This window comes from Alcanivorax sediminis (assembly GCF_009601165.1).
GTDB lineage: Bacteria > Pseudomonadota > Gammaproteobacteria > Pseudomonadales > Alcanivoracaceae > Alcanivorax > Alcanivorax sediminis.
Genome location: NZ_WIRE01000001.1, coordinates 1,945,800 through 2,061,142, shown reverse-complemented (window position 1 = coordinate 2,061,142; position 115,343 = coordinate 1,945,800). Strand labels below are relative to the sequence as shown.

The 115,343-nt window shown below is 57.2% G+C and carries 109 protein-coding genes, 1 tRNA gene and 1 other RNA gene (2 of these 111 cut by a window edge); 40 read left to right on the top strand and 71 right to left on the bottom strand.

Annotated elements, in window-relative coordinates; genetic code table 11:
* The 6 genes from GFN93_RS09440 to GFN93_RS09415 form a co-directional block, all read right to left on the bottom strand.
* Positions 1–303, bottom strand: partial view of an alpha/beta fold hydrolase gene (locus GFN93_RS09440; RefSeq protein ID WP_153500833.1) — the start only. Its footprint begins 405 nt before the window's first position; the window shows 303 of its 708 coding nt (coding positions 1–303); it begins with the start codon at positions 301–303; its stop codon lies beyond the left edge, outside the window.
* Positions 304–407: 104 nt separating this feature from the next.
* Entirely contained in the window at positions 408–695 is a 288-nt protein-coding gene (locus GFN93_RS09435) for a hypothetical protein (protein WP_208993731.1), read from the bottom strand.
* Between the two features lie 90 nt (positions 696–785).
* Positions 786–1,724, bottom strand: a complete 939-nt coding sequence (locus GFN93_RS09430) for a DUF6602 domain-containing protein (protein WP_153500829.1) — start codon at positions 1,722–1,724, stop codon at positions 786–788.
* A gap of 185 nt (positions 1,725–1,909) precedes the next feature.
* A complete protein-coding gene (locus GFN93_RS09425) occupies positions 1,910–2,662 on the bottom strand; it encodes a hypothetical protein (RefSeq protein WP_153500827.1) in 753 nt (250 codons plus the stop codon).
* 167 nt (positions 2,663–2,829) lie between these two features.
* Complete coding sequence (locus GFN93_RS09420; RefSeq protein WP_153500825.1) at positions 2,830–3,255, bottom strand: hypothetical protein; 426 nt, start codon at positions 3,253–3,255, stop codon at positions 2,830–2,832.
* A 141-nt stretch (positions 3,256–3,396) separates the two neighbouring features.
* Positions 3,397–4,230 carry a hypothetical protein gene (locus tag GFN93_RS09415; protein ID WP_153500823.1) on the bottom strand — a complete coding sequence of 278 codons (834 nt, stop codon included), beginning with the start codon at positions 4,228–4,230 and terminating at the stop codon, positions 3,397–3,399.
* A 270-nt stretch (positions 4,231–4,500) separates the two neighbouring features.
* Here GFN93_RS09415 and trmY point away from each other — a divergent pair, with 270 nt between their 5' ends.
* Entirely contained in the window at positions 4,501–5,103 is a 603-nt protein-coding gene (trmY, locus tag GFN93_RS09410) for a tRNA (pseudouridine(54)-N(1))-methyltransferase TrmY (protein ID WP_153500821.1), read from the top strand.
* A 181-nt stretch (positions 5,104–5,284) separates the two neighbouring features.
* Here trmY and GFN93_RS09405 read toward each other — a convergent pair whose 3' ends face one another.
* Together GFN93_RS09405 and GFN93_RS09400 are read right to left on the bottom strand one after the other, a co-directional pair.
* Positions 5,285–5,692, bottom strand: coding sequence for an SMI1/KNR4 family protein (locus tag GFN93_RS09405; RefSeq protein WP_153500819.1), 408 nt, complete (start codon positions 5,690–5,692; stop codon positions 5,285–5,287).
* Between the two features lie 103 nt (positions 5,693–5,795).
* Entirely contained in the window at positions 5,796–6,914 is a 1,119-nt protein-coding gene (locus GFN93_RS09400) for a sterol desaturase family protein (RefSeq protein ID WP_328594467.1), read from the bottom strand.
* A gap of 290 nt (positions 6,915–7,204) precedes the next feature.
* Between GFN93_RS09400 and GFN93_RS09395 the strand changes: the two genes are divergently transcribed.
* Together GFN93_RS09395 and GFN93_RS09390 are read left to right on the top strand one after the other, a co-directional pair.
* Positions 7,205–9,085 (top strand): ATP-binding cassette domain-containing protein, encoded by a 1,881-nt coding sequence (locus tag GFN93_RS09395; protein ID WP_153500815.1) that lies wholly within the window; start codon positions 7,205–7,207, stop codon positions 9,083–9,085.
* Between the two features lie 18 nt (positions 9,086–9,103).
* On the top strand, positions 9,104–10,429 hold the full coding sequence (locus tag GFN93_RS09390) for a succinylglutamate desuccinylase/aspartoacylase family protein (RefSeq protein ID WP_407921791.1): 1,326 nt from the start codon (positions 9,104–9,106) through the stop codon (positions 10,427–10,429).
* 74 nt (positions 10,430–10,503) lie between these two features.
* Here GFN93_RS09390 and GFN93_RS09385 read toward each other — a convergent pair whose 3' ends face one another.
* The 12 genes from GFN93_RS09385 to gyrA form a co-directional block, all read right to left on the bottom strand.
* Complete coding sequence (locus GFN93_RS09385; protein ID WP_153500813.1) at positions 10,504–10,818, bottom strand: ComEA family DNA-binding protein; 315 nt, start codon at positions 10,816–10,818, stop codon at positions 10,504–10,506.
* 88 nt (positions 10,819–10,906) lie between these two features.
* Positions 10,907–11,602: an orotidine-5'-phosphate decarboxylase gene (pyrF, locus tag GFN93_RS09380; RefSeq protein ID WP_153500811.1), complete on the bottom strand. Its 696-nt coding sequence runs from the start codon at positions 11,600–11,602 to the stop codon at positions 10,907–10,909.
* Positions 11,603–12,822: 1,220 nt separating this feature from the next.
* Positions 12,823–13,992, bottom strand: coding sequence for a lipopolysaccharide assembly protein LapB (gene lapB / locus GFN93_RS09375; RefSeq protein ID WP_153500809.1), 1,170 nt, complete (start codon positions 13,990–13,992; stop codon positions 12,823–12,825).
* Positions 13,989–14,219, bottom strand: a complete 231-nt coding sequence (locus tag GFN93_RS09370; RefSeq protein ID WP_153500808.1) for a lipopolysaccharide assembly protein LapA domain-containing protein — start codon at positions 14,217–14,219, stop codon at positions 13,989–13,991. Before GFN93_RS09370 ends, lapB begins: the two co-directional genes overlap by 4 nt.
* Before the next feature lie 46 nt (positions 14,220–14,265).
* On the bottom strand, positions 14,266–14,610 hold the full coding sequence (ihfB, locus tag GFN93_RS09365; RefSeq protein ID WP_153500806.1) for an integration host factor subunit beta: 345 nt from the start codon (positions 14,608–14,610) through the stop codon (positions 14,266–14,268).
* Positions 14,611–14,679: 69 nt separating this feature from the next.
* The gene (rpsA, locus tag GFN93_RS09360; protein ID WP_153500805.1) at positions 14,680–16,362 is read right to left on the bottom strand and encodes a 30S ribosomal protein S1; all 1,683 of its coding nucleotides are present in this window, start codon (positions 16,360–16,362) and stop codon (positions 14,680–14,682) included.
* A gap of 175 nt (positions 16,363–16,537) precedes the next feature.
* Positions 16,538–17,215: a (d)CMP kinase gene (gene cmk, locus GFN93_RS09355; protein ID WP_153500803.1), complete on the bottom strand. Its 678-nt coding sequence runs from the start codon at positions 17,213–17,215 to the stop codon at positions 16,538–16,540.
* Entirely contained in the window at positions 17,212–19,455 is a 2,244-nt protein-coding gene (locus GFN93_RS09350; protein WP_153500801.1) for a bifunctional prephenate dehydrogenase/3-phosphoshikimate 1-carboxyvinyltransferase, read from the bottom strand. The genes cmk and GFN93_RS09350 overlap by 4 nt, the downstream gene beginning before the upstream one ends.
* 29 nt (positions 19,456–19,484) lie before the next feature.
* Complete coding sequence (gene hisC / locus GFN93_RS09345; protein WP_153500800.1) at positions 19,485–20,597, bottom strand: histidinol-phosphate transaminase; 1,113 nt, start codon at positions 20,595–20,597, stop codon at positions 19,485–19,487.
* A gap of 194 nt (positions 20,598–20,791) precedes the next feature.
* Positions 20,792–21,874, bottom strand: a complete 1,083-nt coding sequence (gene pheA / locus GFN93_RS09340) for a prephenate dehydratase (RefSeq protein ID WP_153500798.1) — start codon at positions 21,872–21,874, stop codon at positions 20,792–20,794.
* A 181-nt stretch (positions 21,875–22,055) separates the two neighbouring features.
* Complete coding sequence (serC, locus tag GFN93_RS09335; protein ID WP_153500796.1) at positions 22,056–23,138, bottom strand: 3-phosphoserine/phosphohydroxythreonine transaminase; 1,083 nt, start codon at positions 23,136–23,138, stop codon at positions 22,056–22,058.
* A 220-nt stretch (positions 23,139–23,358) separates the two neighbouring features.
* Positions 23,359–26,109, bottom strand: a complete 2,751-nt coding sequence (gyrA, locus tag GFN93_RS09330) for a DNA gyrase subunit A (RefSeq protein ID WP_153500794.1) — start codon at positions 26,107–26,109, stop codon at positions 23,359–23,361.
* Between the two features lie 229 nt (positions 26,110–26,338).
* Here gyrA and GFN93_RS09325 point away from each other — a divergent pair, with 229 nt between their 5' ends.
* From GFN93_RS09325 to GFN93_RS09295, 7 genes are all read left to right on the top strand, one after another.
* Positions 26,339–27,673: a TRZ/ATZ family hydrolase gene (locus GFN93_RS09325; RefSeq protein ID WP_153500792.1), complete on the top strand. Its 1,335-nt coding sequence runs from the start codon at positions 26,339–26,341 to the stop codon at positions 27,671–27,673.
* The gene (gene ubiG, locus GFN93_RS09320; protein ID WP_235902019.1) at positions 27,624–28,385 is read left to right on the top strand and encodes a bifunctional 2-polyprenyl-6-hydroxyphenol methylase/3-demethylubiquinol 3-O-methyltransferase UbiG; all 762 of its coding nucleotides are present in this window, start codon (positions 27,624–27,626) and stop codon (positions 28,383–28,385) included. Before GFN93_RS09325 ends, ubiG begins: the two co-directional genes overlap by 50 nt.
* Before the next feature lie 151 nt (positions 28,386–28,536).
* On the top strand, positions 28,537–29,205 hold the full coding sequence (locus tag GFN93_RS09315) for an HAD-IA family hydrolase (RefSeq protein WP_153500788.1): 669 nt from the start codon (positions 28,537–28,539) through the stop codon (positions 29,203–29,205).
* Positions 29,206–29,291: 86 nt separating this feature from the next.
* Positions 29,292–30,059 carry a YciK family oxidoreductase gene (locus tag GFN93_RS09310; RefSeq protein WP_153500786.1) on the top strand — a complete coding sequence of 256 codons (768 nt, stop codon included), beginning with the start codon at positions 29,292–29,294 and terminating at the stop codon, positions 30,057–30,059.
* Between the two features lie 252 nt (positions 30,060–30,311).
* Positions 30,312–31,475, top strand: coding sequence for a putative solute-binding protein (locus tag GFN93_RS09305; RefSeq protein ID WP_235901777.1), 1,164 nt, complete (start codon positions 30,312–30,314; stop codon positions 31,473–31,475).
* A 127-nt stretch (positions 31,476–31,602) separates the two neighbouring features.
* Positions 31,603–32,676 (top strand): putative solute-binding protein, encoded by a 1,074-nt coding sequence (locus GFN93_RS09300; protein WP_153500782.1) that lies wholly within the window; start codon positions 31,603–31,605, stop codon positions 32,674–32,676.
* Positions 32,677–32,805: 129 nt separating this feature from the next.
* Complete coding sequence (locus GFN93_RS09295) at positions 32,806–33,972, top strand: putative solute-binding protein (RefSeq protein WP_235902017.1); 1,167 nt, start codon at positions 32,806–32,808, stop codon at positions 33,970–33,972.
* Positions 33,973–34,070: 98 nt separating this feature from the next.
* Here GFN93_RS09295 and GFN93_RS09290 read toward each other — a convergent pair whose 3' ends face one another.
* The gene (locus tag GFN93_RS09290) at positions 34,071–35,432 is read right to left on the bottom strand and encodes an ABC1 kinase family protein (protein ID WP_194285780.1); all 1,362 of its coding nucleotides are present in this window, start codon (positions 35,430–35,432) and stop codon (positions 34,071–34,073) included.
* A 176-nt stretch (positions 35,433–35,608) separates the two neighbouring features.
* Between GFN93_RS09290 and GFN93_RS09285 the strand changes: the two genes are divergently transcribed.
* From GFN93_RS09285 to GFN93_RS09260, 6 genes are all read left to right on the top strand, one after another.
* Positions 35,609–36,637 (top strand): hypothetical protein, encoded by a 1,029-nt coding sequence (locus GFN93_RS09285; protein ID WP_153500781.1) that lies wholly within the window; start codon positions 35,609–35,611, stop codon positions 36,635–36,637.
* A gap of 91 nt (positions 36,638–36,728) precedes the next feature.
* Positions 36,729–37,742, top strand: coding sequence for a putative solute-binding protein (locus GFN93_RS09280; RefSeq protein WP_153500779.1), 1,014 nt, complete (start codon positions 36,729–36,731; stop codon positions 37,740–37,742).
* A gap of 190 nt (positions 37,743–37,932) precedes the next feature.
* Positions 37,933–40,260 (top strand): TRAP transporter large permease subunit, encoded by a 2,328-nt coding sequence (locus GFN93_RS09275; RefSeq protein WP_153500778.1) that lies wholly within the window; start codon positions 37,933–37,935, stop codon positions 40,258–40,260.
* A gap of 245 nt (positions 40,261–40,505) precedes the next feature.
* Positions 40,506–40,658, top strand: coding sequence for a hypothetical protein (locus tag GFN93_RS09270; protein WP_153500776.1), 153 nt, complete (start codon positions 40,506–40,508; stop codon positions 40,656–40,658).
* A gap of 8 nt (positions 40,659–40,666) precedes the next feature.
* Positions 40,667–41,029, top strand: a complete 363-nt coding sequence (locus GFN93_RS09265) for a PilZ domain-containing protein (RefSeq protein WP_153500774.1) — start codon at positions 40,667–40,669, stop codon at positions 41,027–41,029.
* Positions 41,022–41,747 carry a class I SAM-dependent methyltransferase gene (locus GFN93_RS09260; RefSeq protein WP_328594463.1) on the top strand — a complete coding sequence of 242 codons (726 nt, stop codon included), beginning with the start codon at positions 41,022–41,024 and terminating at the stop codon, positions 41,745–41,747. The genes GFN93_RS09265 and GFN93_RS09260 overlap by 8 nt, the downstream gene beginning before the upstream one ends.
* Before the next feature lie 101 nt (positions 41,748–41,848).
* Here GFN93_RS09260 and GFN93_RS09255 read toward each other — a convergent pair whose 3' ends face one another.
* Genes GFN93_RS09255 through rnd form a run of 5 tightly spaced genes read right to left on the bottom strand, consistent with a single transcriptional unit; the run spans position 41,849 to position 44,509 of the window.
* Entirely contained in the window at positions 41,849–42,301 is a 453-nt protein-coding gene (locus tag GFN93_RS09255) for an HIT family protein (RefSeq protein ID WP_153500770.1), read from the bottom strand.
* Positions 42,298–42,657: a hypothetical protein gene (locus tag GFN93_RS09250; RefSeq protein ID WP_328594460.1), complete on the bottom strand. Its 360-nt coding sequence runs from the start codon at positions 42,655–42,657 to the stop codon at positions 42,298–42,300. Before GFN93_RS09250 ends, GFN93_RS09255 begins: the two co-directional genes overlap by 4 nt.
* A 28-nt stretch (positions 42,658–42,685) precedes the next feature.
* Positions 42,686–43,138, bottom strand: coding sequence for a YcgN family cysteine cluster protein (locus tag GFN93_RS09245; RefSeq protein ID WP_153500768.1), 453 nt, complete (start codon positions 43,136–43,138; stop codon positions 42,686–42,688).
* Entirely contained in the window at positions 43,128–43,436 is a 309-nt protein-coding gene (locus tag GFN93_RS09240; protein ID WP_153500766.1) for a YcgL domain-containing protein, read from the bottom strand. The genes GFN93_RS09245 and GFN93_RS09240 overlap by 11 nt, the downstream gene beginning before the upstream one ends.
* Positions 43,436–44,509 carry a ribonuclease D gene (gene rnd, locus GFN93_RS09235; RefSeq protein WP_153500764.1) on the bottom strand — a complete coding sequence of 358 codons (1,074 nt, stop codon included), beginning with the start codon at positions 44,507–44,509 and terminating at the stop codon, positions 43,436–43,438. The genes GFN93_RS09240 and rnd overlap by 1 nt, the downstream gene beginning before the upstream one ends.
* Positions 44,510–44,692: 183 nt before the next feature.
* On the opposite strand from rnd, the gene gpmA reads away from it, so the two are divergent.
* Complete coding sequence (gene gpmA / locus GFN93_RS09230) at positions 44,693–45,439, top strand: 2,3-diphosphoglycerate-dependent phosphoglycerate mutase (RefSeq protein WP_153500762.1); 747 nt, start codon at positions 44,693–44,695, stop codon at positions 45,437–45,439.
* 113 nt (positions 45,440–45,552) lie between these two features.
* Here gpmA and GFN93_RS17570 read toward each other — a convergent pair whose 3' ends face one another.
* The 7 genes from GFN93_RS17570 to GFN93_RS09195 are packed head-to-tail and all read right to left on the bottom strand — an operon-like array spanning position 45,553 to position 55,980.
* Positions 45,553–47,112 (bottom strand): CapA family protein, encoded by a 1,560-nt coding sequence (locus GFN93_RS17570; RefSeq protein WP_153500760.1) that lies wholly within the window; start codon positions 47,110–47,112, stop codon positions 45,553–45,555.
* The gene (locus GFN93_RS09220; protein WP_153500758.1) at positions 47,109–50,381 is read right to left on the bottom strand and encodes an efflux RND transporter permease subunit; all 3,273 of its coding nucleotides are present in this window, start codon (positions 50,379–50,381) and stop codon (positions 47,109–47,111) included. The genes GFN93_RS17570 and GFN93_RS09220 overlap by 4 nt, the downstream gene beginning before the upstream one ends.
* A complete protein-coding gene (locus GFN93_RS09215; RefSeq protein ID WP_153500756.1) occupies positions 50,378–51,532 on the bottom strand; it encodes an efflux RND transporter periplasmic adaptor subunit in 1,155 nt (384 codons plus the stop codon). The genes GFN93_RS09220 and GFN93_RS09215 overlap by 4 nt, the downstream gene beginning before the upstream one ends.
* Complete coding sequence (locus GFN93_RS09210; RefSeq protein WP_153500754.1) at positions 51,529–52,485, bottom strand: hypothetical protein; 957 nt, start codon at positions 52,483–52,485, stop codon at positions 51,529–51,531. The genes GFN93_RS09215 and GFN93_RS09210 overlap by 4 nt, the downstream gene beginning before the upstream one ends.
* Positions 52,482–53,576, bottom strand: a complete 1,095-nt coding sequence (locus GFN93_RS09205; RefSeq protein WP_328594456.1) for a GNAT family N-acetyltransferase — start codon at positions 53,574–53,576, stop codon at positions 52,482–52,484. The genes GFN93_RS09210 and GFN93_RS09205 overlap by 4 nt, the downstream gene beginning before the upstream one ends.
* The gene (locus GFN93_RS09200; protein WP_235901775.1) at positions 53,573–55,174 is read right to left on the bottom strand and encodes a GH3 family domain-containing protein; all 1,602 of its coding nucleotides are present in this window, start codon (positions 55,172–55,174) and stop codon (positions 53,573–53,575) included. The genes GFN93_RS09205 and GFN93_RS09200 overlap by 4 nt, the downstream gene beginning before the upstream one ends.
* A 29-nt stretch (positions 55,175–55,203) precedes the next feature.
* Complete coding sequence (locus GFN93_RS09195; RefSeq protein ID WP_235901774.1) at positions 55,204–55,980, bottom strand: hypothetical protein; 777 nt, start codon at positions 55,978–55,980, stop codon at positions 55,204–55,206.
* A 304-nt stretch (positions 55,981–56,284) separates the two neighbouring features.
* On the opposite strand from GFN93_RS09195, the gene GFN93_RS09190 reads away from it, so the two are divergent.
* Complete coding sequence (locus GFN93_RS09190; RefSeq protein WP_328594454.1) at positions 56,285–57,196, top strand: helix-turn-helix domain-containing protein; 912 nt, start codon at positions 56,285–56,287, stop codon at positions 57,194–57,196.
* Between the two features lie 140 nt (positions 57,197–57,336).
* Entirely contained in the window at positions 57,337–58,326 is a 990-nt protein-coding gene (locus tag GFN93_RS09185; protein ID WP_153500749.1) for a putative solute-binding protein, read from the top strand.
* Between the two features lie 117 nt (positions 58,327–58,443).
* On the opposite strand, the gene GFN93_RS09180 is transcribed toward GFN93_RS09185, so the two are convergent.
* The 5 genes from GFN93_RS09180 to ffs all read right to left on the bottom strand — a co-directional run bounded on the left by GFN93_RS09180 (position 58,444) and on the right by ffs (position 63,226).
* Complete coding sequence (locus tag GFN93_RS09180; RefSeq protein ID WP_328594453.1) at positions 58,444–59,586, bottom strand: acyl-CoA dehydrogenase family protein; 1,143 nt, start codon at positions 59,584–59,586, stop codon at positions 58,444–58,446.
* Positions 59,587–59,903: 317 nt separating this feature from the next.
* On the bottom strand, positions 59,904–60,506 hold the full coding sequence (recR, locus tag GFN93_RS09175) for a recombination mediator RecR (protein WP_328594452.1): 603 nt from the start codon (positions 60,504–60,506) through the stop codon (positions 59,904–59,906).
* A 9-nt stretch (positions 60,507–60,515) separates the two neighbouring features.
* On the bottom strand, positions 60,516–60,833 hold the full coding sequence (locus GFN93_RS09170; RefSeq protein ID WP_153500747.1) for a YbaB/EbfC family nucleoid-associated protein: 318 nt from the start codon (positions 60,831–60,833) through the stop codon (positions 60,516–60,518).
* A 68-nt stretch (positions 60,834–60,901) separates the two neighbouring features.
* Positions 60,902–62,806 (bottom strand): DNA polymerase III subunit gamma/tau, encoded by a 1,905-nt coding sequence (gene dnaX / locus GFN93_RS09165; RefSeq protein WP_153500745.1) that lies wholly within the window; start codon positions 62,804–62,806, stop codon positions 60,902–60,904.
* A 323-nt stretch (positions 62,807–63,129) separates the two neighbouring features.
* An RNA gene (ffs, locus tag GFN93_RS09160) (signal recognition particle sRNA small type) lies at positions 63,130–63,226 on the bottom strand.
* A gap of 159 nt (positions 63,227–63,385) precedes the next feature.
* On the opposite strand from ffs, the gene gap reads away from it, so the two are divergent.
* Entirely contained in the window at positions 63,386–64,408 is a 1,023-nt protein-coding gene (gene gap / locus GFN93_RS09155) for a type I glyceraldehyde-3-phosphate dehydrogenase (RefSeq protein ID WP_153500744.1), read from the top strand.
* A gap of 94 nt (positions 64,409–64,502) precedes the next feature.
* On the opposite strand, the gene GFN93_RS09150 is transcribed toward gap, so the two are convergent.
* The 5 genes from GFN93_RS09150 to GFN93_RS09130 form a co-directional block, all read right to left on the bottom strand.
* A complete protein-coding gene (locus GFN93_RS09150; protein ID WP_153500742.1) occupies positions 64,503–65,021 on the bottom strand; it encodes a hypothetical protein in 519 nt (172 codons plus the stop codon).
* Positions 65,022–65,227: 206 nt separating this feature from the next.
* The gene (locus GFN93_RS09145; protein ID WP_153500740.1) at positions 65,228–65,677 is read right to left on the bottom strand and encodes an Hsp20 family protein; all 450 of its coding nucleotides are present in this window, start codon (positions 65,675–65,677) and stop codon (positions 65,228–65,230) included.
* 161 nt (positions 65,678–65,838) lie between these two features.
* Positions 65,839–67,884: a hypothetical protein gene (locus GFN93_RS09140; protein ID WP_153500739.1), complete on the bottom strand. Its 2,046-nt coding sequence runs from the start codon at positions 67,882–67,884 to the stop codon at positions 65,839–65,841.
* Positions 67,842–68,528 carry a 2OG-Fe(II) oxygenase gene (locus tag GFN93_RS09135; protein WP_235901772.1) on the bottom strand — a complete coding sequence of 229 codons (687 nt, stop codon included), beginning with the start codon at positions 68,526–68,528 and terminating at the stop codon, positions 67,842–67,844. Before GFN93_RS09135 ends, GFN93_RS09140 begins: the two co-directional genes overlap by 43 nt.
* Entirely contained in the window at positions 68,509–68,976 is a 468-nt protein-coding gene (locus GFN93_RS09130; RefSeq protein ID WP_153500737.1) for a YbjN domain-containing protein, read from the bottom strand. Before GFN93_RS09130 ends, GFN93_RS09135 begins: the two co-directional genes overlap by 20 nt.
* A 150-nt stretch (positions 68,977–69,126) precedes the next feature.
* On the opposite strand from GFN93_RS09130, the gene GFN93_RS09125 reads away from it, so the two are divergent.
* The 5 genes from GFN93_RS09125 (at position 69,127) to GFN93_RS09105 (ending at position 72,942) form a co-directional block, all read left to right on the top strand.
* Complete coding sequence (locus GFN93_RS09125; RefSeq protein ID WP_153500735.1) at positions 69,127–69,816, top strand: hypothetical protein; 690 nt, start codon at positions 69,127–69,129, stop codon at positions 69,814–69,816.
* Positions 69,817–70,023: 207 nt separating this feature from the next.
* Positions 70,024–70,572 carry a PadR family transcriptional regulator gene (locus GFN93_RS09120; RefSeq protein ID WP_328594447.1) on the top strand — a complete coding sequence of 183 codons (549 nt, stop codon included), beginning with the start codon at positions 70,024–70,026 and terminating at the stop codon, positions 70,570–70,572.
* The gene (locus GFN93_RS09115; RefSeq protein WP_153500731.1) at positions 70,569–71,381 is read left to right on the top strand and encodes a DUF1853 family protein; all 813 of its coding nucleotides are present in this window, start codon (positions 70,569–70,571) and stop codon (positions 71,379–71,381) included. The genes GFN93_RS09120 and GFN93_RS09115 overlap by 4 nt, the downstream gene beginning before the upstream one ends.
* Positions 71,378–72,412 (top strand): DUF2804 domain-containing protein, encoded by a 1,035-nt coding sequence (locus GFN93_RS09110; protein WP_153500729.1) that lies wholly within the window; start codon positions 71,378–71,380, stop codon positions 72,410–72,412. The genes GFN93_RS09115 and GFN93_RS09110 overlap by 4 nt, the downstream gene beginning before the upstream one ends.
* Positions 72,406–72,942: a DUF4282 domain-containing protein gene (locus GFN93_RS09105; protein ID WP_153500727.1), complete on the top strand. Its 537-nt coding sequence runs from the start codon at positions 72,406–72,408 to the stop codon at positions 72,940–72,942. Before GFN93_RS09110 ends, GFN93_RS09105 begins: the two co-directional genes overlap by 7 nt.
* A 96-nt stretch (positions 72,943–73,038) precedes the next feature.
* On the opposite strand, the gene GFN93_RS09100 is transcribed toward GFN93_RS09105, so the two are convergent.
* The 16 genes from GFN93_RS09100 to GFN93_RS09025 all read right to left on the bottom strand — a co-directional run bounded on the left by GFN93_RS09100 (position 73,039) and on the right by GFN93_RS09025 (position 89,364).
* Complete coding sequence (locus GFN93_RS09100) at positions 73,039–75,189, bottom strand: acetyl-CoA hydrolase/transferase C-terminal domain-containing protein (protein ID WP_328594446.1); 2,151 nt, start codon at positions 75,187–75,189, stop codon at positions 73,039–73,041.
* Positions 75,190–75,205: 16 nt separating this feature from the next.
* Positions 75,206–75,535, bottom strand: a complete 330-nt coding sequence (locus tag GFN93_RS09095) for a DMT family transporter (RefSeq protein WP_153500725.1) — start codon at positions 75,533–75,535, stop codon at positions 75,206–75,208.
* 19 nt (positions 75,536–75,554) lie between these two features.
* On the bottom strand, positions 75,555–76,580 hold the full coding sequence (locus GFN93_RS09090; protein ID WP_153500723.1) for a CobW family GTP-binding protein: 1,026 nt from the start codon (positions 76,578–76,580) through the stop codon (positions 75,555–75,557).
* Positions 76,581–76,582: 2 nt separating this feature from the next.
* Entirely contained in the window at positions 76,583–77,617 is a 1,035-nt protein-coding gene (gene pyrC, locus GFN93_RS09085; RefSeq protein ID WP_153500721.1) for a dihydroorotase, read from the bottom strand.
* A 180-nt stretch (positions 77,618–77,797) separates the two neighbouring features.
* Positions 77,798–79,096 (bottom strand): sodium ion-translocating decarboxylase subunit beta, encoded by a 1,299-nt coding sequence (locus GFN93_RS09080; protein ID WP_153500719.1) that lies wholly within the window; start codon positions 79,094–79,096, stop codon positions 77,798–77,800.
* Positions 79,089–80,879, bottom strand: coding sequence for a sodium-extruding oxaloacetate decarboxylase subunit alpha (gene oadA / locus GFN93_RS09075; protein WP_153500717.1), 1,791 nt, complete (start codon positions 80,877–80,879; stop codon positions 79,089–79,091). The genes GFN93_RS09080 and oadA overlap by 8 nt, the downstream gene beginning before the upstream one ends.
* 13 nt (positions 80,880–80,892) lie before the next feature.
* The gene (locus GFN93_RS09070) at positions 80,893–81,147 is read right to left on the bottom strand and encodes an OadG family transporter subunit (RefSeq protein ID WP_153500715.1); all 255 of its coding nucleotides are present in this window, start codon (positions 81,145–81,147) and stop codon (positions 80,893–80,895) included.
* Positions 81,148–81,540: 393 nt separating this feature from the next.
* Positions 81,541–81,617, bottom strand: a tRNA-Arg gene (locus tag GFN93_RS09065).
* A gap of 94 nt (positions 81,618–81,711) precedes the next feature.
* Complete coding sequence (gene bfr, locus GFN93_RS09060) at positions 81,712–82,191, bottom strand: bacterioferritin (RefSeq protein WP_153500713.1); 480 nt, start codon at positions 82,189–82,191, stop codon at positions 81,712–81,714.
* Between the two features lie 130 nt (positions 82,192–82,321).
* The gene (locus GFN93_RS09055) at positions 82,322–82,555 is read right to left on the bottom strand and encodes a bacterioferritin-associated ferredoxin (RefSeq protein ID WP_153500712.1); all 234 of its coding nucleotides are present in this window, start codon (positions 82,553–82,555) and stop codon (positions 82,322–82,324) included.
* 272 nt (positions 82,556–82,827) lie between these two features.
* Entirely contained in the window at positions 82,828–83,577 is a 750-nt protein-coding gene (locus GFN93_RS09050) for a hypothetical protein (RefSeq protein WP_153500710.1), read from the bottom strand.
* Between the two features lie 889 nt (positions 83,578–84,466).
* The gene (adk, locus tag GFN93_RS09045) at positions 84,467–85,123 is read right to left on the bottom strand and encodes an adenylate kinase (protein ID WP_153500708.1); all 657 of its coding nucleotides are present in this window, start codon (positions 85,121–85,123) and stop codon (positions 84,467–84,469) included.
* Positions 85,124–85,386: 263 nt separating this feature from the next.
* Positions 85,387–86,412, bottom strand: a complete 1,026-nt coding sequence (locus tag GFN93_RS09040; RefSeq protein ID WP_153500706.1) for a tetratricopeptide repeat protein — start codon at positions 86,410–86,412, stop codon at positions 85,387–85,389.
* The gene (locus tag GFN93_RS09035) at positions 86,409–86,852 is read right to left on the bottom strand and encodes a cytochrome c-type biogenesis protein (protein WP_235901769.1); all 444 of its coding nucleotides are present in this window, start codon (positions 86,850–86,852) and stop codon (positions 86,409–86,411) included. The genes GFN93_RS09040 and GFN93_RS09035 overlap by 4 nt, the downstream gene beginning before the upstream one ends.
* A complete protein-coding gene (locus GFN93_RS09030; RefSeq protein WP_328594443.1) occupies positions 86,849–87,406 on the bottom strand; it encodes a DsbE family thiol:disulfide interchange protein in 558 nt (185 codons plus the stop codon). Before GFN93_RS09030 ends, GFN93_RS09035 begins: the two co-directional genes overlap by 4 nt.
* The gene (locus GFN93_RS09025; protein WP_328594441.1) at positions 87,403–89,364 is read right to left on the bottom strand and encodes a heme lyase CcmF/NrfE family subunit; all 1,962 of its coding nucleotides are present in this window, start codon (positions 89,362–89,364) and stop codon (positions 87,403–87,405) included. Before GFN93_RS09025 ends, GFN93_RS09030 begins: the two co-directional genes overlap by 4 nt.
* Positions 89,365–89,849: 485 nt before the next feature.
* On the opposite strand from GFN93_RS09025, the gene fabA reads away from it, so the two are divergent.
* Both fabA and fabB read left to right on the top strand, forming a co-directional pair.
* On the top strand, positions 89,850–90,377 hold the full coding sequence (fabA, locus tag GFN93_RS09020) for a 3-hydroxyacyl-[acyl-carrier-protein] dehydratase FabA (protein ID WP_153500704.1): 528 nt from the start codon (positions 89,850–89,852) through the stop codon (positions 90,375–90,377).
* A gap of 10 nt (positions 90,378–90,387) precedes the next feature.
* On the top strand, positions 90,388–91,602 hold the full coding sequence (gene fabB, locus GFN93_RS09015) for a beta-ketoacyl-ACP synthase I (protein WP_153500702.1): 1,215 nt from the start codon (positions 90,388–90,390) through the stop codon (positions 91,600–91,602).
* Positions 91,603–91,704: 102 nt separating this feature from the next.
* Here fabB and GFN93_RS09010 read toward each other — a convergent pair whose 3' ends face one another.
* Both GFN93_RS09010 and GFN93_RS09005 read right to left on the bottom strand, forming a co-directional pair.
* Positions 91,705–92,751 carry a porin gene (locus tag GFN93_RS09010; RefSeq protein WP_153500700.1) on the bottom strand — a complete coding sequence of 349 codons (1,047 nt, stop codon included), beginning with the start codon at positions 92,749–92,751 and terminating at the stop codon, positions 91,705–91,707.
* Between the two features lie 306 nt (positions 92,752–93,057).
* A complete protein-coding gene (locus tag GFN93_RS09005) occupies positions 93,058–94,845 on the bottom strand; it encodes an acyl-CoA dehydrogenase (RefSeq protein WP_328594439.1) in 1,788 nt (595 codons plus the stop codon).
* 76 nt (positions 94,846–94,921) lie between these two features.
* Between GFN93_RS09005 and GFN93_RS09000 the strand changes: the two genes are divergently transcribed.
* From GFN93_RS09000 to GFN93_RS08990, 3 genes are all read left to right on the top strand, one after another.
* Positions 94,922–95,932: a GlxA family transcriptional regulator gene (locus GFN93_RS09000; RefSeq protein WP_235901757.1), complete on the top strand. Its 1,011-nt coding sequence runs from the start codon at positions 94,922–94,924 to the stop codon at positions 95,930–95,932.
* A gap of 139 nt (positions 95,933–96,071) precedes the next feature.
* Positions 96,072–96,770, top strand: coding sequence for a response regulator transcription factor (locus tag GFN93_RS08995; RefSeq protein WP_328594438.1), 699 nt, complete (start codon positions 96,072–96,074; stop codon positions 96,768–96,770).
* Between the two features lie 69 nt (positions 96,771–96,839).
* Positions 96,840–97,679, top strand: coding sequence for a diguanylate cyclase domain-containing protein (locus GFN93_RS08990; RefSeq protein ID WP_194285779.1), 840 nt, complete (start codon positions 96,840–96,842; stop codon positions 97,677–97,679).
* A 9-nt stretch (positions 97,680–97,688) separates the two neighbouring features.
* Here GFN93_RS08990 and GFN93_RS08985 read toward each other — a convergent pair whose 3' ends face one another.
* From GFN93_RS08985 to GFN93_RS08970, 4 genes are read right to left on the bottom strand one after another with little or no spacing between them, the layout of a single operon-like run.
* Positions 97,689–98,948 carry a sensor histidine kinase gene (locus GFN93_RS08985; RefSeq protein WP_153500692.1) on the bottom strand — a complete coding sequence of 420 codons (1,260 nt, stop codon included), beginning with the start codon at positions 98,946–98,948 and terminating at the stop codon, positions 97,689–97,691.
* Between the two features lie 35 nt (positions 98,949–98,983).
* Positions 98,984–99,988, bottom strand: coding sequence for an SAM-dependent methyltransferase (locus tag GFN93_RS08980; protein WP_153500690.1), 1,005 nt, complete (start codon positions 99,986–99,988; stop codon positions 98,984–98,986).
* Positions 99,985–100,755 (bottom strand): DUF1295 domain-containing protein, encoded by a 771-nt coding sequence (locus GFN93_RS08975; RefSeq protein ID WP_153500689.1) that lies wholly within the window; start codon positions 100,753–100,755, stop codon positions 99,985–99,987. The genes GFN93_RS08980 and GFN93_RS08975 overlap by 4 nt, the downstream gene beginning before the upstream one ends.
* A complete protein-coding gene (locus tag GFN93_RS08970; protein WP_153500687.1) occupies positions 100,748–101,308 on the bottom strand; it encodes a DUF2878 domain-containing protein in 561 nt (186 codons plus the stop codon). The genes GFN93_RS08975 and GFN93_RS08970 overlap by 8 nt, the downstream gene beginning before the upstream one ends.
* A gap of 84 nt (positions 101,309–101,392) precedes the next feature.
* Between GFN93_RS08970 and GFN93_RS08965 the strand changes: the two genes are divergently transcribed.
* The 4 genes from GFN93_RS08965 to GFN93_RS08950 all read left to right on the top strand — a co-directional run bounded on the left by GFN93_RS08965 (position 101,393) and on the right by GFN93_RS08950 (position 104,944).
* Positions 101,393–101,998 carry a nuclear transport factor 2 family protein gene (locus tag GFN93_RS08965; RefSeq protein WP_153500685.1) on the top strand — a complete coding sequence of 202 codons (606 nt, stop codon included), beginning with the start codon at positions 101,393–101,395 and terminating at the stop codon, positions 101,996–101,998.
* Positions 101,968–102,504 carry a chalcone isomerase family protein gene (locus GFN93_RS08960; RefSeq protein ID WP_153500683.1) on the top strand — a complete coding sequence of 179 codons (537 nt, stop codon included), beginning with the start codon at positions 101,968–101,970 and terminating at the stop codon, positions 102,502–102,504. Before GFN93_RS08965 ends, GFN93_RS08960 begins: the two co-directional genes overlap by 31 nt.
* A gap of 80 nt (positions 102,505–102,584) precedes the next feature.
* Positions 102,585–103,376 carry a GGDEF domain-containing protein gene (locus GFN93_RS08955; protein WP_153500681.1) on the top strand — a complete coding sequence of 264 codons (792 nt, stop codon included), beginning with the start codon at positions 102,585–102,587 and terminating at the stop codon, positions 103,374–103,376.
* A gap of 383 nt (positions 103,377–103,759) precedes the next feature.
* A complete protein-coding gene (locus GFN93_RS08950) occupies positions 103,760–104,944 on the top strand; it encodes an OmpA family protein (protein WP_153500680.1) in 1,185 nt (394 codons plus the stop codon).
* A 168-nt stretch (positions 104,945–105,112) separates the two neighbouring features.
* On the opposite strand, the gene tadA is transcribed toward GFN93_RS08950, so the two are convergent.
* Positions 105,113–105,565: a tRNA adenosine(34) deaminase TadA gene (gene tadA, locus GFN93_RS08945; protein WP_328594436.1), complete on the bottom strand. Its 453-nt coding sequence runs from the start codon at positions 105,563–105,565 to the stop codon at positions 105,113–105,115.
* A gap of 106 nt (positions 105,566–105,671) precedes the next feature.
* On the opposite strand from tadA, the gene purT reads away from it, so the two are divergent.
* Positions 105,672–106,853, top strand: coding sequence for a formate-dependent phosphoribosylglycinamide formyltransferase (purT, locus tag GFN93_RS08940; protein WP_153500678.1), 1,182 nt, complete (start codon positions 105,672–105,674; stop codon positions 106,851–106,853).
* Positions 106,854–106,864: 11 nt separating this feature from the next.
* Positions 106,865–107,263, top strand: coding sequence for an NINE protein (locus GFN93_RS08935; protein WP_035233734.1), 399 nt, complete (start codon positions 106,865–106,867; stop codon positions 107,261–107,263).
* 89 nt (positions 107,264–107,352) lie between these two features.
* Here GFN93_RS08935 and GFN93_RS08930 read toward each other — a convergent pair whose 3' ends face one another.
* On the bottom strand, positions 107,353–107,736 hold the full coding sequence (locus GFN93_RS08930; protein WP_194285778.1) for a DoxX family protein: 384 nt from the start codon (positions 107,734–107,736) through the stop codon (positions 107,353–107,355).
* Positions 107,737–107,927: 191 nt separating this feature from the next.
* Between GFN93_RS08930 and GFN93_RS08925 the strand changes: the two genes are divergently transcribed.
* A complete protein-coding gene (locus GFN93_RS08925; protein WP_153500677.1) occupies positions 107,928–108,368 on the top strand; it encodes a DoxX family protein in 441 nt (146 codons plus the stop codon).
* 102 nt (positions 108,369–108,470) lie between these two features.
* Positions 108,471–109,481 carry a synaptic vesicle VAT-1 family membrane protein gene (locus GFN93_RS08920; RefSeq protein ID WP_153500675.1) on the top strand — a complete coding sequence of 337 codons (1,011 nt, stop codon included), beginning with the start codon at positions 108,471–108,473 and terminating at the stop codon, positions 109,479–109,481.
* Here GFN93_RS08920 and GFN93_RS08915 read toward each other — a convergent pair.
* A complete protein-coding gene (locus tag GFN93_RS08915; protein ID WP_153500673.1) occupies positions 109,474–109,794 on the bottom strand; it encodes a thioredoxin family protein in 321 nt (106 codons plus the stop codon). The genes GFN93_RS08920 and GFN93_RS08915 overlap by 8 nt on opposite strands.
* 79 nt (positions 109,795–109,873) lie before the next feature.
* Here GFN93_RS08915 and GFN93_RS08910 point away from each other — a divergent pair, with 79 nt between their 5' ends.
* Positions 109,874–110,653, top strand: a complete 780-nt coding sequence (locus GFN93_RS08910; RefSeq protein WP_153500671.1) for a crotonase/enoyl-CoA hydratase family protein — start codon at positions 109,874–109,876, stop codon at positions 110,651–110,653.
* Between the two features lie 52 nt (positions 110,654–110,705).
* On the opposite strand, the gene GFN93_RS08905 is transcribed toward GFN93_RS08910, so the two are convergent.
* Both GFN93_RS08905 and GFN93_RS08900 read right to left on the bottom strand, forming a co-directional pair.
* A complete protein-coding gene (locus tag GFN93_RS08905) occupies positions 110,706–112,034 on the bottom strand; it encodes a DegQ family serine endoprotease (protein WP_407921801.1) in 1,329 nt (442 codons plus the stop codon).
* A gap of 214 nt (positions 112,035–112,248) precedes the next feature.
* On the bottom strand, positions 112,249–112,920 hold the full coding sequence (locus GFN93_RS08900; RefSeq protein WP_153500669.1) for a class I SAM-dependent methyltransferase: 672 nt from the start codon (positions 112,918–112,920) through the stop codon (positions 112,249–112,251).
* A 47-nt stretch (positions 112,921–112,967) separates the two neighbouring features.
* Here GFN93_RS08900 and GFN93_RS08895 point away from each other — a divergent pair, with 47 nt between their 5' ends.
* Entirely contained in the window at positions 112,968–114,857 is a 1,890-nt protein-coding gene (locus tag GFN93_RS08895; RefSeq protein ID WP_153500667.1) for a hypothetical protein, read from the top strand.
* On the opposite strand, the gene trmH is transcribed toward GFN93_RS08895, so the two are convergent.
* A protein-coding gene (gene trmH, locus GFN93_RS08890) for a tRNA (guanosine(18)-2'-O)-methyltransferase TrmH (RefSeq protein ID WP_153500665.1) crosses the window boundary here: on the bottom strand, positions 114,829–115,343 show its 3' portion. Its footprint extends 169 nt past the window's final position; the window shows 515 of its 684 coding nt (coding positions 170–684); the start codon falls outside the window, past its right edge; it ends in the stop codon at positions 114,829–114,831. The two genes, GFN93_RS08895 and trmH, sit on opposite strands and share 29 nt — an antisense overlap.

Genomic DNA, 115,343 nt, shown 5'->3' with positions numbered 1-115,343 from the left:
AGCCAATCGAGACAGAAAAGGGCGTGGACTCGAGAGGAATGATGCCACAAAAATGATATGTCTAATATTCAGGCTGTAATTTCTAACCAGAAACTCCGCAATGGCTCCGGAATAAGATTCGGCGAGGAGAACGCACTCTCGTTCTCCAATAATATGTGCCACTACTTCTGCGAGGGAAGCGTAGTCCTGCGGCCCTGAGTTGGGCAAGGGCACCACTTCCGTATCAAGCTCACCCAGTTCATTCAGGAGAGGCTCGAATAGCATTCCTGTCCCATCCATGCCTGGAAGCAGTATGAGTTTCATGCCTTATCCATTTACTTGCGGGCCGGGTCTCGTATCGCGCAGCTCTGATGCATGATGCAAGACCTGACTCCATTTTCGTTGCTCTGCTTTGCGTTGTAATAGATTTACTTGGCACTGGCGCCACCTCCACCCAGAAACATAGCAGCGCCCAGAAAGAAGCCTATATCGTAGCCGAGCCCAGAATTCGGGAAGCTGTAAATTCGGATATCCATGAAAAAGCTTCCTATCATGCTGAAAAGAATTGCGAACCCATGAAAAAGACCCATAAAAAAACCGGGCGGATCGTACATATATGCACTTGCCTCGGGCTGCTTGGCGCAGCCAGCGATAAGTGCAGCTGCGGCAAAAAGCAGAAAAATCCGGATGGCTCTCCTTGATGTTGAATCAGGCATCGAATCCATTCCCTCTATAACGCCTCAATAACCGGCGCAGCTTTGCTGCGTCCGGCGCCGTAGGAGCGTAGTTGATTGATTTATTAGAAATCATCTGAGGCTTTGCTCAAAATCTATGAATTGAACATCCTCTCGGCCCTCTATGTAGCGAGCCATTTCAGGATAAAGGACTGAGACACTGATTAAAGCCATATGGAGCATACTTGTAAAATGTCGTATGTGTTCGGATGAACCGGTTGGAGGTGCAATAAACCTATATTTCATTAACTCAGCGGTTAATCTGGTTTCTTTAAGTTGATCAGTGCCGCCGTAGTCATGTATAAGCGTTGCTTTTGAGGGAAATGGATATACGAAGCCTTGTGGGTGCAGATAGGTTAACAAGCCGTCATTAATACTTAACACCATATTATGCCTGTGGCAAAACGGCCTGTGTGGAAGTTCTTCTTTGTAGCAATCCATTATATTGACCAGGTTTTCGCGAGGAGAGAATGAGAACTCTTCACATATTAGAAAGGTTATAATCTGATCCAGTTCATCTTTTTCCGGCTGATAGATGCTTGCGTTTCCTTCCTCTTTTTTACAATAGGTGTAACTTGGCTCGTAGAGATAATCTCTAAGGGATTTGGTTTTAGCTAACTTTCTTAGAGCTTTCTTTAATTCAGAAGTTGACAGCTTCGATTTAATTTCCCCGATGGCAACTACGGACTCAATCGGAAAAAATCGTTGCCCATTTTCATTCTTAATCAAAGGAGTTACGGATTTATCATATATAACTATATCGCATTGAGTGCTTATCTTTCCGTTTGAAGTTACAACAAATCCTGATTCCATACCCATTCGCTCAGGAAGAATATTAGTCAGGAATTTCTTAACTACATCTTCTCTATAAGTACCAAACTCCCCTGGGTGAACTAAGCTCCCTTCATCATCAACAAATAGTAATCGAGAATTTTCGATAAACGCGGTTTTAAATTCATTTATTTTTTCATCCAAAAGGATGGCAATTGCATTGGTGCCCTGTTGCTTCATCTTTATCCTTGTATTTCTAACGCCTTTGTTCCGCGGCGATCTTTTTTCACCGAAGCGAAAAAATAGTGCCCGGCGGAGGGCCGTCAGGATCAGTTCACACAGCGTCTGACCCCATTTATCTCCTCGCACGCTGCAAGACCTGAATCCATTTTTCCGGGCAAGACTTGACCCCGAATCGCTTGCGCTTATTTAAATTTGAAATCTACATCTATTTTTTTATCGTAGACTTTATTGCCAACTTTGTTTTTCATTAAAATTTTTAGTTCTTTTATTTCACAAGGCTCACTAATGGTGAAGTACTTCTGGATGTGTCCGTCGCCTTTTTGCACACCAGTAGTTCCTTCGAAAGTATGGTTGCAACTGGTTTCAGGCATTACCCATATATCCAGCCCTTCCTCAGTGTTAATGTGGTGTTGAAGAGTTGCTGTCACGGTATCGCCACTGCGTAACACCTCTCCCTGTGGCTTGTCGAAAGTAACGGAAGAAATATGAGACCCTACACCATCACTTTTGAAAGCTTTATATTCTTCACTCTCTTCAAAGGTATAATTTACATCTATAAAGTCGTTATATACCTCCTCAAAATCCATGCCTTTGACAACAATGTGAATTCTTTTTATTTTTCCTGGCTCTGTAAGAAACACGAATCTTTCAACCTCCCCACTACCAGGCGTCAATTGATCTACAGACCCTTGATAAGTAGAGCTATAGGTTTCATCTAAAACCTTCGCCCATATGTGAAAATTTTCTTTGGGATTAGAGTATTGATAAGCAATATCCAGAAATATTGGCTCTCCAGTTTCAAGGGTGCTTCCATTCTGGGGATACAAGCTTTTGACTGATATTTTTAGGTCAAACTTTCTTTGTGAACCATTCAATATCTTGAACAGCAACATCCCAAATAGGGCAATTGATATTATGATTACTAAAATTTTCATTTAAACAATATCCCATACGCCATAACACTGCCGACACACGCTTGTCGCGTGCCCTCCCTTGTTATAAGTGCGAAACCGTCCGGGGTCAGGTCTTGCATCGTGCGCCCAAGATGCACGATGCAAGACCTGACCCCGAATCGCGAGGAATCGCGAGAGCCGCTGGTTAGCTACTCTGGCAATTTTCCACGGAGCTTCTCGATTTTGTCGTCAAGCTTGTCCATCGCTTCTTTGAAGTTCTTGAGGTTCTCATATCTGCGCCAGAACTTAATACACAACCCTATGAACATTGCCCAAATAATCATTGTTACGAGAGACGATAGGCCAGAGAGAGCTTCAACATTAATCAAATCAAAAAATCGCGGTGTCAGATTGGCCAAGCCGATAAATAAAAATAGGGCGAAAATCGCCCTGAAGGAGCTTCGATTCATCTCTACGCTAGACTTCTTCATCTCACCAAGATGCTTCTTCTCGAACTCCAGGAACTTAATATCTTCCTGAACGCTCTTGTTCCGATACGACTTATAAGCTTTGGCAATACCGAGTACCATCAAGCCACCGAGCACTCCAATAAATAAAGTTTTTATGTCTTCCATCTGCATCCTTGTCTTGTAGAGCTAACGTTTGCAGCATGCGCGCCCTTGGAATGGAGCCGAAGGCGTAATGGAGAGGGCGTCGCCGTGCCTGCACTAGTTAGGCTGTTTCCTGCACAGCGTGCGCAATAAACGTCATCGTCCTTAAGGAGCTCGGCGCGCTATTTCGGTAACGTTTGAAATAAGGAAATTGACATTCTCCATAGTACTTTCGGTCTTATTGTGCCTGTAGACTCCAAGCGTTTTGCCACCTTCAGAAACATTTACGGTAACTCGCCTAGCTTCAATCTCGCCGAGGAGTTCGCGATCGACACCCAACGTTAACATCGCATTATTCTTGCAAAAAACCTCCCAAAAATCCCCGAAACTCGATATTAATTCTCTTGCCTCTTCCTGTGAGTCTTGCGGGAAAAGGCGATCAGCTTTATCGAAGCGTGGCATACTGCCAAACAAATCATTCTGAGCCACATGCAGAATTCGCTGAAACGCCAAGCTAACCTGGACAAGCGCGTCATCAAAGTTGCCGTCATCCCGGCATTGTTCTGAATTCTTGATAAAATTTCTGATTTCAATATCGGGAACTTCGTCCGCAAGAGACACAGCGTTGAAATCTAATCCGATATAAGCTCGGACGTTCTCTTTTAAAAAGAACCTTGCGCCTTCAATAAATCTCGGAATATCCGAGGGTGACGGGGACAGTCCATAGTGCTTGAAAGCAACACGAGACTTGTTGATCTCAATAATCTGAGCTTTCCCATAAAGATCACCAACCTCTGAGCCTACCTTGTCCAGAATAGATACAAATCCATCCTTATCTTTCACCTGAACGGACTTTTTGTTAACTATCGCCCACATAGCCAGTTCCGCAGCATCTTGTAAGAGGCTAACAACCAAACCGTTTGAAATATCACGGTAAGGCTCCCAGAGGATTTGCGCCTTCTCAAAAAGGAACCTCGATTGAACCAGATTCTTGTGCACTGATATTGCTCCTTGCACGGCGAAAATCTAACAGCGAATTCATTAGAACGTTCCTTATAACTCGGTTCCGTATAACTCCGAGCCACCCTCTTCGTTCACATATCAAAATACTCTCATATCAATCAGTTAGAGTGAAATAGCCAATGTCTTACACGGAGTTCAAAGGAAGGTTCCGTTGAAAACTGGCGCTGCTATCCCTCCATAGCCATGTCTCCACGCCCGATAACCGTCTGATGTACAATCCTTCCACATTCTCCAGAGCCCCAGATAATGCGTACCTTTGTCCTCCGCGCCCGTGCTGCCTCTACCAACAGCCAGACCCTGCTTGCCAATGTGGGTGGTGATGCCCACAGCGAGATCCTGGCCCATACCTTGATGAATGCGATCTTTGTGGCGCAGTCTCACCGGGACGATGTGGTGGTGCATCTGGTGCTGGAGAGCACCCAGGACTATTCGCGCACCCTCACCTTCGTGGCCGCGGAGATGCGGGATATTGGTGGCTTTCATGAGCAGGCGCTGCTGGCCAAGGTGGTGCGGGCGCTGGATGCCTCTGCAGGCATGGGCAAGGAGCAGATGAAGGCGGTAGAGAGCGGTATTAGCGTGCGCACGGTCAGCTTCGAGAAGCTGGTGAAGGAATTAGCCGAGGAGGGCCATCAGCTGTATATGATGGATCCGAAGGGTGAGCCCATTCGCGAGCTGGCGTTTGCCGAGAAGCCCTGCTTCCTGCTCACCGATCACATTCCCATGCCGAAGAAGAGCTTCAACAGCCTGAAGCGGCTGGGGGCAGAAAAGATCAGCTTGGGGCCGACCATGCTGTTTGCATCGCAGTGTGTGGTGTTGATTAATAATGAGCTGGATTTGGCGGGGATGTAGGAGCACCGCTTGAGGTGCGAAGGGTCGAGACGCGAGTGACGTGTTTCGAGTTGCGAAAACCTTTCACCAGAACGCATTGTTCTGTTTTGCCTTTCGAAACTCGCTTCTCGTAACTCGAAACCGTTTTTCCTCGCTTGTCGCTCGGATCGCTTGCAGGCAAGCTCCTACAGCGACGCTGTAGCTAACTTTCCAGCCAGATTTCCCGCGCCCACTGCCAGATACTCCCCCACTCTTCCTCTTCACTGATGCCGTTGCCGGGCTGCCAAAGCAGCACGCTGCCTTCCTGGGACATGGCATAGATGCCTTCGGGGGCTTCGCAGACGGGGATGAGGTAGCGAGGCATACCCTGGTCCCAGGCGTTGGCGGCCATTTCCGGCAGGAAGTTGTGGGCGTAGTCGTCCATCACGGTGGCCGGCTCGAGGCTGCCACAGACGATGTCGCTGGCGTTGAGCAAAAACCCCTTGTAGTCACCGGGCAACGAAATCAGCAGTTGCTCTTCGATTTCTACCAGGCGGTCTTCGTCCGGTAACTCCAGGGCGACCAGGCCACCGTCGTGGCGTTCGCGCAGCAGTTCGATTACGTCTTCCATATTGGCTCTTCATCATTTCGTAGGAGCTCCCTGTGCCCTTCAGGGCATGCCTGCTGGCGATGGTGAAAATCGCCTGCAGGCAGGCTCCTACGGGTATCGCGGTTTAGCCCCGGCGGAACGGGAACAGGAACTGTTTGACCACGCCTTCCGGCACCTGGGTGCTGGCACGGGTGCCGTACTCGGCGGCCAGGTGCCTGGGCATGATCAGGGTGCCGAACAGTTTATCGTAGATGGGCAGGAAGGCCGCGTAGTTTTTATCGACGGCTTCGTCTTCCGAGGAATGGTGCCAGTGATGGAATTCCGGGGTGGCGATGAGCCAACGGATACCCGGAAAGCGGAAGCGCACGTTGGCATGGATAAAGATGGCGTGGAACGACACGAAGACCAGATACGCATACACCGCAGATGGCGCAAAACCGAGAATGAAGATGGGCAGGTAGCCCACGAAGCGGTTGGCAATGATTTCCACCACATGCAAACGCGAGGACGCCAGCCAGTCCATCTGGGTGGTGGAGTGATGCACGGCGTGGAATTTCCACAGCCAGGGCACTTCGTGGAAAGCGCGGTGAATCCAGTAGCTGCCCAGATCGATGACGATCAAAATTTCGATAAACTGCAGCCACAGGGGCTGGCTGGCAATGGCCTGCTGGAAGCCCACATCCACCCTGTCGTGCAGGTACACCTGAATCGGGATAACGGTAAAGAAACTGATCAGCTGCAGGCCCACATGGCTGAACAGGAAGTACTTCATGTCGGTGATCCAGCCGCCGCGCAGCGTCTTTTGCTGCGGGTCTTTGGGAAAAGCCCGCTCCAGCGGAATGAATACCAGCGCCAGCACCAGCAAGGTAAGAATAAAATAGTCCAGCCCGGCGTAGAGGCTACGGCCATCCACCGGCGGCACATCAAGCCGGCCAGAACCGATCAGCGCCGCCATGCAGGCGAGCACCATACCGATGATACCGTAGCGTTTTTCCTGATGCCGGAACACGCTGAAGAAGCCGCAGATAAAGCCGATGCCGATGCCAATAAACAGCGCCATACGCAGCACCTGCGCATCGTAGAAGCCCCGGAATTCCGGGGTGGTGAAAATCTCCGGATAGAGAAAACAGAAGCTGCCCATCAGCGCCAGGAGGCCAAGACCGATCGACACCGTAGCGGTGATCTTGCCCTGCCCCGGCGTCAGGTCCACTTCTTCATAACGTTCGCGTAAAAATTCTGTCACAGGATCCCTCCTCCATTCCCCCAAAGACTGCCCCACCACCCCGCAATTGGGCCAGTACAGGGCAGTAACAAGCTGCTACACTGCGCGTTCAATTACAGCTTCGAGCTACAAGCCTCAAGCTACAAGGCGCGCGTTATGCCGTACCCGTGATACCGACTTGCTCCGCGCCCTGACTCTGTGCGCGGGCGCAGGCGTTGAAATATCACCCAGTCTCAATCGCGCCTTGCAGCTTGAGGCTTGTAGCTTGCAACTCAGCCTCGCAATACTCACATATTTGACCACACCAAAGTATGCCTTTACTCACGCTTCGCGAAATACAGCTCAGCTATGGCCAGCAGGCCTTGCTGGACCATGTGAACCTCTCCATCGACAGCGGCGAACGTCTGTGTCTGATTGGCCGTAACGGGGCGGGCAAGTCCACCCTGATGAAGGTGATCGCCGGGGAGATCCAGGCGGACGATGGCCACATTGAACAGACCCAGGGGCTGAGCATCGCCCGGCTGGAACAGGAAGTGCCGGACGACCAGGATCACAGTGTGCATTTCATGGTGTCCCAGGGGCTGGGCGAGCATGGTGCGCTGCTGAGTGAGCATGCCGAGCTGAGTCACCAGCTGGCCGACGGCGATGACAAGGTGCTGGCCCGCTTCGAGAAGCTCAGTAGCGAGATTGAAGCCCGTGGCGCGTGGCAATTGTCACAACGGGTTGAGACCGCCCTGTCAAAACTGAACCTGGATGGCGACATGCAGTTTGCCGGGCTGTCCGGCGGCATGAAGCGCCGTGTGCTGCTGGCCCGGGCACTGGTCCAGGAACCGGATATTCTGCTGCTCGACGAGCCCACCAACCATCTGGATATGGAATCCATCCAGTGGCTGGAAGAGTTCCTGAAGAACTATGGCGCGACGCTGGTGTTCATCTCCCACGACCGGGCCTTTATCCGCGCCCTGGCCACCCGCATCATCGAGCTGGACCGTGGCAAGCTGACCAGCTGGCCCGGCAGCTATGAGAAGTACCTGAGCGGCAAACAGGCCGCGCTGGATGCGGAAGAGAAAGCCAATGCGGAGTTCGACAAGAAACTCAGCCAGGAAGAAAAGTGGATCCGCCAGGGCATCAAGGCCCGCCGCACCCGTAATGAAGGCCGGGTACGGGCCCTGAAGGCCATGCGCGATGAGTTTGCCCAGCGCCGCAACCGCACCGGCACCGCCAGCCTGACCATCCAGAGCAGCGATAACTCCGGCAAGATCGTGGTGGAAGCGGAAAACCTGAGCTACGCCGTGGGCGGCAAGCAGATCGTGAAGGATTTCTCGGTAACGCTGATGCGCGGCGACCGGGTGGGCATTCTTGGCCCCAACGGCTGCGGCAAGTCTACCCTGATTCGTCTGTTGCTGGATCGCCTCAAACCGGATAGCGGCACGCTGAAGATCGGCACCCAGCTGCAGGTGGCCTACTTCGACCAGCTGCGCGATACCCTGGACGAAGAAAAGAGTGTGATCGACAACGTGGCCGAAGGCTCCGATGTGATCACCCTGAACGGTCAGAACAAGCATGTGATTGGCTACCTGCAGGATTTCCTGTTCGATCCCGGCCGGGTGCGCCAGCCGGTGAAGTCTCTCTCTGGCGGTGAGCGTAACCGTCTGCTGCTGGCCAAGTTGTTCACCAAGCCGTTCAACCTGCTGGTGCTCGATGAGCCCACCAACGACCTGGATGCGGAGACCCTGGAGCTGCTGGAAGAGCAGCTGATGAACTATCAGGGCACCCTGCTGCTGGTCAGCCACGACCGGGAGTTCATCGATAATGTGGTGACCTCCACACTGGTTTTCGAACACGGTCACATAAACAGCTATGTGGGCGGATATCAGGACTGGATTCGTCAACGGCCGGAACCTGTGAAGGAAAAGCCCGTCAAAGCCGAGAAGCCGGCGGCACCGGCCAACGACGACGCGCCCAAACGCAAGAAGCTGTCCTACAAGGATCAGCGGGAGCTGGATCAGCTCCCCGCTACCATTGAACAATTGGAAGGCGATCTGGAAGCGGTACAGGCACGCATGTCCGACCCGGCGTTCTACAAGGGCGAACCGGCCGAGATCACTGCCGCCCAACAGCAACAAACCGAGCTGCAAACCGCGCTGGAAGCTGCCTACGCGCGTTGGGACGAACTGGACCAGCTCGGCTGATTTTTTGAAGGAGTGGTTGTGCAATCATCGATCCGCTATCTGGGTATTCTCGGTATCAGCCTGATGCTGGCTGCTGGCCCGGTGTTGGCCACCGAGGTAGAAGACGAAGAACGCGCGGTGGAGCGCCAGCAGGAGACGGACCATCCGGCGCCCACCAAGCCTGCCCATGCGGTCCAGTCAGAGGATGGGGATGTGGCCAGTGAGCCGCAGCCGCAGCAAACCGCCCTGGCCCTGCTCAACCGGACCGTGGAACCCGGCAGCTTTGCGACCCTGCACTGGACGCCGGATCAGTCTTTCGCGTCCATTGCCACACCGGTACCGGTGCTGGTAGCCCATGGCACCAAACCCGGCCCCCTGCTCTGCCTGACCGCCGCCATTCACGGTGACGAACTCAACGGCATCGAGATGGTTCGCCGGCTGATGTATGAACTGGAACCGGACCAACTGGCCGGTACCGTGATCGGGGTGCCGATTGTAAATCTGGACGGTTTCCGTAACGGCAGCCGTTACCTGAGCGACCGCCGCGATCTGAACCGCTACTTCCCCGGCACCCGCAAGGGCAGTGCCGCTGCCCGCGTGGCCCACTCCCTGTACAGCAATATTGTCAGCCACTGCGATTATCTGGTGGATCTGCATACCGGGTCCCAGAAGCGGGTCAACCTGCCTCAGTTACGCGCGGATCTGGACAACCCGGATGTGGTGGCCTTTGCCAAGCATTTTGGCGGCATGACCGTGCTGCACAGCCCGGGCGTGGCAGGCATGCTGCGCGATGCGGCGGTGAAGGACGGTATCATCTCCGTGACCATGGAGGCCGGCGGCCCCAACCGGCTTGAGCCCCAGGCAGTGAACTATGGCCTGCAGGCCATGGAGACACTGCTGGAAAACCTGAAGATGCGTAAAGCCAGCCGTTTCTGGAGCGCGCCACAGCCCGTGTTTTTCGAATCGGAATGGATTCGTGCAGCCCAGGGCGGCATTTTGCTTTCGGAAGTGAAGCTGAACGACAAGGTCAAGAAAGGGGAAATCCTCGGCACGGTTACCGACCCCATCAGCAACACCGGTAGCGCCATTATCGCACCCTATGATGGGCGGGTACTGGGCATGGCGGTGAACCAGGTGGTACATGCCGGTTTTGCGGCCTTCCGCATCGGGGAAGTGAAGTCCACGGAGGAAGTGGAAGCCCAGGCGGAAAAAGCCAGCAAGGAAAAGACCCAGGGGCACCCGGGCCCGGAAGAAGATAGCGGTGACAGCAATGAAGCCGAACCCCATTCCGCTGGTCACCCCCGGGACAGCAGTAATGTGGCTGTGGTAGACGCCCCGGAAGACCCGGACGATACCACCGAGTAATCTCCCGACCCTTCAAGGGCATCCGCGCCACTGCTCCCCCGCAGTGGCGCTCTTCGTTTACCCCCGTCAACGCCTTACTGGATCGTCAGCTGCCCCTGCATTTTGGCCAGGGTCTTCTCGCCAATCCCTTTGATGGCCAGCAACTGATCCACACTGGTGAAAGGACCATTGGCCTCCCGCCACTCGATAATGGACTGGGCGGTTTTCGGGCCAACCCCTTTCAGTGCCTGCAGCTGTTCCGCGTCGGCGGTGTTGAGGTTGATCAGGCTGGAAGCCTTCTCCGCCGCTTGCTCGGTGGCCGCATTGGTGACCGGGGTCACTTCCACCGCCTGGGACAGGCCGGCAAAGGCCAGCAGGATAACGGCGAATACGATCTGGATTCCTTTCATGGTAGATCTCCTTGTTGTTGGAGAAAGCACCATAAAAGGGTTATCCACGAGGGGTTATCAGCCCGTGGGGGCAATGCGTGTCAGCGCTTCAGGAAAGGCTCTGTAATATTTCGTCCACTACCGCTGTAGGTTGTGCGGCCTGAGTGATCGGGCGGCCGATGACCATGTAATCCACGCCCGCGTCGCGGGCCTGTAGCGGCGTCAATACCCGACGCTGGTCGCCAGCATCCGCGCCAACCGGACGAATCCCCGGGGTGACCAGCGCAAAGTCCTTGCCACAGGCTTCCTTGAGCATGGCGGCTTCCCGGGCGGAACACACCACGCCATCCATGCCGGAGGCCCTGGACAGTTCCGCCAGGCGGCGTACCTGCACTTCCGGGGCATCGACGATACCCACCTGCTCAAGGTCCGAGGCTTCCATGCTGGTGAGCACGGTGACGGCGATCAGCAAGGGGCGGCTGGCGTGGTTGGCAATGGCATTGGCCGCCGCTTCCATCATGCGCTGGCCACCACTGGCATGCACATTCACCATCCAGATCCCCATATCCGCAGCCGCAGACACCGCACCGGCCACGGTGTTGGGGATATCGTGGAATTTGAGATCGAGAAACACCTCAAAGCCCTTGCCGTGCAGCGCATCCACCACCGCCGGACCACTGCGGGTAAAGATTTCCTTGCCCACCTTCACCCGCACCTTGGCCGGATCCAGCTGATCCGCCATGGCCAGGGCCTGTGCCTGATCAGGGTAATCCAGAGCAACAACAACGGGGCTGGTAATGGGCATGGCAATTTCCTGAGTGGTGGGTAGGCGGGGGTATGGTAGGCGCTGCGCGGAAGCGGTTCAACAATGGGGAGCGGTAATACGGGGTGCGCGGTAACGGGTTACAGACCGTGGCTGCCAGCCTGCTGGCAGTGGGCGTTTCGCTTGCAGGCAAGCTCCCACAGGAGTCCGCCGCTTTTTGTAGGAGCTATGCTTGCATGGCGATCGGGCTTTGGCGGTGGATCGCCATGCGAGCATGGGCTCCTACGGGGGATGCGCAAGAGTGTGTTCCCGAACGTGGGCGCCCCTCTGCTAGCGATGCAGGTGTCGCGTGCAGGGCACCCACAGGAGTTCACCGCTTTTTGTAGGAGCTATGCTTGCATGGCGATCGGGCTTTGGCGATGGATCGCCATGCGAGCATGGGCTCCTACGGGGGATGCGTAAGAGTGTGTTCCCGACCGTGGGCGCCCCTCGGTTAGCGATGCAGGTTTCACTTGCAGGCAGGCCACCACAGGAGTTCACCGCTTTTTGTAGGAGCTATGCTTGCATGGCGATCAACCTCTGGCGGTGGATCGCCATGCGAGCATGGGCTCCTACGGGGGATGCGTAAGTGCGTGTTCCCGGCCGAGGGCGCCCCTCGGTTAGCGATGCAGGTTTCACTTGCAGGCAAATTCCCACAGGAGTTCACCGCTTTTTGTAGGAGCTATGCTTGCATGGTGATCGGGCTTTGGCGGTGGATCGCCATGCGAGCATGGGCTCCTACGGGGGATGCGCAAGAGTGTGTTCCCGGTCGTGGGAGCCACTCTTCGTTAGCGATGAAGGTTTCACTTGCCGGCAGGCCACCACAGGAGTTCACCGCTTTTTGTAGGAGCTATGCTTGCATGGCGATCAACCTCTGGCGATCGGATCGCCATGCGAGCATGAGCTCCTACGGGGGATGCGTAAGTGCGTGTTCCCGGCCGTGGGAGCCTCTCTGTTAGCGATGAAGGTTTCACTTGCAGGCAAATTCCCTCAGGAGTTCACCGCTTTTTGTAGAAGCTATGCTTGCATGGCGATCGGGCTCTGGCGGTGGATCGCCATGCGAGCATGGGCTCCTACGGGGGATGCGCAAGAGTGTGTTCCGGGCCGTAGGAGCCACTCTTCATTAGCGATGGAGCTTTCACTTGCAGGCAAGTTCCTGCAAATGCCTGTGGGTTGAGCCTTCTCTTTCCTTGTAGCTTGTAGCTTGAAGCTTGTAGCGGCTTCTAAACTTCCTTCACTACAGGCTTGATGGTGCCCCAGCGTTTGCAGCTTGGGCAGCGCCATTGCATCAGTGGGGTTTCAAAACCGCAGCGGCGGCATTTGTACAGGCTCTTGTTGTTGACCAGCTTTTCGGACAGCTGGCGCAGGGCATCCAGGTGCTCGCGGGTTTCGCCTTCAACAATGCCCGCCAGACTCATGTCGAGGATCTTGTTGAGGCCGCGCACGGAAGGATTGGCCTTCATATATTCACCGATGAAATCGGCGGCTTCCTTGTCCCCGTAGCGCTCTTTCAGCGCTTCTGAGAGCAGCAGGATACGGCTGGTGCTGGGCTTCTCGGCACTGTAGTCAGCCAGCATCTGGATAAAGTCTTCGCTCTTTTCCTGGGCATCAAAACAGGTTCGCAGTTTGTCGAGCACCTCATCGAAGTAGTCGCTGTCCTGCACCCAGATGCGCTGGAAGGCCTGGATGGCGGCATCCCAGTTCTGCTCGTCCATTTCCAGTTCACCTTCCTGGAAGCTGGCACGCACACACTTTTCATCCAGTGACAGCGCCTTGCGCAGCATGCGCCGGGCGGGACTGATTTCTTTGTCACGCTTGAGGTTTTCTGCCTGCTCACAGCAGTACTGGGCCAGCACAGAGGCCAGCTCCGGACGGCTGCGCACCAGTCGCTCGCCCATGCTGATGGCATTGATCCAGTCCCGTTCCTGTTCGTACAGGCCCATCAGCTGGCTGCAGACTTCATCCTTGGCATCACAGTTCTGATCGAGCATCTCCAGCAGGACCTGCTCGGCCAGATCAAAGATGCCACTGGCCAGGTAGTCCTGGGCCAGTTCCAGCTGAATTTCTTCCTGTACGGCCCGGGTGTACTCGCCATGCTCCAGCAAATGGGTGTGCAGCTGGGCGGCGCGATCAAACTCACCACGCTTGCGAAAAAGGCGGCCCAGGGCCAGATGGGTATCCAGACCTTCCTCACCCACGTCGAGCCCCTTCAGCAGAGCTTCAATGCCCTTGTCGGGCTCTTCATTGAGGAAGAAGTTGATGCCGGCCACATAATCCTTGGACAGGGAGGCCATGCGGCGACGTTGGCGGCGCTTGCTCTCGCGCCGGCCAAGAAAGAACCCCGCTCCGATGGCAACGAAGAAGAACGGGATCAACCACAGGGATTCATTCATGAAAACAGGCTCTTGAGACCACGCAGGCCGATACCGGCCAGCAGGCCAGCCAGTAGACCGATTGCCAACACACCAATCACCAACACGCCAAGAGACACTTCCCAGTGCCACTGGTCCACCAGCAAATCCAGGGTGACCAGATCACGGTTACTGGTAACGAAAAGAAATGCGATAAAGAAGACGGCCACCACAGCCAGAATCACCAGGATGCGATACAGGTTACGCATGTCGGGGTTCCTCTCTCCGGCCCTCGCCGGTTACAGCATGGAGCGGTCAGCTGGCCGCAGCCTGGCTACCATCGGAGTCCTGGTTCTCACTGCCTTCCAGCTGCAGAGATTCATTGACGCGTTCGCGCAATTCCTTGCCAGGCTTGAAATGGGGAACATACTTACCGTGCAGCTCGACGCTGGCACCGGTTTTGGGATTGCGTCCCACTCGGGGGGCGCGGAAATGAAGGGAAAAACTGCCGAAGCCGCGTATTTCGATACGACCTCCGCCGGCCAGGGAATCGGCCATTTCCTCGATCAGCGTTTTAACTGCCAGTTCCACATCCTTGGGCGACAGTTGGGACTGTCGGTCGGCTATACGCTCAATCAGTTCAGACTTGGTTAACGCCATTACAGCTTGCTCCCTGGGCTCCCAGCCCAGTGGGGCCGGCATTATTGCCGGCCCCTCGGGAGGAGCCGATTAAGACTCGTTGCTGTTTTCCATCTGCTGCTTGATCAGATCACCGATGGTCTTCGGCGCATTGGCATCCTGCTGTTCAGACAGGGTGTCCAGGGCCTCACGCTCATCAGCCTGATCCTTCGCTTTGATGGACAAGCTCAGTACACGGTTCTTGCGATCAACGTTGACGATCTTGGCTTCTACTTCGTCGCCCACGTTGAGCACTTCGGTCGCATCGTTGACACGGTCACGGCTGATTTCGCTGGCACGCAGGGTACCTTCGACGTTCTCAGCCAGCTCCACGGTGGCCGCTTTCGCGTCTACCGCAATGACCTTGCCCTTAACAATTGCGCCCTTGTCGTTAGCAGCAACATACTGAGCAAACGGATCGTCTGTCAACTGCTTGATACCCAAGGAAATTCTTTCGCGCTCTGCATCGATGGACAGAACCACGGTTTCCAGCTCGTCACCCTTGTTGAAGTTACGCACAGCGTCTTCGCCCTGCTCTTCCCAAGAGATGTCGGACAGGTGCACCAGACCGTCGATACCGCCTTCCAGACCGATGAAGATACCGAAGTCAGTGATGGACTTGATCTTGCCGGAAATGCGCTCGCCTTTCTGGTACTTCTGCTCGAAGGCATCCCACGGGTTGGACTGACACTGCTTGATACCCAGGGAGATACGACGACGATCTTCGTCGATGTCCAGGATCATCACTTCCACTTCGTCGCCGATCTCTACAACCTTGGACGGGTGGATGTTCTTGTTGGTCCAATCCATTTCGGATACGTGAACCAGACCCTCTACACCTTCCTCGATCTCGGCGAAGCAGCCGTAGTCGGTCAGGTTGGTTACCTTGGCCTTCACCTTGGCACCTTCCGGGTACTTGCCCACGATGTCGTGCCACGGATCTTCGCCCAGCTGCTTCAGACCCAGGGATACACGCATCTTCTCGCGGTCGAACTTCAGTACCTTGACGTCGATTTCCTGGCCAACTTCCACGATTTCGCTCGGATGCTTGATGCGCTTCCAGGCCATATCGGTGATGTGCAGCAGGCCGTCGATACCGCCCAGGTCTACGAACGCACCGTAGTCGGTCAGGTTCTTCACGATACCCTTGACTTCCATGCCTTCCTGCAGGGATTCCAGCAGCTGCTCACGCTCTTGAGAGTGCTCAGCTTCCATTACCGCACGACGGGATACAACCACGTTGTTGCGCTTGGGATCCAGCTTGATGACTTTGAAGTCCAGCTCTTTGCCTTCCAGGTGAGCAACATCGCGCACCGGACGAATGTCTACCAGAGAGCCCGGCAGGAAGGCGCGGATCGGACCGATGTCCACAGTGAAACCGCCTTTTACCTTGCCAGAAATCTGACCTTTTACGATCTCGTCGTCGTCGAAAGCTTTTTCCAGGTCGCCCCATACTTCGGCGCGCTTGGCTTTTTCACGGGACAGGCGAGTGAAGCCCATGCCATCGTCGATGGCGTCTACGGCTACATCTACTTCATCGCCTTCGGCGATTTCCAGTTCACCTGCCTCGTTGATGAATTCGTCACGAGCAATGATGCCTTCAGATTTCAGGCCCGCGTTAACAGTTACCCAATCGCTGTCGATGGATACCACGGTGCCTTTGATGATGGAGCCACGAGCAACGTCGAGGTCCTTAAGGCTTTCTTCAAAAAGATCAGCAAAAGATTCAGTCATGTTTCTCTCTGTTTACATTCACATGCCAACCAGCAGACATGGGTTATGAGTAGTTGGACCCGCCCTCCCCAGCTGGCTTACTTTGTGAGGGAGTGACAGATCAGCCGCTTGGACACAGAATCAGAAATACCCCGCGACAGATATTGCCGAAGGGTTTCGATAGGTGTTGACTGCCTTACGCCAGCTGGCGGGCGGCAGCCTCGTCGAGAATCCGGTTTACCACGTCATCAACCGAAAGCGTGGTGGAATCAATGACCACGGCATCGTCTGCCGGGCGCAGTGGCGCCACCTCACGGTTCATGTCACGGTCATCCCGGGTGCGGATGTCCTCAACAAGGGTCGCGAGGGTAGCACCAAACCCCTTTTCCTTCAACTGCTCAAAGCGCCGTCTGGCGCGCTCTTCAGCGCTGGCAGTGAGGTAAATCTTGAGGGGAGCCTGGGTAAACACCACGGTGCCCATATCGCGGCCATCGGCCACCAGCCCCGGGGATTCGGCAAATGCCTGCTGGCGGGACAGCAAGGCATCGCGCACCGGCTGCAGGATCGCCACCTGGCTGGCCAGCTCGCCAACACTTTCCTGGCGGATGATGTTGGAAACGTCTTCGCCGTCCAGAATCACGGCTGTATCGCCCTGGCTCTCCACAAATCGCACTGGCAGGGCTTTGGCCAACGGCACCAGCGCCGCCTCATCATCCAGCGCAACCCCTTGATTTCTTGCGTAATAGCCCAGAACCCGATAGAGCGCACCGGAATCCAGCAGGTGCCAACCCAAGCGGGCAGCCACCCGCCGGGCCACGGTGCCTTTACCGGAGGAAACCGGCCCGTCGATGGTCAGTACGGCGGTTTCCGTCATTTTTCCTCCAGCTGGAGACCAGCATGGGCAGACAGCTGGGCGAAGCCCGGGAAGCTGGTGGCCACATTGGCGCAGTCATGGATGGTGATGGTGCCCTGGGCGCGCAGGGACGCCATGGCAAAGCTCATGGCGATACGGTGATCGCCGTGGGACTGGATCTCACCGCCGCCGAATGCGCCACCGGTGATGCGAATACCGTCGTCAAAGACCTCGTGATCCACACCCAGAGCCGCCAGGCCATCGGCCATGACCTGGATACGGTCGGATTCCTTGACGCGCAGCTCTTCGGCACCGCGCAGGACGGTGTCGCCCTCGGCGCAGGCGGCGGCAATGAAAATGGCCGGGAATTCGTCAATGGCCAGGGGCACCAGCTCTTCCGGGATCTCGATACCCTTCAGCGGCGCAGACTTGACCACGATATCGGCCACTGGCTCGCCGCCGGCATCACGCTGGTTTTCCAGACGGATATCGGCGCCCATCAGCTTGAGAATGTCGATCACGCCGGTACGGGTTGGGTTGATACCCACATGAGGCAGGGTCACTTCACTGCCCTCGGCGATGGAGGCACCCACCAGGAAAAACGCGGCGGAAGAGATATCGGCAGGCACTTCCAGTTTGCAGGCGGTGAGTTTGCCACCGCCTTGCAGAGCGCTGGTGGCGCCATCGCGGCGCACGTCATAACCAAAGCCACCCAACATGCGTTCGGTGTGATCACGGGTAGGTGCCGGCTCGGTGACCGAGGTTTCGCCCTCGGCATACAGGCCGCCCAACAGCACCGCAGATTTCACCTGGGCAGAGGCCATGGGCAGATCGTAATGAATCGCCTTGAGGGGTTGGCCACCGCGAATGCGCACCGGCGGACGCCCTTCGTTGCCGGTCGTGATCTGGGCACCCATGTCACGCAGCGGCTTGGCCACGCGCTCCATGGGCCGCTTGGACAGGGACGCGTCCCCCGTGAGTTCCACATCAAAGGCCTGACCGGCCAGCAAGCCCGTGAGCAGGCGCATGGAAGTACCGGAATTGCCCATGTACAGCGGCTTGCTGGGCGCCTTGAGGCCGTGCAGACCAACCCCATGGATGGTCACCTGACCGTTGTTGGGGCCTTCGATCACGACCCCCATGTCGCGGAATGCCTGCAGCGTCGCCAGGGCATCTTCCCCTTCCAGGAAGCCTTCTACCTCGGTCACGCCGTCTGCCAGGGAACCCAGCATGATGGAGCGATGGGACATGGATTTGTCGCCCGGCACGCGAATGCGGCCATTGAGCTTGCCACCCGGCGTCATTACGTAGGTCGGGTTGGCCTTGCTTGAGTCTGTCATGGTTGTGTCGTCACCTGAATGTAGGGCGCGAGTATAGGAAGTGCGCCCGTTCATGGCCATAAAGTGAGCCCGTGCCGTATTGGCCCGGGTCATGATCCCCATCAGGGCATCGGAATCGCCGTTTTCCACCGCCTCTCGGAAGCGATCAATGCCATCGCTGAACAGGCCCAGCGCCTGCAACAGAGCGACCTTGTTCTCCCGGAAGATGTCATGCCACATGACCGGGTCGGAGCTGGCGATCCGGGTGAAGTCCCGAAAACCGCCGGCAGCATAGCGGAAAATCTCATTGGAATCCCCCTGCCGGGCCAGTGTGTCCACCAGCGAGAATGCCAGCAGGTGGGGCAAATGACTGGTCTCCGCCAGCACCTGGTCGTGATACCCCGGCGACATCTGCAGCACTTCCGCGCCCATGCCGGTCCAGATGGCGCGCACTTTAGCGGTCGCCGCCGGGTCCGTCTCATCGGAGGGAGTCAGAATCACACGGTGATCCCGGTACAGGGAGGCATCGGCTGCAGTCACCCCACTCTTTTCCTTGCCAGCAATGGGGTGGCCCGGCACGAAACGGGGGAAATGTTCACCCAGCGCCTCACGGGCTGCCGTGATCACGTTACCTTTGACGCTGCCACCATCGGTCACGATGGCGGTACGGGAGAGGCCCGGCTTCAGTGCCGCCAGCACCTTGCCCATGGTCGATACCGGGGTGGAGACGAACACCAGGTCGGCGCCGTCCACGGCGGCAGCCAGGTCCTGGCTTCCTTCGTCCACCACACCGAGCGCAATGCCCTGCTCCAGGGTACGCGCCGAGCGGGAGCCGGCCACGATGGAGCGCGCCAGGCCATTTTCACGGGCAGCTGCAGCAAAGGAGCCACCGATCAGGCCGAGACCGATGATGGCGATGCGATTGAAGATGGGTTCAGACATCTCGCCTCTCCGTAGGAGCGTATTTGCGACTACCCATCGGCCAGATCCTGCAACACATGTTTGAGTGCCTCCAGGAAGCGCTCATTCTCGCGGCTGGTACCCACGGTCACACGCAGGTGATTGGGCATGCCGTAGCCACCCAGCGGACGCACGATGACGCCTTCCTTCAGCAGCCCTTCGTAGACCGGAAGTGCCGGCTGACCACAGTCGAAGGCAATAAAATTGGCCACCGAGGGAATTTGCTCCAGATGCAGTGCCTGCAGCCCTTCGGCGATCTGAACCAGGCCGGAGGTATTCTCGCTGCGGGAGTTTTCGATATGGTCATCGTCCTGGAGAGCGGCTTCTGCAGCAGCCTGCGCAGGAGTATTCACATTGAATGGCTGGCGCACCCGGTTAAGCACGTCGGCGATTTCAGGACTGGAAACGCCGTAGCCTACGCGCAACCCTGCCAGACCGTAGATCTTGGAGAAGGTGCGGGTAACGATCAGATTCGGGTACTTGCCCAGCCGCTCAATGCCATTGGGGTAATGACTCTCTTCCACGTATTCGAAATAGGCTTCGTCCACCACCACAATCACCCGCTCGGGAATCCGCGACAGGAACTCGTCCAGCGCATGGGCGTTGAACCAGGTGCCCGTGGGGTTATTCGGGTTGGCCACGAAAATCACCCGGGTGCGATCGGTCACCGCCTCCGCCATGGCGGCCAGATCATGGCCAAACAGGTTGGAAGGCACCTGTACCGGCCTGGCATTGCACGCCAGCGTCACGATGGGATAAACCGCAAAGGCATACTCGGAAAAAATCGCCTCGTCGCCTTCCTGCAAGTAAGCACGGGCAATCAGATCCAGAACATCGTTGGAACCATTCCCCAGGGTCAGCTGATTGCTGTCCACACCCAGTTTCTCCGCCAGCGCCGCCTTCAGTGAAAAGGTAGCGCCGTCCGGGTAGAGGTGCAGGTCGTGGAGATGCTTGAGCGCATGCAAGGCCTTGTGACTGGCACCCAGCGGGTTCTCGTTGCTGGCCAGCTTGACGATATCGGTAATGCCCAGCTCCCGCTCCAATTCTTCAATGGGCTTGCCCGGTTCGTAGGGCTTGAGCTGCTGGATACCGCTGTTGGCTAATTGAATGTAATCACAGGTCATGATGTGTGCTCCCTTCTCCCCTGGTTGCCAACCCTGGCCACCGGGGTTATCTGATTGGGGTCGAACGTCTGAAGTCGGACGTTTGACGCAAAACCTCGTTGTGACAAGCCTCTGCAGTGGCTATTCCTGTGCAGGAGCGAGCCTGCTCGCGATTCTGCCTTACCAAAACCAAATCGCTTGCAGGCAAGCTCCCATTAGAGAACGGCCTTGGGGTAAGAACCCAACAGCTTGATGGTGTTACCTGCCGCTTCCAGCTTGTCCAGAACCGCCTGCAGATTGCCGTCTTCCTTGTGCCCTTCACAGTCCACAAAGAACACATAGCTCCAGTTGGCCGTGCGGGACGGACGGGATTCCAGCCGGGTCAGGTTGATGCCTTCATCCCGGAACGGTGCCAGCACTTCGAACAACAGGCCGGGACGGTTCTTGCCGCTGACCATCAGGCTGGTCTTGTCCTTGCCGGAGGCAGGGGTGTCCTGGCGACCAATGATCAGGAACCGAGTGGTGTTATCCGGGCGATCTTCAATGTTGCGCTGCACCGCCTCCAGGCCATACAGCTCTTCCGCCATTTCACCGGCGATGGCCATGGCGTTCCACTCGTCACTGAGACGACGGGCGGCTTCGGCGTTGGAGCTGACGGCAATGCGTTCCACACCGGGCATGTGCGCATCCAGCCACTGACGGCATTGCGCCAGGGTCTGCTGGTGAGAGTAGACCCGGGTAACCTTGTCACGCTGAGTATGCTGACCCGCCAGCAAGTGGTGGTGAATACGCAGCTCCACCTCGCCACAGATTTTCAGCTCGGAGGTCATAAAGGTATCCAGGGTGTGGTTGACCACGCCCTCGGTGGAGTTTTCTACCGGTACTACACCGTAATGGGCGGCGCCCGCCTCCACTTCGCGAAAAACTTCATCGATGGCGCCCAGCGGCACCGATTCCACTGCATGACCAAAATGCTTGAGTGCAGCCTGCTGGGTGAAGGTCCCTTCCGGGCCCAGGAACGCCACTTTCATGCGTTGTTCCAGCGCCAGACAGGCACTCATGACCTCGCGGAAGAAACGCGCCATGGTCTCGCCATCCAACGGTCCCTGATTGCGCTCTTTCACTTTGCGCAGCACCTGGGCTTCGCGCTCGGGACGATAGAAGACCGGGTTCGGGTCTGTGGCGATCTTCACCTCGGCGACCTTGTGGGCCAGGGTCGCACGCTCGTTGAGCAGATCCTGCAGTTTCTGATCCAGCTCATCGATCTGGTTACGCAGGTTGTCTAATGAGTCGGTCATGATGAAAGCCCCGCTTGCACGCAGCACGCCTCACGCAACACGCGAACAGGCGTGGGAACATTCGTTGCGATCTCGTGCCAACCATTCAAATCCATTGCTTTACCCACCTTTCAAAGCATCACTTCGCCTCACATCGGCAACACCCCATCAGGCTTGGCGTGTTACGTACTGCATGAAGCGTCTAGCCGTGTTTCTTCTCAAACTCTGCCATAAAGGCGATCAGCGCATCCACGGCGGCTTCCGGTACCGCGTTGTAGATGCTGGCACGCATGCCGCCCACACTGCGGTGGCCTTTCAGGTTGAGCAGGCCGGCCGCATCGGCTTCGGTCAGGAACTGCTTGTCCAGGCGATCGTCGGCCAGCACAAACGGCACATTCATCCAGCTGCGGCTGATCTTCTCAACAGGGTTGCTGTAAAAGGCGCTGTCATCAATAAAACCATACAGCTTTTCGGCCTTGCGCTGGTTGATTTCTGCCATATTGGCAACGCCACCCTGCTTTTTCAGCCACTCGAATACCAGGCCAGCCAGATACCAGGCATAGGTAGGCGGCGTGTTGTACATGCTTCCGTTGTCCGCATGGGTCTGGTAGTTGAGCATGGCGGGCACATTCGCGCCGGCCTTGCCAAGCAGATCCTTGCGAATAATCACCAGGGTCAAACCCGCAGGGCCAATGTTCTTCTGGGCACCGGCGTAGATCAGACCGAAGCGGTTCACGTCCAGCGGACGGGACAGGATGGTGGAGCTCATGTCCGCCACCAGAGTGGTGTCACCTACCTCGGGAATAAAGCTGTACTCCAGACCGCCAATGGTTTCATTGGGGCAGTAGTGCAGGTACGCAGGGTTGGCTGACAGGTTCCAGGTTTCCTGGGGCGGCACCGTGGTGAAGTTGGTGTCCTCACTGCTGGCGGCCACATTGATGTTGCCGTAACGCGCCGCTTCCTTGATGGCTTTCTTGGACCACTGCCCGGTGTTGATATAGTCGGCCGTTTCGCCTTCGCCCAACAGATTCATGGGAATCATGGCGAACTGGGTAGACGCCCCGCCCTGCAGGAACAGCACGGAATAATCATCACTGATACCCATCAGGTCGCGCAGGTCCTGCTCGGCCTTTTCGGCAATGTCCACAAAGACCTTGTCCCGGTGGCTCATTTCCATGATGGACAGGCCCATCCCCTGATAATCCAGCATTTCCTGCTGGGCCTGTTCCAGTACCGCCGTCGGCAAGGCCGCCGGGCCTGCACAGAAGTTATAGGCGCGGGACATCAATCTTTCTCCGTTCAGACAAAACCGTTTAATCAAAGAAGCCCGGAGGAACCGGGCTTGGGAATTTCTTTACTCATCATTTCTGCCTGCCAGCCCCTTGCCCTGATATCAGGTTGAGGGTGTAGCAGAAGTGCGAGGTACGAGTGTCGAGTTGCGAAACTCAAAAGCAAAAGCGCTTTCGCTTTTCGAAACTCGTTACTCGCTACTCGCTTCTGAGGTGTTACTCCTCAGCGTCGTCGCTGGCGTCAGACTCCGGTGCTTCAGGGGTCGCTTCCCCTTCAATCACCTCACCCTCGTCGCCTTCCAGCGCTTCGTCTTCCTCCGCCCCTTCCAGCTCAGGGATGGTCGCCAGACCGCAGAGTTTTTCTTCATCGCCGAGACGAATCAGACGAACCCCCTGGGTATTACGGCCCGAGGTGCTGATCTGATCCACACCGGTACGCACCAGGGTGCCCTGGTTGGAGATCAGCATGATGTCCTCATCACCGAACACCTGGGTGGCGCCGACCAGATCACCGTTACGTTCATTGATGACCATGGCGATCACGCCCTGACCACCGCGCCCCTTGGTGGGGTAGTCGGTGAGCGGTGTACGCTTGCCGTAGCCCTTTTCAGAGGCGGTCAGGATCTGGCCATTCTCTTCCGGCACGATCAGGGAGATCACATCAACGCCATCAGCCAGTTTGATACCGCGCACACCACGGGCCAGACGGCTCATGACACGGACTTTGGACTGATGGAAGCGAACGGCCTTGCCGTTACGGGCCACCAGCATCACGTCTTCGTGGCCCTGAGTGATCGCCACGTTTACCAGGTGCTCGCCTTCCTGCAGTTTCACGGCGATCAGGCCGGAGCTGCGCGGACGGGCAAAGTTGGCCAGCTGGGTGCGCTTGACGATACCGCTGGAGGTCGCCATGAAGATGAACGGACCGGGAACGGTATCGACGACCACATCCGCCTCATCGCCTTCCGCCTCATCGACCACGTCTTCCACATCGATGGTCTCTTCGTCTTCTTCGCTGTCCGCTTTCTGCTGACGCACCATTTCCGCATCAAGTCGCAGAATGGCGGTAATCTTTTCTTCGTTGCCCAGTGCCGGTAGCAGATTCACAATCGGCTTGCCGCGGGACGCCCTGCCCCCTTGCGGCAGCTCAAAGGTCCGCAGCCAGAACACCTTGCCGGCATCGGTAAACAACAGCAACGTGTCATGGGTGCCTGCCACCAGCAGGTGCTCCACATAATCCTCGTCTTTCAGCTGCCCGGCAGACTTGCCGCGCCCACCACGCTTCTGGGCGCGGTAGGTGTCGATGGGCTGCATCTTGGCGTAACCCCCGTTGGACAGGGTCACCACTACGGTTTCTTCTGCGATCAGGTCTTCCATGCTGAGATCCAGGCGGGACGCCACGATCTCGGAACGACGCTCGTCCGCATATTCTTCGCGGACCGCTTTCAGCTCGTCACGGATGACCTGCATCAGGCGCTGCGGATCCGCCAGAATGAGCATCAGCTCGGCAATGATTTCCAGCAGCTCCTGGTAATCGTTGATCAGCTTCTCACGCTCAAGACCCGTCAGCTTCTGCAGACGCAGGTCAAGAATCGCCTGGGCCTGCTCCGGGCTCAGGTAGTAAAGATCGTCACGCAGGCCATACTGCTCATCCAGACCATCCGGACGGGCAGCATTCTCGCCACCGGCACGCTCCAGCATCTTGAGCACATCACCAGGCGCCCAGCCTTTGGCCAACAGCTTCTCTTTTGCTTCAGCACCACTGGGGGAGCTCTTGATCAGTTCAATGACCGGATCGATGTTGCTCAGGGCCACTGCCAAGCCTTCCAGCAGGTGCGCCTTTTCGCGCGCCTTGCGCAGCTCGAATACGGTACGGCGAGTCACCACTTCACGACGGTGACGGATAAAGGCATCCAGCATTTGACGCAGGTTCAGGGTCTTGGGCTGGCCATCCACCAATGCCACGGTGTTAATGCCGAACACCGACTCCATCTGGGTCTGCTGGTACAGATTGTTCAGCACCACTTCCGCGTTCTCGCCCTTGCGCAGCTCGATCACGATGCGCATGCCTTCCTTGTCGGATTCGTCGCGCAGCTCGGTGATGCCTTCGATTTTCTTGTCTTTTACCAGCTCGGCAATCTTCTCGATCAACCGCGCCTTGTTCACCTGATAGGGAATCTCGGTGACGATGATGGCTTCTTTGCCGCTCTTGTCGGTGGCCTCGATCTCGGCACGGGCGCGCATGTACACGCGGCCACGACCGGTCCGGTAGGCCTGCACGATGCCGGCACGACCATTGATAATGCCCGCGGTGGGGAAATCCGGGCCCTTGATGTATTCCATCAGGTCGTCAGGAGTCAGGCTGTCGTCATCAATCAGCGCCAGACAGCCATCCACCACTTCGCCCAGGTTATGGGGCGGAATATTGGTCGCCATGCCCACGGCAATACCCGAGGAACCATTGACCAACAGGTTGGGCACCCGGGTGGGCATTACATCAGGAATGCGTTCCGTGCCGTCGTAGTTATCGACGAAATCCACGGTTTCCTTGTCCAGATCCGCCAGCAGCTCGTGGGCGATCTTGGACATCCGCACTTCGGTGTAACGCATGGCCGCGGCGGAGTCACCGTCGATGGAACCAAAGTTCCCCTGGCCATCCACCAGCATGTAGCGCAGGGAGAAAGGCTGCGCCATCCGTACGATGGTGTCGTACACGGCAGAGTCACCATGGGGGTGATATTTACCGATCACGTCACCGACCACACGGGCGGATTTCTTGTAAGGCTTGTTCCAGTCGTTGTTCAGCTCGTGCATGGCGAACAACACGCGGCGGTGTACCGGCTTGAGGCCGTCGCGCACGTCAGGCAGAGCACGCCCGACGATCACGCTCATGGCGTAATCCAGGTACGACTGCTTGAGTTCGTCTTCAATGTTTACCGGGGTAACTTCTCTGGCGAGATCCGACATAGTGATCCTTATTATCCCCAACAGCCCCGCAGGTGGGACTCAGGCTGACTCCATGGTTCCAGGGCTCAATCTTTATCTAGCCCGGAAAAGCACCGGATGATAGCACAGGTCGTGATGGCCGCGAACACCGCAAATGTGCCCATTCTGAAGAAGCAAGACCGCGCTCGAACGGCTATACTGCGCCCCATTGTCCGGGGAGTGAGCCCCCTGTCCGATCAAGGAGTTACGCATGAGCGACCATCAGGCCGACCTGATTGTCCACGCCCGCTGGATTGCCACCGTGTCTGCTGAAGGCACCGTTCTGGAAAATCATGCCCTGGTTGTGAAGGACGGCCGCATTGCCGACCTGCTGCCCAGCGCTCTGGCCGACGAGAAGTGGCAGGCCAGCGAGGTGACCAGACTGGGCGACCACCTGCTGATCCCGGGGCTGGTCAACGCCCACACCCATGCGGCCATGAATCTGCTGCGCGGCATCGCCGACGACCTGCCCCTGATGACCTGGCTGGAAAAGCACATCTGGCCTGCCGAGGGCCAGTTCGTCAGCGAGCAGTTTGTCTACGAAGGTACCCGCCTGGCGGCAGCGGAGATGATCCGCTCCGGCACCACCACCTTTGCCGACATGTACTTCTTCCCGTCCAGCGCTGCCAAGGCCACGGTGGAAGCCGGCTTGCGTGCCACCCTGTTCTGCCCGCTGCTGGATTTTCCCACCCCCATGGGTTCGGGCCCGGATGACTACATCCGCCTGGCCACCGATGCCATGGATGAGTGGCGCCACGATCCGCGCATCCAGATCGGTTTCGGGCCCCATGCGCCTTATACCGTGTCCGATGAACCGCTCCAGAAGGTTCTGACCCTGGCGGAAGAACTGGACGTGCCGATGATGATGCACGTGCATGAAACCGCTGGCGAAATCCAGATGGCGGTAGGCAATACTGGCGAGCGACCACTGACTCGCCTCAAGGAGCTGGGCCTGTTGTCACCGCGCCTGCTGGCAGTGCACATGACCCAGCTCACCGACGAGGAAATTGCTCTGGTGGCGGAAACCGGCACCCACGTGGTCCACTGCCCGGAATCCAACCTGAAACTGGCCAGTGGCTTTGCGCCAGTAGAAAAACTGCGCAAGGCCAAGGTCAATGTGGCCCTGGGTACCGACGGCGCCGCCAGCAACAATGACTTGGACATGATCGGCGAAGCCCGCACTGCCGCATTTCTCGCCAAAGGCGTAAGCCTGCAGGCCGATGCCCTGCCCGCTGCCGAAGTGCTGAAGATGGCCACACTCAATGGCGCCAGAGCGCTGGGCCGCGATGACGAGACAGGTTCACTGGAAATTGGCAAGCAGGCCGATATGGTAGCGGTGGATTTGAACCGGTTGGAAACCCAGCCGGTTTATGACCCGGTAGCCCAGCTGGTGTATGCCGCCAGCCGCGACCAGGTCACCCATAGCTGGGTAGGCGGACGCTGCCTGATGAATGAGCGCAAACTGACTACCCTGAATGAAGCCGTCATCCTCAAGAATGCCAAGCAGTGGCAGCAAACGATTGCCGGAGCCGACAGCAGTGACTGATACCCAGAATGCCGTACCCAACGTAGACGCAGGTGAAATCGCCAAATTCAATGCCCTGGCGGAACAGTGGTGGGACCCAAACTCCCAGTTCCGCCCACTGCACGACATCAACCCGCTGCGCCTGAACTATATCGATGAGCGCGTCAGCCTGCCGGGCAAGAAAGTGATCGATATCGGCTGTGGCGGCGGTCTCCTGTCAGAAGGCATGGCCCGCCGTGGCGCGGAGGTGACCGGCATCGACATGGGCGAGGCCCCATTGGCAGTAGCCAGGATTCATGCCGAGCAGGCGGGCGTGGCGGTGGAATACCTGCAGACCCCGGCAGAGCGCATTGCCGAACAACGTGCCGGCCAATACGACGTGGTCACCTGCCTGGAAATGCTGGAGCACGTGCCGGATCCATCATCCGTGATCCGCGCCTGCGCTACCCTGGTCAAACCCGGTGGCCATGTATTCTTCAGCACCATCAACCGCAACCCCAAGGCCTTCATGTTTGCCATCGTGGGTGCGGAATATGTGCTGCGCCTCCTGCCCCGAGGCACCCATGAATACGCCAAGCTGATCAAGCCCTCGGAGCTGGCCGGCTGGGCCCGCGACGCGGCACTGGATGTGAAAGACACCACCGGCATGGTCTATAACCCGCTGACACAGGTGTACAAGCTGAACCGGGACGTGTCGGTGAACTACCTGATGTACGCCCGCAAGGGGGATTAAGCACAGTTTCGAGTCGCGAGTAACGAGTTTCGAAGATCAAAACCGGTTTTGCCTTTCGAAACTCGTTACTCGTTACTCGCATCTGCTTTCAGGTCTTCACCGTAAGCACCCCTTCATCGTAAGCAACAACGATAAAAGAACAGAGAACCCTATGGAACGCCTTGAAGCCGTTTACTTCGATCTGGACGGCACCCTGATCGACACCGCACCGGATTTTTATACGGTGCTGAACACCCTGCTGAAAAAACATGGCCGACCGGAAGTCTCCTATTCTGCCGTGCGTGCTAATGTGTCCAACGGTGCGCGTGCGCTCACCGAGTTGGGTTTCGGTAAAGGGCCCGATGATCTGACCTTCCCTGCGTTTCTGGATGAATTGCTGGACGCCTATGAGCAGCATCTGGCTGTGGACACCGTGCTGTTTCCGGGCATGGCTGAAGCGCTGGACTGGATGGATGCCAATCAGATCCCCTGGGGCATTGTCACCAACAAGCCGTCGCGTTTTACCCACAAGGTACTGGAAGGCCTGGGGCTGCACGAGCGCGTCGGCCCAGTTCTCTGCCCTGACGACGTGAAGCAGCGCAAGCCTGATCCGGAAGGTCTGCTCATTGCCGCCAATGCCGACAAGGTGACCCCGGCAAACTGCTTGTACGTGGGCGATCACCTTCGCGATATCCAGGCCGGCCACAATGCGGGCATGGCCACCGCCGTGGCCGCTTTTGGTTACATCGATGCAGATGATGACCCGCGCGACTGGCAGGCCACCTACTATCTGGAAGAAGGCGCGGATCTGTTACCGCTGCTGCAAACACTTCGTGGCTGATCAAGTGGAAAGAGGAACGCCCTTTCCACCCCCAGTCTGAAAACATCCGACGTCAGGCTTCTGGCGCAAGATTCACAGGATTTAGCATGACCAACATTCAACAAGACGCTCTCTCCTACCAGTGTCCTGAAGATGCCTTCAAGGATCGCATCATCCTGGTCACTGGTGCCGGCGCCGGCATCGGCCGCACCGCCGCACTCACCCTGGCTGCCCACGGTGCCACGGTGGTTCTGCTCGGTCGCACCCAGGAAAAGCTGGAGCGGGTCTATGACGAGATCAAGGCTGCTGGCGGACCGGAACCCGCTTTGGCCCCGGTGAATCTGGCCGTGGCTCGCCCGGAGGACTATCTGGAACTGGCCAGCCTGTTTGAAAAGGAATTTGGTCGCCTGGACGGCATTCTCCACAACGCCTCCATCCTGGGGGACATCACTCCCATGGACCGGTACGGCACGGGCACCTGGGAGTCGGTGATGCAGGTGAACGTCAACAGTGCGTTCTACCTGACCCAGGCCATGTTGCCGTTACTGCGCGCCAGCGATGATGCACGCCTTCTGTTCACGTCTTCCAGTGTCGGCCGCAAGGGGCGCGCCTTCTGGGGCGCCTATGCGGTATCCAAGGCTGCCACTGAAAATCTGGCTCAGGTGCTGGCGGAAGAGCTGCAGAACACCAGCAACATTCGCGTTAACACGATCAACCCCGGCGGCACCCGCACCGATATGCGTGCTCTGGCCTACCCCGGCGAAGACCCCATGACCATCAAGACCCCGGCAGACATCATGGCCCCGTACCTGTACTTGCTTGGCCCGGCCAGCAAGGACGTCAACGGCCAGTCCATCGATGCACAGCCAAAATGACGCCTGACGACTGGCTCCGATGATGGCGCCATAGAGGGCGGAGGTGTCCGCAAAACACCTCCGCCTTTTTCATTTACATCAAGCGTCCAGCGCTGGCCTTCCGGCGCAATGCGCATCTTTTTATATCCTCTGACATCTTCATACACCCAGTTGCCCAAACGCAGTCACTCCCCGCGCTGGAGCCCTCCCCCGCCCTGCGCTAGCGTGCTACTTGTTACACCGATAACAACAAGCATGCGTACGGAGATAACCATGCATAAGCACCTGTCCCTTTTTCTTGCCATGAGCCTGCTTTGCTCGCTGGTAAGCGCTGCCAACCTGACCGATGCCCAGAAAGAAAAATTGCAGCAGCTGGTCCCCGGCACCACCTTGTCCGACAGCACCATGGAACAAATGGCGGACGTCTTTTACACCCGGGAAATGCCCGTACGCGATCGACTCAAGGCCATCAGCAAGCTGGTTGGGCTAGACCAGATGCCGAAAGGCGCAACCTTCAGCCGGACTATTTGCATCTGGGACATCGCCGGGCGAAACGGCCCGGTCTTCAACGCGGCCATGGAACAACGTGCGCTGGCCACGGAGTACGGTATCGATTTGAAAATGGAGCCCTACACCAGCGAGACCGTCATGGTGGAAGAGTTCAAGGCTGGCCGCTGTGACGCCGCCCTGATGAGCGGCTTGAGAGCGCGCCAGTTCAACCTCTATTCCGGCAGCGTGGATGCCATTGGCGCCGTCCCTGACCAGAAGCACATGCACACCTTGCTGCAAGTGATGGCCCACCCGAAGCAGGCAGGCTACATGGTGCAGGGCGATTATGTCGTAATGGGCGTTTATCCTGCTGGAGCCGCCCACATCTTCGTGAATGACCGCAGCATCAGCTCCCTGGCCAAAGCCGCAGGGCATCGTGTGGCGGTACTGGATTACGATGAGACCCAGGCTGAAATGGTCGCCTCCATCGGGGCCACACCGGTGAGCACTGACATCGTCTCCGCCCCCAACAAATTCAATAATGGCCAGATTGATATCCTTCCCGCCCCACTGATCGCCTATGAGCTCCTGGAACTCTACAAAGGCATGCAGCCGGACGGCGGCATTGTCGATTTCCCGCTGACACAGCTCACCATGCAGCTGATCGGTCGCCTGGACAAATTCCCCAATGAGGTCGCCCAGCTGATCCGAGAGGCCTCCTTTGAAGCCTATCCTCAGGTCATCGACAGACTAAATCTGGAAATTGATCGTGTCCCCCAGAAATGGATGATCCCCATTCCCGACAAGGACAAGCAGGAATATGAAGTCATGATGGGTGAAGCCCGCAAGGCGCTGCGCGAGCGAGGCTATTACAGTGCCGACATGCTGGGCCTGCAACGCAAGATTCGCTGCAAGTTCGACCCGGCAAGGGCCGAATGCAGCCAGTGAGGTGATTGACGGAAAGCCCGCTCGCTGCGCCAATCCCGGCGCAGCCGTACAATTGTCATACAAGACGTAAAACACCCGGCGTTTTTTCAATGATATAAGCGTTACACATGTTCACGAAGGACCTTTCATGGCTTCGCTTAGACCGTTAATGATCGCTCTTGTTCTGTCGTTGCTGAGTTCCGCAGGCTGGAGTCTCAGCCTGACAGAAGATCAACAGAAAAAACTCCAGGCTGCCCGCCAGGAAATGGGGCTTAAAGAGGGCGAACCCTTCAAGCGCCACATTTGCTTGTGGGATATCTCCGGCACCTCTGGCCCCGTATTCAATGGCGCCACCGACCTGCGCCTGGATTTGCTGCGCTACGATATCGACATATCGCTGGAAGCCTTCACCAATGAAGGCGTGATGGTGGCTTCACTCAAGAATGGCCACTGTGATGCGGCATTAATGAGTGGTTTCCGCGCCCGGCAGTTCAACCGCTTCACCGGCACCATCGATGCCATTGGCGGCCTGTCAAACCTGGATCACATGAAAACCCTGCTGCGCACGCTTGCCCATCCCAACCTGGACAAGTACATGGTAAGCAACAAGTACCAGACCCTTGCCGTGGCCCCGGCTGGCGCAGCCTATCTGTTCGTGGACGACAAGCGCATGAATTCGCTGGCGCAGGCTGCGGGAAAAAAAGTGGCGGTACTGGATTTCGACCCGGGTCAGTCGAAACTGGTCACGCATATTGGTGCAGCCGCGGTCTCCACCAATCTGGCCACCGCCCCAAACCTGTTCAACAATGGCACAGTGAATATTTTGCCCGCACCGCTGATCGCCTATGAGGTTCTGGAGCTGTACAAAGGAATGGAGCCCGACGGTGGCATTGTGAATTACCCGATAGTACAGCTGACCGCGCAGCTCATCGCCCACACGGACAAGTTCCCACCCGCGATCGCCTCACTTATCAGGGATGTGGCTGCAGATAGCTTCACCAGCATCCAGACCGCACTACAGAAAGAGGCAGACAAAATTCCGGAACACTGGTGGATTGAAGTCTCCTCCCAAAATCAAATGGAATACGACGACATGATGCGTGCCGCACGACTTAAGCTGCGCGAAACCGGCTACTATGATGGCACCATGCTGTCCATCATGAAGCGCATTCGTTGCAGTGAAGACCCGCAGCGACCGGAATGCAGCCAGGAATCCGAGTAAATCCGAACAGCAGGTTGGCCATGACGCCCTGCGTCATGGCAGCGGAGACAGAGACTCCCCCGCCCACGTGTTCACAATGAGATAACTAACAATAAAACAGCCAACATAAACGGAGTCACCGTGCGCATCTTGCAACTTCTTACTGCCACCGCCCTGCTGGCCACCTCACTTTTTGTTAACGCCCAGGACAGCCTGGACCTGACACCCGCGCAGCAAGCTGAACTGGAGCGCTTCGCTCCAGGGGTCAAACTAACGCCAGCTCTGGCAGATAAATTACGTGCCATCGCTTACGACCAGAGTCGCAGCCTCGATGAGCGCATCGACGCCATGCAGAAAGCGGCCGGCTTCACTGCCGCAGATCCCCTCAAGCGCCGAATCTGCATTTGGGATGTGGCTGGCAGAGTCGGCCCCATCTACAAGGCCGCGGAAGACCAGCGTACACGGCTGCTGCAATACGGCGTCGAACTGGATATCGAGGCCTACACGAATGAATCCGTTATTGCCGAAGACCTGAAAGCCGGCATCTGTGATGCGGCATTGATGACTGGCCTGCGTGGCCGACTGTTCAACCGTTACACTGGCACCATTGATTCTGTCGGCGGTCTGCCCACCGACGAACACATGCGCATCCTGCTGCAGGTTCTGGCCAACCCGAAATCCGCGGACAACATGGTCAGTGGCGAGTACGTTATTCTCGGGATCGCCCCCGCCGGCGGCGCTTATGTCTTTGTGAATGACAAAAGCATCAACACCCTCGCCAATGCCTCAGGCAAGCGCGTGGCAGTACTGGACTATGATCCCACCCAGGCAGAAATGGTGTCCCAGATCGGTGCAACACCAGTGGCATCGGATATTCTCTCCGCACCCAACAAATTCAACAATGGTGTCGTGGATGTGTTGCCAGCCCCACTGGTGGCCTATGAAGTGCTGGAACTGTACAAGGGTTTGCAACCGGATGGCGGCATCATCAATTACCCTCTGGCACAGATTTCCATGCAGCTGATCGGCAGAAAGGACAAGTTCCCCAATGAGGTGGCACAGCTGGTTCGCGAAGAGTTCTACAACAGCTATCACCTGATCAAGGAACGCCTGGACATCGAAGCCGCCAAGGTACCCCAGCACTGGTTCATCGAAATTCCGGACAAAGACAAGCAGGAATACGAAGTGCTGATGCAGGAGGCCAGGCTCACACTGCGGGCACAAGGCTACTACGACGCGGACATGCTCACCCTGCAACGCAAGATTCGCTGCAAGCTGGACCCGACTCGTGGGGAATGCGCGAATCCGGTGGAATGAGGAGCGAGCTTCAGGCTACCTGGTAAGCACAAAAAAACCGCGCCCGAAGGGTGCGGTTTTTTTGTAGCTTGTAGCTTGTAGCTTGTAGCTTGTAGCTATCAGTGCAGCAACCCGCCCGGCAGGTCGTCCACCCCACCGAACATATCCAGCCGGCTGTCACTGAACATATCCATCTCTGGCGCCAGCACCTGCACATAACGGTCAAAGTAGAGGAACTGCTTGAGCAGCAGCGCAAACTCGCGAGGAAAACGGATACCGTGGCCTTCGCCGATCTTTACCAGGTCCATCAACAGACGGTTCACTTCCTTGTCATTTCGGTCGGCCTGGATCAACGCAGAGGGATCCACCTGACCGAGAGCGCCTTGCAGCTTCTCGATATCCCGGGTCAATGCATCCACATCCACTTTTTCGCGAGTCATCCCGATCACTGCCATGGCCTCCGCCATCTGGCGGATATCGCCACGCCCGATGGCATCAAAAAACTTGGCCATACCATCCCAGGCCTCGCGACGGATACGACCGACAATACCAAAGTCAATAAACCCGACCCTTCCATCTTCCAACAGCATCAAATTGCCCGCATGCACATCAGCATGGAAAAAGTCGCAGAGCATGAGACTGGAAAACCAGGTATTCAACGCTGAAATCAGTGTCTGGGCGGGGTCGTCGGTATACTTACGCAGGACATTCATATCCGTCAGAGGCACACCAAAGAAGCGCTCCATGGTGAGCACCTTACCGGTGGTATGCGACATGACCGGCTCCGGCGCTACCGCACTGGTGTTACCGGTATCCTTCAGGAAAACATTAAAGGCCTTGAGGTTATTCGCTTCCTTGATGAAGTCGCACTCTTCCAGCATGCCAGCCTGCAACTCTTCAATCACTCCAGAGATGGCCGACTTTGACAACCCAGGGGCCAGTCGCTCGGTAATTCGGGCAGCAAGGTATAGAAAATTAAAGTCCGTGAGCAAAACATTACGCACGCCAGGACGCTGAACCTTAATCACTACATCCTGACCGTTTTTGAGCTTGGCGCAATGAACCTGAGCAATGGACGCACTGGCCAATGGCTTGGGGTCTACCGACTGGTACAGCTGTTCCAGAGTTTGCCCTAATTCCTGCTCAATCGTTTCCCGGATGTAATGAAAAGGTAGTGGTGGTGTGCGGTCCAGACAGCGCTGGAATTCTTCCACATACTCCTCGGGGAAAATCGAGGGTGAGCTGGCAATAAACTGACCGAGCTTGATGTAAGTAGTACCCAAAGATTCGAAGGTGGTACGCAACAAAGCCGGTATTGGCGGGCGATTGCCCAGAAGCCAGCCCAACCCCTGACGGCCAATCACACCCAGGGTCTCAGCAACTCGCAAACCTCCACGAGCCGTATTCAGCGCGAGAGAAAGGCCACTTCGTTCACCTTCCAGCCACGCTTTCATGTCCTTGGTGCCAGAGCTATTACTCATAATAAAGTCTTACTATCGGTGAGTTGGCGGGCTTTTAACATAGCGGTGACACATCATATAGCAAATTTATTGTTTGTAATTGCTTGCAGGCTTTTTTGTAATTGCCGCTTGTGCCAATTCCCGGACTTTCGTACCTTTGACCGCGCAATTTGAGAACAATAACAAGGAGCTACCGAATGCGTTCTCTTTCCATGAAAAACCTGATGGGACATGCCCGACTGGCCTTGATTGGGGGCGCGATCATCGCTCTGCAAGGTTGTGGCGTGATCTACAAGACCACTGGTGACGTTTTGATCAGCTTCGGCCGGTCCGAGATGCTGCCCTACATGATGACCTACACTGACGTTCGTATGGCCTGTGTGACGGGTGAAGCACAGACCCCTCTGCTGATGTCATTTGAGCGAGTAGGTTCTCACCCCGAGAAACTTGGCACCATGGTTTTCACCACTTCCGCCACCTGTGTTGAACAAATCGCTCTGGATGCTGAACTTCGCTACATGCGCGCCGTAAAAGATGGCCGCGTCAATGAAGCGCAGGATGCCCGCATTGAGCAGAAGCGCTGGTCTGCCGTAGCAGCTGAACGTCAGTACACCGCGTACAAGTACATGCTGGAAGCCTACAGCGAGAAGACCAAGGGAGAATGTCCCAAGCTGAAGACCGACTTCGATGAACTGGTCTGGATGGTTGGTAATATCTCTGGTGTTCAGTCCCTGGTTAACGATGGTAACTCCGACGGCGCCGTAGGCGTTCCGCGCGATATCGCCGCCAAGGTTGAACGCAACATGAAGTGCCTGGACAACGAGAAGTGGTGGGGCGTTCCCCGCGGCGTTCGCGCAGCGGTCTGGAACCTGCTGCCGATGCTGGCTCCGCCGAATTCTGACGCCTGGGCTGAACTGGAAGCGTCTGCCCAAACCGGCTTCAAGAGCGGCATCCGTCTGGGTAGCGCCCTGTATGCCATGAGCGCTTTCAGCAAGGGTGACGATCAGCGTCTGCGCAAGGCTATCCGCGAATACGCCGCCAACGACAAGAACCTGGATCCTGAATACGCCATGCTGGATGCTATCTCTGGCTTCATCATTCAGGGCATCTCAGACCGTGAGTGGACAGAAAATACCGGCAAGCGTACTCCTGTAGGTGGCATTGGTACCTTCTGGGATGATGCAGCCAAGTCCGGTCCAGCCGTCGACATTAACGATCTTTTGTAATCGCTATACCTTTTGCGGCCTTCGGGCCGCTTTTGAATCACTTTACTATTTCTTGAGTTTGAACCATTAGGAAGTAACCAGGAGACCAACCATGCGCTATCTCAAAGTATTGGGTGCAGCGGCAACAGCAGCTCTGGCATTGACTATCAGTCCCGCTCAGGCTGCAGAAAAGCGTACCTTGTGTGTGTTCGATATCATTGGCGCCAACGGCGACATCTACAACATCATGAAGGACTACAAGACCGCGGCCGTTGGTATGGGCGTGGATTTTGAACTCAAGCCCTATACTGATGAGAAGATCGCTTCCGAAGACCTGAAAGCCGGCCAGTGTGACGCGGCCGTACTGACGGGCATCCGCGGCCGCCAGTTCAATTCCTATACTGGCAGCCTGGATTCCATCGGCGCCATTCCGTCCTATGACGCCATGCGCACCGTGATTACTGTATTGGCCAGCGGCAACCCGTCAGTCAATCAGAACCTGGTGTCCGGCCCCTATGAGGTAGCTGGTGTTGCCCCGATGGGTGCCGCTTACCTGTTCGTTAAAGACAAGACCATTGACACCGTGGGTGAGCTGTCCGGCAAATCCATCGCGGTACTGGAGTACGACAGCGCCCAGGCCAACATGGCCTCACGCGTAGGCATGTCCCCGGTAATGTCTGACATCACCAACTTCTCCGGTCGTTTCAACAACGGTTCTGTCGATATCTGCTTCGCCCCGATCGCCGCCTACTCTGCTCTGGAACTTTACAAGGGCATGCAGCCGAGCGGCGGCATCGTGGACTACGTGCTGGGCCAGCTGACTGCCCAGGTCATTATCCGCCAGGACAAGTTCCCTGAAGGTTTTGCCCAGCAGTCTCGCAAGTACATGCTTGGCCAGTTTGATCGCGCCATGCGGGTCATCGAGAACGCCAACTCCGAAGTCGACAAAAAATGGTGGATTCGTATTCCCGAAGCCGACAAGCTGAAGTACGACGAAATGATGCGTGAAGCACGAATTGCTCTGACCAACGAAGGCGTATATAGCAAGGACATGATGACCCTGCTGCGCAAGGTTCGTTGCAAGGAAGAGCCATCCAGAGCGGAATGTGTCAACCCCATTGAGTAATCAGCGGGGGTAACGAACGGGGCCAGATTGGTCCCGTTTTCCCTTTAAATCTCAACAATGACCTTCTCTGCCAATGCGGTGGCAGGGCTGGGTGTTTACACTGCCATGACATGGGACTCTCCTTGGGGCCTGAAGTTTTTGCGGCTCCACCAACCCAAAGTATGGCGGTATAACAATAACCGGGTGCACAATGGATAAACCTTCTAGCATGACTGTAGCCAACCGCTCCGTCGGTGAATGGCTATCTTCACTCCCCACGCTAATTCTTCTGCTGCTGACGATTTTTCTGGCATCAGGCGAAGTGATTCACTCCCAACTCCTGAAGATCGGTGAAAATACCTGGGAAGGCTATTTCAAGCTGCGTACCGCTGGTCTTGTCGGGGAACCAACCTGTAACCCGGATCCTAACCTGGACGAGGAGCTGAAAAAGGCCCTCGCCCAGAAGCAAGCGCAAATGGCTGACGATCCTCTGGCAGGCATCTTCGGTACCGATGTCGACGAGGGCGCTCTGCGCCAGTCCCTTGAATCTTCACGGGAGAACTGTCGTAACAAATGGGCTGACTACAAGATGGTTCAGGAGCAAGTCACCCCTGGGGTCATCGCTTTCCGCAACGTCGAAGGTGGCGTTGCAAAGGTGGTCACTACCCTTGGTAACTACAAGCGCCTGTTGCTGTGTCTGCTGGTTATTATCTGTGCGGCCACCGCCACACTGACTCGTCACCACATTGCCCTGCGCCCTGCACGCACCCGCAAGGACCATATGGTCGCCACTCTCGGTCAGCTCAGCGCTAACGTGATGCTGCTGCTTTCCGCCTGGATTTACCGTGGTGAGGAAGTCTCTGCTGTCGCGGATGGTGTACAGGTCAGCCATTTCTACCTGCACCAGTTCTGGATCGGCGGTTTCCTGATCCTGTCACTGGCAGCTCTGTACCAGCTGATTCGCCCGCCCAAGGACCTTGAGGAAGGTGGCACCTGGGGCAAGGCCATGTTGACCATTCCTCTGTACAGCTTCATGTGTCTTACCGCTGGCGCTCAATTCGTGAGCCAGGGTTACTACCACGGTATCAGCGTATACCTGGGCATGATGATGGAACTGTCCACCCTGTTCCTTAGCCTGGCCCTGTACATCTGGATCGGTATGCTGCTGCGTCAAACCAAGATGGCACACCTGGTATTTGACGTCCTGCGTCCATGGAAGATGTCTCCGGAACTGATGTGTTTCGTCGTGCTTGCCGTGGCTGCGGTACCCACCGCCTACACAGGCGCCTCCGGTATCTTCGTTATTGCGGCTGGTGCCACTATCTACAACGAGCTGATCCGCGCAGGCGCCCGCAAGCAGCTGGCCCTGGCGGCTACCGCCATGTCCGGCTCCATGGGTGTGGTACTGCGTCCGTGTCTGCTGGTCGTGATCATTGCTGCACTGAATAACAGCGTGACCACCGATGAACTGTTCACTTCCGGTCTCAAAATCTTCGGTCTGTCACTGGTCCTGTTCTTCATCTACAGCCAGTTTGCGCGCACCGCTCCGGCTCGGATTGCACCGTTCTCTGAAGCCGTTCCCGCCAGCCTCAAGCGCCTGATCCCGCTGCTGCCCTACGTCATCATCATGGGCACCGTGGTAGTGGTGTTCCGTGATCTGCTCAGCACCGAACTGAACGAGATCTATGCACCCATCATCCTTCCGGTGATGCTGCTGGCGATCCTGTCCTACGAGAAGCTGAGCAACAAGTGCCTGCACGTGTTCACATTGGTGCTGGTGCCCCTGCTGGTGTATTCCTTCTACAACATGGCGGGTATGCAGGAGGCCCTGAGCACCGGAAATATCCCCACAGGCACCTCTGCTGAAGACCTGCAAAGCCTGTTCTGGAGCCTGTTCTGGCGTAACGTCATTCTCGGCGGCTGTCTGGTTGTCCACTATCTGGTCAAGACCCCGGATATGGATCCGCACTACCAGCCAGAGCCAGGCGTGGGTGAAAAACTCGAAAATTCGCTGCGTTTCGCCACCAATGAGACCACCGGTCACATCGGTGCCCTGCTGATGCTGATGGCATTGTCCGTTAGCGTAGGTGGCATCATCGAACGCTCAGGCATGATGGAAATGCTCCCGGAGACCTTCCCGAACGTTTGGGTGGCCATGACCCTGCTGGTGGTTACCATGGTGATCATCGGGATGATCATGGACCCCTATGGTGCGGTGATTCTGGTGAATGCCACCATTGCCCAGATCGCGTTCGACAACGGCATTGCGCCCCTGCACTTCTGGATGATCACCCTGGTGGCCTTCGAACTGGGTTATCTGTCACCACCGGTGGCCCTCAACCACTTGTTAACAAGGCAAGTGGTGGGCGACGAGGAAGTGGAATCCGCCAAGGTACATGGCGGCAGCTTCTACCGTCGCTACGAGAAGTATCTGCTGCCTATCGCCGTGATGCTGACCGCACTGCTGATGGTGTCTTACCTGCCGCTGCTGTCGGATAACCTTCACGACTACCTGTTCCAGAAAATCGCACACGGCTAATATCGCCGAGCGTTGAGAAAGGGGCCTGTTGGCCCCTTTTTTATGTCCGCCTGTGACAGGGACAAGCCACACTCACACGGGCCTCACGCCCCATCGCTCCTACTCTTCCTCCAACACCGGACACATGGCAGGCAGGAATGGCGCTACGACTTCACATAACGTCAATTCGAACGTCTTCTCACCGGTTTCTAAATCCTGTTGAATAGCGGATACTGTAGCCACAGGCTATTGAAGGGAGATCGCTGATGGCGAAACCGGAACCATCACAATTACCAAGGGAAACAGAGCCCTTGCCCAAGACGGCCAAACCGGCGCTGCTATTTCTGCTGTTTCTGGCAGGGGTAGTGAGCTTCATCGCTCTGGCTTCTTATCTGGTCGACCGGGCAATCTACGGATAGGGACCCCTATGGCAACGGCAATGGAAAACCGACGCTATCCCCGCATACACCGTGAAGAAAACCTTTCGCTGACGCTGCTGCCTGCGCGCTCCTCGTCAGTCAGCCTTGAAGACCGGCTTTACCTCACGACCCATGATGTGTCCCTGGCCGGTATCAGCGTAGAACTGCCCACTCCCATCCGTCCCAATACGGATGTGGAACTGTGGGTAGCACTACTGGAAGAGCACGGCACCTACCATCTCTATGGCACGGTTGCCTGGTGCGCAGCCCCGGATGGCCACCTCCTGGCCGGCATAGCCCTGGACCTGGAACGCGCCGACGGCAGGCTGTGGGCTGCCCATTTCGACAACGGCGGCATGTTCAGTGCCTGAACCGCTGTTTCAGCGCGGCTCTACCTATCAACAACATCGCCCCAGCTACCCCGACTCCCTGTTTCTCTGGCTTGCCCAGCAATGCCCTGAGCGGGCCAGAGCGCTTGATCTGGGGTGCGGGACCGGGCAAGCGTGCAGAGGCCTTGAGCCCTGGTTCAAGCAAGTTATTGGCGCCGACCTCAGCCTGCCACAACTGTTGGCTGCGCCAACCTCGCAGACACACTATCTGGCCAGCTCGGCTTCTTCGCTACCGCTGGCCGACGACAGCCTGAACCTGATCACCGTAGCCCAGGCATTCCACTGGTTTGATCAACCCCGCTTTTTTGCCGAAGCCCAACGCTGTCTTCGTTCGGGCGGGCTACTCGCGCTTGTCAGTTATGGTTTATGCGAAGTAGACGGTCTCAGGCCACTGATTCGGGATTACCACAATGGTGCCCTTGGCCCCTGGTGGCCAAAGGAGAGGGCCACACTGTTAGCCAACTATCCGGATGCCACCCTCCCCTGGGCCCGGGTGCTCCATCCTGGCGACTTTCTGGAATGCCAATGGCGCGTGGCTGACATGCTCGGCTATCTGGATACCTGGTCCGCGCTGGTCAGGGCCCGCAAGGCCGGGGAGGATCCACTCGCAACGCTCAGGCCCGTCCTGACTGAAGCGTGGGGGCCAGCGCCCCGAACCGTTCGCTGGCCCCTGAGGGTCAAAGCCTGGCGAAGGCCATAAGCATGGGATGGAAATGAGCTCGCAGGGCGTCACGAAGCGAGGAAGTTAGCTCCTCGCCACAACCACCTCTGCAGGCAGGGTCCGGGCAGTAGCCTTCGATATCAGGACGAGTGAGGAAAGTGCTCAGACAACAGCCCGGCCAGGCGATCCAGCCGACTGCGGCGCTTGCCCATGCCAAAGATATTCAATAACCGGGTGGCCCAGGTAAAAGCCGTCGCCAGGGTGTCACCACCGCGGCGCGGGATCACATGCAGGTGCACATGTGGCACATGCTGGTTGGCCTCCTTGCCATCGTTGATCACGAGGTTGTGAGCCTTCACCGGTAGTCCGGCACGCTTCTGGGCCTTGATGGTGCGACGGGCCAGGTCCATCAGGTGGCTGGACATATCGGCACTTAGCTCTTCCACCAGCGGCGCATGCACCTTCGGAATCACCAGGCAATGCCCTTCCCTTATGGGAAACAGATCCAGAATCACCATGGCTCTGTCATCTTCATACACCACGCTGGCCGGTAGCTCACCGGCCTGAATCTGGCAGAAAATGCATTTCTTCATTCTGGCTGTGCCGTGGCAGTAGCCAAGCGAGCCTGCTTGCGGCGTTGACGCCATACCTCCAGGGCCGCCACGACCAGCGCGACCCCCAGCATGGCGACCAGCGGCCCGCCTGCACGCCACAGGCTGATGTCCTCCTGGGCCAGACCATCAAACAGGCTGACCACCCAGGCCGGCGCCCACTCGTCATGTTCAGGGGACACCGACCAGGGCGTAATCAACAGTGCGGTCAACACTATGCGCAGCGGCACCTTTGCCCACACCGCCAGCGAACGGGTCAACCACCACCAGACAAACAGGACACCGACGGTACCGACAAGATAGGCAAACCAGCCCCACAGATATGCTTTGGTCGTCACAACAACTCCTGACTACTGAAGGCAGAGATCACTCTACCCAATGAATAATGTGTTCTTCCCAGTCTTCCTCGGGAATCAGCTGTTCGGATACTACCCGACCAGCCACACTCACGCCTGCCTCCTTTACCGATCGGCGGTCGCCGCTTAATAGCGGATGCCAGCTCGGCAACGACTGCCCGCGAGCGCGCAGACGGTAAGCACAGGTTGAGGGGAGCCAGTCGGTATCGCGGGCCACCGACTCAGTCACCCGAATGCAGTCTGGCACTTTTCGGAAGCGCTGCTCATACACCCGGCACTGGCATTTGTTGGCATCCAGATAGCGGCAAGCCAGATTGGTAAAGGCCAGCTCGCCACTGTCCTCATCCTGCAGTTTAACCAGACAGCAGCCACCGCAGCCATCACAGAGAGCTTCCCACTCGGCACCGGTGAGTTGCTCAAGCGGCAACTCCCAGAACCGCTCGCGCAGGGCCTTAGTCGCCATCCGGATTCCGCGGGCGATCCGGATGCCCCGCAGCCAGATACAGGTCTTCATCCGGGGGGGGCGGCATCTGCAAGTAGAACCCCTGATCACGGATCGCGTCCATGACCTGATGCACATCCGCACGTGCCAGTGGCCTCTCCGGGGAGAGGATCATGTCATTCACATGCACCGCCGGACCAAACTGGGCCAACAGCACTTCAGGCAAATCCTTGAGCCCTTTCTGACGATCAACAAACAGGTACATACCTGCTTTTTTACGCGTCTTGTAAATCGAGCAAAACAGCTTGCCCTTCAACATCAAAGTAACTCCAGCAACGGCTTGGTGATCACATCTTCACGCCAGCCGGTCAGTGGCTCGGGCACCCGCTCAGGGTGGCGAATCAGGGATTCCAGCCAACGGCGTCGCATCAGCACATCCGGCTTCAGTCCCTCCTCGTCAGCGATCTGGCCAACCTTGCCGCGCAGGGTCTTGGCCAGCTTCTTCTCACGGGCATCCGGCGGTCCGGGCAGTGGCGGCGGCGGTGCCACACTGTGCCCCTCTTCGATCAGGGCCATCAGCGCATCGCCATCCCGGCGGATACTTTTCGGATGCAAACCCACATCAGCCAGCATACCGCGGTCAGCGCGACGCGCCCGTGCCAGATCCAGCAGCTGGGCATCCTTGATCACAAAACTCTTCGGCAGGTTGCGTTCACGGGCCATGCGGTTTCGCCAGGGCGCCAGCACCGAGAGTACCGCCCGAGCCTCATCCGGCAGTAATCCAGCGCCTTTCACTCCACGCCAGGCCTCTTCAGGCTGCTCTTCCCGGCTGGCCTGGCCAAGCAGACGCTCACATTCTTCCCGCCACCAATCCAGGCGTCCAAGCCCTGCCAGCCGCTCACGAAGCAGGCGGGTCACTTCAGGCAGATACTTCACATCATCCTCGGCATAGTGCAACTGCTCCTGGCTGAGCGGCCGCTTCAGCCAGTTGGTGCGAGTGGCCCCCTTCGGAAGCTCCACTCCCAGCAGCATCTGGACGATTTTTTGATAGCCCAGCTGCATGTCCTCGCCGCTCAGTGCGGCCGCGATCTGGGTATCCTCAATGGCCGCAGGATAGGCCCTTGTGAAACTGGCAATGGCCTCCAGGTCCTCGGAGCAGGCATGCATGACCAGAGTATGGTTCATGAACAATGGCGCCAGCACCTGAGGCGTGATTCTGGTGGTATCGATCAGCCGAATGTCTTGACCATCATGGACCTGAACCAGCGCTAGCTCAGGCCAGTAGGTGCGTTCGCGCATGAATTCCGTGTCCAGGTACACCGGGCAGCCGGGGGTAAGTCCTGCCAGCCAGCTACCGACTGCGTCATTTTTTTCACACCAGATATAAGCCATGGAACCGCCTGAAACCAGATTGGCCACGATTATACGGGCTCGGGCGCCCATATTTCAGCAATGAGGAGAAGGAATCACCGATCCGGCCACCATCGGGGGTGAAATATGGTGGCAAACGCTCAATTTCCGGTCGGTTTTCTGCTACGCTTTGCGCCGCACTGAAACCCGTACAGGAAACACCGCATGAGCACGAAACTGGTACTGGTCCGCCATGGCCAGAGCGTTTGGAACAAGGAAAACCGCTTCACCGGCTGGAAAGACGTGGATCTGACCGACCAGGGCCGCGAGGAAGCCCGCAAGGCTGGCGTACTGCTGAAAGAGGCCGGCTTCGAATTCGACGTGGCCTACACCTCCGTGCTCAAGCGCGCCATCCGCACCCTGTGGACCATACTCGACAATATGGACCAGATGTGGATTCCGGTGATCCGCGACTACCGTCTCAACGAGCGCCACTACGGTGCCCTGCAGGGTCTGAACAAAGCCGAGACCGCCGAGAAGTACGGCGACGAACAGGTACTGATCTGGCGTCGCAGCTACGATACCCCGCCCCCGAAGATGGACCGTGACGACGAGCGTTACGCTGGCAACTTCCGCGTGTACAAGGGCCTCACGGAACAGGAAATTCCACTGTCCGAGAGCCTCAAGGATACCGTAGAGCGCTTCGTGCCCTACTTCGAAAGCGACATCAAGCCACAGATCGCGGCGGGCAAACAGGTTCTGATCTGTGCCCATGGCAACAGCCTGCGTGCGCTGGTGAAGTATCTTGGCGATATCTCTGACGAAGAGATCCTCAAGCTCAACATCCCTACCGGCATTCCGATGGTGTACGAGCTGGACGACAACCTGAAGCCCATCAAGAACTACTATCTTGGTGATGCAGAGGAAGCCGCCAAGGCCGCCGAAGCGGTGGCCAACCAGGGTAAGGCGTGAGAATGCTGAACGCCTGAGGCCAGATGCCTGACGCTAAAAGCCCGCCCCGGTTTCCCGAGGCGGGCTTTTTTGTGGACGCTGCAATGAGAGGAAGAACACCAGCAGCCCCCTTTTTACTTGCTGCTCCATTGCGCAGCGCTTTTTGCAGGCGCATTGCTTGCAAGGCGATCGGGCATCGGTGGGGAAACGCCAAGGCCCTGCTCAACGGCCCAGTTTAATCCCGGAAAAAGTGGGCAACGGGCATGCAGCTCCACTCTGGCCTCGTGGCCACGGATGTGAGTACGCACGAACTGCCAGCGCCCCGCCGTGACCTGATGGGTAGTCCGGCAGATGTCCAGATCCAGCACCATGCCATGCTGGTAGCGCCCCAGTTTCAGACCAGTGGTGGCATCACCAAGGGAGTAGGCAACCAGCTTGTTTCTTCCCTGGCTGTCTTCGTAAGTGGTCACTGGCCCCGGCAGGTGACTGTGATGGCCAACGATGGCGTCAAAGGATTCAATCAGTGACTTTGCCCGCTGGATCCAGTCAGGACGTGGGTAGCACTCCATCTCATAACCCCAGTGAGGATAGAGCAGATTGAAACCGTCCGGGCGCAGGTGTCGCTCTGCATGCTCCAGAAACGACAGGTAACCATGAGGCTGGTTGGTCCACTCTGTGGCCCCCACCAGGTTGAGCCAGCCATCAATCAACACCGACGGCTGCTCGCGGCTGCCAAACACCTGGAAGCCCTTTTCCCGTAGCACCTTGTTGGTGAACTCAAACTGCCAGTAATCAAAATCCGCCGCATGATTATTGGCTACCGACAGAAAAATGCGCTCTGGAGGCAACAAGCTGCTCAGGATATCCAGCACGCTTTCCGAATGTTGTTGCTGAAGGCAGGCCCATGGACCGGAACCCAGGCTGCCCTCGAAATTCGCCACCAGATAATCTGCAGCACCGATTCGTTGCCGCAGCGCATCGTCCACGCTCAAGGAGCGGGACAACATGGGCATCAAGTCCCCCAGAAAAATAACCCGGACAGGGTGATGGCTTTCGCCACCAAGATGGAACTCTCCCGGGAGGAACGGCGTCAGCGATTGATGTTTGCGTGCTGGCGGCGCCAGGTTGTGCCAGACCACACGGAGGAAATCGGCCAGACCATAGGGCACGGGAAAACGTTTCAGTCCCCATTCGCGCCGCCAGTGCGGATCGCTTCTGTAGGCCTCGCGAGTTGCCGACTGATGCTCTTTCAGCAACGCCAGGGGAAACAGCAGATAGTAGAAAAAACTAACGGCCGAAGCGCTGGCCACGGTCTTGAACACTTCAGGGGTGCCAATCAACCAGTGCACCAGGGTCATCAGGGCAAGGCTGAACCCGCCTATCCCGGCCGAGGCAGCAAGAAACTTGAACAGCGGACGACGAGGAATCCGAAACGCCACCTGCATCATGGTGGCAGAGGTCAAGGTCATGGCAAAACACAGGCCCATCTGGCCTGCCACGGCTACAGCGATGCTAAAGGGCGGATGCCCCCAGTTGGCCACCAGTGCGATAACACCAATGATCAATGAACCTGCCAACGCCATCAGCAAGGCACGTATCCACTCTCGCCGGCCCGCCAGGGGTTGTTCGGCTGGCCCATCACTGGCTTCATCCTGGAATGCCAGCGGTTTCTGTTTATCAACGGATGCGTTCACAGCCCCTCCGGTTCACGATTGAGGTAATCCTGGTGACCTGCTTCCCAGGCAGAACGCAGTACGGCATCTTGATAGGGGTTACTCGCAATCCAGCCACCGCTAAGGCGACCGCGCTCATAGGCCTCCTCCACCGTATCCATCTCGGACACCTCTGGGGCACGCCACCGGGAAAGCCAGCGTGACAGGGTTTGCCGAACATCATCACTGACCACGATCAAACACGGCACCAGCAACAGACTCACCAGGGTGGCGAACATCACCCCGAATGCCAGCGACACGGCCATGGGAATCAGAAAGCGGGCCTGCACACTGGTCTCAAACATCAGCGGGGCAACGCCAGCAAAGGTGGTAATTGAGGTCAGCATGACCGGCCGCAGGCGACCACTGACGCCCTCGATGACGGCCTGACGTAATGCCACGCCTCTGGCGCGAGCATTGTTGACGGCATCAATCAACACCAGGTTGTCATTCACCACCACTCCACTGACCGCAATCACCCCGACCAGCGACCACAGGGTAAGGCTGTAACCGAAAACAAAATGCCCCATGAAAGCACCCACCATGCCAAAGGGAATGGCCGCCATCACCAACAAGGGCTGGCCATAACCTCCAAACAGTATGGTGAGCAGGAAGAAGATGGCAGCCATGGCGATCAGGTAGCTGATCGACAGATAGTCGAGAAACTCCTGAATGGCTGCTGGCTTGCCGGCTACAGTCCAGCCGGACTCCGTGTCCGCATCAGTCATGGGGTCAAGCAGCTGCTGGCGTAATACAGCCATGACTTGTCCCGGGGTGGTCACATGATCGTCCACAAAGGCGCTGACCGTGGCGCTGCGGCGACCGTCATAATGGCTGATCATCGCGGGTACCTGCCGTCGCTCAAGATCGGCCACCGCTGCCAGCACCGTCATATCACCATTCGGTAACTGCAAGGGCAAACGCTCCAGATCCGTCAGTTGTTGGCTATCCTTTCCGGCCAGGCGAAGCATTACAGGCACCTCCTGATCCTGCTCGAACCAGCGATCCAGCTCGATGCCATGGAAAGCATTGCGGACTTGCCTGCCGACCTGGTCAGCACGCAGTCCCACCAGCTCACCCTGTTCACGCAGCTCAATATCCACCAGAGTGCGTTTGGCGTAGAGGTTGTTGGCCACCTCGTGAACACCTTCCATGCGCGACAGGGCCAGTGCCGCCTGGTCACTCAGGCTCTGCAGCACCTCCAGGTCAGGATGGAAGATATTCACATGAATATCCGGTTTCACCTGCATCAGGCTGGCATGAAATTTCACCGATAAAGCATCGGCAATCGGGCCGTGCAGCTCGCGCCAACGGGCCGCCAGTTCACGGGGCGGCATGGCCGCAGTATCACCCTGTATGCCCAGGGTGACGCGAATCCTGAATCGAGCTGACGGATCACGGGCATTGGATATTTTCTGGCGAACGCCCTGCTCGGCAAACACGCCTTCCACGGTCACCGCTGCGCCCTCTTCCTGCAGCGCATCAGACAGCAGCCGGGCGGAGCGCTCCAGAGATTGCAGCTCCCGGTATAAACGCGCTTCACCGGTGCCCTGGGGAAACATCACTTCGGCCATGACCCGGTTCCCCTCCACTCTGGAGAACAGCACCATGGTCAGCCAGCCACTGCTGACCAGCGCGCTGCAGAACACGAACATGCCGACAAACACCACCACCATCACGTAGCGCCAATGCAAGGCGGTCCGCAGCAAGGGGCGCGCCTTGTATTCCAGCCAACGCTCCAGACCATCGTTGATCCGGTTGGACAGCCGCTCTGATTTTAGCCAGATACCTTTGGCCGGACGGGTATGGCTAAGATGCGCAGGCAGGATCCACAGGGATTCCAGCAGTGACAGCACCAGAATGGTGATCGACACGATGGGGATCACCCTCATGAAAGCCCCTTCCGGGCCAGGCAGGAACAACAGCGGCGCGAAGGCAAACAGGGTCGTCAGCACAGCGAAGAGAATGGGTTTGGCAACCACCTGGGCGCCCTGAATTGCCGCCTGCGAACCACGCATACCCAGACGACGTTGCTGGTCCACACTCTCGCCAACAATGACCGCATCGTCCACCACGATACCCAGTACCAGAATGAAGGCGAACAGGGAGATGGTATTGAATGACTCACCCAGCAGCGGCAAAATCGCGCAGGCACCGAGCATACAAACTGGAATGCCCAGGGCCACCCAACCCGCCAAACGCAGGGTCAGAAAAATGGCCAGCATGATCGTCAGCAGGAACAGTCCCTGCAGGGCATTGCGCCACAACAGATTGGAACGATCCTGAAACTGGCGGGCATCGTCCGTCCATATTTGCACATTGACGCCGCGGGGCAATTCCACTTCGTGTATCCAGCGTTTCACCGCATTGGCCACGTCGAGTACGTTCTGTTCGCCGACGCGATAAACATCCAGTGCGACCGCAGGTTGTCCGTTTAGCCAGGCAGCGAGATTGTCACGGGAAAAGCCATCTTCCACCCTCGCCACCTGGCCAAGCCTCAGCAGGTCACCCTGCTCGGATTGACGAATCACCAGCTGTTCATAACCCTCCACATCGCCCGGCTTTTGACCGGTTTGCAGCATCCAGTCACCCCGGTCACTCCGCAGTACCCCCCCGGCTGTGCGTTGCACACTCTGGCTGGCCGCCGCGGCGATGTCGTCCAGGGTCAGCTGATAACGATAGAGATCATTACGCTGCACCTCGATGGACATTTCCCGCTCGGGCAGGTTTTCAATATCGACGCTGGATACCACCTCGTCGTTCAATAGCTCGCGACGGGACTTCTGCGCCAGTTCGTAGATGTCGTGTCGTGACAAAGTGCCGCTGAGAATCAGCCGCACCACCCGGTTGCGAATAATCAGTTCCTGTACTCGCGGGCGCCCCGAGCCTTGAGGCAAATTATCCAGGGCCTCCAGACGTGATCGCACCAGCTCCAGCACCGTGCGGGTATCATGGCCTTCCAGCACATCCAGCTGCACGGAGCACAGCCCCTCGCGGGACTCACTGATCAGGTCGGTGGTGCCCTCCAGATCATCAATGGCGGTTTCCACCGGGCTGCACAGTAACGCCTCCACATTTTCTGGCGTTGCCTGGGGCCAGGCCACATAAATCCCGATGCGATCCAGCGGCACATTGGGCAGGGTTTCCTGGCGAGTCATGGGAATGGCGACAATCCCGGCCAACAGCAGCGTAAGCATCAGCAGGTTGGCGACCGCGCTGTTGTTGGCGAACCAGGCGATGGAACGGTTCATGGCTGCAATCCGTTCACGTTCGCCAGTCCCGGCGCCGTTGGATTGGGGTTGATGCGCATACCCTCGAGCAATTGCAGGTCGCCGGCCAGTACCGCACGGGTGGCACTGGTGACGCCATCATTCACATACAGGTGATCTCGATCATGGTGGAGCACCGCTACCTGCTGGCGGCGTAGCCGCTTGTCTTCGTCCAGCACCCAGATGCTGTCAGTGCCGGCCTGTGCAGAGCGCGGCAGCACCGCCACGGCGGGGGTGGGTGCTCCTCGCAGTTCGGCCTGAACCAGCACACCCGGCTCTAACGGTAAATCCTGTTCGTGGTTCGCCACCTGCACAATCAGGTGCATCATCTGGTTGCGGTTCAGACCACCCTCCCGACGCACCACCTTGCCCTGCCACTCACCATCATGCCCGGCGAAGCGTCCACGCAGAATGGCGGTTACCGGCTCCATAGTCGTGTCATCACCGGGCACGATACCGAGCAACGCCAACCAGTCATCACGTACGGGCAAGCGCACTTCTACCAGATCTTCCTGATAAAGCTGCCCTAACACGACCCCGGCCTGCAGGTGTTGGCCAGGCATGACCTTGACACCCTTGAGCCGCCCACTAATCGACGCCACCAGCTCGGTCTGTTCCAGCTGACGTTGCGCCTGTCGCAACCCGGCCTGAGCAGCCGCAAGACGACTGCGCGCTTCATCCAGTTGTGGCTCAAAGCGTCCCAATGCCGATGAGCGACTGGAGCCGCCCGCAACCCTGGCGCGGGCACGGGTTTCTGCCAGGTGCAGATGTGCCGCCTGCACGGCGTTCTGTTGTGCGGTAACTTCCAGCTCGAATGGCTCCGGGTCCAGCCGCAGCAAAATATCTCCAGCGGTAACTCTGCCGCCATCGGCGAAGGTCGGTAACACTTCCTCGACACGACCAGACACCTCAAGGCTCAGGGGTAATTCATGCCGGGCCGACACCTGCCCCTGGGTGTACACCGGGATAATCTGGTCCTGCCAGGTCACCTTCCAGGTATCCAGAGCAAGAATGCTGTCGTGCACTTTCTGCTCCGGCTGTGCAGGGGGCACCAGATAAAGTGCCGCTACCGCCACACTCATGGCCAGTGCCGCAATAAATGCAACCACGGTGCGCAAGGTCGGCATTCTCATATCCACTCCAGCAGGCCTTTGATCCAGTGTTGAAGACAGCGTTGTGCAACAGCGGCATCAGCGCCCAGAGAGGGATGCAGTCGCAGCGCCAGATTAAGACGGCCGTTGACGACCATGGCACCATTAGCCACCGGATGATTGGGGCTACCCGGTCCACAGCAGCAGAACGCCGTGTCTGCCGCCATTCCGGCTGAGCGAAAGTCCATTTGCCATTCACCCAGGCTGGAAAAGGAACCGCAGTGCGCTTTGCCGTTCAGCATTCTGGCGCACAGCCAGTCCACGCCCCGCTGGCCAATAAAGCGCCCGATGCGCGCCAGATGCCAGAAGCGCCAGTGCACGTTCGCCTTGAGGTTGGCGCGAATTGCCTGATCAATATCGCCAGGCTGATCCTGGGGGCAGACTGTCAGATAAAACGCGCTGGAGAGGTTCATCTCCTGAGAGGGAATAACAACGGCATTACGCATATTGACGGGAAAGCACCAGCTCCCTGGCTGTGGCCTGACCATCAGCGTTGCGCAGACTGCACGGTGCAACGCAAGCAACAGCAAGCTGTTCAGAGACACCTTTTGGTTTTCCGCATAGCGGTAAAGTGCCGCGGTCTGTTCTTCGTTCAACCACTGCATCAATGGCTTAACAGAGGGTTCCCCTGCTGTCTCGAAATGACACCATTGAGGCGCTTGCGCCTGTTTCCCAACCGGGTCCGATTGCCAGCGTCTCCAGAAAGGGGGCGGCGTGCGTTGCTTGCCACCGGGTACCGCCGGCGGCGTCATGCCGACGCGCCGGGCAGAGACAAGAATCCCTCCCACTCCATCACAGTCACGGTGGCGCAAAATCACGCTGGTGCGTTGACCCGTAGCCCGGTCCACAAACATGAAATCGATGCGATCATCCACACCCAGTTTTGCCCGGGCTTGATACCACATGCCAATGTAATCGGTTGCACTGCTAGTCACAGCCGGGCGACCTCCACATACCAGGGCCGTCGCATGTCCAGGGTGTCACGGGGATCGCCATCGTAACTGACCAGGAAATGCTCACTGAGCAGCAGGCGTCGGCGATACCGCTCCGCCACTTTGGCAAGAGGGTCCTGCTGGAAGAAACCACAAATCAGGGCATCGTAGCGGCCATGGAAAAAGGCCACCGCATAATCCAGCAACAGGCGCAGCAATTCCGGGTCATCGTTACTCACGATCATGCTGTGCAGAGAAAGATAGGAAAGCACCCCACCCGGAGGGGGCAGACGCATCCCGCCACGCAGCACACTATGGGTGTTGTAGAGATGGCGCATCATACCCATCCCCCGGGCATAGCCCAGCACACGGGTCTGCTTGATGGGCTTCTGATCCCAGAACCCCAGCACACCTTTCAGTTCACCCCGTACCCGCAGAACCAGGAAACTTGAGGCATTCAGGCCGTAGCAGTACTCGTCGCCATGCACACGATTCACATCCCAATAGGGAAAGAACTGTTTGTTCTGGCCCTGGGATTTCAGCAACGCCGCAATCTCTGGCAAATCTGCCGAGCCACTTTGCCGAATGGAGATATCCTCGGGCAAACGTGGCAATCGCTGACGGGTGTAGAGCATGCTCGTTTCAATAGTACCCGCAGGATAGTAGACAGGCAGTCCTGCTCGCCCGCTGGCCACCGTGCCCAATGAAGCCTGGTTGTCACGAAGCACGGTGGTTTGCATCCATTCCCCTTCCGCCAGCTGCTTGCGTAAATGGCGAAACAGGCGATGCAAAATCATGCCGTTGCGAAACTCAGGGGCAATGCGCAAGTCATGGGCATAACGTATCGGCCGTACTTCGCCGTTCACCCACACATGGCGCCAACCGACGTTGTACACCGCACCAACCTTGCCTGGCGTATCACGGTTTTCCGCGACCCAGACATCCGGCTGCTCGCAGGCCACCTTGGCGCCACGAAAATAGTCCGGGCTACGTTCAAAATTCAAGGTCACGGCACCTTGCTGCGGAGTCCCCTGCAGCAGGGCAAGAATGGCGGCATTGTCATCTTCCCTGGCAGGGCGAATCTGGTAGCTCACGGTACCGTCTCCTGCCCTCCAGCCACGCGGGGTAACCACGACGGAAAGTCACCGGGCCAGTACTGCAGGGATTCAATCTTGATGTTGCCTTCGATCATGCCGCGTTGTTGGCACTGATGCAGATAGCGTTCGCGCATGGCCGGGTGAACCACGCAACGTAACGGAGCCAACTGTCCCAGGTTTCTCGCCAGCTGATAGTGGAAGTGCTGCTGCAAACAGGAATCCAGCTGCCCGGCCAGTGTGTCGGCGTCCTCGTCAGAGCCGCCCTCCAGCAGCAGCACATAGCCGGGCGTGCCCATCCCGGCATCATCCATGGCTACGGTGCAAACCGGCGTCAGCGTTTCGGGGAGCAGCACTCTGGACAGCGCATGTTCCATGACAGGCGCAGTCATCTTTTCACCCACCATATCAGTGGTTCCAGCCCGTCCCAGGAAGGTCAACACAGGAACACCACCATTGAAGCCATCCACCCTGACCAGATCCTTGAGCTGATAGCGCAGCAAACCACTGCCGGTGCTCAGCAGTGGCATGACAACCTGTCCTTTCTCAAGCTCCCAGGGAGCGTAAATACAACCGTCCTGGGGGTCCTGGAATTCGTAGACATGGCTTTGGTAAGCAAGGGTGTGTTGTCCCTGATACGGAATGGTCACCACGCCTTCCGTCGCCCAGAGTCCCTTGCCTTGAAATGCAGCGTGAGGCAGCAACGCATGTAGCTGTTTGGCCCAGGGTGCGGATGCGGCCGTATCCCAGGCACTGACCAGCGCCAGCGAGGGCCACAAGGCCCGGAAAAATTCAGAATCCAGAGTCCCGTTCCACTCCCTCAGCAGCTGCGCGGAACCACGTGAAACCGGACACGGCAAAGACTCGACACCCAACATGCGCCCACCCCATCGCCCGGTTTCCAGCACTTCAGCCAGCTCTTCACGGCATTGCGAGAGGGTCTTGAGCATGCCGAGCCCGAACGTCGGGCTCCACACTGACATCATGGAAAGCGATGGGTCAGCGGCCAGATAGGCCAGGGTGGCAAACATGGATTCATCAGAACTGCGCGCCAGCGATACTTCCTGCGGAACCGCCTGAGTAGCCCCCGCCACCAGGCGCTTGCCAAATGACATCAACTGCAAGTCATCATTGATGTCTTCGCGCATGCTGTCGCGCAGCGCAGTGGGCACCCAGGACATGGACCAGTAATGTCGACCACGCATCAACCTGGGGTGCTGGCGATAGAGATCTACCACCCAGGGACTGATGGCATTATCAAGCTCACCCAGAAATTGACGGGTATAGGGCACCCACTTGATGGCTGAAGTAGAACCACTGGTGGGCTGGAAGCGCACCATGGGTGAGTCGATCAGACTCTCCTTGTCGTGCAAGCGGTTGTTTTCGATGGCGTCGCGCCAGTGGTCATAGTCCGTGACCGGCTGTACAGCGGCATACTGCTCCCAGCTCATTCCAGCTTCCAGCCCCGCCGCTTTCGCCTGTGGCTGGCGAGCCACACGCTTCAAAAGTTGGGCCAGCTTTTGGCGTTGCACCTTTTCAAGCGCATGCCGGGAAGCAGCAAAACGGGACGCACCCGGCCGGGTGGCCAATTTGAGCAATCGGTGTCCAAACATAGACAGCCTTTATTTTAGTTATTGGCGACGACGGGAGCTGTAACAGATGCGTCTGTACGGCGTGATTTACGCCACAAATCCAGAGGATAATTCAACAACAGCGAATAGCTTACTTCGCCAATACAGGGCAGTTCCGTACCCCGTTCCCAGGTGGGATTGCGAGTCTCGAAAAACTGGATTTTTTCATTATTCTGCCGCATGTCATCCGTGATGCCTGCCACATCAGATTTGAGATGCGTATAACCGGAGCCAAAGTCCAAAAGTTTTTTTTCTGCGCAGTAATATTCACGAAAAAGCTCATCACAATAACGATCAACGAGACTTGCCAGCTTGTCGCAGTCTTTCTCCGGTGAGGGATAATAATTGAGGAAATTATTTGCCATCAGCAAATAGGTTTTATAACCCTTGGAGATCAAAAGCCAAAACAGTGGGCGGGTTGGATGGCGAAGCTTCTCGCGTATCACGCGCAAGAAAAACGCCATGTGCAATGCCTTGTTCCCCCAGTAGGCTTTTTCGAGAATGGTATCGCCGCTAAAAACACCCCTGACAATGCGACCATCCACTTCCATATCGAGGGTCTTCATGGTGGAAAAACCAACCACCCGCTTGGTTGATCTCTCCGCCACAAGAAATACGCCGTCTTTCTCGGCCATGTCGCGGCAGAAAAGATCGAGGCTTACATTTTCGTAGTACCCCGAGTAAATCTCATACATTCTTCGCATGGTTAGCACTGATACTTTAGAAATAGGCACATACCGTGCTTTCAAAGAAGCCGAATTATCCCTTTTCATTTCTCCGCTCCATGTTTATTTTTATTTGTGAAAAGCGGCGCACATAATCGCCATCCAGACGCAAAGGTATAATGGTTAAAGCGGCCAGTTTTTTGTTAAAAAAGGCAATGTTCTTTTTGTTTTTTAGTTTCAAACGACAGAGTGGGACCTGGTTCTCACCAATAATAACAACAGCATTCAGGCCAGAGGCCGGGTACAAATAATGAAAAACAGTGGAATGGCACTGAACGTTCCCATCATTTCAGTTCGCTATGCCCGCCGGTACTTGCGGTTTGTACAAAAACACGGAATCAATGGAACGATCGTGCTCGAAAATGCAGGGGTCGATCCGGGCATTCTGGATAATCCCGAAGGATTTCTTTCCGTCAAACAGATTTCCCTGATTCTTCGACATGGCAATCGCCTCCTGAATGATGTCACCAGTGGCTTTCGATTTGGCCAGGAGCTCGATCTTCATGGCCATGGTTTGTTCGGCTTCGCCATCTTGCGACAGAAGAACTATCGACACCTGGTCAGTATGGTGGTGCAGTACCTGCGCGTATCGCTGCCGCTGATGGACATGGAAATTCATGCCAGCGGGGAAATGATTTCCATCCAGCTTCATGACAACTGGGAATTCGACGACCTTAAACCCACCATCGCCAGCATCTACATGGGTAGCATCCACTCGCTGGCATCACTGGTGTGTCGTCGCTTCACCTTCGAGTTCGACTTCCCCTGCCCCGGCAAGTCATTACAGTGGCAACAGCTTGCCAAGGGAGTGGAGATGCGTTTTGACTGCCCCCAGAACCGGGTACTCATGCCGCTTTCCGGCAGGCAGGGGCGCGATGACGATGCCAGTATGGCCAACTACCTGGCCGCTGCACGCAGCCAGGAGCAACTGAAAGGCTCCGATAGCCTCAAGGTCGTTACCCAGGTCCGACACCTGATCATGACTTCACCCGGGCGTAACAGCACCCTTGAGCGGGTTGCTGAGAATCTGGGGATGAGCCCGCGCTCCGTACGGCGCCACCTGGGCCTGGCCGGTTATGCTTTCAGCACCATTCGAAACCAGGTGCGTGAAACCTTCGCCACCCGCTTTTTGAAGGACACGGACATGCCGCTGGAGAAAATCGCCGAGCACATTGGCTACAGTGACCAGGCCAGCTTCAGCAAAGCTTATCGCTCCTGGACCGGCAAAACGCCCGGAGAGATCCGCCGTGCAAAGCGTCAGTAGCCTTTAACTCGCAGAAAACCGGGAAATTGACCCAAAATATGCCCCGACTGGCCCAGGTGGCTTTTTCTTTCTGAACCTTTCCCACTACTATCCACTCATACCTTAAAGCGATACCAGTAATAACAACGCAGGATTAACCCATGAAGAAACTTTTGACGGCCGCTTTTGCGGTCTGCGCCCTGGCCACCTCCGTTTCCGCCCAGGCCGCACAACAAAAAATCTGTGTATTCGACATCGTTGGCAACGTTGGCCCCATGATGGGCGCAATGAAAGACTGGCAAACTGCAGCTGTTGGCTGGGGTATTGATGCGGAGCTTGTGCCTTACACCAACGAAGCTATTGCCGCTGAAGACCTGAAAGCCGGTGTCTGTGATGCCGCGCTTGTCACGGGCATCCGTGGTCGTGGTTTCAGCAAGTATGCAGGCACCGTGGACTCCATCGGCGCGATCCCCACCATGGATCACATGCGGATTGTGCTGCAGGTGCTTGCCATGCCCCAGAGCGCAGACAAACTGTCACAGGGCGCCTACCAGATTATGGGCATTGCTCCCGCCGGTGCGGCCTATGTGTTTGTGAATGACAAGGAAGTGAACAGCCTAGCCAAGGCAGCAGGCAAACGCGTAGCCGTGCTTGAATACGACGAGACGCAAGCCAAGCTGGTCTCACAGGTCGGCGCAACCCCGGTAGCGTCCGACATCACCAACTTCTCCACCAAGTTCAACAACGGTGTGGTGGACGTGATTGCCGCGCCGCTGGCGGCCTATGAAGCACTGGAACTGTACAAGGGCCTGTCTCCAGATGGCGGTATCATCAATTATCCGCTGGTACAGCTGACCATTCAGCTGATCGCCAAGAAAGACGCGTTCGCTCCTGATGTAGCCCAGAAGTCCCGTGAATACTTCTACAACAACCTGGATCGTATCCTCGACCAGCTGAAGAGAGAAGAATCCAAAGTGGATGCCAAGTGGTGGGTGGAAATTCCGGACACGGACAAAAGTGAGTACGAAGTGCTGATGCAGGAAGCTCGCAACCAACTGAAGATCGAGGGTTACTACGATCCGGACATGCTGACCCTGCTACGCAAGGTACGCTGCAAGCTGGACCAGAGCCGTCCCGAGTGCACCGGCTAAGCCTAGCTACAAGCTAGCCTGTAGCGCCTGAACGACAAGAGGCCGCGCCCATGCCATGGGCGCGGCCTCTTTTGTTTTTCTGCGTGTTGCCTGTGGCGTGTTGAGTGAATCGTCTCTTTATAAGCCCATCTGCTTCGCGATCACCTCATTCATGATCTCGTGAGTCCCGCCACCGATGGAGAGAATGCGGTTATCTCGGTAGAGGCGCTCGACAATAGTGCCACGCATGTAGCCACTGCCACCGAATAATTGCACGGCATCGTAGGTCACCCGGTCAGCACAACGGGTTGCCACATTCTTGGCCATGGACACATCCAGCACGCAGTTCTCACCCGCCGCAATCCTGGCAGCCACCCGGTAGGTAAACTCGGTACTGGCCTTGATGTCCGTAGCCATCTCCGCCAGCTTGTGACGAGTCACCTGGAAGCCAGCCAATGGGCGGCCAAAGGCTTCACGTTCTTTCACATAACGAAGGCATTCGTCCAGCGCCAGCTGGGCAGTGCTGTTGGCGGTAACGGCAAGAATCAGACGCTCCATCTGGAAGTTACTCATGATGCAGTAAAAGCCGCCGTTCTCGGGGCCAATCAGGTTCTCTGCCGGCACCCGACAATCTTCAAAAAACAGCTCGGCGGTGTCTGATGCCCACCAACCCATCTTCTTCAGCTTCCGCCCCACGGTGAAACCCGGCGTGCCCTTCTCGATCAGAAGCAGACTGATGCCGCCGTACCCCTGATCACCGGTACGCACCGCCACGGTGTAATAATCTGCGCGCACCCCACTGGTGATAAAGGTCTTGGAACCATTCACCACATAGTGATCACCATCACGCACCGCACGGGTACGCAGGTTGGCCACGTCGGAACCGCCGTTGGGTTCGGTGATTGCCAGCGCGGAAATTTTTTCCCCGCCGATCACCTCCGGGATGACCCTTTCCTTCATGGCATCGCTACCCCACTTCCATACCGGAGGCAGGCCGATATCCAGGGAGCCGAGGCTGGCACAAAGGCCACCGGAGGAGCATCGTACCAGCTCCTCACAGGCCGCCACCTTCATGAACACGTCTTCGCCGGTGCCGCCGTATTGCTCAGGGGCATTGATTCCGAGAATGCCCGCGGCTGCCGCCTTGTGATACAACTCCCGGGGAAACTCCCCGGCCTCTTCCCAATCGTCTACATGGGGAAGGATTTCCCTTTCCACGAACTTGCGAACCGTAGCCCGCACCATTTGGTGGGTATCATTGAAATAATTCAGTGCGCTCACAGAGCCTCCTTCATTCAACCTAGCGCTTGCTTGGTCAAGACCTTAACAGAGGTAGAGGGAAAATGGCTATACAGCCTGACGGGTTGTGTGAGTTACGTTGGGGGGAAGCCTTAGTGAGCGCCAAGCCAGACATGGTGAAACATGCGATACAAGCGTTGACTGCTACTTGCCTGCAAGTAACAGAGCCATGTTAGGCATCACCGATTGGGAATGGTGAAAACCCAGAAGCACCGGCACAGGGTATTGCGTGATGGTGACTTCTCAAAACGCGATCCTGCGCGGGTCCTGGCCGATTTCAGCATTGAAGCGCAGGTGCGTCAGCTGCCGAATGGCCTGCGGGCACGAAGCGCCTGAGCCAGGGTGGCGCCATCCACGAACTCAAGATCACCGCCCATGGGTACGCCCTGGGCAATGCGGGTCACCTGCACGCCTGCGTCCTGGGCAAGGTCGAGGATGTAATGGGCGGTGGCTTCGCCTTCAACCGTAGTGCCGGTGGCAAGGATCAATTCGCGGATTTCGCCACCCTGCAGGCGCTGTTCCAGCACATCCAGGCCCAGTTCGCGGGGACCAATACCATCCAGCGGCGAGAGCTCGCCCATCAGCACGAAGTACTGCCCCATGTATTCACCGGATTGCTCGAAAGCAAGGACATCCGCGGGGGTCGCCACAATACAGATCAGCGAACTGTCGCGCTTGGCGCTTTCACAAATAGGGCACAGCTCGGCTTCCGCATAATTGCGGCAACGCTGGCAATGCTGCACCCCGTCCATGGCGGCATGGAGGGCATCACCCAGCCGGCGTCCCTGCTCCCTGCCCCGATCCAGCAAGGCATAAGCCATGCGTTGGGCAGAGCGAGGGCCGACACCCGGCAGACAGGTAAAGGCATGTATCAGCTGGTCAACCAGAGGCGCGTGCTTCACTGAGGAATCCTAGAGTTTGAAACCTGGCGGGAACGGGAAATCACCGGCCATATTCTGCATGTTGTCCTGCTGCTGTTTTTCCACCCGGCGTACCGCATCGTTGACGGCGGCGGCTAACAGGTCCTCCAGCAACTCTTTGTCTTCGCTCATCAGCGAGGCATCCACGTTGACGGATTTCACGTCATGGCGACCATTCATGACCACCTTGACCAGACCGGCACCGGCTTCACCGGTCACTTCCGCATTGGCGGCCTCGTCCTGCATTTTCTTCATCTTCTCTTGCATGGCCTGCGCCTGCTGCATGAGAGAGTTGATATCAAAGTCCATGTCATTCTCCAGAATTTTGCACCTGACGCCTGATGCCCAACAGTAACAGGCCTCAGGCATCCAGCGTGCTATTCCACTGTCTCTTTCGGGGCAACACTCTCTTCGTCCAGGCGTCCGTCGAACCGGCCCACCAACTGCTGCACGACGGCATCCTGATGAAGGGTGTGAATTGCATCGGCCAGGATTGCCTGACGTCTGGCCTCGGCCATCAATTCGGGGGTATCCCCGGCCCGCTGCTCGTACTCCACTTGCACCTGGATGCGGCGCTGGAAGTAATTTTCAAGGGCGGCGGAGAGTTCATCCAGGCGTTCGCGGTTTACCAGAACCTGGTGACCGGTGCTGATACGAAGTGTCCAGATATGTTGTTCACGGCTCACCAATACCGCATTACGAGCGATATTGCGCACAGTGCCGTCAAGGTCGAGCCGCAGCAACAACGCTGCCCACCAGGTGGCCACTTCGGCTTCATTGGTGGGCTCCGGCAGGGGCGCCAACGGAGCCTCAGGCTCTTGAGCCGGCGCTGCGGGCTCCGCCGTCTGGGTCACTGGCGGTGCGGTCCGGGTCTGCCCTTCTGGCTCTTGTCGGTCAGCCGGCGGCTCCCGCTCTGGCGATGAGGCCTGAACGGACGGCGCATCTTCCCAGGGCGGCACATCCTCTTCCCACGGTGGAGTGTCGTCCCCAGGGGATGAATGGCTCGCGGTAGCGGTTGAAACGGCCTGTGGCTGTGGCTCAGGCTGTTGTGCCGCGGCGGGCGTTGCCACTGGGGCAGGCGACTGGGCCGCTACCGCAGGCTTGGGCGTCTCCAGCAGCGCACGCAAGTCAGGCAATCCGTCAGCCGGGGCTGACGGTGCCTGCGATTCAGGCTTTTTTACCGGGGCAGCACCGCCCCCCTGGGCGGGCAGTACACCTTTCGGAGTAAACAGCACCATCCGCAGCAACAACATTTCCAGCGCTGCCCGGGTATCCGGGGCATCCTGCAGATCCCGGCGGCCACGCAAGGCCACATCATAATAAAGTTGTATCTGCTCAGCGGTGAGGGCGGCGGCCAGTTGGGTCAGGGTGTCATCCGCCGCACCGGGAACGGCCTGGCATACTGCAATCTGGTGCAACTGGCTGATCAGCTCGTCCAGCAGCGCCAGTTCACCGGGGCTGTGTTCACACACCCCAGCCAGCGCCTTGAGCACACCCGCAGGCTCTTGCTCCGCCAGCGCCACCAGCAGAGTCAGCACATGGTTGCGATCCACGGTGCCCAGCATGGCATTCACGGCCTCGCTGCCTAGCTGCTCACCACCGAACGAAATGGCCTGGTCCGTCAGGCTGAGCGCATCACGCATGGAACCTTGCGCCGCCTTGCCAAGGGCCAGCAGGGCAGGCTCATCGTAACGGATCATTTCCTTGTCGAGCAGCGTCTTGAGATGACCTGCAATCTGCTCCGGTGGCAACGCCTTGAGGCTGAACTGCAGACAGCGGGACAGCACCGTCACCGGCAGCTTTTGCGGATCAGTGGTCGCCAGCAGGAACTTCACGTGGGGCGGCGGCTCTTCCAGCGTTTTCAGCAGCGCATTGAAAGAATGCGCCGAAAGCATGTGCACCTCATCAATCAGGTACACCTTGTAGCGCCCCCGTGTCGGCGCGTACTGGACGTTGTCGAGCAGCTCGCGGGTATCTTCCACCTTGGTGCGGCTGGCCGCATCCACCTCGATCAGGTCCACGAAGCGCCCTTCGTTGATTTCCTGACAAGTCGGGCATACGCCACAGGGCCGGGCACTGACGCCCTGCTCGCAGTTCAGGCAGCGGGACAAGATTCGTGCAATGGTGGTCTTGCCCACCCCGCGGGTACCGGTAAACAGGTAGGCGTGGTGCAGGCGATCCTGATCCAGCGCGTGCATCAGTGCCCGCGAGACGTGCTCCTGCCCGACCAGTTCATCAAAGGTACGGGGGCGGTATTTCCGGGCAAGAACCTGATAACTCATAGCACTCCAGCAGCTTTTTCGGCCACCAAGACAAAGGAATTGAAATTCAGTCGCTTATGCTAACGAAGTTCCCGAAGGGAGGACAGTGCAGGAAGCAGGTTATGGGATTCTGGAAACAGAGAATAGCCGCCCATCTATCGCGGTTGCGCGACCCGGTACCACCGCTGCGCCAGCGGAATGGTAATTTGCCAGAATACGCAAACATAGGGTTGGAGCACCGAAAGATGCAACGCTCTCCACACCAACAGCGAGACAACTCAGTAGGCGGCAGTTCTTGGCGTGTTATGTGAAGCAGGATACTTGAGGCAGGAATTTGGAGGTCTTCCCGCCAGCCACACCCCGGCACACGAGTCCGCTGCTACCGTTGCTCCCTTCCGGGCCTGGCGGGGTTTACAGCTTGTCGTTGCGGGGGGACCGACGGGTCGACCATAACGCGCACGGGCCAGACGGCCACGAAGCGAGGGCGCATTGTGCGCAATGCGCCAATGCTTTGCAAGACGCTGCCGTCTGTCTGAACAAAGCTTGATCAACTGCCGTACAGGTTTACACTCAAGTCATGGGGTGGAAGGAGACTGCACCATGGCTGAGAACGGAAAAATTCGCATTGCCATCAACGGCTTCGGCCGCATAGGGCGCTGTATTGTTCGCGCCCTGCACGACCACCCTGCCGGCAAGCATTTCACGCTGGTTGGCATCAATGACCTGGCCGATTTTGAAGTGCTGGCGCACTTGCTGGCCTTCGACAGCACCCACGGTCGCTGGGAACATTCGGTCCATTACGACAATGGCTATATGGAAATTGATGGTCAGAGCATCCCCTGCTCATCCCATCGAGAGCTGTCGGAGCTTCCCTGGCGCAGCCTGAAACCGGATCTGGTGATTGAGTGCGCGGGCAAGTTCAAGACTCGAGCCGCCCTGGCGGATCATCTGCAGGCTGGCGCTCCGCGTGTGTTGTGCAGCTACCCTGTGGAGGATGCGGACGCCATGGTGGTGTACGGGGTCAATCACGATGCCCTGAGTGCAGATCAGCAAATTGTGTCCAACGCGTCCTGCACCACTAACTGCCTTGCGCCATTGGTCGATGTGCTCGACCAGGCCTTCACCGTCCGTCAGGGACTGATGACCACCATCCACAGCTATACCAACGACCAGAACCTGGTCGACAAGGCCCATGGCGACCTGCTTCGCGCCCGAGCTGCAGCGGTCAACATGATTCCCACCAGCACCGGGGCTGCCAAGGCTGTGGGCAAGGTGTTGCCCCACCTGGCCGGCCGGCTGGATGGCTTGGCCGTGCGGGTGCCCACATTGAACGTATCGCTAACCGATCTGACCGTGCTGCTGGACAAGCCGGCCAGTGTGGAAGAGATCCATGAAGCACTCAGTAATGCCGCCCACGGCCAACTGCAAGGCGTTATGGCCATCAACCACATTCCACTGGTGTCCGGAGACTTCAATCACCAGCCATTCTCCTGCATTGTCGATACCAATCACACACGGCAGATTGGCCAGCAAACCAAGCTGCTGGCCTGGTATGACAATGAATGGGGATTCAGCCAGAGGATGCTGGATGTGGCCGCGCACTGGATGAAGGTCAGTCGCTGACCTCCAGCGCCCGGCGCTTACCGGGCGCAATATCCGGCGTAGGGCGTGACAGGGCGTTGATGTCGCATAACCGACATATCGCCCTAGCCAACGTTCAGTCGAACGGGTGGAAATGCTCTTCGCGACCTGCTTCTTCAGCCTCATGACGATGGCCCGCCATGACTTTCTCGATCTTGCCGGCTTGGGCATCATCGTCGGCGTCCACCATCATCAGGTAGTCGCCCTCCATCACTCTGTCCATGTAAGGCGTAAGATGATGATTCTGGCTGGACACACCGCGCAGGCCACCCACCCAGGCGCCAAAGCAGGTGCCGAAGAGAGTCGCCCCAATAATGGCGCCACTATCCAGCTGTAAGCCCCAGGGATCCATGCCGGCCAGCAGGAAACCGGACAACAGCCCGATCCCCATACCTGTCAGTGCACCAACAAAGCCGGAATGCATGATATCGGTCTCTTCCCAGGGAGTAGTGCCGTGCACATGAGCCTGGGCAATCGCCATGGTGTCATTTCCCATCACATGGAGATGATTCTCACCGATACCGACCTGTTGAAGCTCAGTGGTGATCCCTCTCACCGAGGCAAGAGATTTAGTGAAATAATAGATACGTTTCATTGCTTGCCGCTCCCTATGGCTGACAATGGTGTCGGTCCCGATCTTCCTGATCAGGGCGCGAGACGATGCTCGTCGCGGTTGTTCAGCTGGTCTGGCAGACCTGCCGGGCGAGCTGATTTTCCACACTTGCCATTTCAAATTAGCAAAAAGGGGTCTGCTCGACCCCTTTACTGTGTCACAAAATTTGCGTCACAAACTGTTAGCAATTAATTGCTTTTTGTAGGGGTGACGTCGCCATCAACGGGGATGATACGGGGCTTTTTTTCCTCCGGAACAACCCGGTTCAGGGTTACCGTCAGCAAGCCATCTTCCATACCTGCAGAATCGACTTCTACATGGTCTGCGAGCTTGAACGTTCGCTCGAAAGCACGGCGGGCAATGCCCCGGTGTAGCCAGGTGCGATCGTCTTCACCTTGGGCAGCCAAGCCACCACGGATGCGCAGCTCGTTTTCCTGCACGGTGATCTCGATATCGCTGCGGCGGAACCCGGCCACCGCCATCACAATGCGGTAGCGGCCATCACTTTCGCGAATGATGTCGTATGGGGGGTAGCCACTGGATTGATCAGCACGCAACGCTGCATCCAACAGTTCATCGAAACGGTCAAATCCCACCGAATGGCGGAACAGAGGCGCAAGAGAGAAACCTGTATTCATCACACTAATCCTCATCATCCACAGCAGACCCCGCAGGCATCCACTGCATCATGTTTAATAATCAGATTGGCGTGACAGGAAGCATCTGCCCGGGGCAAAACACTTCAGACCGGTCTTGTCACATGACCAGAAATGGGGATGGGGAAAAACATTTCAAGGGCTCAGGGGGTAATCGTCAAACGGGTCTCTGCTTGCTGAACCGGCAACTGAAAACCGGAGGGAGCACGCGAGGGATAAGTCATGGCAGTAACAGCAACGCTCTGCGGCTGATCGGACACCGCCACCGGCACACGCACGCACAATTCCTCTCCGGCCTTGACCGCCCAACGCGGGCTACTGCCACTGTTCCAGCGCTCGCTGTTGCCGGAACAGGCTCGGTCCATCAACAAGCCGCTGACCGCTTTGCTGTCACTGTTGAACTGCACTTCGCCTGTCAGGGTCGCGCGGTAGCGGAATGTCACCACCGCCTTGCCCCCCGCCTCAACACGCTGTGTGGGTGGCGCCTGCCAGGTTGGCAGCGTCAACAGCCCAAGATTCAACGGCCCGGAATGACGATCCGGCGAGGCCATGAGCGGCCAGCTGACTTGCCTTCCCTGTCTGCGCCCCTTTACACCTTGAATATCCGGGACAACAGCAAGCAGCAGGTCTTGCGGCAACATGACAGTCAGTGACATGGCCTGGCCCTGGCTCTGCGCTTCCGACAACCGCAGGCTGATCCCCCCGGACTCACCACTGACCACATCCTGCTTTGGCCCCTTGCTGTCCAGCAGAACAAACGCCACACCTGACAGTGCCCGCTCCCCTTCATCCTGCATGCCATTGAACGCTGCGGCGGGATCGCCACCACCGTTGTCTTCAAACACCACACCTGACACCCAGTGCCCGGCAGGCCGACACTGATAACCCCCTTGCGCGCCACTCAAAGAGAAAAGGTCGAAGCTGGGCCATGGCTGGGGGGCGGACATCAAACGCTGTCCAGCACCGCCAGCGCCTCCTCCAGCCGCACCCTTTCCGCCCTGTAGGTTGAGTGTGACCGGCAACAGGGAGCCCGGCGGCATATCCAGCCAGAGGGTACCACCACTGCCTCCACCCCCTCCGGCCTTAACTGCTTTTACGCCATCGCCGCCCTGCAGATGAAGCGACCCTGGCCCAAGCAATCCGGCGGTTCGAACCAGTGCGACACCACCGCCATGACCGCCGTCCCCGCCTTCACCACGGTTACGGGCAGCTGCACCGCCGCCACTCCCCATCACCAGCCCGATGGGGGCCTTGGCGCCCCCCTTGCCACCGCCGGAGCCTGGCAAACCATCCTGACCGGCACGACCATTACCGCCGCCGCCACCGCTGGCCAATGCCCGGTGTGCCAGATCCAGCGCATTCCCTCCGCCGCCCGCCGTAGCCGGCGCCCCCCGGGCCATGTCACCAGTGGGATATCCGACCTCTTCAGGCAGTAACAGTACCGGGGTGCCGGCAATACCTTCCCCCTTGCTGCCATGATGGCCATAGGCCACCTTCTGGTCATCTGCACCGGGGCTGGCGTAACGCCAGTCTTCCGGACTCCCCAGCGCCCCCAACAGTGTCAGTGCTGGGGCACCACGCAAGCCTGCCGCCGAGACATTCAGCCGGTGCCCGTTCAAGGCCAGCTTGCGGCGCACATCCAGCGCCAGCACACCACCGGTGAATCCATCCCAGGGCAAGGCCTTGAGATCATGCTGCAACGACAGGCTGTCGTACTGGGGAACCCGCACCAGCTGCCAGCGTAGCCGGCCCTGCTTGGCATCCGCTGGTTGATTCACATAGCTGTAGATTAGCCCTCCGCCATTACCGCCAGCGCGGACCCTCAGGGTACTGCCTTCCAGCTGCTCGATGCGCACCCACTCGGCATGCAACTTGTGGTCTTGCAACTGGCCATAACGAGCATCGTTGCGGGTAAGAATAGTCGCGCCCTGCACCTGCATCAGCAGGCCAAGGTCACCGGCCAGCAGTGGCGAAGCGCCGCGAGCACGGCTGAGCACGAGGGTGCGGGTACCCGCAGTGAGGATCTGGGAGTCAGGACCGGTGAAGTAGGTATTGACCACCTCACCCACAGGATCTGAACCGTCCCGACCGGGCTCAGCGCACAGCTGCGCCACAGCCGGTCCCGCAAGCAGCAGGACAGCGAGTATCAGCGTGGCGGATCGAGCCAGTCGGCGGTAGTGTTGTTGCATCGGAACCATCCCGCAATACTGTAGCGTTCGTGGGTGGCTGCCAAGACTTCGTGGGGAATTTTCTCGCTGAGAAAGGCCACCAGTGTGCCGGCACGGGGTTCCACTTCGGTGGCAACGCTACTGGCATCCGGGTTCGGCCAGACACGCAATCGGCCACCCCAGTCACTTTGCCATCCTTCGTTGAGGTACAGCACCACGGACAGCAAACGGCCATTGTTACCATTAAAGGCATCCAGGTGGCGTTGGTAATAATCGCCGGGGCCGTAGATGGCAAAATGGGATTCCAGCTCGAACAGGCCCATAAACAGGGATTGGTTGACGGCCAGACGCAATGATTCCATGTACTCCAGCCACTGGCACTGGGCCAGAGTCTCGGCCTTCAGCCAGCAGGTACGGTCACTGCGCACACGGGTATCTTTCTGAAAATCCTGACGCCGACCGATCCCCGCCAGTTTGAATTCACCGAGCGCATCCCGCTCACTGGCTTCCTTGCGCAAGGCTCTTACCAATGAAATCGGCGCAAACCCCGGAGCCACCGCAAAGCCATCACGAACCAGGCCCTCTATGAGCCCATCCAGATGACTACCGCCTACCCCGCCAACCAGATCCGCATTGTCATGCATCTCAGTGGAGTGCCTCAGCATGACCGTTATCAAATTCATCCGGCCAGATCAGCCAGTTGTAATCCTGGCATTCGTCCATCAGCTGCAGGGTGGCATCCACCGTCGCCTGGACGAAATAAATAAACTGGTCAAACGTGATTCCGCGCCGCCCCAGTAACAAATCGCAGGCCACCAGACGCGGTAAGGAGTCATCATTCACATCGAGGAAAAGCTTCACCGACGGAAAGGCCATATTGAGACGACTGAGTTCAGCCTGAACAGCGAACAAGGCTGCTGGCCGCACTTCCAGCTCGGTGGTCAGCAGAACGCCATCCTCTTCCACAAACAACCGGGAATCGACCACGCCCTCGCGCCCCTGTAACTCAGACAGGTGCAAGCCGTGACAATGCTCACAGATGTAATGCTGAATATTGGCCTGCTGCAACCACTGCTTGATCTGGTCCGCATCTGCCTGAACGACGCCTAACATGACTTCTCCATTAACTGCCAAAACCCCGGCAATGGCCGCGAATCATCATCTATCAGCAATAAAAAAGGAATAGAAAACCGGCATTTTTGGTCATTGGGTCTGCGAAAACCCATGCGTATCATCCTTTCTTCCAGTCTGAGGAGAAGAATAATGACAATACCCCACGTGGCTTTCCTGTCCAGCGAGGCGCTGCATAGCAAAACGGATGGTTTTATTACCCGCATGCAAGGGGGCGCCAGCCAGCCGGAGCCAAAGGAAATTGAGGCCATCATGAGCATTTTCATTGATGAAGCCCTGCAGGCATTCATGGTGCGGGCAGCAGAGGCTGCGGGTTTATCCTCCAGCATGTTTCGCGTGGTCAACATGACCTGCCAGACCATCAACAAGACGTCGGCTCTGGTGATCGGCCGAAGCGCGAAAAAGATGGATCTGGAACAGAACAAGGCCTCCGCCATTTACATGGATGCGGTGCGACAACCCGGCACCCGCGGCGAAGGCTGGTATGTGGCCTTCCCTGTCAGCGAGAGCCTGGCAATAAAAGGCAACAACCTTCCCGACCTGTGCGCCAATGGCACCTTTGATGAGGCTCGGCGGGAGCTGGAAGAGTACCTGCTGGAAGTGACCAATGAGGCCATTCACTGGTATTTCGAGAAACCCATGGCCCTGCTGGGCTTTGGTCCGGTACTGCGCAAGCTGGCCAGCGTCGGCGTGGAGACCACTCGCAAGGCATCCCGCAGCCTGATCCACAACCTGGTGCCCAAGCTGGACAAAGATCAACTCACCGCGTCCTCACAATACCAGGCCAGTATGCTGATGGCATTTGAGGACCGGCACGGGTGACACTTAGTCAACGGAGGTTGCTCAACTACCCCGCCGACTCACACAGTGCACGTCTTTTAATAACAAATACTTACACAAGACAACTACTGAAGGGCAACTTCACCAAGTTTTTACAAATCTACTTATTCAACGGATTGCGCAGCAATAACACGGCTCTCTACTATCAATATGGTACTAGCCATATTTAATCAGGACGAGGAGTCAGCCGTGTCTTTGCGCCATGCCATACTTGTATTGCTACAAGATCAAGAAGCCAGCGGTTATGACCTCGCTCGCGAATTCGCTAACAGTATCGGGCTGGTCTGGAATGCGACCCACCAGCAGATTTATCTGGAGCTCGGTAAGCTGAATGAGCAGGACATGGTCAAGTACCGCCACATTCCCCAGGACGGCAAACCTGACAAGAAGCTTTACCGGATTACCGACACCGGTCGCGATGAGCTGATTCGCTGGCTCCGAAAGCCTGCGGCTCCGCCGCGGATTCGGGATTCCTTCATGGTAAAGATTGCGGGCGGAGCCCTCAGCGAGCCCTCCGCCGTGCTTCGGGAGCTGGAAGACCAGGCCGACCTGCGCCGGGAACGACTGAGTACCTTTGAAGCGCTGGCCAAGGCACTGGCCGAGCGGAACACCGAAAAGGACATGTACACCTACCTCACCCTGCGCCGTGGCATTCTCGATCAGCAAGCCTGGCTGAGCTGGGCTGAAGAAGTGCGTGCCGAACTGCACAAACGGGAAGATCTGCCCACCTCTGCATGATCAACACTCCCGTGTCCGGGGCTCTGGTTCAGCAACTTGCCTGGCTGATCCAGGCCCCGCCTCTACTCTCATGCTCCCCGTTCGAAGATGCGGGCAAGCTGCTCAAACGCGAGTGGCACCGCGATCCCACCCTCATTCACCGTGCAGCAGATTGGCTACAGGATACGGTGTCTCCACAACGCCTGGGCATTACCTTCGAGCAATGGGTGGCCGCGCTGGTATCGGCCAGTAATGGACTTGAACTGGTAGACCGCAACCTGGCCGTGCGTGACGGCCAGACCACTCTCGGTGAACTGGACATGCTGGTGCGGGACAGGGGCAGTGGCAAGCTGTGGCATTGGGAGCTGGCCTTGAAGTTCTATCTGGGCACAGCGGACAACTGGTACGGCCCTAACAGCCACGACACTCTCTCACGCAAATCCCAGCATCTGTTCGAGCATCAAATCCTGCGTAGCACCCTGCCCCAATGTCGCGAGATGCTCGCCAACCGTGGCTTACAAGTAGATGGCCGCGCCCTGTTAACGAGGGGGCGCCTGTTTTATCGCAATGGCCACCCGGACTATCCGCCACGCCATCCGCAACATGAACGGGGCTGGTGGCTACCCACCCATAGTCTGCCGTTGCAGCGCTGGCAGGTTGTTGATAAGAAAAACTGGCCGCTGCCGTCAATGTCGGACAAAAGTACCACTTTTATTGATACCCCCGAACTCATTGACTATGTTGAGACGCAGTCACGCCCACTCATGGTCATCTCTTCATTGCGCCCTGAGCCGGGCTTTATCGTTCCTGTCAGTTGGCCTAACGCATGAATTTTCAACCTCAACCCTCTTCCCTGGTTGATGATCGGGGGCAGGTCGCCTTGGGAGTTTTTCCCGCCACTGTATCGCAAATCAATGGCCGTGATGCAGATTACCGCACCCCCATGGGCAGTCGCGCCAGCGCCTTCGCACGACACTTCCACTACAAGCAGTTCCAGTATTTCGGCATCATCAGTGATGACTTGCTGGCCGGTTGCGCTCTGGCCCATACCGCCTGGCTGGGCATTGCCTTTTTCTACACCTTTGAGCCACGCACCGGCACCCTCAAGGAATATACCTGGCGCTCACCTCTGGGCCGGGACCTTCATATGTCCGACTCGCCACGCAATGGCGTGAGTTATTTCCGCCAGAAGGGCGTGGATATCGAGCTGGGCTACCGTGAAGACAACCAGGCTCTGACCAAGACCTTCTCCATCACCCTGAAAGGCCTCCAGCTACAGGCCACCATGGAAGAAGGCAGCAGCTATCAGCCCATGTCCTTGTGCACCCGCACAGGGATTAATGGCTGGGTCTACGCCAACAAGGTGGCAGGCAAGGGGGTCACCGGCACCCTGACCCGCGACGGCGAAACTCTGGACCTTCAGGCATTGAACGCCAGTGGTCACCATGACTTTTCTGCCGGTTACATGCGCCGGGAAACCTTCTGGAACTGGGCATGTCTGTCCACCCATGCCGATGGCAGGCACATCGGGCTCAATCTTTCCTGCGGGGTCAATGAGACGACCTTTTCAGAGAACTGCTTGTGGGTGGATGATGTCATGATCCCCACCGGAGGGGTCATGTTCGACTATAACCGTGATGACCTCATGCAGCCCTGGCGTATTCGCAGTCTCTGTGGTCGCGTGGATATGACCTTTACACCCAGCGGCAATCATCGTGAACGACTCAACCTGGGCCTGTTCGCCAGCAACTTCAACCAACTTTTCGGCCGCTTTGATGGCAGTCTTCATCTTGATGATGGCACCACTGTCGCTATTAAAGCCCGCTATGGTTTTGTCGAGGAGCAGTACGCGAAATGGTAGATAACAAGGATCAGGAAAGCGGAGAAGTACCACAGGAAAAATTCAACGACAAACTACGTCGCGGCTTTTTTTGGGTGGTGCAGTACTGGCGTGAGCTGTTCAACTTCCGCTTCGACAAGTACATGATCATCCAGGTACTGCCCGGGGTTTACGGTATCGCGCTGGTGGCTATCGGCATGGGCCTGCTTTACCTGTGCGTTGAAGCCTTCATGGCCTCCACCTGGCGGGGGCTGCTCTATTTCTTTGTCGCCGCGCCAATCACGTTTCTGGTGCTGGCATCCATCCTGCGCGCTCTGCTCGAATTCTACATGGTGGTGTTCAAGATATCGGAACATGTGGATGAACTGGTAGGGCTTCGCGACACTGTCGATCGGCTCTCCGGGATCGGCGACACCGTGGATGAGATGGTATCAATCACTCGCCGGATTCCATTCTGGCGGGTACTGTCTGGCCGTCCCAGCGACCTGGGTGCCGGAAAATCTTCGCGCAGGGATGAGATTAACAAGGAAAAGAAAGACAAGCCGGAGTAATCATGAATCACGGTTGCCTGGCCGGACTCTTCCTCCCAGGCAACCCCACTTCCTCAGCAACGCCTCATCTCTCCCAACCGACAAGGCGCTTCGCTGCTAGCATGCAGCTTCCAACGCGGTGAGCAGCAAGCGGTGATAAAGATGCTCCTTCACCCCGTCCGGGTCTTTCAACCCCATGCGGGCCAATTCCTCAGCAAACTCAGCTTCACTGCCTTCATGGAACAACGCCTTGCTGCCTAGTTCCACATATTCCTTGTGACCGACTTTTTCCTTCAGCCAGGTAAGTGCTTTTAGCACTCGCTGCTCTGTCTCGGTAAAGTCTGTTCCCAACGGGAACAGCGGGAAACTCGCATCGCCACAGCGCGCAGCAATTTCATGAAGATGCTCGGGGTTATTGCGCCGGTGCGCTTCGGGAATCTGGTAATCCTTGCGCAACTTGCCCGCTGCCCGTGCCTCCGCCATGAGATCTACCTGGAAGCGGCTGTCCGATACATTGAGCATGGCCATGACCACTTCTTCGTCAGTTTTTCCGCGCAGATCGGCCACCCCATACTCCGTCACCACCACATCCCGCAGGTGACGGGGAATGGTGTTATGGCCATAGCCGAACACCACATTGCTCATCGCTTCGCTGGCGCGCTCACGCCAAGCCCTCACCATCAGGATGGACCGGGCGCCTTCAAGCTCGTGAGCCTGGCTGACAAAGTTGTACTGTCCGCCCACACCGCTAAGCACTCGCCCGTCGTCAACCTGATCTGCCACACCGGCACCCAGCAAGGTCACGGTGAAAGCCGTATTCACAAAACGGGCATCCTGACGCTGCAGGCGTTTCAGCCCCTCGTCACCGTATAAGTGATTCACATAGCTGATGCGGGTCATATTGATGGCCGCACGCTGTTCGTCATCCAGCTCACGCAAGCGCCGATAGAACGCTTCCGGACCGAGAAAGAAACCGCCATGCATGACGATACCGCCTCGCAGGCGATCACCGAATACCGCTTTCAGTGCTTCCCGGGTGGCGCGGTCATCCAGATCATTGGCAACGCGCACGCCGTTGGGCAGTTCCAGCTGATCACCCTGCTTGCTCACCGCCTCGCGGAAAATGCCAAAGCGCTTGAGCGTGCGCAGCTGAGCCCTATCCAGGCGACGACTGATGGCAGACTGCTCACGCAGGGCATCCAGCAAGGCCAGCCCAGGCTGGGTGGGCTCATGCATTTCCAGCTGCTGCAGTGCCTCCCAGTCATACACCGGACGCCGAATGATACGGTCGTGTACCAGCTGGAGCAGGCCATGGGTCACCATTTCACTGCAACCGTAGAGACCTTCCCTGAAGACTCCGGTGCCCCCTTCAGCTGCAATTATCTGTTGCTGACTCTCTGCCAGTCCCCAGGCCTGCAAGGGGCGCAGATATCGCTCGTTATCCTGATCACGCAGTCGCAGATGGTGTACAAGGGCATCACCCAACGCACCGATACCAATCTGCAAGGTGCCACCATCACGAATCAGGGTACTGGCATGCAACCCGACGAAATGATCCTGCACGTTGACCGGCATATTCGGGGTACTGAAAAGGCGGGTGTGACCCTCTGGGTCATCCACCAGCAAATCCATGTGCGGTAGCCAGTCATCCACCCTTGCATCGTTTTCCATGAACGGCAGGTCTCGATGTATCTGCCCAACGGAAAGAATGGTCTCACCCGCTTCACGACGGGCCAGCAAAAGGGGCATCAAATCCAGCGTCACTTCTGGGTTACAGGCAAAGCTGTATTGGTCTGATCCATCCACAGACCTGTGCGCCAGCAACTGAGCCACCACATTGATCTTGCGCGCATTGAGATCACGGGCCACATGGGTGTAGTTACTGGAAATATAGTGCTGTTGGGCACTGTCACTACCGAGCATACTGCCCGGCTGAAAAAAGAATTCGTACACCCGGATATTCGCAGGCAGCGTACTTTTCTTTGCCGGCTTCAGATAAGCCAGCTCTTCGTAATCGGCAAACACCCGCTCGGCAAATGGACCAAGAAACCGCTTCTCCAGATCACTGCCAGCACCCGGGCGTCCCAGAGACAAGGCCGTGAAGATGTCCAGTGAAAGGCTGGAATCCTTCTCTACCCGGCGATAAAGCGCGTTCACGAAACGGTTGGGCTTCCCCAGCCCCAGCGGCATGGCCAGACGGATTTTTCCGCCGGTTTTTTCGATGACCACATCCACAGCACATTCAACACTTTCCATCCGTTCAGCCACGACTACTCCTTGTTATTCAGTGTGCAGAGGTTTTCGACACCAGGGTCACCAGCACCACGCCTATCACAATCAGCCCCATGCCGAGCACCGCAGGCAAGTCCGGCTTTTGATCAAACACCACCATGCCAGCCAGTGCAATCAACACAATACCCGTACCGGCCCACACCGCATAGGCAATGCCCATGGGGATCGTGCGCAAGGTCAAAGCCAGTGCATAAAATGCAATCAGATAACCCACAGCAGTGATCACCGAGGGCCACAGGCGGGTAAAACCCTGAGACGCATTGAGCGCCGAGGTAGCAATCACTTCTGCCAGAATGGCGATGGAAAGATAGAAATAACCCATCGGTGAACGGGTCCTGTTCTCAGTGAGTCGGGGCGCTGCGCAATTGCTCCAGCAATGACTCCCAGTGTGCCATCTGTTGGTGGGGAAAGTCAGCGTCATTGTGACGCACGATCAGCACCACCCGGGTACGGGTATCGTCATCCGGCCACTGGTTCATGGGCGTCAGTTCCGGCTCGGCGCCACCTACCCATTGCACCAGCAAGGGACCATCCAGCCCTTCCACCTTGAGCAGGCCTTTTACCCGCACCAGCGCATCGCCACACTGGCTGGCCAGCTGTTTCAGTGCAGCCTGCCAGTGGCCCCAGCTGAGCGGGTATTCCCAGATCACTGAGGCGCTGTAAAGCTGGTGGCGGGAAGGTGTGGTTGTGGTGCCCGGAACACTCACCATCGGCGACAGCAAAGCAGATGACGGCACCACCGAGTTCAGTCTGCCGGTGATTCGGCAGCGGCGCTCAAACTGACGATCCAGGACCTCTGCCGGGACAGGCGTCGGATAACATGCTGCCTCCGGGTTCAGCGCGGCCAGCTGCTGTTTGAACGCGGTCAGTTCCGAGGCCGCCACCTGGTCCGTACGTGACAGCAACAACAGGTCTGCCGCCTGAATCTGTTCAAGGCACTCCGGGTGACGCTGAATGGAGGCCGCCCCGGCGGCCACATCCACCACAGTCAGCACGGACTGACAGTAGAAGCGTTTCTTCAGCCAGGGGTCCTGTTCCAACGGCGCCAGCACACCGGACGGCTCCGCGGCGCCGGTAGTTTCCAGCACCACCATGGAAAATTCAGGAATGTCTCCATTCTTGCGTGCCATGAACAGGTTGCGCAGAGTGGACGACAGGGCGCCCTGCACCACACAGCACACGCAACCACCGGCCAGCAGCGTCACCGGCACACCGGCTTTACGCGTCAGATGCTGGTCAATGCCGATATCGCCCAGCTCATTGATCAGCACCGCCAGATCCTGACGCTGCTCAAGCCAGGCATTCAGCTGGGTGGTCTTGCCGCTGCCGAGAAAGCCGGTCAGCACCACTACCGGAAGACGGTTCATGCTCAGGCCAGCGACCAGGGCAGCTCTTGTCCTGCGTAGAATGGCACCATGGGCTCTCCGGCTGCATCGACCAGCTCCGGTACCGACCAGGGCTTGCGCACCAGGGTCACCGTCTCGGTATGACGCGGCAGGCGGTAGAAATCGGCACCGAAATGGCTGGCAAAGCCTTCCAGCTTGTCGAGGGCATTGTGCTGGTCGAGGAAGGTGGCGTACAACGGCAGCGCTGCCCGCGCAGAGTAACAGCCGGCGCAGCCGCAGGCGGCCTCCTTCTTGTTACGGGCATGGGGCGCAGAGTCTGTCCCCAGGAAGAAACGATGGTGCCCTTCCAGAACCGCCTGCTGAATCACCTCCTGGTGCTGGCGACGCTTGAGAATCGGCAGGCAGTAGTTGTGCGGGCGTACGCCACCCACCAACAGGTCATTGCGGTTCATCATCAGATGCTGCGGGGTCACCGTAGCCGCTGTCAGATCATTAACCTCCTGAACGAAGTGCACTGCTTCCGCCGTGGTCACATGCTCAAAGACAATCCGCAGCGCAGGAAACTGACGACGAATATCGCTCAGGTAACGGTCAATAAAGATTTTTTCACGGTCGAAAATATCCACGTCCGCATCGGTCACCTCACCATGCACCAGCAACGGCACATCATACTTTTCCATGGCTTCGTAAAGGTGAGTGATCTTGCCAGGATCCGTCACACCGCTATCGGAATTGGTGGTAGCACCGGCAGGGTACAGCTTGAATGCATGCACGAAATCACTCTGCGCTGCACGGACCACTTCTTCCACCGGCGTACTGTCGGTGAGATACAGCACCATCAGAGGCTCGAAGGTCACACCCGCAGGCACCTGCGCCAGAATGCGCTCACGATAGGCGGCCGCCTGACCAACCGTATTCACCGGCGGCGTCAGGTTCGGCATGACAATTGCCCGACCAAAGACATTGGCCGTTGCCGGCACGGTTTCAGCCAGCAGTTCACCATCACGAAAATGCAGGTGCAAATCGTCAGGGCGAGTAATAGTCAGGGTTTCGGTCATGGTATCACCTGTTTGCCGGTATCAATTCGGGGGCGAAGGGACGCCATTGTAGCGCAAATCAAGGTGCAAATCGGCAAGCACGAATTTCGCGGGCCCAGGGATAGAGCGGGGAGAAAAGAAAATGAAAGGCAACAAACAACGGCGGCGGTGGTGCCTGCGCGGCTGGCACCACCAGGAGGATTAACCGGCGAAGTTCAGCAACACCCCCGCTGCCACCGCAGAACCAATCACGCCCGCCACATTGGGGCCCATGGCATGCATCAACAGGAAGTTATGGGGATTGGACTCCAGCCCCACCTTGTTGGCCACCCGGGCGGCCATCGGCACGGCCGATACCCCGGCAGCGCCTATGATGGGGTTCACCGGATGCTGACTGACGCGGTTCAGCAACTTACCCATCAGCACTCCGGTGGCCGTACCGATCATGAACGCGGCCAGTCCCAGCGCGAGAATGCCCAGGGTTTCCACCACCAGAAATTTCTCCGCACTGAGCTTGGAGCCCACCGCCAGCCCCAGCATGATGGTCACCACGTTGATCAGCGCATTGCTGGTAGTGTCCACCAGGCGATTGACCACACCCGATTCTTTCATCAAATTGCCAAAACAGAACATGCCCAACAGCGGGGCCGCATCAGGCAATACCATCGCCACCAGAATCAGCAACAGGATCGGGAACAGGATCTTTTCCGCCTGACTCACCGGGCGTAGCTGCTCCATCTTGATGGTGCGCTCACTTTCACTGGTGAGGGCACGAATGATCGGTGGCTGAATGATCGGCACCAGCGCCATGTAGGAGTACGCCGCAACGGCAATGGCCCCCAGCAGCTCCGGCGCCAGCTTGGTCGTTACGTAGATGGAGGTCGGGCCGTCCGCCCCGCCGATAATGCCAATGGCTGCGGCATCCTGCAGGCTGAAGTCCAGCCCGACCCAGTTCAGCGCCAGCGCGCCCAGCAAGGCGGCAAAGATGCCAAACTGCGCTGCAGCCCCCAACAGCAACGTACGGGGGTTGGCCAGTAACGGGCCAAAGTCGGTCATGGCCCCCACACCCATAAAAATCAGAAGCGGGAAGATCCCCGTGGTCAGGCCTGCGGTGTAGATCAGGTAGAGAATGCCGTCACCATAGTTGGCCTTCACCGCCAGGTAATGCAGCTGATCATGAATAGCCGGACCGGCTGCCTCAGCCGCCTTGTACAGCGCTTGCCGCCCGGCGTCCGGATCCATGCCCAGCACCTGTGCCATGCTGGCCAGCAGGCCCTGGTCACCAAAGTGCAACGCCTGGCTGATGGCGGACTCCGCCAAACCCGCCATGGGGATATTCGCCAGGATGCCGCCAAAACCAATCGGTACCAGCAACAGTGGCTCAAACTTCTTGTGCACTGCCAGCCAGAGCAGCCCCAGACACACCAGTATCATGATCAGCTGGCCACCACTCATGTGATACAGGCCCGTGCTGGTCCACAGTGTTTCCAGCTTATCCATGGGATTGCTCCACCATCAGTAGAGACTGCCCTACGGTAACCGAGTCGCCCTCCTTGACCAGTACCTCGGTAACAATACCGGCTTCCGGGGTCGAGACATCGGTTTCCATTTTCATGGCTTCCAGCACCATGATCTTCTGGCCTTCGGCAATACGATCTCCGGGCTTTACCAACACCTTGAAAATATTGCCCGCCAATGGCGCCGACACCGGCATGCTGTTGGCAGGGTCGCCTACCACCGGCGCTGTCGGCGCGACTTCTGCAGCACCACTCAACGATTTGATGCCGGTAACATCCCCCCCATCGCTGACTTTGACCGTGTATTGCTTCCCTTCCACCTCAACGGTGTAAACGCCTTCACTGTTGGCCGCTGCCGCAGGCGCAGCCGTGCCTGTGGGGACCGGCTCGAAGGCAGACGCATCGCCACGCTTTTCCAGGAAACGCAGGCCGATTTGCGGAAACAGCGCATAAGTCAGCACATCATCGTCTCGTCGCTCACCTGCAGAAAGACTCAGCCCCTTTTCACGGGCCAACCCGGCCACCTCCTCACGCAGGCTGTCCATTTCATTATCGATCAGGTCAGCAGGACGGCTGGTGACTGGCTCATCGCCATCCAGGGCACGCGCCTGCAGTTCGCTGTTGAATGGCGCAGGGGCTGCACCGTATTCACCGCGCAATACGCCCTGGGTTTCCTTGCTGAGCACCTTGTAGCGCTCACCCGAGAGTACGTTCAGTACCGCCTGGGTGCCCACGATCTGGGACGTGGGGGTGACCAGGGGGATGTAACCCAGGTCCTTGCGCACTGCCGGGATTTCTTCCAGCACCTCATCAAAACGATCAGCAGCGCCCTGCTCTTTCAGCTGGCTCTCCATATTGGTGAGCATGCCGCCAGGCACCTGGGCCACCAGAATGCGCGCATCCACGCCGCGCAGGCTGCCCTCGAACTTCGCATACTTCTTGCGTACTTCCCGGAAATAGCCGGCGATATTGTTCAGCTTTTTCAAATCCAGGCCGGTATCTCTCTCGGTGCCTTCCAACATGGCCACGACGGACTCGGTGGGGCTGTGTCCATACGTCATCGACATCGAAGAAATAGCGGTATCCACGTTATCGATACCCGCCTCTGCCGCTTTCAATGCCGTTGCAGTGGAGAGACCGGTGGTGGCGTGGCACTGCATGTGAACCGGAATAGTCAGTGCCCCCTTGAGGCGGGTGACCAGTTCAAACGCATCGTTGGGGCGCAACAGGCCAGCCATGTCCTTGATCGCTACGGAGTGAGCGCCCATCTGCTCGATAATCTTGCCCTGCTCTACCCACATGTCCATGGTGTGGACCGGGCTAACCGTGTAAGCGATAGTGCCCTGGGCATGCTTGCCCTGCTTGACCACGGCGGCAATGGCACGTTCGATATTGCGCATGTCATTCATGGCATCGAACACCCGGAACACATCCACACCGTTTTCAGCTGCCCGCTCAACGAACGCGTCTACCACATCATCGGCATAATGGCGGTAGCCCAGCAGATTCTGGCCCCGTAACAACATCTGCTGTGGTGTATTTGGCATGGCCTTCTTCAGTTCGCGAATGCGCTCCCAGGGATCCTCTCCGAGATAGCGGATGCAGGCATCAAAGGTAGCGCCGCCCCAGGATTCCAGGGACCAAAAACCAATTTCATCCAGCGCAGCCGCAATCGGGAGCATGTCATCCAGACGCATGCGGGTGGCGAACAGGGATTGATGGGCATCGCGGAGCACCACATCGGTGATGCCAAGTTTCTGGGTCATGATGATTTCCGGATTATGACTGGGAAGACTGCCGATGCTGGCGCACGGCTTTCTCGATGGCCTTGATAACGGCAGCGGAAGGCACATCCGGTGCCGATCGCGTCTGTGATGCGCCAGGTACTGCTGCAGGCGTTGCGGGAGCCTGACCAAAGCGTTGCACCAACGCGGACATCAAGGTGGTAATCCCGACCAACACGACCAGGAAAACAAACACCACCCCCATACCAACCACCATGAGCTCAATGCCCTGGGACATTAGCGGATCCATGGAACACTCCTTAACGGTTCCGTTAGCGACGTTACTTGCCGCAGGCGTGAACGGGATAGCTGTCGCTTGAACACCTTACCTGTGACTGTAAGCGTCGAAGCGATTCACGTCAGTAATTTTGCGGAATGTAAGGGGGTTGTCGACAATTCGCAATGAGACAAGCGTAGTAGCCTGATGGGGATTTGGTGGTTTTGATCAATGCATTGAAGGTTCGCCCACCAGCGGTGCAAATATGACGCCCCATCACTACTCATCAGCGACACGACTCAAGTGCGTAGCGATAGGAAAACAGCGTCAAGCGGAGCAGCAGAAGACAGCCGACAGATTTGAAATTGGGAACAGGAGACGCAGAAACAGAAAAGGGCCTGCATTTCTGCAGGCCCTTCGTCTGTATGGCGCGCTGGGAGGGAGTCGAACCCCCGACCTTCTGGTTCGTAGCCAGATGCTCTATCCAGCTGAGCTACCAGCGCTTTTTCTTCTCGTTGCTGTATCGCCCCGAGAGGCTGCGCATTATTCCGAAACACCCTCGGCGAGTCAAGCGCATATCGCTCAAAAGTTCGGCAATCAGTCTTCTTCTGCCTTAATTTGTTTTTGCAGGTAATTTTCAATGCCCACCAGGTCGATCAGATTCAGCTGGGTTTCCAGCCAATCAATGTGCTCTTCCTCTGATTCAAGAATACGATTGAGCAGATCACGAGTGACATAGTCCTGGATGGACTCAGCGTAGGCGATCCCCTCACGCAGATCCGGAACGGCAATTTTCTCCAGTTTCAGATCACACTCGAGCATCTCTTTGGTGTTCTCACCAATCATGAGCTTACCCAGATCCTGCAGGTTCGGCATGCCTTCAAGAAACAGGATCCGGTCTACCAGCCAGTCCGCGTGCTTCATCTCGTCGATGGACTCGTGGTACTCCTTTTCATAGAGGGCGTGCAGACCCCAATCCTTGTACATTTTTGCGTGCAAAAAGTACTGATTGATGGCTACCAGCTCGTTGCCGAGTGCCCGGTTCAGGTACTCAATGGCCTTGGCGTCGCCTTTCATGAGGTTTCTCCATCCGTTGAAATAGGGAAGCTGATTGGCCCCTATTGTTCAGGATCGAGTTCGTTCATACAAGGTAAAACAGGGAGGAAAGCGCTTTCATTACAAGCGCTTATGAAAATGAGAACGATTTTTATGCAGGTTGGGGCCAGAATACCACTGGCTCGCACGCAGAAGAATGGGAGAAAGAGGTCGCCTGGTTTGCGCTACGGGCCTCACGCAATTCCTGACGGGCGTGGCGGGCACACTTTCCACACTGACTTCCAACCCCAAGTTCCCGACGAAGATCACGCAGGCTATCGCAGCCGTTTTCGACCGCTTCCCGTATCTGGTTGTCAGTAATGCCCTTGCAAATACAAACGTACATACGCCATCCCTCAATCTCTGGAGACGATGCTAACTCTAACGCGAATCATTATCAACAACTTTTACAGATGAAGGTTTCCCTCCCGCCCGCTGCGTCTGTCGCCACAGCCACACAAGCCCCACACAGTAAGCCGGCACCGTTTTCGGTCGTCCTGCGGCCGCTTTCGGCAAGTACGGACCTCACTCTGGGGCCTTGTTGGAACCCGCCCCGGAACATGAAAGCAAAAAAAAGCCCCGCTAAGCGGGGCTTTCTTCATGCCAGGTCCTGGATTATCAGGAAGCTGACTTGGCCTTGGCCGCTGGACGCTTCTTGCGGGCAGCTTTCTTGGCAGGCGCTTTGCGAACGGCAGCTTTCTTAGTGGCTGCTTTCTTCTTGGCCGGCGCTTTCTTGGTAGCCGCTTTTTTAGCAGCAGCCTTCTTGCGCTTCGGTGCAGCAGATTTCTTCTTCGCCGCACGCTTGGCTTTCGCAGCTTCACGCTTGGCGGCAGCCTTGGCTTTCGCTTCCGCTTTCTTCTGCTCGGCCTTCACTTTCTTGGCCAGCTTACGCTCGTGTTCACGCAGCTTGGTCTTCAGATTGCGCTCTGCTGTGCGCAGCTTCTTCACCTCACGGGCAACCACTTTTTTCGCAGCCTGGATTTCAGCACGGATCAGCTTGGCTTCCGCACGAATATCCTGAAGCTTCAGGCGAACAGTGTTCATTTTACCGCGTGCTGCGTCTACTGCACGTTTGGCTGCAGCAGTCGGCTTGGCTTTTGCCTTGTCACGCTTGGCTGCTGTATCAGCACGCAGTTTGGCAAGCTTGGCGTTTTCGCCATCAACTTTAGCGCGGTGTTTGTCTTGTTTGGTTTGAGCCTGTGCGACTTTCTTTTGAGCCTGCTCAACTACTTTCTGCTGCAGTTTTACACCGGCTTCAGCATTAGTCACAGACTTTGGCAGGGCCGGAGCCTTGGCCGCTGCGGTCTTTTTTGCTGCTGGTTTACGAGCCGCAGTTTTTTTTGCGGCGGCTTTTTTTGCTCGAGCCATGATAGATCTCCTAAGCTATAGCGTTGTCATCATTACTGCGACAAGAGAAAAATAGCATAAAAAAAATTCGGTTGGTACATTATTTAACCAATTCGAATTTCATTTTTCATTCCGTTAATTTTTTTCCTCCTTCTCCCAGACTTTTTTAGTTTTCTCTGTGGGGATTTCTTCCCTGGTGGCGCTATTAATATTCCGGCGCCCAGCAAGGAAGTCAGTCAGCAAGCGCATATTTATCCTTCTCCTTGTCGCCGGCACTGGCACTACCTCTGGAAAAAAACATCTGCCGATTTTAATGACCTTCAGAACCTGGGCAGTCTCTCTCCTCATGAGTTTTTCAGCCACTGGCCACAAAAGGTCACCCGGGATTTCCCTTAAAAATGAAATTTTCGGCCGCAAAATCGCTCTGCCAATTTTCTCCCCTCCCCGAGACAAGTGAAAAAATGAGTAGAAAAGTGACAGCGCAACCGTTTGCACTGATTGCACTTAAATGCACACAGCGGGAATGTTTTATATAAGAAATGAGCCCTGGAGGAGTCATTGAACAGGCGGAGACCTAAAACAAAACCCGGCTTGGCACTGACAGCCTGCCGCGCTTTTCCGTCGGGCTTCCAAGCTGATACCGGTCACTCTTCCTTTAATCTGCTCCACCCACAGTAACCGCCCCCAGTACACAAAGGGTGTTTGCACGGGAGCTATCGGGATTAATCACGGAGCTGGTACGCTGACGCCATGGCCTGGATTTCTTTGAAGCAGGAGCTTCTTTGGGCTGATTCGGAGGAGGATCTTAAACGAAAGGAATGGGTGACGAGGGGCATCGGGCCAAGACGGGTAAGGGCCCAATAAAAAAGGGAGGCCTCGGCCTCCCTTTTTTTGATCAGTCTGGCAGCCCTCAGCCTTTCAGGCCTGCCATCACCCGATCACGGATGTCATCCACGGATCCCACGCCTGCTACACGTACATATCTCGGCGCGTTGGCCTCACCCTTGTCGGCCAGGTTCTGGTAGAAGTCGACCAGAGGACGGGTTTGAGCCTGATAAACCTCAAGACGCTTGCGAACTGTCTCTTCCTGATCATCATCACGCTGCACCAGCTCTTCACCGGTTTCGTCGTCTTTGCCCGCTTCTTTCGGGGGGTTGTACTTCACGTGGTACACACGGCCAGAAGCAGGATGGACCCGACGGCCGCTGAGACGCTCAATGATTTCTTCATCGTCCACGTCAATTTCCACCACGTAATCGATGTCGACACCCTGCTCTACCAGAGCTTGAGCCTGGGGGATCGTGCGGGGGAAACCATCAAACAGGAAACCCGCAGCGCAATCGCTCTCGGTAATACGCTCTTTCACCAGACCCAAAATGATGTCGTCGGAGACGAGGCCACCGGCATCCATCACTTTTTTGGCTTCCAGACCCAGCGGTGTTCCTGCCTTTACCGCAGCACGCAGCATGTCACCGGTGGAAATCTGAGGAATACCAAACTGTTCCTTGATGAACTGCGCCTGGGTGCCCTTGCCCGCACCGGGGGCACCAAGCAGGATGACACGCATAGGATTCTCCATCTTTCTGTGATTCAGAAGAGGCAATGTTCTGCTCTGGTTTACCACGTCACGACAAGCTGGCTTACGCCAGATCCCCCGTCATTGCTGGGGTTGCGGACAAAACAAGCCGTCCTGCCAGTGTGATTATGGCAACAAAAACAGACCCCAAGGGCCTCCGAAGGGGTGCAACTTTACCTTGAGGCCCGTTTCTCCACAAGGGACACAGCGTGCGACCTAGGTCGCACGCTACCAATCTGGATGGATTGGCTCACTTATGGTGCAGATAGAACCAGCTCTGCAGGCACTTTCTGGGGCAGCTGCAGGGGCACGGCAGGGGCACTGATCATGGCCTGATCCACTGCAGCCCCCGGGGCCGGAGTGTAACGCGCCCCCATGACCAGGGGGGTCTCATTGGGCGGGTAGGCCTGCAGCCAGTTTTCCGCCGTCAGGGACACGGTGGCAGGGAAACTCGGAACCACCTGGCGGCGGGCCGCCAAAGGCTGCCCGGCACTGCCCTGCTCACGAATATAGACAAAAAGGGTTCCACCGGGAGGCAGGCCCTTTCCTTCTACCTGAGCAGTCAAACTCGCAAAGACCCCCTCACGTGCCTTTTGCTGACGGGAATTTTCCAGGCCCCGACGCAGCAAATCGCCTGTTTCACCGTCTCCATGACGCGCCAGCAGGGACTCCCAACCAGAAATTGCCAGATCATATTGCCCGGCCCGGTCTGCGGACATGGTCAGCATCATCCAGGCGCCATCATGATTCGGTTCACGATCCAGGACCCACTGAAGCTCTTCACGGGCAGCCTCATTCAGCTTCCCTCCGGTCTTTTCAATCAATGCCCGCGCCAGCAGCAAATGTGAGGTGGCGGAGTCCGGGTCAAGAGCCAGTGACTTCCGTGCAGCTTCTTCCGTCTGTGCCGGGGCGCCCAGCTGCGCATACAGACTTCCCAAAGCAAACCAGCCTGTAGCCGACGGCGTGCGTGACAGCTGTGACTGCAGCACCCGCGCCATGGCACCGGCAGGAATGTCCGCTGCCGCCATTTCCGGCGCCTTGCCGGCAACAATAAAGCGAGCGGCATCACCATATTTGTGCTGATGAACAAGCCAGTCACCGGTATGTTCGTTGCGCCCGACCAGGATGTACCCCGCGGCCGCAATAAGGATGACAATGAGTGGAATGCCGATCCCGCCGCTGACGGAACGACCCGCGCTGCGCGCTTCACGCCGCCACAACGCCCACAGGAAAAGCCCGAGCAAAAACAGAAATGCTGCGGCCAGCCACATCCACATCATGGTGACTCTCCCCGGTTGTGTTCGCCGTCGTCATTACTATCTTGCTGATCCGCCTGGGCACTGGCCTTGCGCAGCAAGCGCACAATCAGCACACCGCCACCCAACAGCATCAACAGGGGAATCAGCCACAGCACGGAAGTGCGAGCATTCACCGGCGGGCGATAGCTGACGAAATCGCCATAACGGGATACGAAATACCCTACGATTTCGTCATCGCTTTTACCTTCCACAATCATGCCGTGGACACGGTCGCGCATGTCACGGGCCAGATCCGCGTCGGAATCGGCAATGCTCTGGTTCTGGCATTTCGGACACCGCAGCTCTTCAGTCAGTCGATGAAAACGGTCTTCTTGCTGCGGGCTGTCAAACTGATACACATCAATGGCAGCCAAGGCCTGAAGAGGCAGCAGCGCAAAAAGGAATATTCGAAGCAAGATCATGCCCCGTCCTCCTTGCCAACATCAGACGTCCGGGAAGGCAGCAAGGGAAGAAACTTTTCCCGCCAGACCCGCTCGTTCAGCTCTCCGGCATGGCGCAGCACAATCTCTCCTTTCGGACTGATCAGAAAAGTCTCTGGCGCGCCATAGACACCCAGATCAAGCCCAAGCTGACCATCCTCATCGACAATGACATGGGTAAAGGGGTTACCCATATTGGCCAGGTATTCCCGGGCAGCCGGCAACTCATCCTTGTAATTGATCCCGGTGATTGGCACCCCCTGGGCGGCCAGGGTCAGCAGATAGGGATGCTCAACATGGCAGGTCGGGCACCAGGTCGCCCACACATTCAATAGCTGCCATCGCCCGGTCATGGACTGCTCGGTAAAGTTTTCCTCGGTCAACAAGGAGGGCAGCGTAAAGGCAGGCACCGGCTTGCCAACCAGTGCCGACGGCAGCTCCTGCGGATCACGACCCAGACCGCTGCCCAGCACCAGCGCCAACAGAACAAAGCCGGCCAGCGGCAGGAATACCCAGGGAGAATTGGCTTTCATCATGCGCCTCCGGTCTGCGTTGAAGCGAATTTCTGGCGGCGGTAACGTTTGTCAGACAGTGCCAGGGCGCCACCCAGCGCCATGATGAGCGCGCCCAACCAGATCCAGCGGATCCCGGGTTTGAAGTAAATGCGCACCGCCCAGGCGTTGCTCGCCTTCAAAGGCTCCCCCATGGCCACATAGAGGTCGCGCCAGAAGCCGGCATCAATTGCCGCCTCGGTCATGACCTGACGGCTGGCATGGTAGGTCCGTTTTTCTGGATTCATGCGCGCGACGAATTCATCTTTCCAGTAGACATCGAAGTGGCCGCGGGTGGAGTCAAAGTTAGGGCCGCGATATTCATCCATGCTGTCGAACACAAAGCGGTAATCACCCAGCTGTACTTCGTCACCCGGGCCCATGCGCACATCACGCTCCACCTCATGAAAACTGACCACGGTGATACCGGCCACCATGACTGCCAGCCCACAGTGGGCAATCACCATGCCCCAGTAGCTGCGAGCCAGCTTGCGCAAACCCGTCCCCAGGCCAACGCCGTAAGCTCTGGCTCGGCGCAATACATCATCACCATGGGCCAGGATCAGATAGACAGACAGCATGATCGCCAGCACGCCCTGCCAGGGGGAGGGCTCAGGAATGCGCGCTGCAAACCAGCCGGCAATGATGGCGGCGGGCAGCAGCAAACCAATCCGCTTCAGCAGGCTATTGCCCTCCTGACGCTTCCAGTTGCTGAACACTCCCGGAACCAGCAGCAGGATCAGGACAAAAGTCAGCGGCACAAAGAAACCATTGAAATAAGGGCTGCGAATGGAAATTTTCAGATCCATCCATTCAAAGAACAGCGGCGCAATAGTCCCCACCAGCACCACCGCCATGGCGGTGAGCAAAAGCAAATTATTGCCCAGCAGGAAGGCCTCGCGGGAGAGCGGCTTGAAACCACCGTCGCTGCGCAGCGCTGAAGCGCGAACCGCGAACAGGGTCAGCGCCCCACCAGCGACAACCACCAGGAAACCCAGAATAAAGGCACCGCGAGTCGGATCGTTGGCAAAGGCATGGACCGACGTCAACACTCCGGAGCGCACAAGGAAGGTACCCAGCAGACTCATGGAAAAAGTAATGATGGCCAACAGAACAGTCCAGGCCCGGAACAGATTGCGCTTTTCACTGACGGCCAGGGAATGAATCAGGGCGGTGCCCGCCAGCCATGGCATCAGTGACGCATTTTCCACCGGGTCCCAGAACCACCAACCACCCCAGCCCAGTTCGTAGTAGGCCCACCATGATCCCAACGCGATACCCACGGTAAGAAAACACCAGGCTACGGTAGTCCAGGGGCGAGCCCAACGAGCCCAGGCGGGATCCAGGTTTCCTGTCAGCAACCCGGCGACAGCAAAGGCAAAAGCCACGGAAAAGCCCACATACCCCATATAAAGCATGGGCGGATGCACGATCAGCCCCGGGTCCTGCAGCAAAGGATTGAGGTCTGCGCCATCCAGCGGGAACCACGGCAGAGTGCGATCAAAAGGGTTAGAGGTCAGCAGCATGAAGAGCAGGAAGCCCACCGCAATCATACCCATCACCGCCAGTACCCGTGCCACCATCTCCTGGGGAACACTGCGGCTCAGCAAACCCACCATGGCAGCCCAGGACGCCAGCAACCAGCCCCACAGCAGCAATGAACCCTCATGGCCGCCCCAGATCGCCGAGATCCGATAGCCCAATGGCAACGCTGAGTTGCTATGGTTCGCCACATAACTGACGGTAAAGTCATTAATATAGAAACTGTAGCCCAATGCCACCATGCCAACCGTCATGGCCAGCCACTGCACCGAAGCCAGCGGACGGGCATACCATTGCCAGGCGGCGATGCCACGGGAGACGCCCACCAACGGGAAGACGGATAAACACAGGGCGGCTGCCAACGCCAGCCACAGGGACAGGTGCCCGATTTCTGCTGCCACGAAAGTTCCTCAGTCTGCTAGTTCATTGGGCGTCACGCCCAGCGGGGAGCGCCATGTACCGCGCGCATAGCATCTTTAGATGATCCAACAATTGCAAGTGTGAGCCCCTATTCATTGGGAATAGGCGGTCATTTGCTGCCTGCTGGCCATTTTCAGCACAAATTTGAGGGAAACCGTTTCCCGAAGGCGCCCTTGAGCTAAATCAAGGCTACGCACACCGGATCATGGATAAGGTGAAACCTGCTGAATTTGATGCCCAGAAAGTGCCCCATTGGTGTGACAACGGCCTTTTCCGTCCGTTCATCGGTCATTTTCGGTAAAGCAGCCCCTCCGACATATTTTGAGACGCTTGCTATTCGTATGCTCTCACTTGGCTTTGCTAGTATCTCCGTCACACTTAAGGCCTGTCATCAGGCTGACGGAAAAACGACACACATCATCCATATACTCGGAATGCGCTGCCCTGGCCTTCATGGAGTAAGAACTTGAGCACTACAACAGAAAAGAAAACTTCCTACGATCGTGACGATCTGCTGGCCTGCGCCCGTGGCGAATTGTTTGGCCCCGGTAACGCACGACTGCCTTTGCCCAACATGCTGATGATGGACCGCATTGTTCATATCAGCGATCAGGGCGGCAAGTATGGCAAAGGCGAAATCATTGCCGAACTCGATATCACCCCGGACCTGTGGTTCTTCCAGTGCCACTTTGAATCCGATCCGGTCATGCCTGGCTGTCTCGGCCTGGACGCGACCTGGCAGCTGCTTGGCTTCTTCCTTGGTCGTGAAGGCCACCCGGGCCGCGGCCGCGCCCTCGGCGTTGGCAACGTGAAATTCTCCGGGCAGATCCTGCCCACCGCCAAAAAAGTCACTTATCGCCTGGACGTGAAACGCGTCATCACCCGCAAACTGATTCTCGGCATCGCCGATGCCACCGTGGAAGTAGATGGCCGCGAAATCTATGCCGCAGACGGACTGCGGGTGGGCTTGTTCACCTCCACCGATGGATTTTAGGAGCTAAGACATGCGCCGTGTAGTCATTACAGGCATGGGTATCGTGTCCTGTCTGGGCAACGACACTGACACCGTTACCCAATCGCTGAAAGAAGGCCGTTCCGGCATTCGGTTCAATGAAACCTACAAGGAAATGGGCATGCGCAGCCAGGTGGCTGGTGTTCCCGAAATCAATCTTGAAGATTTCATCGACCGCAAGGCTCGTCGCTTCATGGGCGACTCCGCTGCCTATGCCTATGTCGCCATGCAGCAAGCCATCGCGGATGCAGGCCTAAGCGAAGAAGAAGTGAGCAACGAACGTACCGGCCTGATCGCCGGATCCGGTGGCCACTCTTCGATGAACCAGGTGGAAGCGGCAGATATTGCCCGTACTCGTGGCGTGAAGCGTGTTGGGCCCTACATGGTACCGCGCATCATGGCGTCCACCGTCTCCGCAGGCCTCGCCACTCCGTTCAAGATCAAGGGGGTGAATTACTCCATCACCTCCGCCTGTGCCACCAGCGCGCACTGTATAGGCAACGCGGTTGAGCAGATTCAGCTGGGCAAGCAGGATCGTGTGTTTGCCGGTGGCGGCGAAGAGGAGCACTGGGCGCTGACCTGCCTGTTCGATGCCATGGGCGCCCTGTCCACAAAGTATAATGACACACCGGAAAAAGCGTCCCGTGCCTATGACGCCGACCGTGATGGCTTTGTCATTGCCGGTGGCGGAGGCATGGTGGTGGTGGAAGAGCTGGAAACCGCCCTGGCTCGCGGCGCAAAAATCTACGCTGAAATTGTCGGCTATGGCGCCACCAGTGACGGCTACGACATGGTCGCGCCCAGCGGTGAAGGTGCCGCACGTTGCATGCGTCAAGCCATGGCAACCTTTGACGGCACGGTGGATTACATCAATGCCCATGGCACCAGCACCCCGGTAGGCGATGTAGCCGAACTGAAAGCGGTGCGTGAAGTCTTCGGCGACAACTGCCCGGATATTGGCTCCACCAAAAGCCTGACGGGTCACAGCCTGGGCGCCGCCGGCGTACAGGAAGCCATTTACTGCCTGTTGATGATGCAGAATGACTTCACCGCAGTAAGTGCCAACATCGAAACCCTGGATGAAAAGGCAGAAGGATTGCCGGTACTGGTCAAAGGCAAAGATGTTGGCCCGAAAGTGGTCATGAGCAACAGCTTCGGCTTTGGTGGCACCAACGCCAGCCTGCTGATGAAGAAGTGGGAAGGCTGAAAGAGCAGTTAATAGTGAATAATTAACCGTGATCAGCCAAACAAAAAGCCCGGCGTCTGCCGGGCTTTTTGCTTTTATGCATATATCGCTTAAAGCGTGGCGCTAGAATTTGTGCACCATACCGACCGAGAAAGCATTTCCTGATTCATCAAAATCATTCGCTGTGCCGTCAGGATCGAAGTCGGTATCAGAGGCAGACAACAGACCGTAAGCCGTAGTCTGGTCTCCCAGCTTGTAGTCCATGCCGAGTGTAACCACCTGGACATCCAGCTCCAGATCGCTGCTATCCAGCAGTCCGGCCTGGGCTTTCACGCCAAGACGATCATTCAAGCCGACCCGACCACTCACCAGGTAAGACATCAGGTCAGCTTCATCGCCACCAATCGGGTCAAAGGTCACCTGCTCAGCAATGACACCCAGCTGAACGGAATCAGTGGCCTGGACACCAAAGGTGCCTCGCAAGGCATCACGATCCCCCCCGAAGGTAGTACCCACGACAGCGATCTCGTCATAGCTGCTTTCATAGGCTAAAGCTGCATACAGGGCATCGTTATCCAAGGTCACAGAAACACCCCAGGTATCGGTGAGACCATCTTTCAGTTCATTATCCGGTGCAGTGCCGATTTCATCGCCTTCACCCGGTGCGATCTGTGCGCGAATGACCAGGCCTGACAGTTCGGGGCTTTCCCAGTTCAGGGTGTTGCTGTTGCGATTCTGGGTGAGGAAGACCACGTCCATATCCGCCACAGTTTCATTGAACTGATCAACCCAGCCCTCCGCATCCTTCACCACGCTGTCGAAGCGGCCAGCAAAGAATTTACCTGCCACCGTGCTCAAGCCCAGGAAGCTGTTACGGGTGCTGAAAGTGGAGGAGGAATCCCCATCCACATCGTAGCCCGCCTCATACTGATAGATAACGGAAAGGTTATCGAAATCCAGAGGCTCTTTACCACGGACGCCCAGCCGTGAACTGTTGCTGGAGACAAACCAGGCATCACTCAAATCATCTTCGGTGAATACTAGCGGCCCTTCCGGATAATCGCTGGTTTTATCCACACTCAGATTAATCTTGCCGTAAAAAGTCGGAGCTGCCAGTGCACTGACCGGAAGCGCGGCGCTGACAGCCAACGCAAGCAAATGCTTCTTCATTATTGTTTCTCCTGGAGTAAAAATCCTCGAACGCTCCAGCAATATATGACTATTTGGTGACAGCAACAAGAACTCGAAGGAATGGTTACAATTCAGGAAACACGGGATCTGGAGAGTGGCTAGGGGGTTGTTTTGCAGTTGGCGAGCCTGGCTTGGCAAAGCCCTGCAGCCGGCACACACAAGGTTAATCCTGTGGCAAAAAAAGGCCCCCATCCGGGGGCCTGAAATGTCGTCACAGCTTCAAACCGTGTAAGGGCTCTCCCGAGCTCGATGACGACAAGCACACATTGATTGATGCAGTCACAATCAAAACCAGCGATCTTCCATCTCCAGAAAGATGCGATCACCTTCCAGCAATCGTTGCACATCCACTTCTACTCGTGGCAGCTCCCATTGGAAGAAATAGCGGGCGGCCTGAAGTTTTCCGCTGGCAAAGTCCTGATCCTCGGCTGCAGTCAGTGACACTGCTGCATTGGCCTGCCGCAGCCACATCCAGGCCGCCACCACATGTCCAACCAACTGCAAGTAAGCATTGGCATTGGAGAGACCCACCGTTGGCCCCTGCTCGGCAAGAAGTTTCCCGGCCACCTCAGTGGTGGCCTGAATTTTAGGCAGCATGGCCTGTAGAGCTTTGGCAAACGACACGCAACGACTGTCCGTTGTCGCGTTCACGTCACGCATGATTCGCTCGGCAAGCAACTGCAGTCCACGGCTTTTTGCCTGCCATACCTTGCGCCCCAGCAAGTCCAGACCATGGATACCGGTCGTGCCTTCATGAATTGGATTAAGACGATTGTCGCGCCACACCTGTTCTACGGGGTACTCACGTGTATAGCCCGCTCCACCGAAGATCTGGATCGCCATGTCGTTGGCTTTCAATCCGAACTCCGAGGGCCAGGTCTTGATCACCGGAGTCAGCAAATCCAGCAACAGCTCAGCTTCCCGCGCATCCGACTCTTCACCGGTGTCGATTTCGTCCACCAACCGATAACCGTAAAAGCACATGGCCAGGGCCGCTTCTGCATAAGCTTTCTGCGTCAGTAACAGGCGGCGGACGTCAGCGTGCTCGATGATCGGCACCATGGGCTGACTGAAGTCAGCATTTTCAGCATGCCGTCCCTGAGTTCGATCACGGGCATATTCCAGTGAAAACTGGTAGCCGCGATAGCCCAGCAGTGCAGCGCCATACCCCACCGCAACACGGGCTTCATTCATCATCTGGAACATATAGCGCAGGCCCTGGTGAGGCTCGCCCACCAGATAGCCATGGCAATCATCGTTATCACCGAAAGTCAGTGCGGTACTGGTGGCTCCGCGATACCCCATCTTGTGGATCAGGCCCGCCAGGATCACATCGTTGTGTTCAGCAGGCTCGCCCTGCTCATTGAGCCGGTATTTGGGCACGACAAACAGGGAGATCCCTTTAACACCATCCGGACCACCGGGAATCTTGGCCAGCACCAGATGGACAATATTCTCACCAAGCTCGTTATCTCCGGCCGAAATGTAGATCTTGTTGCCCTTGATGCGATAAGAGCCATCATCCTGTGGCAGCGCGCGGGTACGAATGTCCGCCAGAGAAGAGCCGGCATGGGGCTCCGTCAACGCCATTGTGCCGGTGAACCGACCCGCCATCATCGGCAACAGAAAACGCTGCTTGAGTGATTCACTAGCAAAGTTTCGAATCACATTGGCCGCCGCACCGGTAAGGAATGGATACACGGTGGTGCTGGGGTTCACGCAGGTAAACATACCTGTGCAGGCAGCCGCTGCGGTTTCCGGCAGCTGCATTCCTCCTTCCTCAAAGCTGGCCCGTGCCGACAGGAAACCCGCTTCTATGTATGCATCAAAGGCACTCTTGACCTCAGGCCGCATGACGACTTTACCGTCGATAAAGGCAGGCTCTTCCTTGTCACAAAGGGTGTTGTGATCGGCAAACTTTTCCTGGGCCAGCTTTTCGGCAGTATCCAGAGCCGCTTCGATGGTTTCACGGCTGTGATCCGCAAAACGGGGACGGGACAACAAGCTATCGGTATCCAGTACATCGAACAGCTGAAAACGTAAGTCACGGCGATCCAGGATGGTATCGGTCACAAATGCACTCCTTTTTATTTGCCAACCAGCTTGCCATTCGTGAAGAGAATCTGGCATTGTCGCCTATGACTTATTTATGGTTGATAGCGTCAGCATGTATCAAGTAGCCGTTTTAGCCTATGACGGGATTTTTGCCTCTGCACTCACCGGGGTTGTGGATCTCTTGAGCCTCACCGGTGTCACCTGGAATCGCATTCAGGGGGAACCGCTTAACCGGCAGTTCCAGGTCACGATTGTGTCCCATGATGGCAACCCGGTTCGCTGCACGCCGGCCATTCGCATGGCCGTGGATGCCTCCATAGAGCAAGTCGACAAGGTGGATCTGGTGGTGGTTCCCACCATTGGCGCCCCCATCGAAAAGGTGCTCCAGCAGCAGCAGGAAGTGCTGCCCTGGCTGCGGAAGATGCATGCCAATGGTGCCGATCTGGCCAGCAACTGTACCGGTGCCTTCCTGCTGGCTGAAGCCGGCTTGCTGGATGGGCGCACCGCCACTACCCATTGGGGTTTCAGCCAGCAGTTCCGCCATCGCTACCCGCAGGTACAGCTCAATGAGCGGGAACTGATTACCCGTGATGGCAACATTTTCTGTGCCGGCGGGGGCACCGCCTGGCGAGACCTGTGCATTCTCCTGGTCGAGCGCTATTGCGGACCCGATCTTGCCCGGGAACTGGCCCGAGCCTTCGTGATTGACGTTCGTAACGACCTGCAGAGTATCTACGCAGGCCTGCCAGCACACAGCTACCATCAGGATGAACAGGTGCATACCGTTCAGGCCTGGATCCACGAACATTTTCATGAACCCACCTCACTGGCCATGCTGGCCGAGAAGGTGCATATCAGCCCCCGCCAACTCCAGCGCCGCTTTACCGCTGCCCTTGGAGAACCCCCATTGCAGTACTTGCAACGGGTGCGTATCGAGGCGGCAAGAAAGATGCTGGAGCGAGGCTCGTCCAATCTGGCCCAACTCTCCGAGCAGGTTGGCTATCAGGATGTCAGCAGTTTTTCGCGACTGTTCAAACGGCATACTGGCTTGTCTCCCAGCCATTACCGACAGCGCTTCGCCCGCACCGGCTCCCTGAATGATTGAAAGCCGTTCGTCCGCATACAGGTTGCAGACCGCTATCAATTGCCATGACACTGAACATCGCATCACATTGACGCGCCGTTGACGACACCAGGCGCAATCTCGGTTGTACAAGACCGAAACTTTGTACAGGAGCCACAACGTGGACAACCTCTCGATTCTACTGGTCGAAGATCACCGACAGTTGGCCCAGACCGTACTCGAATACCTCGAGCAGCAGGGCGCCACCGTTGACTATGCAGGTAACACCCATTTGGCCCGAGAGCTGGTCAAGGAGCATCACTACGACCTGATGCTGCTGGATGTGATGCTGCCCGGCGAAAGTGGATTCGAATTCTGTCGCTCACTGCGCGAAGATTTGACCCTGGATATGCCGGTCATTTTCATGACCGCCCGTGACCAGCTGGACGACAAGCTCGAAGGCTTCCGTAATGGTGGAGACGATTACATCGTCAAACCCTTTGCCTTGCCGGAATTGGCCGCCAGAGTGCATGCCCAGATCCGCCGCCAGCGCCGTGAAGTCACTGCCAATACCTTGCAGGTGGATGATCTGGAGCTGGATCCAGCACGTCAGGAAGCACGTCGTGCCGGGCAGCTCTTGAAATTGTCGCCAACAGCATTCCGTATTCTGAAAATTCTCATGCGGGAATCACCCAAAGTAGTCAGCCGCGAGCAGCTTGAACAGGAACTCTGGGGCGACCTGGTACCCGACTCCGACGCATTGCGCAGCCACTTGTACAATTTGCGCAAAGCCGTCGACAAACCGTTCGCCAACCCCCTGCTCAACACGCTCCCAGGGGTGGGTTTTTGTATTCAGCCCACCGAATCTGTGAGCCACTAACGGAAAGTGTCCTTGCACTCAGATGCTCCGGGGCATGACAATAACGCAAATAATTGCTAATTATTGCTTATGCCCCCTTCTCCCCCCCCAACACTTCGCTATCCCACAAGCCAGGCCCTGCTCGATGCACACCTGAAGCATCTGCAGCAGCGTTATGGCATGGCGTTATGGATGATCACCCGGGTTCGCGACAAGGCGATGTGGTTGTTACGCGTTTGCGACCAGCACTACGGCCTCAAGCAGGGACATCGCATTGAATGGGAGAGAAGCTATTGCATTCGCATGGTGGAACAGGGCGCCCCCTGCATCGTGCCGGATACCCGGGAAGAACCCGTTTATCAGGCCGCCGAGATCAACGATGATCTTGCTATTGGTGCCTATCTTGGACTGCCCTTGATGGATTCCCGTGACCAACTGTTCGGCACCCTGTGCGCATTGGATCCCCACGCGCAGCCTGCCACGCTGGAAATGCACTTACCCGAGCTGGAACACCATGCTGCGCTGATAAGTTACACCCTGGAGCACGCCTTGCGCGATGCCCAGCAGCAACGTCTGACGACGTTTATCGAGCACCCGGACCGCTGCGAAGACACCGGCCTTCCTGGCCGTGACGGCTGGCAGGATATCTTTGAACAAGAGCAGGAAAACTGCCGCAGCCTGGGTGTCGAATCTACGGTGATGTACCTACATGCTGCCGAGGATGCAGACTCACTGGTGATTGCGGACTCTTTGGCCGCATTGCTCAGGGATCAGGACAGCGTGGCGCACTTGGGGGGCAATCAGTTCGGTATTCTTTTGACCGATACCGACCACAACAAGGCGGCACGCATTGCGGATCGTATCCGCGACGCGCTCAATGCCAAACGCATGCTGGTGCGCCTGCATCAGGATAGCTTGACGCCGCCCTAGACATCACACTCAGAAACGCACTTCCACTTGCGTGCCCTGTCCGGGCTCACTGGCCACCATCACATCCCACTGGTAACGCTCGCAGAGACGTTGCACGATCGCCAAGCCGAGCCCGTGACCGCCTTCCTTGCTCTGACCTCTCTGGAAAGGCTTCATCATGCGGTCGAGCTCGGAACGCTCCATCCCAACACCGGCATCCACAACCTGCACCGCGCCATCCTGAATGACGATGGTCACCTCACCAGATCCGCTGTAATTAATCGCGTTTCTGACCAGGTTATTAAGCAAGATAGTGAGCACCGCCTCCGGCGCTTCCACCTTCATCAATGCCCTTTGTCGCACTTGCAGACGAATCTGTTTGCGCTCAGCCAACGGCGACAGTCGCTCCATGAGATTAACCGCCAGATCGTTGACGATGATCACCTCGTTGTCCTGACTGGTCTGTTCAGTTCGCGCCAGCATTAGCAGGGTTTCAAGCGTAGCCTCCATGTCATCCACGGTGTCAGCCATGCGTCGGATCAATGGTCGGTCGCCAATCTGGGTAACCAGGAGTTCGAGATTGGTTCTGAACACCGCCAGGGGCGTGCGCAACTCGTGGCTGGCATCCCGGGTGAACTGACGCTCACGCTCTACGAAAGTGACCAAACGGTCGGCATAGCTCTCCAATGCCTGCAGCAGGACGGACACCTCACTGTCGACGTCCGCTTCAATATCAGAGAGATCCGGCCTCGCCAGACTGGGGCTATCCACCGGAGCTTGCCGCAGACGGTCAGCCAGCTGCACCAATGGCGAGAGTAATTCCCGGGATTTTTTCCATCCAAGAAACGAGGTGATATAGATCACCAACAGAACACCCGTGAGAGGAAGAATGCCGAACAGAAAAGCCAGCACCGACACACGCTGCTCATCAAAGACAAGGTAAAGGCGCGCGCTGCCATGCTGGTCAATGTACACAATGGGGCGCTCGTTACCCAAAGCCACCCGGTGATAGCCGTCAGGAAGCCCCTTCAAAACTGAAGGGACCTCATCCTGAACCTCATCGCTGCTCAGTAGGCCAAGCAGATGCCGGGTATTGGGGCGAGGCTGCCGGGGGTCGGCTTCGAGCAAGGACCAATAGTGATCCGCCTCCTTGATCAGGGCCTGTTTGACCAGCACCTGTTCGATAATTTGTGCCGTTGCCCAGACGCCAAGTACCGTAGCGGCACTGATCAGTAACAACTGGAGCAAATAGACACGGGTAATACGATGCTGAACCCCGGACTTTTTCATGCCTTCCCCTTCAGGCGAGCCCCTCCACTCCGCTTTCAGGGACGGGCAAAACGGTAATGAGCAACGAACCATTCATTGCCATCACCATAGTTAAACAGCTCCGCACACGCCATGAAAAACATTCTCCAGCGCTGCAGCCAGCGCTTGCCTTCCCCAGCGCCATACAACTCATCCAGCAGAGGAATCAATGTCTGCTGATGGGTATCCGCCAGCACCAGCCAGGCTTCCAGCGTGCGGCCATAGTGCGTGCCGTTAACGGCCCAGCGCTGCTCTTCATTAAACTTTTCAGCACACTCTGGTAGCCAGTTCCAGGACGGCATCATGCCGCCGGAGAAAAAGTTACGTGCCATCCAGTCACTGTCACCCTTGTCCTCAAACAGGTAAGTCAGTTCACGATGGCAGAATACATGGACGAACAGCTTGCCGCCGGGCACCAGCCAGTCATGGATGCGCGCCATCAAGGTGCGGTGGTTGCGCATATGCTCGAACATTTCCACCGACACGACACGATCAAACTGCTGATCCGGAGTAAAGCTCGCTGCATCCGCGGTGATGACCCGGACATTGGTCAGGCCTTTCTCGTTGGCCCTGCCTAGGATAAATTCTCTTTGAGTGCTTGAGTTGGAAATCGCGGTCACCTGACTATCAGGGTAATGCTCTGCCATCCACAACGTCAGGGAGCCCCAGCCACAGCCCATTTCCAGGATATTCTGACCATTGGCCAGCTCCGCTCGCTCGCAAGTCAGCGCCAGCATGGCCGCTTCGGCCTCTGCCAGTGTGCTGTTCTCAGCTGGCCAATAGCCGCTGGAGTACTTCAAGTGTGGGCCAAGCACCTTCTCGTAAAATCGGGCATCCACTTCATAGTGCTGCTCGTTGGCTGCATCCTGATCTACCGCTACCGGCGCCGCTCGCAATGCCTCAGTCAGTGCTTCGGGCTTGCGTTGCTGCTCCTGCTGGAGACGACGCCCAAGCAGCCGGCGTATGCCAAAGCGAACCAGCGGGTCCGGCAACCAGCCGGATTCTGCCATCTGAATAATCATGGTGTGGGTCTCCTGGGAAAAAAGGCACTGGTAGTACGTTGATAATCCCGGTAGTCATCACCCCGGGTTTTGATGGCTTGTTTTTCCGTGTAGGGAATCCCGGTCACAAACCAGAGGAACAAGAACATGGCTACCGGCAGCCCCCACAGCCAGGGGCCCTGGCTGGCGCCAATGGCAATGAGTGGGTAACTCAACCAGTGCAACCACTCGAAAAAGTAATTGGGGTGACGGGAGTAATACCAAAGCCCTTCCCGACAGGTTTTTCCCTTGCTGTCTGGACGTGACCTGAATCGACTCAACTGGCGGTCAGCCAGGCTCTCTCCGACAATAGCGACACATCCGAGCAGAAAACCAGCCAGCACAGTAATGCTGTTCAATTGCTGCTGTTCACCAATAACCTTGAAAGTCAGGGCAAAGCCCCAGGCCAGAAATGCCTGCCCCCAGAAGAACAGCAAAAAAACGGGCTGGGTTTTGTCACCCAGGGCCTGGCGCATGGCGGCATAACGACCATCCTCGTGGCTCTCCTGGCTGACGCGGCGGTAGATATGGCTGCCAAGGCGCAGTGACCAGCACAACAGCAATACCCCGGCCAGGGCCCTTGGCAATAACGCCCCCTCACCTCCAACCAGGAAAAACAGTCCGGTCACCCCGGTACCCCAGGACCAGAACACATCCACCCATCCGGCATTCCGGGTTTGACATTGCCGCCACCACATCCCTGTCGCGACCACCAGCAGTAGAACAAGCGATAACCAGACATCAGACATTGTCACCCACTCCATCATCAAGCCGGGGCGATCTGCTTTGAAGGAAACGAGCCAGTGCGGCGAAAAGGGGAACAATGAAAGCCCACAACCCACCATAAACCAGCATTAGCGTGAGTACTCCCAATGGCGCCTCTGCGGCGCCCAGCCGTACTCCCATCCAAACCGACAAGCCTCCGCCGACACCGCCGAACACAGCTGCCAGTATGGGTCTTTGCTGTAACCAGCGCAGGCAATAAAAAAAGCTGACCGAAAAACCGCCCCACAAAGCCCATATCCAGCCAGGCGCAACCCATTCTGAAGACGAATCCACATAGCTGATAAAGCCGCCCCCCAGCCAAACAGGTTCCAGCAGTGCACACACAAGAAAACCAGCCAGAACCATTCCGGAGTCCCGCTTCCAGTCAGCCCCAGTGAGCCCCATCAGCACCAGCATGGCAACCAGAACCCACCACGCCAGTTGTGGTGCTCCGTGTGCGGCACCCAACACAGCAGCCGGCCACAGCAGCTGGAAGCCAATCAGGTTTATCAGGAAGGGAGTAGTGAGTTGTTTCATCCGTAAATACTGCGCCATAAGTCGTCAAGGGGCTGTGAACCAGCCTTCACAAGGGTCTCACCAGTAATAGCAGATCCTGTGTGAATGAAAACAGACCAGTTGCTCGTATTACTTGTACTGACGATAGCGCTCTGGGGATGCAGCAGCACCCCGGCTGGGCCCTATGGTTACACTGCCTCCTACTTCGAGGCCAGGTCCCTTTGCGATGACGCCAGTCCAGCTGACAATCAGCAGATTGAACGCTTCATGCAATTTTACAACCAGCTAAATCACGCCCCTGTTAAGCAGCACATCGCTGATATTTATGCTCCAGATATTTATTTCAATGACACTCTGGTCACCCTGACCAGCAGAGATTCTCTGGCGTCCCATTTACAGGCCACCGCCGACAATCTTGAACGGATGTCAGTGACGTTACTCGACGTGCTACAACCCATGACTTCCGAGGGGCGCGAGGCGGCACCGCAGTCACAAGCAATTTATCTACTTTGGGAGATGAAAGCCCAGTTCAGTTTATTAGGCAAGAAACGGCTTTCTCACACACTTGGCATCAGTCAACTCTGTTTCAACGACCAGGGACTAGTCATTTTTCATCAGGACTTCTGGGACAGCAGCCAGGGTCTGGACCAACACTTACCGCTACTGGGGCCGCCGACACGATGGTTACGACAGCATTCAACACCACATTGAAACCAGCGACCCTCGCGCTCGCCGTGTCACTGGCCTGGAGCCTGCCTGCTGCCAGCCAGGAGTCCTCCCCATGGCAGCGCTGCAATCGAGCCGATGTGAAAGCGTTGAAGGTCTTTACTGTTGGGGAGGCCGCGCTGTATCGCCAGAACTGCGATGCTGCAGACCTTCTTGCCCCGCCCCTGAAACTTTCCTTCCGCTACTTTCGGGAAGTGCCTGGTGACGCTTTTGGCAAGGCCGCCATGCACTTTCTTGAAAAAAACCTGCCCGCATCGCAGTTCACTCGCCTGGAACCTGAACTGAAATCGTTTAATCAGCATTATCAGGATGTCGACGATGGTGACCGCTATGTCCTTGTGTATGAGGATGGAGGCTTGACTCTGACCCTTAATGGCCAGGCACTCGCCGAACAACAAGGTGATGACTTCGCCCGTGCCTACCTGACCATCTGGTTTGGCCAGGACCCCTACTCTGAAACCATGAAAGAAACCTTGCTGGGACAACGTTAAACAGCGGCTATTGCGCCCCGGCGGGACAGACCGGATACTGACCCCATAACAAACATGGTCTGTTTTGGGGAACTTGCAGCATGCCAACGCTGTTTCACGTTATCGCCACCGCATCTCGCCACATTAATCAGTCAGATCGCACACCTGCCCTTAAAGGGACGGTGGCATTCCTGACTGCGGCGGTACTGGTCTCTGTGGTTCTCACCGGCATTGCAGTACTGATTGTGGGCGAACGAGATTGGCTTTCTGCCCTGGTGCTGGCGATTACCCTTCCCCTGATCCTGATTACTCCCCTGCTGTTCCTGTTCGCCATACGTCTGATTGCGCTGGACCGCCACAATCGCGAGCTGCAGCAGGCAGCGCGGGAGGACCATCTCACCGGCGTTTTCAATCGCCCGCACCTGCTCGGTATGCTGGAGCGTGAGCTGGCACTGAGCCAGCGTCACAACTACAACGTTTCGGTTCTGCTGATCGAGATCAGTGACTTCAGTCAATTGCTGGATGAGCATGGCCGGCACGTGGGGGAGAAAGCACTTCGACTGTTCGCGGACTGTATTGCAGAAAAAATTCGTGAGAGTGACCTGTTTGGCCGTTTTGACGGAGCCCAATTCCTGCTGGTACTGCCCCACACCAGCTTCGAAGACGCTACCCGCATGGGCGAGGGTCTGAGAGCAATTGCCGCCACCCTCAAGCTTGATGGGCGTATCCAGGATGACGGAACTCGTCCATTTGTCAGGGTCAGCGCCAAAATCGGTGCAGCCAGCACCGAAAACAGCGGCCGCAACCTGAACTCGCTTCTCAACGAAGCAGACTATGCGCTTTACCAGAGTCGCAACGATCGCCGCGACAAGACTACGGCCTCAGAATCCTGAGCGCTCCAGGTTAAAAAACACACAGCTTCCGACCTGTCGTTTTCTGGCGTAGCCCTCGCCGCATTCATAAAAACATGCCCCACAACCCGTTTCAGCTCTTCGCTGGAATAATGGGGGGCGGAATTCAGGCCAAAAAAAAACGGCTTTTTTGCATTCTCACGATGAGAATAAAATCTTCCGCATTTAACGTAATACCAAATCATTAACAATTGATAATGCTTTATTGTTAATTTTCTTAGGTTGTTGCCATAAAACCAGCAAATAGTTTCTCTCTTTGTAAATTTTCTTATTAATCTCTCAAAGGAGGATTTACATGGATGAGCGGCTAACCAACACTGTTGCCGTGTTTGTTCTGCCTATCGATATAAAAAAGGAAGGAGTCTATGAACGCTAAACGTTTTTTGGCTGCAAGTATTGCTTGCGCGTCCGTTACTGCCACTTCTGCAGTAATGGCTGAGGGAATGCCCGAGCGTTATTTCTACTTCGGTGGTCACATCAGTGAAAACTGGATTGATCTTGGAGATCACTACGAGCCCGACAATGGCAGCTATGACAACGAAGTCACTCTGCCGGGCGCCCAGTTGGGTTACCGCTTCAACCGTGACTGGTCCGTGCAGGCCTGGTGGGAGCGCAACAACTCCAATACCGACCTGTTTGGCGATGTAGACCTGAACATTGCCTCTGCCGCCCTGCGCAAGCATTTCTACGGCAGCTCCTCCTTTGAACCCTACGTGGGCATTGGTGCCGGTGAATTCCGTGCCGAACCCAGCAGCGACAGCAGCTTCGACTACCAGGAGACCATCGGTACCCTGGAAGCCGGTTTCCAGACTCTGCTGCACCCGCACTTCATCCTGGATGTGGGCGCTCGTCCCTACTACGCGTTTGACAGCGAGCGCTGGGATGCTGAAATCTACGCGGGCCTGAACTTCCTGATCGGTGCCACCAACTCCGGTGACGACGAAGAAGAAGAGCAGGAAGAGCAGCCGGCTCAGGTTGATAACGTGGTATCTGACAGCGACAGCGATGGTGTTCCGGACGAGCAGGATCAGTGCTCTGGCACTCCGGCTGGTGCCCAGGTTGACGCCACCGGCTGTGAGCTGGACGACGACGGTGACGGCGTTGCCAACAGCAAGGACAAGTGTGCGGACACCCCTGCCGGTGCCCTGGTAAACGAAACGGGCTGTCAGCAGTACCTGGACAAGGACGTGAAGGAAACGCTTTACGTTGAGTTCGAGCATGGCAAGGCTGAAGTGACCAAGGCTTCCTACCCGAAACTGGGTAACCTGGCCGGTCAGATGCGCAAGTATCCTTCTGCCAACCTGGTGCTGGAAGGCCACACCGACAGCACGGGCTCTGCTGCTTTCAACAAGAAGCTGTCCAAAGAGCGTGCCGATGCGGTAATGCGTGTTCTCGTCGATGAGTACGAAATCGACGCAGGCCGGGTAAGCACTGAAGGTTACGGTGAAGAGAAGCCGATTGCCGACAACGGCACTGCCGAAGGTCGCGCTCAGAATCGTCGCGTAGAGGCGGTGATGAAAGCCACCACCAAGGAAGCCCAGTTCCAGTAAGGAACACTTCCTGAAAAAAAGGGCCGACATCGTCGGCCCTTTTTTTATGCCCGCTTTGCCGGTGCATCAGGCTTCACTCAACAAGCCTGAAGCAAAATGAAAGCATTGCGCGGAGCCAAGAGGATTTGGATTTTCGAAACGCCACACTCGTGACTCATACAGGGCTCCTCATTTCCCCCTTCGCCGGGCAAAGAACCCCTTCAATAGCGCCGCGCTTTCCTCCGCCAACAGCCCGCCCTCCACGATCATCTTGTGATTATAGAAGCTCACCTCAGGCAGCTGCAGCTGACTGACGCAAACGCCTGCCCGTGGCTCGCTGGCGGCATACACCAACCGGGAGACCCGCGCGTGAATCAATGCGCCAAAGCACATGGTGCAGGGTTCCAGAGTCACATACAGGGTGCTGCCGGGGAGACGATAATTCTGTTCATTACGTGCCGCATGACGCAGCGCCATCACTTCCGCGTGGGAAGTGGGATCGTGGGCAACAATGGGCTGGTTATAGCCCTCGCCCAGCAGTTCGCCATCGCGAACCACAACGGCGCCTACCGGTACCTCACCGGCCTCCGCGGCCTGTTCCGCCAAAGTCAGTGCCCGGCGCATCCAGTCTTCATCATTCACATCTGATCCTCATAAGGAGCCTCGAATCCACTCCCTTGCCGGACAGATGGTAGCACCTGCCGGGCTTTTCGTTACAATCGGCCTATCAACAAAGATGAGATTCCTTATGACCACTATCGGCACTCCCAATACAGACACCGCAACCCGTGTGATGCTGCTCGGCTCCGGCGAACTTGGCCGTGAAGTGGCCATCGAACTGATCCGCTACGGCTGCGAAGTGATTGCCGTGGATCGCTACGCCAACGCCCCGGCCATGCAGGTCGCCCAGCGTAGCCATGTGATCAACATGCTGGATGGTGCCGCCCTGCGCAAGCTGGTCGAACAGGAAAATCCTGCGCTTATCGTCCCGGAAATTGAGGCGATCGCCACCAGCGAACTGCTCAAACTGGAAGCGGAAGGTGTCACTGTTGTGCCCACTGCTCGCGCAACCAACCTGACCATGAACCGTGAAGGCATCCGCCGCCTGGCCGCCGAGGAACTCGGGCTGCCAACGTCACCGTATCGCTTCGCGGACACCCTGGAAGACTACCAGCAGGCCGTTGCCGACATCGGCATGCCCTGTGTGATCAAGCCGGTGATGAGTTCCTCCGGCAAGGGCCAGAGCACGATCAAGTCCGAAGCCGACATCCAGAAGGCATGGGACTACGCTCAATCCGGCGGCCGCGCCGGCGAAGGCCGGGTCATCATTGAAGGCTTTGTGGACTTTGACTACGAAATCACCCTGCTCACCGTGCGTCACCGGGACGGCACCACCTACTGCGACCCCATTGGCCACCGTCAGGCCAACGGTGACTACCAGGAATCCTGGCAACCCCAGCCCATGACCGAGGCCGCACTGAACGCGTCTAAAGACGTGGCAGGCGCCATCACTGAAGCGCTGGGCGGCATGGGTATCTTCGGTGTGGAACTGTTCATCAAAGGCGACCAGGTCTACTTCAGTGAGGTCTCACCCCGTCCACACGATACCGGGCTGGTGACGTTGCTGTCGCAGAATCTGTCCGAATTCGCGCTGCACGCCCGCGCCATTCTGGGCCTGCCGATTCCACTGGTGGAACAGCGCGGTCCGGCAGCCTCATCCGTGCTGCTGGTTCAGGGCGACTCCGAGCAGATGCAGTACGAAGGCCTGGACCAGGCTCTGCGTGTACCCAACACCGAGGTGCGCCTGTTTGGGAAACCGGAAGTGCATGGCAGCCGCCGTCTGGGCGTCGCGCTTGCATTGGGAGACGATATCGCCAACGCTCGCGACAAGGCCAACGCGGCCATCGCGGCTCTCAACGTTAAACTTTAGGAAGTCACTTCATGCAGAATCAGGACACACACAGCAAGGTGATCGGCTACCTGCTCTGGATCTTCGGTTTCATGGGCGCCCATCGCTTTTACTATGGCAAGCAAATCACCGGCACCATCTGGTTTTTTACCCTGGGTCTTTTTTTCATCGGCTGGATTATCGACCTGTTCCTGATCCCTGGCATGGATGAAGCCGCCGATGCCAAATACGAAGCGGGCAGTATCGACTACAACGTGGCCTGGATACTGCTGACCTTTCTTGGCATCTTCGGCATCCACCGTTTTTACATGGGTAAGGTCATTACCGGGATCATCTACCTGCTGACCGTCGGTCTGTTCGGTCTGGGTATCCTCTATGATTTCCTCACCCTGAATGGCCAAATCGCCGAAAAAAACCGCCTGCCGGGCTGAGCCTCAGTCACACCACAAAAAAGCCGCGCCCGGAAAGAGCGCGGCATTTTTTGCGTCAAGCGTCGGGCGTCAGGCCTCTGGCGTAATATTCAATTCCTCACCGCATATCGCCCAGCGCCCAGGAAGAAAATGGCCAGCGCGGTAAACAGGAAAAACCCCTGCAGCTCCAGCGCCCAGCCGCCGGACTTGGACAGCGAAAAAATCTGCCCCATGTGCACCAGCACAATGGCCACCAGCATGTTGCCCGCCATCAGCACCGCACCCACCCGGGTATGCAGTCCGAGGATAACCATCAATGGCGCGATGATCTCTCCGATGAACACACCGTAGGCCAGAAATCCCGGCAGGTTATGGGAGGCCAGCTCCTGGGCGATCCAGCCCACCCCCGAATACAGTTTGCCGATGCCGTGCAGCAACATCAGGATGCCGGCGGTAAGACGCAAGATCAGCTTGGCCAGATCTGGATTATTCAAAACATCATCTCCCCATATCGTTGTCGCGTTGAGCTCGAGGCCGTTCGAAGAGCTGATACGTTATCATTAGGCGCCCACGGAAACATCAGATTATTTGATATTAAAGCGATAATTTGACGTATTTATCACAACCTTCTAAATCTATTTAATCTCCCTCAAGACAAACGCTGATTGCCCCGGAGGGAATCCCCATGAAAAACCTGATCAAGTCACTCACCCACACCCAGGCCAACTGGGCACCGCTGGCCCTGCGCCTGCCAGTAGGCATTATCTTCATGGCCCATGGCGCCCAGAAACTGTTTGGCTGGTTTGGTGGTTACGGCCTGGAAGGTACCGGCCAGTGGATGGCGTCCATCGGTCTGGAGCCTGGCTACCTGATGGCCTTGCTCGCCGGCAGTGGCGAATTCTTCGGTGGCCTGGCCATCCTGGTTGGTCTGCTCACCCGTCCTGCAGCGCTGGTCGCCGCCGTGACCATGATAGTGGCCATCCTCACCGTGCATATCGGCAACGGCCTGTTCATGAGCAATAATGGCTATGAGTTTGGCCTCGCCCTGTTGGCTGCCAGCCTCTCCCTGGTAATTTCCGGGGGCGGCAACCTCAGCGCCGACAAGGGAGTCCAGCAAGCCCTGTGATCGCCTCTACCGTGGTGGGCTCCCGGGCCCGCCACTCGCTTCTTCCGGCACTTTCCCCAAAGCTTTGCTAGTCTTGTGGCACGTCCCGACACGAGCCCCACCATGATTCAGTATTGGCAAACGCCCAAGGCCGGTAACTTATCCCGGCTGACACTCGAAACGCGTCAAACCACCCCATTGCAGCAACACCATGCCCGTATTCGTGTGCGCGCGGCAGGGCTCAATTTCGCCGATATCTTTGCCCTTACCGGGCTCTATTCCGCAACGCCAACAGGCGCCTTTACCCCAGGGCTGGAGTTTGCCGGTGAAGTGATCGAGACCGGTGCAGCCTGCCAGGCTGTCAAGGTAGGCGACCAGGTTATGGGGGTAACCCGCTTTGGTGGCTACACCTCACAGATCGACATCGATCCGGATTACCTGATGCCGCTGCCGGAGGGCTGGACACCTCAACAAGGCGCAGCCTACCCGGTGCAGACACTCACTGCCTGGTATGCGCTGACACGGCTGGGAGCCATCCAACCCGGCCACCGGGTGTTGGTGCACAGTGCAGCCGGCGGAGTGGGCCTGCAGGCGATGAAGCTATGTGTGTCATCAGGAGCGATACCCGTTGGCACAGTCGGCAGCCGGGCCAAGGCAGACTGGCTCAAACAACAAGGGTTCAACGAAGTTCTGGTAAGAGATTCCAACTTCAGGGCGCAGCTTCAGCAAGGCCAACAACGTTTTGATCTGGTGCTGGATGCGATTGGTGGCGAAGTGCAGAAGGCCAGTTTTGATGCGCTGAACCCCATGGGCAGACTGGTGGTGTTCGGCGCCGCCGAGTTCACGCCCAGTGGCCAGCGACCCGACTATTTGCGTGCGCTGTGGCGTTACCTGAAGCGGCCGCGTTATGACGTAATGGACATGATCAGCAGCAACCGCTCCGTGCTCGCGTTCAATCTGATCTGGCTCTGGGAGCAGAAAGAACAGATGCGGGCACTCCTGGATGAGCTGTCCCGCATCAGCATTGCCCCTCCCCATGTGGGTCACAGCTTCGACTTTGCCCAGGCCCATGATGCCCTGGCTTTGCTGCAGTCTGGCCAGACCATCGGTAAGGTAGTCCTGACATTCAACTGATCGTTGCCAACAACGCTGTCAGCGCATTCTGGTCCGGCCGCACTGCCCGGCCGATTTCCTGACCATCGCGCATCGCGATCAGGGTGGGCCAGAGCTTGACCCGGAAGCTGCGCCCCAACCGACGCCCCGGACCATCTTCAATCTTGAGGTGGCTTCCCTCAGGCATGGCGTTCACCGCCTTTTCAATATCCGGTTGGGCGGCGATACAGTAACCACACCAATTCGCCCCAAACTCCACTAGAGTCAGCCCTTCCCTGCCATCCAGTGCATCCCGGGTCAGGGTTTCCGGTTCATAAACGCGTTGGTACTGCATGGGGACCTGCCTTGTCACAAAGGAAAAATTACACGCTACACTGCATTGAAACCGATCTGCATGAATCAGGATAGTAACAATGGAACAGGCAACTGTACTGACTGAGCAACAGCAAAACATTCTGGTAGTGACGCTTAATCGCCCCGATGTGCGCAATGCGGTGGACCGCCCGACTGCCGATGCACTGCGCGAAGTCTTTGAGCAGTTCGAGCGAGATGACAGTCTCAGCGTGGCGGTGCTACAGGGGCAGGGGGGAAATTTCTGTGCCGGTGCGGATCTCGACGCCCTGGCCGATCCGGAACGCCGCAACCAGATTGATGCAGAGGGCCTTGGCCCTGGCCCCATGGGCCCTACCCGACTGCAATTAAGTAAACCCGTGATCGCAGCCGTTACCGGTTATGCGGTAGCCGGCGGTCTGGAGCTGGCTCTGTGGTGTGATCTGAGGGTGGCGGAAGAAAGCGCCGTATTTGGTGTGTTCTGCCGACGCTGGGGCGTCCCCTTGATCGACGGGGGTACCGTGCGACTGCCGCGCCTGATCGGCCAGAGTCGCGCCATGGACATGATGCTGACGGGCCGACCCATCAACGCGGACGAAGCGCTCTCTTTCGGGTTGGCCAATCGCGTGGTTGAAGACGGCAAGGCTCTGGACTCTGCGCTGGCGATGGCACGCCAAATCGCTGCTTTCCCGCAACATTGTCTACGTGCGGACCGAGCCTCGGCACTGACACAGTGGCAACTGTGCGAAGCAGACGCGCTACGTCAGGAGGGGGCCGGAGGCTACCCGGTCGTCTTCGAGGAAGCCCTTGCCGGCGCGGAACAATTCCGGTCCGGCAAGGGCCGTCACGGTGAATTTGAATAACCCAACAGGGGAGGTAACAGCGAAGGTGGCGCCACCTTCGCTGTATTCTTGATTAACGCACCACCACAAAGAACACGCCGCCCCTGCGGTTAATCCGAAGTAGCAAGGTCGCATCCTTGTCCTTGATGGCACCCTGCAACTCATCCATATCCGCCACATCCTGACGGTTGGCATTGATGATCACATCGCCCTGGCGAAGCCCTGCACGCCAGGCGGCAGAGCCCTGCTCGACGTTGTCCACCAGCACCCCCTGATCTGCATGCTGCAGCTCACCTTTGCGTAAATCGCGCAGGCTGGCGCCCTCCAGATACCTGGAGACTGCTTCCCCTCCCGCCGTTTCCTGGGAGGACTCGCTGATCACTGCGGTCATACTTTTCTTCTTGCCGTCACGCAGAATACTCAGTTGCACCTGTTCACCCACCGGCGACATGCCCACCTTGTTACGCAGGTCGGAAGCCCGGTTCACGGGTCGGCCATCCACCGCAATCACCACATCGCCGCTCTTCAGACCGGCTTTTTCTGCCGCACTGTCTTCAACCACCTGAGTGATCACCACACCGCGTTGGCGCTCAACGCCGAAGGCCTCGGCAAGTTCCGCCGTCAGATCCTGAATCGTCACCCCCAGCATGCCGCGACGAACTTCACCGTGCTCAATGAGCTGGTTCATCACGTTTTCAGCCATCTCTGTGGGAATGGCAAAACCAATTCCCACGTTACCGCCAGCAGGCGCGATAATGGCGGTATTGATTCCGATCAGCTCACCGCGCAGGTTCACCAGAGCGCCACCGGAATTACCCGGGTTAATGGACGCATCGGTCTGGATAAAGCTTTCATAGCCCTCGATTCCCAGCCCGGAGCGCCCCAATGCGGAAACGATGCCACTGGTAACGGTCTGCCCAAGGCCAAAAGGATTACCAATGGCGACCACAAAGTCGCCCACGCGCATCGTCGTCGAATCCGCAATGGCGATCTGGGTCAGATCCTTTGCTTCTTCCAGTTTGAGTACTGCCAGATCCACCTCGTCATCGGTGCCCACCAGTTCGGCGGACAATTCACGACCGTCAGTGAGCGTCACTTCGATGGTGTCCGCATTCTTCACCACATGGGCATTGGTCAGCACATAACCATTTTTCGCATCGACAATGACACCGGACCCGGCACTGGCAGCGCGGCGTTCACGCTGCTGTTCCGGAACATTGAAAAACCGGCGGAAGAAGGGGTCTTCCATCAGCGGGTTACGGGCCGTTCGGATGCGGGTTTCAACGGCAATGTTGACGACTGCCGGTGAGGCTTTCTCCAGCATCGGCGCCAGCGAAGGAAGCACATGACCGTCGCCGGTTTCCGACGGCAATGCAGCCTGGGCTGACGAGAAAGCCAACATCAGGATCGTCAACAGCCAGGCAGCTGGGTAGATGGACGTTTTTTCTTTCAACAATGTTTGTTCCTCCATGTCTGAAAGGAAAGCACACGTCGGGATGATGATCCCCGTTGCCCCCGGGAACGAAAGTAGTGGCAGCACCATGCTGATAGCTTCCGCTCGCTCCCTGTGAGACCGATGTATGGCCACGCAGTTCCCTTCACAAGTCTGTACACCTTCACGCTTGCGCCGCAAACAGCCTCACCCCGTTGTACTCACTGGATTCCCCCAGATCCGGCCAGGTGCAGGATTGCCACTCACCCAGCAGACGGTAACCCGGCGGATTAAGGTCTGGCACTCGGGAATCCGCCAGCAACACCCGCTCCGCCGCCTGAAAGCGTGCCAACAAGCCCAGATTCTCACGGTCGTAGAGAATGTCGGCGGCGGTCACCAGATCTGCTTCCTGCAAGGCACTATCCAGATCCTGACTCAACACCACCTGCACCCCGTTTTCCTCGGCGTTCACCCGGGTGGCCGTCAGCGCATCATCATCAAGATCACAGGCAATCACTTTTCTGGCCCCGGCAAGTGCCGCAGCAATGGCCACCACGCCGGACCCGGGCCCCACATCCACCACACAGCGCCCGGCAACCCACTCGGGGTTACGGATCAGAAACTCGGCCAACACCTGGCCTGACGCCCAGCAAAACGACCAGTATGGCGGCTCCTCCATAATGGCGTTGACGATGCCCGGCTCCAGCGCCTGCTCCGGAAACAGCTCATCCAGCAGCCACAGTTTCAATTGTGGTGTTTTCGGTAACGGCTGGCAGGTAAGCTTCACATTCGGCAATACGCGATGGAGCCGCTCGTGCAGGGCGTTAAGGCCTACTAATTTGGGGTCGCTTGTCATACTCTAGCCTTCGTCGCCTATCCAAAACCGTCGCAGAGAATAACAAAATGACCGCCAGACAGGCATGGATTGGACTGATCACCGTGTTGATCAGCCTTGGCAACCCCCTCCAGGCTCGAGAGATCTGGACTGATGGGGTGCCTGACGCCTACTTCCAACATTTCCTCGAATTCTACAAAGCGGATCCCAGCGCCATGGGACGCTGGGCGCCCGGCTTGAGCAAAATTTCCACGGCGCAACTGGATGCCACTATCAAGGCACTGGATACCACCCAGTTCACCTATCTGTATCCGATGGAAATGAAAGGCTTCCAGCTGCCCGAGCATCTGGGCATCCCCATCGGAGAGCTCTCACTGATGGCGGTCCGTGCCGGCAAACTGATACCGATCCCGTTCCAGATCGATGAATTCGACAAGACCGGTCTGATCTGGATCGAAGGCGAGAATGACCATCCGCCCGAAGGAAAGCTTGGCACCTTTGATGACTTCGACGAACTGGTTTTCATGTTTCGCGATGGCGGCAACGAGCGTTACTCTGCGGAAAAGCACCAGCTGCAAGCCGGGCTCATTCTGGAAGAAATCCGCCTGGATTCCCCCCGCAATGCGCCACGCTATATTTATCTGGTACGCAACAACCCGGACCGCTCCACTGCGGACTATGTCAGCGCAGACCTGAAAGCCGGGCATGTACAAAGCACCCTGATGGATCTGGACTACGAGCCCGATGACTTCACCCAGATCCACTCCATGGCCCCGCGACTGGGTCCGCACCAGGAAGAGAGTGTTTTCGATAATATCTATGTGAATATCAGCACCGGCATCCTTAACCAGAAGCTGCGCGTGAATCTGGATACCCGCAAGAACATCAAGGCAACCCCCATTGCGGTAAAAGACGGCCCGGTACGCGTGTCCATGCTGGTCAAAGCGCGTATCTGGTATGCCTACCTGCCCACCTTTTTCAGCCAGAAGTTCCAGGTGGATTTCTATGAGCAATCCGTCACCATTCCATCCCGTTTTGCCATTGGCAGTGTCAAGGTACTGAAGTTCTTTCTGATGTTCCTGCGCGAGCCGCGCATCCACTTTGCCATCGACTTTCACAATCTGGACGGCGCCCGGGTCTCCTTCCAGTCTGTCTACAATAATCAGCAGTATGGTCTGGTAGACGGCGAAATGAGCCCGTTTGAGAACACCATGAACGCCACCCGTCTGCCCGGTGACTGGCTACATATGGACTCCAATCAGGGCTGGGAGATGTTCTTCAGCAATCACATGCCCGTGGTGCCCAATGGGTTGTTTGATGCCTTCCTCGATGGCGTCAACATGAACATGTTCTATGAGGACGATGCCGACAGCACCACCGAGTATGAACGTTTCCCCGGTGCCACTCCCCGGCTGGGATTCCAGAGCAGTGGCCTGCCGCGAACCGTAATTGATCTGATGGGCTCTATCCCCAAGCTGGATTACGCCAACATGAACAGCCTGGGTGAAGCCATTATTGCCCTGGCCGAGGCCCAGGAAAAAGGTGCCTTCGACAAGTACGACGAGGTGGTTCACCAGCGCCTGGTGGCCCTCAATGCGGAGGGGCGTTTTACCACGGTGGAGTCCCTGGCAGATGCTTTTATCGCTGATCTGGACCGAATGAATTTTTCCGGCATCCCGCGCAAGACTTTCAACAACCTGCTGCATCAGGCCATCGTGGATACCACTGACAGCCCGGATCGAATTCACCATGGCAAGGTGCTGCAGCGAATGGTGGCGTTGTCCAAAGCGCAAGGCATCGACATCACCCGGCTACGCTACGCCACGATGGACAATACCCTGTGGTTCCCCGCCTGGGTGGGCGAAGGCGGCGCCAGCGATTTCCACTGGCAGGTGAGCCATGCGCCCTCAGCGAGCCTGACGGGCCCCGTCACTCACTCTTCTGCAGCAGCGCCGTAAGCGCTGCACTGTCCCTGATCTGGCCTTCATCATCCAGCTCGGGGTAAGGCACGCCATGGTCGTCACACAGGCGCGCGACCTTGGCGTAGCCCCAGCGGAAAAGCAGCTCTTGGTAACGCTGCGGATCGATCTGCGGCTGGTCATAAAAACCCTTGCTGCGACGCTGCTCGCAAGCCTCCGCCAGAATGATTGCCGCCGCCACGCTCACGTTGAATGACTCCACCATGCCCATCATGGGAATGATGACGTGCTGATCAACCGCTGCAGCGGCTTCGTCGCTGACGCCGAACTTTTCGGTCCCCAGCAACAGCGCTGTGGGCTTGCTGTAATCCACTTCCCGATAAGGGATCGCGGTATCAGAGAGATGCGCCGCCAGCACCTGGACACCCTTGCCCTGCAAATCCCGAATCACCTGGGTGCTGTCTTCATGCTTGTGCACCTTTACCCAGCGCTGGGATCCCATGGCCGTTCCAGCCGCCATACGCG

Coding starts and splice junctions, on each gene's coding strand:
- GFN93_RS09325 (WP_153500792.1), top strand. CDS start 26,339: ATGAGCGACCATCAGGCCGACCTGATTGTCCACGCCCGCTGGATTGCC.
- gap (WP_153500744.1), top strand. CDS start 63,386: ATGGCTGAGAACGGAAAAATTCGCATTGCCATCAACGGCTTCGGCCGC.
- GFN93_RS09125 (WP_153500735.1), top strand. CDS start 69,127: ATGACAATACCCCACGTGGCTTTCCTGTCCAGCGAGGCGCTGCATAGC.
- purT (WP_153500678.1), top strand. CDS start 105,672: ATGACCACTATCGGCACTCCCAATACAGACACCGCAACCCGTGTGATG.
- GFN93_RS09285 (WP_153500781.1), top strand. CDS start 35,609: ATGCGTTCTCTTTCCATGAAAAACCTGATGGGACATGCCCGACTGGCC.
- GFN93_RS08905 (WP_407921801.1), bottom strand. CDS start 112,034: ATGTTGGCTTTCTCGTCAGCCCAGGCTGCATTGCCGTCGGAAACCGGC.
- GFN93_RS08910 (WP_153500671.1), top strand. CDS start 109,874: ATGGAACAGGCAACTGTACTGACTGAGCAACAGCAAAACATTCTGGTA.
- GFN93_RS09145 (WP_153500740.1), bottom strand. CDS start 65,677: ATGAATACAGGTTTCTCTCTTGCGCCTCTGTTCCGCCATTCGGTGGGA.
- gpmA (WP_153500762.1), top strand. CDS start 44,693: ATGAGCACGAAACTGGTACTGGTCCGCCATGGCCAGAGCGTTTGGAAC.
- GFN93_RS09220 (WP_153500758.1), bottom strand. CDS start 50,381: ATGAACCGTTCCATCGCCTGGTTCGCCAACAACAGCGCGGTCGCCAAC.
- GFN93_RS09425 (WP_153500827.1), bottom strand. CDS start 2,662: ATGAAAATTTTAGTAATCATAATATCAATTGCCCTATTTGGGATGTTG.
- GFN93_RS09140 (WP_153500739.1), bottom strand. CDS start 67,884: ATGCAACAACACTACCGCCGACTGGCTCGATCCGCCACGCTGATACTC.
- oadA (WP_153500717.1), bottom strand. CDS start 80,879: ATGACCCAGAAACTTGGCATCACCGATGTGGTGCTCCGCGATGCCCAT.
- GFN93_RS09050 (WP_153500710.1), bottom strand. CDS start 83,577: ATGGCTCGAGCAAAAAAAGCCGCCGCAAAAAAAACTGCGGCTCGTAAA.
- fabB (WP_153500702.1), top strand. CDS start 90,388: ATGCGCCGTGTAGTCATTACAGGCATGGGTATCGTGTCCTGTCTGGGC.
- GFN93_RS09280 (WP_153500779.1), top strand. CDS start 36,729: ATGCGCTATCTCAAAGTATTGGGTGCAGCGGCAACAGCAGCTCTGGCA.
- GFN93_RS08925 (WP_153500677.1), top strand. CDS start 107,928: ATGAAAAACCTGATCAAGTCACTCACCCACACCCAGGCCAACTGGGCA.
- GFN93_RS09115 (WP_153500731.1), top strand. CDS start 70,569: ATGATCAACACTCCCGTGTCCGGGGCTCTGGTTCAGCAACTTGCCTGG.
- GFN93_RS09420 (WP_153500825.1), bottom strand. CDS start 3,255: ATGGAAGACATAAAAACTTTATTTATTGGAGTGCTCGGTGGCTTGATG.
- pyrF (WP_153500811.1), bottom strand. CDS start 11,602: ATGCCCATTACCAGCCCCGTTGTTGTTGCTCTGGATTACCCTGATCAG.
- GFN93_RS09385 (WP_153500813.1), bottom strand. CDS start 10,818: ATGAAAGGAATCCAGATCGTATTCGCCGTTATCCTGCTGGCCTTTGCC.
- pyrC (WP_153500721.1), bottom strand. CDS start 77,617: ATGACCGAAACCCTGACTATTACTCGCCCTGACGATTTGCACCTGCAT.
- GFN93_RS09305 (WP_235901777.1), top strand. CDS start 30,312: ATGCATAAGCACCTGTCCCTTTTTCTTGCCATGAGCCTGCTTTGCTCG.
- GFN93_RS09135 (WP_235901772.1), bottom strand. CDS start 68,528: ATGCTGAGGCACTCCACTGAGATGCATGACAATGCGGATCTGGTTGGC.
- GFN93_RS09170 (WP_153500747.1), bottom strand. CDS start 60,833: ATGGACTTTGATATCAACTCTCTCATGCAGCAGGCGCAGGCCATGCAA.
- lapB (WP_153500809.1), bottom strand. CDS start 13,992: ATGAATGAATCCCTGTGGTTGATCCCGTTCTTCTTCGTTGCCATCGGA.
- GFN93_RS09265 (WP_153500774.1), top strand. CDS start 40,667: ATGGCAACGGCAATGGAAAACCGACGCTATCCCCGCATACACCGTGAA.
- GFN93_RS09080 (WP_153500719.1), bottom strand. CDS start 79,096: ATGGATAAGCTGGAAACACTGTGGACCAGCACGGGCCTGTATCACATG.
- GFN93_RS09435 (WP_208993731.1), bottom strand. CDS start 695: ATGCCTGATTCAACATCAAGGAGAGCCATCCGGATTTTTCTGCTTTTT.
- GFN93_RS09055 (WP_153500712.1), bottom strand. CDS start 82,555: ATGTACGTTTGTATTTGCAAGGGCATTACTGACAACCAGATACGGGAA.
- trmY (WP_153500821.1), top strand. CDS start 4,501: ATGCGTACCTTTGTCCTCCGCGCCCGTGCTGCCTCTACCAACAGCCAG.
- GFN93_RS09315 (WP_153500788.1), top strand. CDS start 28,537: ATGGAACGCCTTGAAGCCGTTTACTTCGATCTGGACGGCACCCTGATC.
- hisC (WP_153500800.1), bottom strand. CDS start 20,597: ATGACCTGTGATTACATTCAATTAGCCAACAGCGGTATCCAGCAGCTC.
- pheA (WP_153500798.1), bottom strand. CDS start 21,874: ATGACCGACTCATTAGACAACCTGCGTAACCAGATCGATGAGCTGGAT.
- GFN93_RS09070 (WP_153500715.1), bottom strand. CDS start 81,147: ATGGATCCGCTAATGTCCCAGGGCATTGAGCTCATGGTGGTTGGTATG.
- GFN93_RS09310 (WP_153500786.1), top strand. CDS start 29,292: ATGACCAACATTCAACAAGACGCTCTCTCCTACCAGTGTCCTGAAGAT.
- GFN93_RS09000 (WP_235901757.1), top strand. CDS start 94,922: ATGGTTGATAGCGTCAGCATGTATCAAGTAGCCGTTTTAGCCTATGAC.
- GFN93_RS09395 (WP_153500815.1), top strand. CDS start 7,205: ATGCCTTTACTCACGCTTCGCGAAATACAGCTCAGCTATGGCCAGCAG.
- GFN93_RS09275 (WP_153500778.1), top strand. CDS start 37,933: ATGGATAAACCTTCTAGCATGACTGTAGCCAACCGCTCCGTCGGTGAA.
- rnd (WP_153500764.1), bottom strand. CDS start 44,509: ATGGCTTATATCTGGTGTGAAAAAAATGACGCAGTCGGTAGCTGGCTG.
- GFN93_RS09030 (WP_328594443.1), bottom strand. CDS start 87,406: ATGATGAAAGCCAATTCTCCCTGGGTATTCCTGCCGCTGGCCGGCTTT.
- GFN93_RS08960 (WP_153500683.1), top strand. CDS start 101,968: ATGGTTACGACAGCATTCAACACCACATTGAAACCAGCGACCCTCGCG.
- GFN93_RS09430 (WP_153500829.1), bottom strand. CDS start 1,724: ATGAAGCAACAGGGCACCAATGCAATTGCCATCCTTTTGGATGAAAAA.
- GFN93_RS09300 (WP_153500782.1), top strand. CDS start 31,603: ATGGCTTCGCTTAGACCGTTAATGATCGCTCTTGTTCTGTCGTTGCTG.
- GFN93_RS08990 (WP_194285779.1), top strand. CDS start 96,840: ATGCCCCCTTCTCCCCCCCCAACACTTCGCTATCCCACAAGCCAGGCC.
- GFN93_RS09010 (WP_153500700.1), bottom strand. CDS start 92,751: ATGAAGAAGCATTTGCTTGCGTTGGCTGTCAGCGCCGCGCTTCCGGTC.
- dnaX (WP_153500745.1), bottom strand. CDS start 62,806: ATGAGTTATCAGGTTCTTGCCCGGAAATACCGCCCCCGTACCTTTGAT.
- GFN93_RS09095 (WP_153500725.1), bottom strand. CDS start 75,535: ATGGGTTATTTCTATCTTTCCATCGCCATTCTGGCAGAAGTGATTGCT.
- GFN93_RS09270 (WP_153500776.1), top strand. CDS start 40,506: ATGGCGAAACCGGAACCATCACAATTACCAAGGGAAACAGAGCCCTTG.
- ubiG (WP_235902019.1), top strand. CDS start 27,624: ATGCCAAGCAGTGGCAGCAAACGATTGCCGGAGCCGACAGCAGTGACT.
- bfr (WP_153500713.1), bottom strand. CDS start 82,191: ATGAAAGGCGACGCCAAGGCCATTGAGTACCTGAACCGGGCACTCGGC.
- GFN93_RS09255 (WP_153500770.1), bottom strand. CDS start 42,301: ATGAAGAAATGCATTTTCTGCCAGATTCAGGCCGGTGAGCTACCGGCC.
- GFN93_RS09350 (WP_153500801.1), bottom strand. CDS start 19,455: ATGTCTGAACCCATCTTCAATCGCATCGCCATCATCGGTCTCGGCCTG.
- GFN93_RS09240 (WP_153500766.1), bottom strand. CDS start 43,436: ATGTTGAAGGGCAAGCTGTTTTGCTCGATTTACAAGACGCGTAAAAAA.
- GFN93_RS08975 (WP_153500689.1), bottom strand. CDS start 100,755: ATGTCTGATGTCTGGTTATCGCTTGTTCTACTGCTGGTGGTCGCGACA.
- GFN93_RS09370 (WP_153500808.1), bottom strand. CDS start 14,219: ATGCGTAACCTGTATCGCATCCTGGTGATTCTGGCTGTGGTGGCCGTC.
- GFN93_RS08980 (WP_153500690.1), bottom strand. CDS start 99,988: ATGATTATTCAGATGGCAGAATCCGGCTGGTTGCCGGACCCGCTGGTT.
- GFN93_RS09215 (WP_153500756.1), bottom strand. CDS start 51,532: ATGAGAATGCCGACCTTGCGCACCGTGGTTGCATTTATTGCGGCACTG.
- GFN93_RS09245 (WP_153500768.1), bottom strand. CDS start 43,138: ATGGCGACTAAGGCCCTGCGCGAGCGGTTCTGGGAGTTGCCGCTTGAG.
- GFN93_RS08985 (WP_153500692.1), bottom strand. CDS start 98,948: ATGAAAAAGTCCGGGGTTCAGCATCGTATTACCCGTGTCTATTTGCTC.
- GFN93_RS09405 (WP_153500819.1), bottom strand. CDS start 5,692: ATGGAAGACGTAATCGAACTGCTGCGCGAACGCCACGACGGTGGCCTG.
- GFN93_RS09040 (WP_153500706.1), bottom strand. CDS start 86,412: ATGATGTGGATGTGGCTGGCCGCAGCATTTCTGTTTTTGCTCGGGCTT.
- GFN93_RS09150 (WP_153500742.1), bottom strand. CDS start 65,021: ATGAAACGTATCTATTATTTCACTAAATCTCTTGCCTCGGTGAGAGGG.
- cmk (WP_153500803.1), bottom strand. CDS start 17,215: ATGACGGAAACCGCCGTACTGACCATCGACGGGCCGGTTTCCTCCGGT.
- GFN93_RS09290 (WP_194285780.1), bottom strand. CDS start 35,432: ATGAGTAATAGCTCTGGCACCAAGGACATGAAAGCGTGGCTGGAAGGT.
- GFN93_RS08920 (WP_153500675.1), top strand. CDS start 108,471: ATGATTCAGTATTGGCAAACGCCCAAGGCCGGTAACTTATCCCGGCTG.
- GFN93_RS08950 (WP_153500680.1), top strand. CDS start 103,760: ATGAACGCTAAACGTTTTTTGGCTGCAAGTATTGCTTGCGCGTCCGTT.
- GFN93_RS09035 (WP_235901769.1), bottom strand. CDS start 86,852: ATGATCTTGCTTCGAATATTCCTTTTTGCGCTGCTGCCTCTTCAGGCC.
- rpsA (WP_153500805.1), bottom strand. CDS start 16,362: ATGACTGAATCTTTTGCTGATCTTTTTGAAGAAAGCCTTAAGGACCTC.
- GFN93_RS08965 (WP_153500685.1), top strand. CDS start 101,393: ATGAAAACAGACCAGTTGCTCGTATTACTTGTACTGACGATAGCGCTC.
- GFN93_RS09110 (WP_153500729.1), top strand. CDS start 71,378: ATGAATTTTCAACCTCAACCCTCTTCCCTGGTTGATGATCGGGGGCAG.
- GFN93_RS08915 (WP_153500673.1), bottom strand. CDS start 109,794: ATGCAGTACCAACGCGTTTATGAACCGGAAACCCTGACCCGGGATGCA.
- GFN93_RS09185 (WP_153500749.1), top strand. CDS start 57,337: ATGAAGAAACTTTTGACGGCCGCTTTTGCGGTCTGCGCCCTGGCCACC.
- GFN93_RS08895 (WP_153500667.1), top strand. CDS start 112,968: ATGACCGCCAGACAGGCATGGATTGGACTGATCACCGTGTTGATCAGC.
- GFN93_RS08935 (WP_035233734.1), top strand. CDS start 106,865: ATGCAGAATCAGGACACACACAGCAAGGTGATCGGCTACCTGCTCTGG.
- GFN93_RS09130 (WP_153500737.1), bottom strand. CDS start 68,976: ATGTTAGGCGTCGTTCAGGCAGATGCGGACCAGATCAAGCAGTGGTTG.
- serC (WP_153500796.1), bottom strand. CDS start 23,138: ATGTCCCGCGCCTATAACTTCTGTGCAGGCCCGGCGGCCTTGCCGACG.
- gyrA (WP_153500794.1), bottom strand. CDS start 26,109: ATGTCGGATCTCGCCAGAGAAGTTACCCCGGTAAACATTGAAGACGAA.
- GFN93_RS09105 (WP_153500727.1), top strand. CDS start 72,406: ATGGTAGATAACAAGGATCAGGAAAGCGGAGAAGTACCACAGGAAAAA.
- adk (WP_153500708.1), bottom strand. CDS start 85,123: ATGCGTGTCATCCTGCTTGGTGCCCCCGGTGCGGGCAAGGGCACCCAG.
- GFN93_RS09090 (WP_153500723.1), bottom strand. CDS start 76,580: ATGAACCGTCTTCCGGTAGTGGTGCTGACCGGCTTTCTCGGCAGCGGC.
- GFN93_RS09195 (WP_235901774.1), bottom strand. CDS start 55,980: ATGAAAAGGGATAATTCGGCTTCTTTGAAAGCACGGTATGTGCCTATT.
- GFN93_RS08900 (WP_153500669.1), bottom strand. CDS start 112,920: ATGACAAGCGACCCCAAATTAGTAGGCCTTAACGCCCTGCACGAGCGG.
- GFN93_RS08955 (WP_153500681.1), top strand. CDS start 102,585: ATGCCAACGCTGTTTCACGTTATCGCCACCGCATCTCGCCACATTAAT.
- GFN93_RS08970 (WP_153500687.1), bottom strand. CDS start 101,308: ATGAAACAACTCACTACTCCCTTCCTGATAAACCTGATTGGCTTCCAG.
- ihfB (WP_153500806.1), bottom strand. CDS start 14,610: ATGGCGTTAACCAAGTCTGAACTGATTGAGCGTATAGCCGACCGACAG.